91 protein-coding genes, 1 tRNA gene and 1 pseudogene (1 of these 93 cut by a window edge) are annotated in these 86,638 nt (G+C 64.4%); 56 read left to right on the top strand and 37 right to left on the bottom strand.

Features of this window, described 5'->3' with window-relative positions:
- Nucleotides 1-149 precede the first annotated feature (149 nt).
- Nucleotides 150-1,211 (bottom strand): NAD(P)H-dependent flavin oxidoreductase, encoded by a 1,062-nt coding sequence (locus AQZ50_RS02990; protein ID WP_067742225.1) that lies wholly within the window; start codon nt 1,209-1,211, stop codon nt 150-152.
- 359 nt (nt 1,212-1,570) lie between these two features.
- Here AQZ50_RS02990 and AQZ50_RS02985 point away from each other — a divergent pair, with 359 nt between their 5' ends.
- The 5 genes from AQZ50_RS02985 to AQZ50_RS02965 all read left to right on the top strand — a co-directional run bounded on the left by AQZ50_RS02985 (nt 1,571) and on the right by AQZ50_RS02965 (nt 6,010).
- On the top strand, nt 1,571-2,413 hold the full coding sequence (locus AQZ50_RS02985) for a hypothetical protein (RefSeq protein WP_067742224.1): 843 nt from the start codon (nt 1,571-1,573) through the stop codon (nt 2,411-2,413).
- A gap of 154 nt (nt 2,414-2,567) precedes the next feature.
- Nucleotides 2,568-3,065 carry a TIR domain-containing protein gene (locus AQZ50_RS02980; protein WP_067742221.1) on the top strand — a complete coding sequence of 166 codons (498 nt, stop codon included), beginning with the start codon at nt 2,568-2,570 and terminating at the stop codon, nt 3,063-3,065.
- A 19-nt stretch (nt 3,066-3,084) separates the two neighbouring features.
- Nucleotides 3,085-4,539 carry an SIR2 family protein gene (locus AQZ50_RS02975; RefSeq protein ID WP_067742219.1) on the top strand — a complete coding sequence of 485 codons (1,455 nt, stop codon included), beginning with the start codon at nt 3,085-3,087 and terminating at the stop codon, nt 4,537-4,539.
- A gap of 6 nt (nt 4,540-4,545) precedes the next feature.
- Nucleotides 4,546-5,100, top strand: coding sequence for a toll/interleukin-1 receptor domain-containing protein (locus tag AQZ50_RS02970; protein ID WP_067742217.1), 555 nt, complete (start codon nt 4,546-4,548; stop codon nt 5,098-5,100).
- Between the two features lie 130 nt (nt 5,101-5,230).
- Nucleotides 5,231-6,010, top strand: a complete 780-nt coding sequence (locus tag AQZ50_RS02965) for a TIR domain-containing protein (RefSeq protein ID WP_067742216.1) — start codon at nt 5,231-5,233, stop codon at nt 6,008-6,010.
- Between the two features lie 198 nt (nt 6,011-6,208).
- Here the strand turns inward: AQZ50_RS02965 and AQZ50_RS02960 are convergent, their stop codons facing one another.
- Complete coding sequence (locus tag AQZ50_RS02960) at nt 6,209-6,778, bottom strand: GNAT family N-acetyltransferase (RefSeq protein WP_197412357.1); 570 nt, start codon at nt 6,776-6,778, stop codon at nt 6,209-6,211.
- A 152-nt stretch (nt 6,779-6,930) separates the two neighbouring features.
- Between AQZ50_RS02960 and AQZ50_RS02955 the strand changes: the two genes are divergently transcribed.
- Nucleotides 6,931-7,836: a hypothetical protein gene (locus AQZ50_RS02955; RefSeq protein ID WP_156427204.1), complete on the top strand. Its 906-nt coding sequence runs from the start codon at nt 6,931-6,933 to the stop codon at nt 7,834-7,836.
- A gap of 193 nt (nt 7,837-8,029) precedes the next feature.
- The gene (locus AQZ50_RS02950) at nt 8,030-12,565 is read left to right on the top strand and encodes an NACHT domain-containing protein (RefSeq protein WP_156427203.1); all 4,536 of its coding nucleotides are present in this window, start codon (nt 8,030-8,032) and stop codon (nt 12,563-12,565) included.
- 132 nt (nt 12,566-12,697) lie between these two features.
- Here AQZ50_RS02950 and AQZ50_RS02945 read toward each other — a convergent pair whose 3' ends face one another.
- Together AQZ50_RS02945 and AQZ50_RS02940 are read right to left on the bottom strand one after the other, a co-directional pair.
- A complete protein-coding gene (locus AQZ50_RS02945) occupies nt 12,698-13,096 on the bottom strand; it encodes a hypothetical protein (protein WP_067742204.1) in 399 nt (132 codons plus the stop codon).
- Between the two features lies 1 nt (nt 13,097).
- Nucleotides 13,098-13,487, bottom strand: coding sequence for a helix-turn-helix domain-containing protein (locus AQZ50_RS02940; RefSeq protein WP_067742193.1), 390 nt, complete (start codon nt 13,485-13,487; stop codon nt 13,098-13,100).
- Between the two features lie 110 nt (nt 13,488-13,597).
- Between AQZ50_RS02940 and AQZ50_RS19945 the strand changes: the two genes are divergently transcribed.
- Nucleotides 13,598-13,837, top strand: coding sequence for a helix-turn-helix domain-containing protein (locus AQZ50_RS19945; RefSeq protein WP_082703361.1), 240 nt, complete (start codon nt 13,598-13,600; stop codon nt 13,835-13,837).
- Nucleotides 13,838-14,053: 216 nt separating this feature from the next.
- Nucleotides 14,054-15,184 carry a tyrosine-type recombinase/integrase gene (locus AQZ50_RS02935; protein WP_067742191.1) on the top strand — a complete coding sequence of 377 codons (1,131 nt, stop codon included), beginning with the start codon at nt 14,054-14,056 and terminating at the stop codon, nt 15,182-15,184.
- A 125-nt stretch (nt 15,185-15,309) separates the two neighbouring features.
- On the opposite strand, the gene AQZ50_RS02930 is transcribed toward AQZ50_RS02935, so the two are convergent.
- Nucleotides 15,310-15,384, bottom strand: a tRNA-Val gene (locus AQZ50_RS02930).
- A gap of 102 nt (nt 15,385-15,486) precedes the next feature.
- Between AQZ50_RS02930 and AQZ50_RS02925 the strand changes: the two genes are divergently transcribed.
- Complete coding sequence (locus AQZ50_RS02925; protein ID WP_067742188.1) at nt 15,487-15,798, top strand: DUF3297 family protein; 312 nt, start codon at nt 15,487-15,489, stop codon at nt 15,796-15,798.
- A gap of 178 nt (nt 15,799-15,976) precedes the next feature.
- Here the strand turns inward: AQZ50_RS02925 and AQZ50_RS02920 are convergent, their stop codons facing one another.
- Nucleotides 15,977-16,891: a LysR family transcriptional regulator gene (locus AQZ50_RS02920; RefSeq protein ID WP_231730076.1), complete on the bottom strand. Its 915-nt coding sequence runs from the start codon at nt 16,889-16,891 to the stop codon at nt 15,977-15,979.
- Between the two features lie 76 nt (nt 16,892-16,967).
- On the opposite strand from AQZ50_RS02920, the gene AQZ50_RS02915 reads away from it, so the two are divergent.
- Nucleotides 16,968-18,467, top strand: coding sequence for a CoA-acylating methylmalonate-semialdehyde dehydrogenase (locus tag AQZ50_RS02915; RefSeq protein ID WP_067742491.1), 1,500 nt, complete (start codon nt 16,968-16,970; stop codon nt 18,465-18,467).
- On the opposite strand, the gene AQZ50_RS02910 is transcribed toward AQZ50_RS02915, so the two are convergent.
- Together AQZ50_RS02910 and AQZ50_RS02905 are read right to left on the bottom strand one after the other, a co-directional pair.
- The gene (locus tag AQZ50_RS02910) at nt 18,448-19,272 is read right to left on the bottom strand and encodes a sterol desaturase family protein (RefSeq protein WP_082703360.1); all 825 of its coding nucleotides are present in this window, start codon (nt 19,270-19,272) and stop codon (nt 18,448-18,450) included. The two genes, AQZ50_RS02915 and AQZ50_RS02910, sit on opposite strands and share 20 nt — an antisense overlap.
- A gap of 96 nt (nt 19,273-19,368) precedes the next feature.
- Nucleotides 19,369-20,505 (bottom strand): helix-turn-helix domain-containing protein, encoded by a 1,137-nt coding sequence (locus tag AQZ50_RS02905; protein ID WP_067742180.1) that lies wholly within the window; start codon nt 20,503-20,505, stop codon nt 19,369-19,371.
- Nucleotides 20,506-20,540: 35 nt separating this feature from the next.
- On the opposite strand from AQZ50_RS02905, the gene AQZ50_RS02900 reads away from it, so the two are divergent.
- The 8 genes from AQZ50_RS02900 to AQZ50_RS02865 all read left to right on the top strand — a co-directional run bounded on the left by AQZ50_RS02900 (nt 20,541) and on the right by AQZ50_RS02865 (nt 27,062).
- Nucleotides 20,541-21,683 carry an acyl-CoA dehydrogenase family protein gene (locus tag AQZ50_RS02900; protein WP_067742178.1) on the top strand — a complete coding sequence of 381 codons (1,143 nt, stop codon included), beginning with the start codon at nt 20,541-20,543 and terminating at the stop codon, nt 21,681-21,683.
- Complete coding sequence (locus AQZ50_RS02895; protein WP_082703359.1) at nt 21,680-22,744, top strand: enoyl-CoA hydratase/isomerase family protein; 1,065 nt, start codon at nt 21,680-21,682, stop codon at nt 22,742-22,744. The genes AQZ50_RS02900 and AQZ50_RS02895 overlap by 4 nt, the downstream gene beginning before the upstream one ends.
- The gene (locus tag AQZ50_RS02890; RefSeq protein WP_067742175.1) at nt 22,741-23,523 is read left to right on the top strand and encodes an enoyl-CoA hydratase-related protein; all 783 of its coding nucleotides are present in this window, start codon (nt 22,741-22,743) and stop codon (nt 23,521-23,523) included. The genes AQZ50_RS02895 and AQZ50_RS02890 overlap by 4 nt, the downstream gene beginning before the upstream one ends.
- A gap of 13 nt (nt 23,524-23,536) precedes the next feature.
- A complete protein-coding gene (mmsB, locus tag AQZ50_RS02885) occupies nt 23,537-24,460 on the top strand; it encodes a 3-hydroxyisobutyrate dehydrogenase (RefSeq protein ID WP_255354588.1) in 924 nt (307 codons plus the stop codon).
- A gap of 155 nt (nt 24,461-24,615) precedes the next feature.
- A complete protein-coding gene (locus tag AQZ50_RS02880) occupies nt 24,616-24,867 on the top strand; it encodes a BrnT family toxin (protein ID WP_067742172.1) in 252 nt (83 codons plus the stop codon).
- Nucleotides 24,857-25,135 carry a BrnA antitoxin family protein gene (locus tag AQZ50_RS02875; RefSeq protein WP_067742169.1) on the top strand — a complete coding sequence of 93 codons (279 nt, stop codon included), beginning with the start codon at nt 24,857-24,859 and terminating at the stop codon, nt 25,133-25,135. Before AQZ50_RS02880 ends, AQZ50_RS02875 begins: the two co-directional genes overlap by 11 nt.
- A gap of 121 nt (nt 25,136-25,256) precedes the next feature.
- Entirely contained in the window at nt 25,257-26,492 is a 1,236-nt protein-coding gene (locus tag AQZ50_RS02870; protein ID WP_067742166.1) for an MFS transporter, read from the top strand.
- Between the two features lie 24 nt (nt 26,493-26,516).
- Complete coding sequence (locus AQZ50_RS02865) at nt 26,517-27,062, top strand: pseudouridine synthase (RefSeq protein ID WP_067742163.1); 546 nt, start codon at nt 26,517-26,519, stop codon at nt 27,060-27,062.
- A gap of 7 nt (nt 27,063-27,069) precedes the next feature.
- Here AQZ50_RS02865 and AQZ50_RS02860 read toward each other — a convergent pair whose 3' ends face one another.
- On the bottom strand, nt 27,070-27,963 hold the full coding sequence (locus AQZ50_RS02860; protein ID WP_082703379.1) for a CHAP domain-containing protein: 894 nt from the start codon (nt 27,961-27,963) through the stop codon (nt 27,070-27,072).
- 135 nt (nt 27,964-28,098) lie between these two features.
- Between AQZ50_RS02860 and der the strand changes: the two genes are divergently transcribed.
- The 3 genes from der to AQZ50_RS02845 all read left to right on the top strand — a co-directional run bounded on the left by der (nt 28,099) and on the right by AQZ50_RS02845 (nt 30,661).
- Nucleotides 28,099-29,487, top strand: a complete 1,389-nt coding sequence (der, locus tag AQZ50_RS02855; RefSeq protein WP_067742160.1) for a ribosome biogenesis GTPase Der — start codon at nt 28,099-28,101, stop codon at nt 29,485-29,487.
- A complete protein-coding gene (locus AQZ50_RS02850) occupies nt 29,484-29,894 on the top strand; it encodes a DUF983 domain-containing protein (RefSeq protein ID WP_067742157.1) in 411 nt (136 codons plus the stop codon). The genes der and AQZ50_RS02850 overlap by 4 nt, the downstream gene beginning before the upstream one ends.
- A gap of 89 nt (nt 29,895-29,983) precedes the next feature.
- Entirely contained in the window at nt 29,984-30,661 is a 678-nt protein-coding gene (locus tag AQZ50_RS02845) for a Fe2+-dependent dioxygenase (protein ID WP_067742154.1), read from the top strand.
- A 42-nt stretch (nt 30,662-30,703) separates the two neighbouring features.
- Here the strand turns inward: AQZ50_RS02845 and AQZ50_RS02840 are convergent, their stop codons facing one another.
- The 6 genes and pseudogenes from AQZ50_RS02840 to AQZ50_RS02815 all read right to left on the bottom strand — a co-directional run bounded on the left by AQZ50_RS02840 (nt 30,704) and on the right by AQZ50_RS02815 (nt 37,736).
- Entirely contained in the window at nt 30,704-31,879 is a 1,176-nt protein-coding gene (locus AQZ50_RS02840; RefSeq protein ID WP_067742151.1) for an acetyl-CoA C-acyltransferase, read from the bottom strand.
- A gap of 14 nt (nt 31,880-31,893) precedes the next feature.
- Nucleotides 31,894-33,501 (bottom strand): class I adenylate-forming enzyme family protein, encoded by a 1,608-nt coding sequence (locus AQZ50_RS02835; protein WP_067742148.1) that lies wholly within the window; start codon nt 33,499-33,501, stop codon nt 31,894-31,896.
- A 13-nt stretch (nt 33,502-33,514) separates the two neighbouring features.
- A pseudogene (locus AQZ50_RS02830) lies at nt 33,515-34,756 on the bottom strand (3-hydroxyacyl-CoA dehydrogenase NAD-binding domain-containing protein); the annotation flags it as partial.
- Between the two features lie 35 nt (nt 34,757-34,791).
- Complete coding sequence (locus AQZ50_RS02825; RefSeq protein WP_067742142.1) at nt 34,792-36,036, bottom strand: serine hydrolase domain-containing protein; 1,245 nt, start codon at nt 36,034-36,036, stop codon at nt 34,792-34,794.
- 52 nt (nt 36,037-36,088) lie between these two features.
- Entirely contained in the window at nt 36,089-36,907 is an 819-nt protein-coding gene (locus AQZ50_RS02820; protein ID WP_231730075.1) for a thioesterase family protein, read from the bottom strand.
- A gap of 256 nt (nt 36,908-37,163) precedes the next feature.
- Entirely contained in the window at nt 37,164-37,736 is a 573-nt protein-coding gene (locus AQZ50_RS02815) for a TlpA family protein disulfide reductase (RefSeq protein WP_231730074.1), read from the bottom strand.
- A 31-nt stretch (nt 37,737-37,767) separates the two neighbouring features.
- Here AQZ50_RS02815 and argH point away from each other — a divergent pair, with 31 nt between their 5' ends.
- Genes argH through AQZ50_RS02795 form a run of 4 tightly spaced genes read left to right on the top strand, consistent with a single transcriptional unit; the run spans nt 37,768 to nt 41,477 of the window.
- Nucleotides 37,768-39,144, top strand: a complete 1,377-nt coding sequence (gene argH / locus AQZ50_RS02810) for an argininosuccinate lyase (protein WP_067742133.1) — start codon at nt 37,768-37,770, stop codon at nt 39,142-39,144.
- Between the two features lie 2 nt (nt 39,145-39,146).
- On the top strand, nt 39,147-39,425 hold the full coding sequence (locus AQZ50_RS02805; RefSeq protein WP_067742130.1) for an argininosuccinate lyase: 279 nt from the start codon (nt 39,147-39,149) through the stop codon (nt 39,423-39,425).
- A 22-nt stretch (nt 39,426-39,447) separates the two neighbouring features.
- The gene (gene lysA, locus AQZ50_RS02800; RefSeq protein WP_067742128.1) at nt 39,448-40,707 is read left to right on the top strand and encodes a diaminopimelate decarboxylase; all 1,260 of its coding nucleotides are present in this window, start codon (nt 39,448-39,450) and stop codon (nt 40,705-40,707) included.
- Nucleotides 40,707-41,477 (top strand): precorrin-2 dehydrogenase/sirohydrochlorin ferrochelatase family protein, encoded by a 771-nt coding sequence (locus AQZ50_RS02795; protein WP_197412356.1) that lies wholly within the window; start codon nt 40,707-40,709, stop codon nt 41,475-41,477. The genes lysA and AQZ50_RS02795 overlap by 1 nt, the downstream gene beginning before the upstream one ends.
- On the opposite strand, the gene AQZ50_RS02790 is transcribed toward AQZ50_RS02795, so the two are convergent.
- The 9 genes from AQZ50_RS02790 to pyrE are packed head-to-tail and all read right to left on the bottom strand — an operon-like array spanning nt 41,474 to nt 47,807.
- Nucleotides 41,474-41,878 carry a PaaI family thioesterase gene (locus AQZ50_RS02790; protein WP_067742121.1) on the bottom strand — a complete coding sequence of 135 codons (405 nt, stop codon included), beginning with the start codon at nt 41,876-41,878 and terminating at the stop codon, nt 41,474-41,476. The two genes, AQZ50_RS02795 and AQZ50_RS02790, sit on opposite strands and share 4 nt — an antisense overlap.
- A complete protein-coding gene (locus tag AQZ50_RS02785; protein ID WP_067742118.1) occupies nt 41,878-42,363 on the bottom strand; it encodes a PaaI family thioesterase in 486 nt (161 codons plus the stop codon). Before AQZ50_RS02785 ends, AQZ50_RS02790 begins: the two co-directional genes overlap by 1 nt.
- A gap of 44 nt (nt 42,364-42,407) precedes the next feature.
- Nucleotides 42,408-42,875 carry a Holliday junction resolvase RuvX gene (gene ruvX, locus AQZ50_RS02780; protein WP_067742115.1) on the bottom strand — a complete coding sequence of 156 codons (468 nt, stop codon included), beginning with the start codon at nt 42,873-42,875 and terminating at the stop codon, nt 42,408-42,410.
- The gene (locus AQZ50_RS02775; RefSeq protein ID WP_231730081.1) at nt 42,872-44,002 is read right to left on the bottom strand and encodes a DUF3089 domain-containing protein; all 1,131 of its coding nucleotides are present in this window, start codon (nt 44,000-44,002) and stop codon (nt 42,872-42,874) included. The genes ruvX and AQZ50_RS02775 overlap by 4 nt, the downstream gene beginning before the upstream one ends.
- A gap of 5 nt (nt 44,003-44,007) precedes the next feature.
- On the bottom strand, nt 44,008-45,114 hold the full coding sequence (locus tag AQZ50_RS02770) for an AI-2E family transporter (protein ID WP_067742481.1): 1,107 nt from the start codon (nt 45,112-45,114) through the stop codon (nt 44,008-44,010).
- Between the two features lie 35 nt (nt 45,115-45,149).
- A complete protein-coding gene (gene lepB, locus AQZ50_RS02765; RefSeq protein ID WP_082703358.1) occupies nt 45,150-46,034 on the bottom strand; it encodes a signal peptidase I in 885 nt (294 codons plus the stop codon).
- Nucleotides 46,031-46,462, bottom strand: a complete 432-nt coding sequence (acpS, locus tag AQZ50_RS02760) for a holo-ACP synthase (protein WP_067742109.1) — start codon at nt 46,460-46,462, stop codon at nt 46,031-46,033. Before acpS ends, lepB begins: the two co-directional genes overlap by 4 nt.
- Entirely contained in the window at nt 46,459-47,193 is a 735-nt protein-coding gene (locus AQZ50_RS02755) for a pyridoxine 5'-phosphate synthase (RefSeq protein ID WP_067742106.1), read from the bottom strand. The genes acpS and AQZ50_RS02755 overlap by 4 nt, the downstream gene beginning before the upstream one ends.
- Nucleotides 47,190-47,807, bottom strand: coding sequence for an orotate phosphoribosyltransferase (gene pyrE, locus AQZ50_RS02750; protein WP_067742477.1), 618 nt, complete (start codon nt 47,805-47,807; stop codon nt 47,190-47,192). Before pyrE ends, AQZ50_RS02755 begins: the two co-directional genes overlap by 4 nt.
- A 274-nt stretch (nt 47,808-48,081) precedes the next feature.
- Between pyrE and coxB the strand changes: the two genes are divergently transcribed.
- From coxB to AQZ50_RS02735, 3 genes are all read left to right on the top strand, one after another.
- Complete coding sequence (gene coxB, locus AQZ50_RS02745; protein WP_067742103.1) at nt 48,082-49,113, top strand: cytochrome c oxidase subunit II; 1,032 nt, start codon at nt 48,082-48,084, stop codon at nt 49,111-49,113.
- A gap of 32 nt (nt 49,114-49,145) precedes the next feature.
- Nucleotides 49,146-50,828, top strand: a complete 1,683-nt coding sequence (gene ctaD, locus AQZ50_RS02740; RefSeq protein WP_067742100.1) for a cytochrome c oxidase subunit I — start codon at nt 49,146-49,148, stop codon at nt 50,826-50,828.
- 133 nt (nt 50,829-50,961) lie between these two features.
- On the top strand, nt 50,962-51,927 hold the full coding sequence (locus AQZ50_RS02735) for an alpha/beta fold hydrolase (RefSeq protein WP_067742098.1): 966 nt from the start codon (nt 50,962-50,964) through the stop codon (nt 51,925-51,927).
- Nucleotides 51,928-51,942: 15 nt separating this feature from the next.
- Here AQZ50_RS02735 and AQZ50_RS02730 read toward each other — a convergent pair whose 3' ends face one another.
- Nucleotides 51,943-52,467 carry a thioredoxin family protein gene (locus tag AQZ50_RS02730; RefSeq protein ID WP_067742096.1) on the bottom strand — a complete coding sequence of 175 codons (525 nt, stop codon included), beginning with the start codon at nt 52,465-52,467 and terminating at the stop codon, nt 51,943-51,945.
- A gap of 130 nt (nt 52,468-52,597) precedes the next feature.
- Between AQZ50_RS02730 and AQZ50_RS02725 the strand changes: the two genes are divergently transcribed.
- From AQZ50_RS02725 to AQZ50_RS02665, 13 genes are all read left to right on the top strand, one after another.
- A complete protein-coding gene (locus AQZ50_RS02725) occupies nt 52,598-53,524 on the top strand; it encodes a heme o synthase (protein WP_067742094.1) in 927 nt (308 codons plus the stop codon).
- 3 nt (nt 53,525-53,527) lie between these two features.
- The gene (locus AQZ50_RS02720; RefSeq protein WP_067742092.1) at nt 53,528-53,746 is read left to right on the top strand and encodes a hypothetical protein; all 219 of its coding nucleotides are present in this window, start codon (nt 53,528-53,530) and stop codon (nt 53,744-53,746) included.
- Nucleotides 53,743-54,306, top strand: a complete 564-nt coding sequence (locus tag AQZ50_RS02715; protein ID WP_156427201.1) for a cytochrome c oxidase assembly protein — start codon at nt 53,743-53,745, stop codon at nt 54,304-54,306. The genes AQZ50_RS02720 and AQZ50_RS02715 overlap by 4 nt, the downstream gene beginning before the upstream one ends.
- 157 nt (nt 54,307-54,463) lie before the next feature.
- Nucleotides 54,464-55,288 carry a cytochrome c oxidase subunit 3 gene (locus tag AQZ50_RS02710; protein WP_067742089.1) on the top strand — a complete coding sequence of 275 codons (825 nt, stop codon included), beginning with the start codon at nt 54,464-54,466 and terminating at the stop codon, nt 55,286-55,288.
- Nucleotides 55,289-55,466: 178 nt separating this feature from the next.
- Nucleotides 55,467-55,838: a DUF983 domain-containing protein gene (locus AQZ50_RS02705; RefSeq protein ID WP_231730073.1), complete on the top strand. Its 372-nt coding sequence runs from the start codon at nt 55,467-55,469 to the stop codon at nt 55,836-55,838.
- Entirely contained in the window at nt 55,838-56,452 is a 615-nt protein-coding gene (locus AQZ50_RS02700) for an SURF1 family protein (protein WP_067742086.1), read from the top strand. Before AQZ50_RS02705 ends, AQZ50_RS02700 begins: the two co-directional genes overlap by 1 nt.
- Nucleotides 56,453-56,531: 79 nt before the next feature.
- Nucleotides 56,532-57,938, top strand: coding sequence for a threonine synthase (gene thrC, locus AQZ50_RS02695; RefSeq protein WP_067742083.1), 1,407 nt, complete (start codon nt 56,532-56,534; stop codon nt 57,936-57,938).
- Complete coding sequence (locus tag AQZ50_RS02690) at nt 57,938-58,825, top strand: class I SAM-dependent rRNA methyltransferase (protein ID WP_067742080.1); 888 nt, start codon at nt 57,938-57,940, stop codon at nt 58,823-58,825. Before thrC ends, AQZ50_RS02690 begins: the two co-directional genes overlap by 1 nt.
- A 114-nt stretch (nt 58,826-58,939) precedes the next feature.
- Nucleotides 58,940-59,314: a dihydroneopterin aldolase gene (locus AQZ50_RS02685; RefSeq protein ID WP_067742471.1), complete on the top strand. Its 375-nt coding sequence runs from the start codon at nt 58,940-58,942 to the stop codon at nt 59,312-59,314.
- The gene (locus tag AQZ50_RS02680; RefSeq protein ID WP_067742077.1) at nt 59,311-60,084 is read left to right on the top strand and encodes an SDR family oxidoreductase; all 774 of its coding nucleotides are present in this window, start codon (nt 59,311-59,313) and stop codon (nt 60,082-60,084) included. The genes AQZ50_RS02685 and AQZ50_RS02680 overlap by 4 nt, the downstream gene beginning before the upstream one ends.
- A 14-nt stretch (nt 60,085-60,098) precedes the next feature.
- Nucleotides 60,099-61,121: a GTP 3',8-cyclase MoaA gene (moaA, locus tag AQZ50_RS02675; RefSeq protein WP_067742074.1), complete on the top strand. Its 1,023-nt coding sequence runs from the start codon at nt 60,099-60,101 to the stop codon at nt 61,119-61,121.
- An 8-nt stretch (nt 61,122-61,129) separates the two neighbouring features.
- Nucleotides 61,130-61,375: a MoaD/ThiS family protein gene (locus AQZ50_RS02670; RefSeq protein ID WP_067742071.1), complete on the top strand. Its 246-nt coding sequence runs from the start codon at nt 61,130-61,132 to the stop codon at nt 61,373-61,375.
- A gap of 1 nt (nt 61,376) precedes the next feature.
- The gene (locus tag AQZ50_RS02665; RefSeq protein ID WP_369801361.1) at nt 61,377-61,823 is read left to right on the top strand and encodes a molybdenum cofactor biosynthesis protein MoaE; all 447 of its coding nucleotides are present in this window, start codon (nt 61,377-61,379) and stop codon (nt 61,821-61,823) included.
- Here the strand turns inward: AQZ50_RS02665 and AQZ50_RS02660 are convergent.
- Nucleotides 61,820-62,368, bottom strand: coding sequence for a hypothetical protein (locus AQZ50_RS02660; protein WP_231730072.1), 549 nt, complete (start codon nt 62,366-62,368; stop codon nt 61,820-61,822). The two genes, AQZ50_RS02665 and AQZ50_RS02660, sit on opposite strands and share 4 nt — an antisense overlap.
- 229 nt (nt 62,369-62,597) lie before the next feature.
- Here AQZ50_RS02660 and rplU point away from each other — a divergent pair, with 229 nt between their 5' ends.
- From rplU to AQZ50_RS02640, 4 genes are all read left to right on the top strand, one after another.
- On the top strand, nt 62,598-62,894 hold the full coding sequence (rplU, locus tag AQZ50_RS02655) for a 50S ribosomal protein L21 (protein WP_067742065.1): 297 nt from the start codon (nt 62,598-62,600) through the stop codon (nt 62,892-62,894).
- A 27-nt stretch (nt 62,895-62,921) separates the two neighbouring features.
- Nucleotides 62,922-63,191 (top strand): 50S ribosomal protein L27, encoded by a 270-nt coding sequence (gene rpmA, locus AQZ50_RS02650; protein ID WP_067742062.1) that lies wholly within the window; start codon nt 62,922-62,924, stop codon nt 63,189-63,191.
- A 311-nt stretch (nt 63,192-63,502) separates the two neighbouring features.
- Nucleotides 63,503-64,066, top strand: a complete 564-nt coding sequence (locus tag AQZ50_RS02645; protein ID WP_067742059.1) for a GNAT family N-acetyltransferase — start codon at nt 63,503-63,505, stop codon at nt 64,064-64,066.
- A 102-nt stretch (nt 64,067-64,168) separates the two neighbouring features.
- Entirely contained in the window at nt 64,169-64,747 is a 579-nt protein-coding gene (locus AQZ50_RS02640; protein WP_067742056.1) for a TetR family transcriptional regulator, read from the top strand.
- A gap of 61 nt (nt 64,748-64,808) precedes the next feature.
- Here the strand turns inward: AQZ50_RS02640 and AQZ50_RS02635 are convergent, their stop codons facing one another.
- Complete coding sequence (locus AQZ50_RS02635; protein ID WP_067742054.1) at nt 64,809-65,552, bottom strand: CAF17-like 4Fe-4S cluster assembly/insertion protein YgfZ; 744 nt, start codon at nt 65,550-65,552, stop codon at nt 64,809-64,811.
- Nucleotides 65,553-65,591: 39 nt separating this feature from the next.
- Between AQZ50_RS02635 and pyrC the strand changes: the two genes are divergently transcribed.
- A complete protein-coding gene (gene pyrC, locus AQZ50_RS02630; protein ID WP_067742467.1) occupies nt 65,592-66,638 on the top strand; it encodes a dihydroorotase in 1,047 nt (348 codons plus the stop codon).
- 85 nt (nt 66,639-66,723) lie between these two features.
- Here pyrC and rarD read toward each other — a convergent pair whose 3' ends face one another.
- Nucleotides 66,724-67,629 carry an EamA family transporter RarD gene (rarD, locus tag AQZ50_RS02625; RefSeq protein WP_067742052.1) on the bottom strand — a complete coding sequence of 302 codons (906 nt, stop codon included), beginning with the start codon at nt 67,627-67,629 and terminating at the stop codon, nt 66,724-66,726.
- Nucleotides 67,630-67,795: 166 nt separating this feature from the next.
- Here rarD and AQZ50_RS02620 point away from each other — a divergent pair, with 166 nt between their 5' ends.
- Both AQZ50_RS02620 and AQZ50_RS02615 read left to right on the top strand, forming a co-directional pair.
- Complete coding sequence (locus AQZ50_RS02620; RefSeq protein ID WP_067742050.1) at nt 67,796-68,059, top strand: hypothetical protein; 264 nt, start codon at nt 67,796-67,798, stop codon at nt 68,057-68,059.
- A gap of 69 nt (nt 68,060-68,128) precedes the next feature.
- Nucleotides 68,129-68,356, top strand: coding sequence for a hypothetical protein (locus tag AQZ50_RS02615; RefSeq protein ID WP_231730071.1), 228 nt, complete (start codon nt 68,129-68,131; stop codon nt 68,354-68,356).
- A 10-nt stretch (nt 68,357-68,366) separates the two neighbouring features.
- Here AQZ50_RS02615 and AQZ50_RS02610 read toward each other — a convergent pair whose 3' ends face one another.
- Both AQZ50_RS02610 and AQZ50_RS02605 read right to left on the bottom strand, forming a co-directional pair.
- Nucleotides 68,367-69,782: a succinylglutamate-semialdehyde dehydrogenase gene (locus AQZ50_RS02610; protein ID WP_067742047.1), complete on the bottom strand. Its 1,416-nt coding sequence runs from the start codon at nt 69,780-69,782 to the stop codon at nt 68,367-68,369.
- Between the two features lie 53 nt (nt 69,783-69,835).
- Nucleotides 69,836-71,251: a protein adenylyltransferase SelO family protein gene (locus AQZ50_RS02605; RefSeq protein ID WP_067742044.1), complete on the bottom strand. Its 1,416-nt coding sequence runs from the start codon at nt 71,249-71,251 to the stop codon at nt 69,836-69,838.
- A gap of 122 nt (nt 71,252-71,373) precedes the next feature.
- Between AQZ50_RS02605 and AQZ50_RS02600 the strand changes: the two genes are divergently transcribed.
- The 5 genes from AQZ50_RS02600 to AQZ50_RS02580 all read left to right on the top strand — a co-directional run bounded on the left by AQZ50_RS02600 (nt 71,374) and on the right by AQZ50_RS02580 (nt 77,115).
- Nucleotides 71,374-72,243, top strand: a complete 870-nt coding sequence (locus tag AQZ50_RS02600) for an alpha/beta fold hydrolase (protein ID WP_067742041.1) — start codon at nt 71,374-71,376, stop codon at nt 72,241-72,243.
- On the top strand, nt 72,240-73,430 hold the full coding sequence (locus tag AQZ50_RS02595) for a glycosyltransferase family 4 protein (RefSeq protein ID WP_067742038.1): 1,191 nt from the start codon (nt 72,240-72,242) through the stop codon (nt 73,428-73,430). The genes AQZ50_RS02600 and AQZ50_RS02595 overlap by 4 nt, the downstream gene beginning before the upstream one ends.
- 104 nt (nt 73,431-73,534) lie before the next feature.
- Complete coding sequence (locus AQZ50_RS02590; protein ID WP_067742037.1) at nt 73,535-74,293, top strand: tetratricopeptide repeat protein; 759 nt, start codon at nt 73,535-73,537, stop codon at nt 74,291-74,293.
- A 12-nt stretch (nt 74,294-74,305) separates the two neighbouring features.
- On the top strand, nt 74,306-75,706 hold the full coding sequence (locus tag AQZ50_RS02585; protein WP_369801359.1) for an outer membrane protein assembly factor BamB family protein: 1,401 nt from the start codon (nt 74,306-74,308) through the stop codon (nt 75,704-75,706).
- A gap of 65 nt (nt 75,707-75,771) precedes the next feature.
- Nucleotides 75,772-77,115 carry a methyltransferase family protein gene (locus AQZ50_RS02580; RefSeq protein ID WP_067742035.1) on the top strand — a complete coding sequence of 448 codons (1,344 nt, stop codon included), beginning with the start codon at nt 75,772-75,774 and terminating at the stop codon, nt 77,113-77,115.
- Nucleotides 77,116-77,117: 2 nt separating this feature from the next.
- Here AQZ50_RS02580 and AQZ50_RS02575 read toward each other — a convergent pair whose 3' ends face one another.
- Genes AQZ50_RS02575 through AQZ50_RS02565 form a run of 3 tightly spaced genes read right to left on the bottom strand, consistent with a single transcriptional unit; the run spans nt 77,118 to nt 79,619 of the window.
- On the bottom strand, nt 77,118-77,417 hold the full coding sequence (locus AQZ50_RS02575) for a putative quinol monooxygenase (protein ID WP_067742033.1): 300 nt from the start codon (nt 77,415-77,417) through the stop codon (nt 77,118-77,120).
- Between the two features lie 14 nt (nt 77,418-77,431).
- Nucleotides 77,432-78,805: a glutamate--cysteine ligase gene (locus AQZ50_RS02570; protein ID WP_067742031.1), complete on the bottom strand. Its 1,374-nt coding sequence runs from the start codon at nt 78,803-78,805 to the stop codon at nt 77,432-77,434.
- A gap of 34 nt (nt 78,806-78,839) precedes the next feature.
- Nucleotides 78,840-79,619 (bottom strand): 16S rRNA (uracil(1498)-N(3))-methyltransferase, encoded by a 780-nt coding sequence (locus tag AQZ50_RS02565; RefSeq protein WP_067742029.1) that lies wholly within the window; start codon nt 79,617-79,619, stop codon nt 78,840-78,842.
- An 80-nt stretch (nt 79,620-79,699) separates the two neighbouring features.
- Here AQZ50_RS02565 and ubiA point away from each other — a divergent pair, with 80 nt between their 5' ends.
- On the top strand, nt 79,700-80,614 hold the full coding sequence (gene ubiA, locus AQZ50_RS02560; protein ID WP_082703376.1) for a 4-hydroxybenzoate octaprenyltransferase: 915 nt from the start codon (nt 79,700-79,702) through the stop codon (nt 80,612-80,614).
- Here ubiA and AQZ50_RS02555 read toward each other — a convergent pair.
- From AQZ50_RS02555 to AQZ50_RS02540, 4 genes are all read right to left on the bottom strand, one after another.
- Nucleotides 80,603-84,043, bottom strand: a complete 3,441-nt coding sequence (locus AQZ50_RS02555) for a chromosome segregation SMC family protein (RefSeq protein ID WP_067742023.1) — start codon at nt 84,041-84,043, stop codon at nt 80,603-80,605. The two genes, ubiA and AQZ50_RS02555, sit on opposite strands and share 12 nt — an antisense overlap.
- 137 nt (nt 84,044-84,180) lie before the next feature.
- Entirely contained in the window at nt 84,181-84,942 is a 762-nt protein-coding gene (locus AQZ50_RS02550; RefSeq protein WP_067742020.1) for a thioredoxin domain-containing protein, read from the bottom strand.
- Between the two features lie 111 nt (nt 84,943-85,053).
- Nucleotides 85,054-85,779, bottom strand: a complete 726-nt coding sequence (locus AQZ50_RS02545; RefSeq protein WP_067742458.1) for a thioredoxin domain-containing protein — start codon at nt 85,777-85,779, stop codon at nt 85,054-85,056.
- 15 nt (nt 85,780-85,794) lie between these two features.
- On the bottom strand, nt 85,795-86,346 hold the full coding sequence (locus AQZ50_RS02540; RefSeq protein ID WP_067742455.1) for a DUF721 domain-containing protein: 552 nt from the start codon (nt 86,344-86,346) through the stop codon (nt 85,795-85,797).
- Nucleotides 86,347-86,375: 29 nt separating this feature from the next.
- On the opposite strand from AQZ50_RS02540, the gene AQZ50_RS02535 reads away from it, so the two are divergent.
- Nucleotides 86,376-86,638, top strand: the 5' end (the start) of a protein-coding gene (locus tag AQZ50_RS02535) for an A/G-specific adenine glycosylase (RefSeq protein WP_067742017.1). The gene runs 844 nt beyond the window's last position; the window shows 263 of its 1,107 coding nt (coding positions 1-263); its start codon is at nt 86,376-86,378; its stop codon lies off the right edge, out of view.

Below are 86,638 nucleotides of genomic sequence, written 5' to 3'. Positions count from 1 at the left end.
AAACGCCGCCAGTATTTTACTGCCCGGCACCAAAGTTCGATCTATGAAAAAGCCCCTCTCGCCGTCTGTCAAGCGAACGGGTAACGCTCCGAGACTCGTCATCTATCGGCCTGATTTTGATCGGCGCAAGCGGTCCTTGGTACATGTTGTCACTGCTTGCTGCAGGCGTCCAGCTCTTGCCTGATTGTCTCGACCAAGCTCGCGGCCGGCATTGTGCGAGCCAGTGGGGCGCCTTGCCCTGCCCATTGCGCACCAAAACCATACTCACCAAAGCGCTTTGCGGCGGCATTGAGTGCTTTGCCCGCATCATAAGCGATTGGGTAAGCGGGCGGCTGAAGATGGCCTAGGCGCGTTTCCATTGCGCTGAAGCGGTTGGCCAGTGCCCGCGCAGGACGGCCTGAAATCAGCGTGGTGAGACGCGTGTGCGCCGCTGCTGGCCCCATGAGCGCGGCGCGATAGGCTTCATCGGCTGCTGATTCTGGGCAAGCGATGAAGGCTGTGCCCATTTGCCCTGCGACTGCGCCAAGCTTGAGTGCGGCAGCAAGGCCCGCGCCATCCATGATGCCACCCGCGGCGACGATTGGCCTCTGACATTGTCGCACCAACAATCGCGTCAGTACGAATGTGCTGAGCTCATCATCAGGCCTATCGGGATCAAACATCCCGCGATGCCCGCCTGCCTCGATCCCTTGCGCGATGATGATATCAATGCCGGCGCGTTCGATCATGCGCGCTTCTGCAAGATTTGTGGCGGTGGCCATCAGCAGGCACCCTGCCGCGCGCAAAGCGGCCAGAATATCCGCCGACGGCAGGCCGAAATGGAAGCTGACCACCGGCGGACGCGTTGCCAGCAGCATGGCCAGCATGTCAGGATCGTCGGCAAAGCTACGGTAGATGACTTGCAGGTGCTCCGGCGGCGTGGCGTCAAATTCAGCGAACACGGGCCTGAGCGCTTCCAGCCATGCGCGCTCGCGTGACGTATCAGGCTGCGGCGGGGTGTGGACGAACAGGTTGACGTTGAAGGCACGCGTCGTTTGCCCGCGTAAGTACTCGATCATGGCCCTAGCCCCTGCGACATCGGTGGCGCCCACCCCGATCGAACCAAGCGCGCCGGCATTGCAAACCGCCGCAGCCAGTTCAGGCGTGGAAACGCCAGCCATTGGCGCCTGAATGAGGGGAATCGTTAGTCTGAGCCGTTCTTGCAGGTTCATGCTCTATCTATGACTTGTGCGCGACACAGGGTAAAGCTGAACCCGCCGCCATTCCAGACATACAGCGGCCTTGGTTGCGGCGACGGAACCCGCCGTTGGTTCACCGCCATCGCGGCGTGCCGGATTGCCTGGGACTGGGACATTTGTGCCGTTCGGCACCGTACTTCGAACGTCTGATTTACGGCAACACTGGCCATTCGTGGAACCACCTACTCATCGGGAAACACTGACGACGACTTCAGGATGACGAAGTTGTGGGCGAGAGGGAATGGATAGTGCGGACCGGCGATACGGCCCAGTGCGACCATCAGCCTATGTTTTTATTTTGTTCCAGGCATAAAAGCTGATAGAATGGATTTATGAAGCCGACTGAACTTCGTCAGCGTGTTGAGCGCTACACCCGCGGGGACTGCCGCGTGGAGGATCTTGACCGGATCTTTCTGGGCCTTCGCGACCGCTGCCATGGCCTTACTTCGATACGGGAGATCGGCGACTTCGTCGCCCATCGCGACCAGCGCGACAAGGGGCCAGTCACCGAGACGGTACGGAATATCCACCTGAGCCTCGACTCTTGGCTGCATCAGGGTGAAGGCCGCTTTCCGGATCTTGCCAAGGCCAAGCGGATCTGCGCCGCCAACCTGCGCACGGCCACGGACGTGCAGCTCGATACGCGCCTCGGCCTTAGACGGGATGTCGTGAAGTCCGTCCTCGCTCAGGCAATCAGAAAGATGGAAGCTGACCGCTTCGAGAAGGTGACCAAGCGGGAGCAGGCCGTCTTCAACTATCTTGCAGGGGCATTCATCTGGAACCCAGCGTTCACCGACGACCGGGTCGAGGAGGATCTTGCTTCCGTTCTCACGAAGGCCGGTGCGCTTCTACCTCAAGAACGGGCGGCCTTCTACGCCAATCACGCCTTCCTTGCGCTATACGTCACGGCACTCATGCACGATTCCGCGGTCGTGATGGACGACGGGTCGCGCTTCGAGCTGTTCGCTGGGTTTGACAACGACCAGAAGCGGATCGAGGTGAAGGCCCACATAGACCTCGCCGGGTGGGGTAAGCGGATCACTGCCCCCGTATGCATCTTCTGGACGAAGCTCATCGGGATTGAACATTGCTCGGACGAGCTCGCCGCCACGCCGGGAAAGTGGAATGGTGCGATCGAAATCGATGCATCGGGGAGGCTCGCGGGGTTCGCATGACCGTCTCTGACCGGAAATTGATGCGAATCCTATCCTGTCGGATAATGGGGATGCGCAAGCCGCTCACTATACACCGTGAAAACTGGAATCGTTACGCTTGCAATTTGTGACTCTGGCATAATATTGACAAGAAAATAGTTTCAAGGAGAATTTCGTGGCTCGTCGTGTCTTCTTCAGCTTTCACTTCGATAACGATTACTGGCGGACGCAACAGGTCAGGAACATGGGGGCGCTCGAAGGTCAACCAGTGTGCACGCCGAATGTCTGGGAGGAAGTGAAGCGGAAAGGCAGGGCATCCATCGAGAAATGGATCGCCGACAATATGCACGGCAAAAGCTGCGTCGTCGTACTGGTCGGCTCTGAAACCGCGAGCCGCCCTTGGGTCATACATGAGATCATCAAGGCATGGGACGACCGGAGAGGGGTCCTCGGCATCCGGGTCGACAGGCTGCTCGATCGCCACAGCCAGACCTCCATCGCAGGCGCCAACCCGTTCGATAAGATCACCATCGGTGGGACGAACAGCAAGCTTTCGTCTGTCGCGCCGCTAATCACCCCGTCCGGAAGTGACAGCAAGTCTGTCTACGCCTCGATCTCCAACGGCATCGAGAAGTGGATAGAGGACGCGATCATGATCCGCGGCCGCAACTGACAAGTTGAAAGGCGGCGAGATGGCAGTTGCAGCGACGACCAAACGGTTTCTGAAGGATTATCCTGAGGCCCTGATCGGAGGTGGCGCCGCCGTGTTCGTCGGTGCCGGTGTCTCCATGGGCGCAGGCTATCCATCATGGGCGTCCCTTCTGACGGAGGTCGGCGAGGAGCTGGGCGTGAAGTCTGGCGAACTTCACGACCTGGCTGCGCTGGCTCAATGGAGCATCCAAGAGAATGGATCCGCGACGCGGGTCCGAAACGTCATCAAGGAGCAGATCGGCGTAGAGCATGCCGTTCCCGCGGCCCTGGAAATCATCGCCCGACTGCCGGTTAAGTTCATCTGGACCACCAATTACGATAGGCTGGTCGAGCGTGCATTCGGCCACGTCAACCGACCGATCGATACTGTCTCTGGCGCCGCTGACCTAACCCTTCGCGCGACACCAGGTGCGACACGCCTCTTCAAGATGCATGGGTCGATCGAACGGCTGGACGATGTCGTCATCTCGACCGACGACTACGAACTATACCGGTCCAAGCGCGGGGCCTTCCTTCCACTGTTGCAGGCCCACCTCTCCAGTATGTCGATGCTGTTCCTTGGCATCAGCTTCACGGATCCGAACATCCGCCATGTCTTGTCGCTCATTCGCGAGAGCTTCACGTCCGCGCCACCTGAGCACTTCGCCATAGTCCGACCCCCGCAGCGGGACGACTACAAGACGGACGCCGAGTTCGAGGCGCGCAGCACTCAGCATAAGCTGTGGAGCCGTGATCTGAAGCGTTATGGCCTCGTCGTGGTCGAGATTGACAACTATGGCGAAGTGCCCGAGCTTCTCTGGCAGATCGAAAGACGCGTGGCGGCGCGACGAGTGTGGGTGAGCGGCAGCTGGCCGCCGGAAGCCGGGCATGAAATCGCGAGGGTCTACAACGTGGCGCAGGCTGTCGGCCGGCTCGTGGGCGATCGTAACCGCGACCTCGTCAGCGGAGCTGGTCTCGTCGTGGGATCGGCCTCCATCGCTGGCTTCCTCGACGCGCTGCGATCGAGCGGAGGCTGGGATCTCGAGCGACGCCTCATTGCCCGCCCCTTCCCTCAACCGATTCTTGGCAAAGCGCCGGACGGCGCTCAATGGGCGGCCCTTCGCGCTGAATTGGCGAGGATCGCTGGCGTCGTCATCTTCATCGGCGGAATGAAGATCGAACCATCCACCGGCTCTACAGTGATCGCGGCCGGCGTCCTGGACGAGTTCGAAGCGGCCAAGACCGCCGACTGCTTCTTGATCCCCATCGGCTCAACCGGTGGAGCGGCGGCTCAGATTTCCGACAGCCTAATCGGGTCCGCCATAGAAGCGTCGGGGCACACCGCATTGCGTCCTATGGACGACGAGCTGAAGGAGCTCGCCCGCGTCGACATCACGGTCGAGGAAATCGTGAAGCTGGTGGCCGAGATACTTAAGCGCATCGACAGGCAGGTCTGAAACTACATGGCAGAATACATCACGCGCGAAGAGCTTCGTAGCTACGCGGCCGAAATGGGAACGGTCGAAATAGCAAGGGTCCGGAAGGCCGCTGCCTCAAGGTCGCTCGCAGGCTCCACATTCCTCTCCCACTCAAGTAAGGACGATGATCTGGTCGCCGGGGCGATCCGGGTTCTCGAAAGCCATGGTGCCGAGGTTTACGTCGATGAGATCGATCCGGAGATGCCTCCGTACACGAGCGAAAAGACTGCTGCGCTTTTGAAAACCCGAATTCGCGACACAAGCCGCTTCGTGCTTCTCGCCAGCAAAAACAGTAAGGAGAGCAAATGGGTGCCATGGGAGCTGGGCATCGCCGATGGCATGAAAGGCACTCCAAAGATCGCACTCTTTCCAGCTTCGGACTCCAGCTATGACAAAGCATGGGCGTCATGGGAGTACCTCGGTCTCTACGACCGGATCGTCTGGGGAAAGCTCGAAGGCTATCAGAATGAGGTATGGATGGTGATCGACGAAAATAATAATACCGGAACCGAACTGAGAAAGTGGCTTACCGGCTACTAAACCTCAGTTAGCCTAGACGTCGAGTAGACGCTTGGGACCCGCAACCTTCAGAGTCTCCGAACGAGGTCGAGCAACACTCTTAATCCGAGTTTGTTTAACTTGACTCCGATATCTCAATCGAGGATCTTGCATGTTTCGTGGTTTCGAACTCTCTGTGAAGGAAGATTTTTTAAGTGTATACAAGTCAATAGGCGCATCGCAGCATGAATATAACAAGCGGCGGGTCGACGAATGCCTAAATCGGTTCCGCGATGGATCAGGCGACCTGCTCGCTGCAAAGATGACTGCTGAATGGTTTCCCGAGATCGACGCGCAGGTCTTTATCTCGCATGCCCACAAGGACAGCGCATTGGCGCTTGGCCTAGCAGGCCATCTTCATAAAGGATTCGGGCTCAAGTCGTTCGTTGATTCTGCCGTATGGGGCTATTCGGACGATCTTCTGCGCATTCTCGATGACGCCTTCTGCTACAATGAGACCTCGGGGACCTATAGCTACGCGAAACGGAACCGTTCAACGTCGCACGTACACATGATGCTCTCGGTCGCGCTGTCCCGGATGATCGACCGATGCGAGTGCATCATCTTCATCAACACGCCGCAGTCGATAACCTCGCGCGACTATATCAAGGGTGATAAGACGGACTCGCCTTGGATCTATTCTGAAATCGCGATGACTCGCCTGATCAAGAAGCGGTCACGCGAGGACCATAGGGGCACCGAATCGCTCCTTGCAACTGAGAGTTTGGGCACCGACACGCGCCTGAGGGTGCGCTACGATGTTGATCTGGACCATCTGAGCAAGTTGGACGGGGCAACCTACGGTATGTGGACCATCCGGTCGCATGGCAGAGCGGGTGCCACCGCCCTCGATACGCTATACGATCTGGTGCCACCGTCACCGATAGAATGAATCTCGAAGAGTTCCTTGTGCTGGAATCTCACGGCCGTCCGCTTCGAAAGTACCCGGCAGCAGCTTCTGTCAGAAGAAGACTTCTGTGGTGGCTGAGCTGGACGACTGGGTTTGGTCGGCACTTGCCGGTGCCAGATCTCGGTCATTGCCGCCCCATTAGCTGACATTCTCGGTGCCGGATCGGAGTGCCGGAACCCGTCATATGTTCAGCAGATCGGAAAGTTTGACCGGGCAGGCCTCAAGCCTTTTCTGAAATCCGGTTTTTGACTGTTCGAAGCCAGCGGAGACGTAGAAATCGAGAACTTCCTGCTCTTTCCGTCCAGTCAACAACATCACCTTGTAACATCCGGCTTGCCATGCGGCTTGCGACGCTGTTCCCAACAAATGTTTTCCGATGCCTCGATTCCTAAACTCACTGTGGGTGACGACGTTTTCTATCAATGCGTAAGGCCTGCCCCCTCGGGTGAGATTGGGTATTACAACGAGGGTACAAGATCCCACGAGCCGCGCATTCATCTCACCGACGAAAATGGCGCTTCCTTCTAAGCGGTCGAAGCGATCCAATATGCTTATTGCTTCATCATCTGTCGGTCGTTCATCACCCGGGCTCAAATGCTGATAGAGCGCCATCAATTCGGGCACATCGCCATGCCCAGCGCGACGGATATGCAAATGATCGTTGTCCATTTGCAGATGTTGCCGCGATTGATGTCTGATCGCAATGGTGTGCGCCTGGCCTCGCCTCAATAGCGGCCGTTCAGGGAGCATTTGAAGCTTCCCCATAAGTGCCTTTCGTTCATCGGGATAAAACCACAGCCTCGCGCGCATTTACGGCCGAACAATGTGCAAAACCTGCTCTCGAACTTGTTGTTTTCGAGATTTTGTTAGTAGGTTCTCGCGACGACGGGAGACGTGTGGATATGCATTATCAGTGGGCGGACTGCTGCTATACCAGAGAAATGAAGTCGGGTTATGGAGATCGCGAGCTGCCCGAGGACATATCCCGCAGGCCGCGCATTCTCGATGATGTATTTTGTTTCCCGGATGTCGACAGCTGGCGGGACCGCGTCTGGGCTTTGCTCGGCGACATCCTAACCGATTCAGTGAAGCGCGCATTCAAACGTAATCCGCCCGATTATGTCGTCTCAGATGATCTGACCTGGCTCAACGAAATCGTCTTTGCTGTGGAGGGACGCGACCTGGAGATGAAATCGGTCACTGCCCAGCGCTTGTCGCAGGAATATCGCGCATTCCGTGCGGGCCATGCGACCCGCACCAATGATCTTGCTCAATTCTATGAGGGCGGCCTCAGGTGTCTACGTGCGGACGAGGCGGAAGATAGGGCCCGAGCGCTGTTCATGACGAGCGACTTTCCCTGGGTCACCGAAGAGAACCTCGAAGCGGCAGTCGCCGACATCAATGCCCGCAACTCCTCCGGTGGACGCGAAGGACGACTCTACCTATGCGCCGACGAGAGCAGTCTTATCACCCGGCTCGGCGGATCAGGACACTATCTTATCTATGGCGGTGAATACCTCTACTGCCTCGGGATGCGGCTGGTGGGCGCCTTCGAGGCGAAGAAAGTCCTAAAATCGGTGGGGCGGCCGACGATGTTCGTATGCGACATTCCGATCAAATTGATGCGCGAAAGCACGCTTGAGGAGTTTGCTGGCTCGATTCTCGAATTCCTCTTCTGCGAGTTTCTGGGCGAGCAATCATATGTGCTGGGGCCTGGCGCTGGATCCGCACTCAGCCTGACGGTTGATCTGCCGCCCGAGCACATTGTTGGCCATTATCACCCGGCCCGCATCTTCGATCCACTTTAGTCATGTGGAGGAAAAATCATCTGTGGCATGCCAACTTCACCGATGGCAACGTCTCGGTCTTGCCGCAGTCGCTGCTGCATAGCTCGGTGTTTCGTTTCACCGCTTTTCGATGGAACTTCTTTGGGCAACATAGCGGACAGCCAGATGACGATTGCGACTCCTATGCACGAACACCATCATCGAGTTACTTGGCATGCTTGATTTCACCAGCATTATAGCCGGCGTCGCGGGCCAGCGTGAGACCTTCGAAGAGCTGGTATGCCAAATTGCTCGGCGGGAGCCTCCGGACGACTCCATAGAATTTCGTCGTATCCACGGCGCGGGGGGAGACGGTGGGGTTGAAGCCGTTTGGCTACTCAAGACCGGAGAAGAGATCGGGTATCAGGCGAAATATTACACAACATCTGCTGGCGTAGATTGGAGGGCGATCGATTGCTCGGTAGATACGGCATTGGCGACGCATCCATCGCTTACCGTCATGTACATCGCGGTCGCCTGTGCTCTGACCGGTCCGACTAGGCGGACAAAACAAACTGGCCTCCCGACAGCCAATGGCTGGAGTGAATGGGAAAAGCGCAAAGCGCAATGGATCGACCGAGCGAAAGCGCGGGGTAGGTCAGTCGATTTCATCCCCTGGACTGCACCCGATCTGGAAGCGTTGCTGAACCGTCCCGCTATGGTTGGGCTCACCGAGTATTGGTTCGGTGCGATCGAGCTAACGTCGGATCAACTCAAGGCCGCGTGCCAGCGAACCGTCGATGCTCTTGAAGAGCGCTACCACCCCGAAGATCACGTCGACGTTTCAACCCGGGCTGTGTTCGACGGGCTGTTGCACAACGACGCGCTGCGCCAATCGGTAATGGCGGCACGATCGACGCTAATCGAAGCACGACTGGTCGGATGCCGACCGGGTCAGCTCGACAGTGCCGACGTCGAGCGGCTCGACGCAATCGATGTAGAAAGCAAAAGGCTGACCGAGCACATGGCAAATCTGCCGGGTCCAGGCGACCTATCAGTTTACGATGCTTGGGAAGCAATTGCTCTGAAGCTTCGCACATCTCTCTTCGAATCGATCGAGGTGGCCCGCGATTTGTCTTGGCGGAGTAAAGATACCCCGCCTGATCCACCTAAACCGCTGTCCGCTGAGGAAAGAGACGACTCCACAACCGTGGACTACCATCTCCATTCGCTGAGCAAATTGCAGGATGCGGTGGGCGGCGTGCTTGAGATGCTCGCCACCAGCGCCTGTCGCTCTGACGCGTCTCGCTTTGCTCTACTCGATGGGCGTGCCGGGTCAGGCAAGTCGCATCTGATGGCGTCTGAGATCGAACGCGCGCTCGCAGCTGGCGCGCCAGCTTTGTTTCTGATCGGAACGAACTTCACCGTCCATGGTACACCCGAAAATCAGATACTTGCCCATTGCGAATGGGGCCCCACCAGCTTTGACAAATTGCTCGGCGCGTTATCTGCGCGTGCTGAAGTGGCAGGAATGCGGGGGCTCGTTGCCATCGATGCGCTCAACGAGGGCGCTGGCGCGGCGCTGTGGCGGGAAAAACTGCAAGGGTTCGCGCGGCGGGTTCTGGACTTTCCCAACCTATCGCTCTGCGTTTCGTGTCGGCGCGAATATCTAGACCATCTGATCACACCTGCAGTTGGCCAAATCGCCACCAAGGTCGAGGTCACCGGTTTCGAGACACCAGCGGACGTCGAGCGCGCCGCGCGGGTTTATATGGACAAGCGTGGTATCGTCCGCCCCGCCACACCTTGGCTCAATCCCGAATTTTCCAATCCACTGTTTCTGCGCACCACCTGCCTTGCTTTGCAAGCTGAAGGCCGCACCGACTTTCCTCGGGGGATGCGTGGCACGAGCGAAGTGCTGAATTTTTACCTTGTATCGACCGGCCGTCATCTCGGTACGACCTATGATGGCAGCGAGACCCTAGTCGACCCGCTGCGTAGCGCGGTTCTAGCGCTAGCCGCGTTTATGGCCTGCAGGTGTCGTGATAGCGTCACGCGCACCGACGCGCATCGTTTGGTCGAACATGCGTTCGAAGGATTTGCACCGCCGCCTGGAAAAACTTGGCTAGAGACACTGCGATTTCGTGGTCTTCTGCGCTACGATCCAGATCCGGACGTTGACCGTGCCGATCCTCTGACGCCTCCCTCCGATGTGATCCGCTTCTCATTCCAGCGCTTCGGCGATCATCTGATCGCCCGTGCGTTGCTACAGGGTGTGACCACGCCCAATGGCCTGTTTGAACCTGGTGGTCGGCTCGCGTTCCTGCTCGGCTCTTACGGTGTCGCCTATGAATGGAGAGGGCTTTTCTACGCGCTCTTTCTCCAATTCGCTGATCGTTATGGCGTTGAGCTAGTCGATCATTTGCCTGGCGGGTTCGATATTTGGTGGGATAACTGGCCTGTCGAGGATGCCTTTGTTGATAGCATCCGCTGGCGTGCGCCATCGGCCTTTTCTGAGCGGACTCGCGAGTTGCTAAATCGGCTAAGGCGTGACCGTGAGGATGTTCTTGCGGTCCTCATTGAACTGGCGGTGGTGGAGGACCATCCTTGGAACATTGAATTTCTTCATCGAAACCTCACGAAACGTTGCCTTGCTGAGCGTGACTCGTTCTGGACCGTCGCGATCAATGCAGCACATCATGATCCCGGCCATGCGCTTATTCGCCTGACCGATTGGAGCCTCAGCGCCGGCGTCACTCGTGCGGGTGACGGAACACTCGGCTTAGCGCTCATAACCTTGGCTTGGACTTGCACATCTACCAGCGCCCGTGTCCGAGACACTGCCTCGAAGGCAATGATCTCAATCTTTGCGAGCCGGCCCTCGCTCATCGCACCATTATTCGCACGTTTCGCAGGCTGCGACGACCCATACGTTGTCGAGCGACTGTTTGCAGCCCTTTATGGCGCGGCGCTCCGAACACTCGATCCGGTCAAGCTAGCAAGGTTGGCAATGGTCGCGTGGACGTATTGTTTCGAGGGAGTGCCTCCCGTTCATCTGCTTGCACGCGACTATGCGCGCGGCACAGTTGAACTCGCTGAAGCAGCTGGTGCGCTAGATCCCGTCATCGATCTTGCGCGCTGCCGTCCACCCTATGGCGCATCACCACCCTACTCCAACGTGTCAAAAGCGCGGGTTGATGCGCGCGGCAAACAGCTCGGCGCTCGTCAAATCCTGGGGTCCTGCTATTACGGCATCGCCGATTTTGGACGCTACGTCCTGGAAGGTCGCGTCAAGAATTTTGCCGATGCTCGCTTGAGCGGGCCTCGCCCAATTACATCAGATGAAAGCGGGCAAGCCTTTTTCGATGAAGTGACGCTTGGTCGCAGCGATTTGCAAGCAGTCTTTACCGAAGTTCGTGCCGCCCACGCCGAGAAGCGCGTCACTTGGGACGTCAATACGTTCAAAGTGAAAATTTCGGCCGCCGACCGCCGCCGCATAAATATTGCCGAGGCAGCATTGATGAGGCTTCTCACACCAGCCCAGCGCAAGCGGTTCGATGTGGAGGCGAGCTACTGGGTATCTGGAAGTGGCGGGAATGAATGGTCCATACCTGGCAAGGGCAAGGGCAAGGAGTTCGATGCCCAGAAGTGCAAGATTTGGGTTGCCAACCGTGCCCTGTCGTTCGGCTGGACAGACAAGCGCTTTCCCGGCGACAACCACTCCACAGGGCGTAGCGAAAATCGAGGGCGAATTGAGCGTATCGGGAAGAAATATCAGCGGATCGCGCTCATGGAACTACTCGCTCGTTTAGCCGACAATTTCTGGCTGAAGCCCGAATGGGGAGATGGTGCTAAGATCTACAACACCCCACTCGATATTTCATTCACGCGCGATCTTGAACCGTCCATTATTCCGGCCGACCAAGAGGGAGCGGTACGTTTTGACATACCGCGCGTTCCACCGCTGGTGTGCGAACCCCTCCCGGTCGAGCGGCGGCGCGATTGGGTCATGGACCCCGACTTGCCGGCTAGCCGGTTAGGACTTGCCACGTGCCGCGATTTTGATACGCCCGAATGGCTCACTCTCTATCGTTATGCAGCACACGATATAGATGCCGAGCGTGAGAACCGGTATTTCGGCGTGCCGTGGCTCCAGAGCGACTTTCACTTTCTCGCCGCGCTGCTCGTCACCCCTGGTGTTCGCAAGCGCCTAGTCGACGACGCGGTAGCCAATGCCTATGATTTTCACGATTGGCTGCCCAGTCAGATCGTTGATGAGGCTTACCTTGGGGAGCTAGCTCGACGTGACACGTGGCGCGATGATTTGTGGACGACACTGGAGGCACGCAAGCCTGATCAGCCCAAAACCTATCCGGCGATCCGCCCGACAATCAGTTATGGGTGGGAAAGTCATCTCGACGGTAGCCTGCCTGAAGGGTTCTCTCGTCATGTGCCAATCCCATGGCTCATCAACGAGCTTTCGCTATCGGCTGACGTCAACAATGCCGGTACATTTCTTGACGCTGCCGGCATACCGGTCGTGGTGAGTGGGCGAGGCGACGACCGCGAAAGCCACGTTCTAGTTCGACGTGATCCTTTCCTGGCGCTCGCCCGTAACAATGGCCTTGAACCGCTCTGGACGGTGATCGGCGAACGTAGCGCGACAACTGTTGTTAAAGAGCAATACCCCGACATCCGTACGCGCTATAATGGGTTGATGTGGTTCGAAGGCGATGAGACTAGGCAGGCGTTTTGGTCGAAGAACGATTAACCGACCGGTAGTTTTGGCAGATGGAGGTCAGTATTTTGACTCGGCGCCAATAGCGGTTTTAGCGTGGTGAACGAAAGTCGGCTCAGGCCAATTTTGCCATTCCAAGCCGACTTACCGGTCAGTCCCTCCTCATTATCGTTCGTTGTTGTCGCGTTCGATATACTCCGCCCGCCCGTCGCGATGGACTACCCAGCGCCCAAACCTCTTTTCGGCCTGATCAACTATCCATACTGGCAGCAAAAGAGAGGCAAAGAGGGTTGCGGTGGTTTTGACCTCGAAGAGACCTTTGAAAAGGGCGAGGGCCAAGGCGATAAGGGCCAGGTTTGCTGCCCCAAGTGCGATGGCTTTGACGATGCCAATGTACCGTGGGATCAGGTAATGGCGGACGCGTTCTAGTTCATCCTTTGTCTGCCTCATTTCCTGCCGCAGCGCGAGGCGGTCAGCCATCAGCTTTTCTACCGGAGGGTTAACGGCCTTCATAGCGGCCAGAAGGCGTTCGTCTGCAATTGGCGGTAACTGGTTGTCGTTCATGTCAGGCGCTCAGGGCAAAAATCTTCTCGCTCATGGCGGGGCTGATCTCGCCATGCTCCAGCAGGTATTGAAACAGCGCGCCCCCGAGTTTTATCAGGGCGTCCTGTTCCACATCGTCGCCTCCGCGGCTCAGGAAGGTCCAAGCGGTCGCGATTGAACGGGCATAGATGCTGCCCAGGCTCTCAGCATCAGGTCGGCCTTCGCCGGTCAGAAGCCAATTTGCGCTGACGCCATAGACTTGGCTGAACGCGATGATCGCCGAGGCCGGAGGCTCACGCCCCTTCTCATAATTGACCAAGGCGCCGTGTGAGATGCCGATCGCTTCCGCGACATCGGTCTGCTTCAGCCCCTTGGCCTTACGGATCTCCAGAAAACGCGCGCCGATGCTCATGCAGCACCAGCACACGATTCCGCCTTGACGGAACTCACAAACATGAGTTACTCCAATAATTGTGAGTTTCTGCCAAACTCCAAACACAAACTACTACAGAGGTGCTAGTCATGCAATTGCTGACACTGCCAAAGCTGGCCGCGCGCAGCGGTTGGCCGGAGTCTCGCGTCCGTCGCATGGTTGCGCGGGGACTGCTCTCCCATATTCGCGTCAACGGTCGGCTTCTTCTGCCGGAAACCGCCATCGAAGATTATGTGGCAAACCACTTTGTGGCCGCCGCCGGTCGATCAACCCCGATGGGGCGGCTCACCCTGGCTAGTCCTGCGCAAGACCCTGATCCCAGAAACTAATCAACGAGGAGCTCATGGAATGGCTGTCCTCTCATCCATTCTCGATTCCGGGAGGCCGCCCAGCGAATGGGTTGAGTTGCTGTCCACCCGGGGCCTTGTCATTTCCGAACGAGCATTGCGCGAGAAGGCCAACCGCATCGGTGCCTTCCACCGGCTCGGGCGGAACATGATCATTACCGCCGATCAGATCGACCAAATTCTGGAATATCGCAAACCATGCCCCTCGAACCGTTCCGCAGAGGCCCAACGTGGTGGGCGCGCGGGCGCGTCGAATATCTCGGCGCCCCCATCACCGACTACTATCGATGCAGCACTGGCGCATCTGAAGAAGCAGGCGCGTGGGACTGGTGCCGTGCCGAGGAGGAGAGGCAAATACGCCGCCACGTCCTAGGCGAGGATGCTGAGGCGCAGCCGCCAGCCAAGTTCACATTCGCTGATGCTGTGCTTCTCTACAAGCCGAGCGAGGCGGATGCTGGGTATCTCGTTCCAATCCTGACCAAGCTTGGCTCGATGGCTGTCGCAGACATTACGCCCAAGCTCGTGCGTGAACTGGGCGAGGAGCTCTATCCAGAGGCATCAACAGACACGTGGGTCCGTCATGTCGTGACGCCCGTTCGATCTGTCATCAACAATGCGCATGACCTTGGCCATTGCGCCCCGATACGCATCAAGGGCTACTCCAAAGAGGAGCGGGTCGCGCAGGATCTCAAGCGCGGTCGGAAAAGCCGGGTCAAGAAGACGCCCGGAAGCTGGGAGTGGCTGCTCAAATTCCGCCAGCACGCGCCGCGGCGTCATGCTGCTTTGGCCATGTTCATGTTCATGACGGGCGCGCGGATCAGCCAGGCCGTGGCGATGCATCCCGACCGTCATTTGAAGCTGGATCAGAACATGGTCTGCATCCCGGCGGCGAAGGGGCATGATGATCGATGGATCACGGTTCCACAGGAATTGGTCAGGGAGCTGGCTTCGCTGCCTCGACTTTATCCGCGCGGGTTCGACCGCACGCAGGACAATCTGCGTGTTTTCGGTTTCGCTGATCGATCAAGCCCTCGAAAGGGATGGGCCAAGGCCTGCAAACTGGCTGGCATCGATCTGCTGCCATTTCATGCCGCCGGGCGCCATGGCTTCGGCCAGGAAATGAACGTGCGGCAGGGCATCGACGAGAAGGCTGCGGGTGAATTCGGCGGGTGGTCTGACACCAGTCTGATGCGCAGAACTTATACCCATGCCGAGCAGACGGCCGAGAAAATTCACCAGGCGCAATTGCGTGGTCTGCGTGCTGCCGAGGAGCGGACCAAGCTGTCTCTGTTCAGCGCCGGAGCCAGCAAAAAGAAGGAGAGAGCGTGATGGCCGTGTACGCGATTTGTACGGGCTCGACCCGAAATAAGGCGTTTGTTCCCGTTATTTTCCGCTTTGAAAATTTTTCCGGGAAAATCCGTTTCCATAAAATCCCCTTATTTCAGAGGGTTTTATGGTGGGCGCGGCAGGGATTGAACCTGCGACCCCACCCGTGTGAAGGGTGTGCTCTACCACTGAGCTACGCGCCCGCCAGATTGCTGTCTGGCAGATTGCTGTCTGGACAGGGCCGCGCCTCTATCGCCTTGGCTGATGATTGACAAGTAGGGGCGGAAAGATAATTGCGCTGAACCATGACCGAGCCTGAAAACACCTCGCCCGAAACCGCAACCCCGACGACCGGCGATCTTCCGCCCGATCGTCTGGCCATCAGCCCGCGCAGCCCGTTTTTCGATGCCGACAAACTGGGGCGCGGCATCGGCATCCGCTTCAAGGGCGTGGTGCGCCACAATGTCGAGGAATATTGCGTGTCCGAAAGCTGGGTGCGCGTGCAGGCCGGGCGCACGTTCGATCGCAAGGGCAATCCCTTGACCATCAAGCTGACCGGCGCAGTCGAAGCCTGGTACGAAGACCTGGGCGAAGACGCGCCCGTCCTGAAGCTCTAAGAGCCTGATCCGAAAGTCTGCGGGTCAGGCCTGGCGGGTCTTTCCCGCGCCAGTTTCGTCGTGATTTTGCCGCGATGAAACCGCATCGCGGCGGCAATCACTCCTCGTTGGCACGAAAAATCCCTCGCCAGTCCTCCGTCGCCGACTTTCGGATCAGGCTCCAACGCGCCAAAACGCTTTACCGCGGAAGCAGCTTGGGGCGTTCGCGCGCGGTCAGGGCGGCCAGCCAGTCCTTGAACGCGCGCACCCGCGCCAGACTGTGCGTGTCCTTGTGCGTGACCAGCCAGAAGCTGCGGATGATCCGCCGTTCGGGCAGCACCGGGACGAGCCACTTGTCGGCATCGCCCATGAAGCACGGCAGCACCCCGATCCCGGCGCCGGCGGCGATCATCCGCGCCTGCGCCATGATCGAGGGGGAGCGCACGACCGCGCTGAGCCCGGGTTCGAATTCGGCAAGATAGCGCAGTTCGGGCGCGTAAAGCAGATCGGGGACATAGCCGATCAACCGGTGTCCGCGCGCAAGGTCCGCCCCATGGGCCGGGGTGCCGTTCTGCGCGAGGTAGCCGCGCGTGGCATAGAGCCGCAAGGCATAGTCGGACAGCTTTCCCGCGATCACCGGGCCCGCGCGCGGGCGCGACAGCGTGACGGCGAGATCCGCTTCGCGCTTTGACGGGCTGAGCAGGCCCGACGAGGCAACCAGATCGACAGTCAGCCGGGGGTGCGCCTCGATAAAGCTCTTGAGCGCGGGGGCGACGATCGCACCGGCAAACCCTTCGGTCAGGCTGACGCGCAACAGGCCCGAAGGGCCGCCGCCGCCCGCCTGTTCGGCAATGCGGCTGGCCGCCTGCGCCATGGCCTCGACTTCGGCAAGCAGCGCTTCGCCCGCTTCGGTCAGCACTTGCCCTTCGCGCGTCTGCTCGAACAACGTTGCGCCCAGCCGCGTTTCAAGCCGACGCAAACGGCGACCGATGGTCGTGGCATCGACGCCCATCGCGGCGGCGGCGCGCGCCATCTGCCCGCCGCGCGCAACGGCCAGGAAAGCCTGATAGTCGTTCCAGTCGGGTGCCTGCATAATTGCAGGTGTGGATCGCATTTTCCGGCATTGCATGCAACGCTTCATGGGTGCAGGCCCGCTCTCGAACGAAAATTCGGGCAGAGGAGCCAACCCCATGCGCATCATCGATCATTTCATTGCGGGCGGCACCGCCGGGCTCGATCAGGCGCGGCGCAGCGCGATCTACGATCCCAACACCGGCGCGGTACAGGCCGAAGTCGTGCTGGGCGGGGCAGCCGCGCTTGAGCGTGCGGTTGCTGCTGCCGAGGCGGCGCAGCCTGCCTGGGCGGCGACCAATCCGCAACGGCGGGCGCGCGTGCTGTTCCGTTTCAAGGAACTGGTTGAGGCGCACATGACCGAGCTGGCGCACCTTTTGTCGAGCGAACACGGCAAAGTGATCGCGGATTCGCGCGGCGACATTCAGCGCGGGCTCGAAGTGGTCGAATTCGCCTGCGGCATTCCGCATGCGCAAAAGGGCGAATATACCGACGGCGCCGGGCCGGGGATCGATGTCTATTCGATGCGTCAGCCGGTCGGCATCGGCGCGGGGATCACCCCGTTCAACTTTCCGGCGATGATCCCCTTGTGGATGGGCGCGGTGGCCGTCGCGACGGGCAACGCCTTTATCTGCAAGCCGTCGGAACGCGATCCGTCGGTGCCGCTGCGGCTGGCCGAGCTGTTTCTCGAAGCGGGCCTGCCTGCCGGGATCTTTCAGGTCGTGCATGGCGACAAGGAAATGGTCGATGCGATTCTCGACCATCCGGCGATCGGCGCGGTCAGCTTCGTCGGATCGTCGGACATCGCCAACTATGTCTATCAGCGCGGCGCGGCAGCCGGAAAGCGGGTCCAGGCGATGGGCGGGGCCAAGAATCACGGCATCGTCCTGCCCGATGCCGATCTCGATCAGGTGGTGAACGATCTGCTTGGCGCCGCTTTCGGTTCGGCGGGCGAGCGCTGCATGGCCTTGCCCGTGGTGGTGCCGGTCGGTGACGAGACTGCCGAACGCCTGAAGGCCAAGCTGATCCCGGCGATCGAGGCGCTGAAAGTCGGCATTTCGACCGATCCCGAGGCGCATTACGGCCCGGTCGTGACCGCGCAGGCCAAAGCGAAGATCGAGGCATGGATCGCGCGCGCCGCCGAGGAAGGCGCCGAACTGGTGATCGACGGACGCGGCTTTGCCTTGCAGGGGTACGAGCAGGGCTTTTTCGTCGGCCCGACGCTGATCGACCATGTCACCGACACGATGGACAGCTATCACAACGAGATATTCGGCCCCGTGCTACAGATCGTGCGCGCCAAGACCTTTGACGAAGCTGTCGCGCTGCCCAGCAAGCATCAATACGGCAACGGCGTCGCGCTGTTTACCCGCAACGGCCATGCCGCGCGCGAATTCGCCAGGCGAGTCAATGTCGGCATGGTCGGGATCAACGTGCCGATCCCGGTGCCCGTCGCCTATCACAGCTTTGGCGGGTGGAAACGCTCGGCCTTTGGCGACACCAACCAGCACGGCATGGAAGGCGTGAAATTCTGGACCAAGGTCAAGACGATCACCCAGCGCTGGCCCGACGGCTCGGTCGACGGCGGCAATGCCTTCGTCATTCCGACAATGGGCTGACCCCGATGGTGGTGGCCTGTTCGCGAGGCCGGGTCGCCACCGCTTCGAAACGGTCATGATAACGGGGATGTTCCGTACCCATCCAGCGGTCCCACCAGGTGAAATAGAGGCCGTAGTTATAGCGGCCTTCGCTGTGGTGCAGGTCATGGTGCGTCGTGGTGGTCAGCCATGCGGTCAAAAGGCTGCGCGTAAAGCCGCTCCACGCCAGTTCATGGCCCGAATGGCCGATCGCGTTACGCGCGATCTGGTGGCCGAGAAAAATGAACGCGGCGAGCGGTTCGACCGGCGCGATCCGTGCCACGATCAGGAACATCGCCGGGATCACCAGCGCCTCGCACACGGCTTCGCCGGTGGCAAAGCTGTAGGCGGCCCAACTGGTCGGCGTGCGGCTGCGATGGTGGGCAAGGTGCGTTGCGCGGAACAGCGCGCGGGAATGGAGCGCGCGGTGCATCCAGTAAAACCAGGCATCGTGCAGCACGATCAGCGCGACGATCTGCCAGCCGATCGTTATCGCGCTGGCGGGCCCGTGCGCCATCGCGATCACCCCGGCCATGATCAACGCCACGGTCAGCAGGTCGACCACTGCAAAGACCATGATTGTCCACAGCGACTGGCGCACTTCGCGCAGCACGTCGCTTGTGCTGGCGCGGCGCGTCTGGATCTTGCGATGCGCCAGCCGCCGTCCGCCCAGCCAGACCAGCGCCGCGACACCGCCTGCGCCGGCCAGGTAACGGAGCAGTTCCTCGGTAATGCCGCCCTGCAAGTGGCGGGCGAAATGGGACAGCAGCGACAGCATATCGGGCATGGGGGACTCCATCGGGAAACGGTCTGCGCTGCCCTGACAGAGGCGCGGCGCACGGTCCTCCCGATGCCGGAAAATGCCGGTTCATTTCGAAATCGATCAGGTTTTTCGATCGACGGCGAACGCAGCCCGGCGAAAATCGGTCGGCGTCTGCCCGGTCTCTTCGCGAAAGGCGCGGTTGAAGGGGGCCAGCGAGCCATAGCCGAGGTCCATCGCGATCGTCAGCACGGGCAAGGCGACATCGTCGGGGTCGGACAGGCGCGCCCGCGCCTCGGCAATGCGATGCAGGTTGAGGAATGCGGAAAAATTGCGATGCCCCAGCCGCCGGTTGATCAGCGCGCGCAGGCGATGTTCGGGCACGCCGAGCTGCCCGGCAAGGTCGCCGATGGTCAGTCCCGGCTGACGCCAGGCCCCCGCCGCCATCGCCGCGTTCAGCCGGTCGCACAGCACGCGCTCGGCAGGCGGCATGACATCCCCGGCGATGGGCTCGTCCGGGGCCGGTGGCGCCCTGCCGATCAGATCGAGATCCGCTTCGAGCAAGGCGCCGCCGACGATCAGACCGGCCGCGACGACGAGCATGGCTTCGATCAGGCGAAAGGCCACGGGTTCCCGGGCATAGCCGAACCAGGCCTCGCCCAGGACGACGACCAGCGCTTCGCCTGCGACGATCGCGACGAAGGCCAGCGCAAAGCGGCGGCGTTTTTCGCTGAGATCGTCGGAGCGGCTGCGCAAGGCGACGATCAGCGCATGGATCACCAGCAGCGCCATCACCAGATGACACAGCCGATCGAGCCAGGGCCAGACATAACGGCACCAGCCGCCGCTCGCCGGAATCACCACGCCCGCCACAAGGATCGCCGCCGCCGCGCCGCCGATGCGCCGGTCGGGCGGACGTTCGAACAGGGCGTGGGTAAAAAACCACAGCGCGAGCGGCGTTGCCGTTGCACCGACCGTCGCGACCAAGCCCGCTATCGCGACAAAGCCCGGCGGCGTGGCCATGATCGCGGGGCCATCGGACGATTGCACCAGGTATCCGATGACCCCCGCCAGCAGCAGCACCGTCCCGCGCCGGATCGCGCGCGTCGCCCCGCTGCGCGCGACCACCAGCGCGACCATCAGCATCTCGCCGATCGCGACCAGTCGCAACGCGCGGTCCCATGTATCGAAATCGATCGCCGTCATGCCCCGCTTATGGCCAAACCGGCGCGGGGCGTCCATCACACTGCGCGCGGCCATTGCCGCGTCGACACGTCAGCAGCATAGGCCCCATCATGACCCAGTTGTTCAGCCTGACCGAAGACCAGCTCGCCATCCAGGACATGGCGCGCCGCTTCGCCGCCGATGCGATCGTGCCCCACGCCGCCGGATGGGATGACCGCCACGAATTTCCGCGCGACACCATCCGCGCCGCCGCCGAGCTGGGCTTTGCCGCGATCTATGTCAGTGAAGAGGCGGGCGGGATCGGGCTTGGCCGGCTCGAAGCGGCGCTGATTTTCGAAGCGCTCGCTTATGGGTGCCCGGCGACATCGGCCTTTCTGTCGATTCACAACATGGCCTCGTGGATGATCGACCGGTTTGGCAGTGCCGATCTCAAGGCGCGCTATCTGCCGCGCCTGATCCCGATGGACCTGATGGCGAGCTATTGCCTGACCGAGCCGGGATCGGGCTCTGACGCGGCGGCCTTGCGCACCACGGCGCGGCGCGAAGGTGATCATTATGTCGTTTCGGGCACGAAGCAGTTCATTTCCGGCAGCGGGGTCAACGACATCTATGTCACCATGGTCCGCACCGGCGAGCCGGGGCCCAAGGGCATTTCCTGTCTGGTGATCGACCGCGACATGCCCGGCGTCTCGTTTGGCGCGCCCGAGCGCAAGCTGGGCTGGAACGCTTCGCCCACCGCGCAAGTGATGTTTGACGCCGTGCGCGTGCCCGTGGCCAACCGGATCGGCGAAGAGGGCGAAGGCTTTCGCTTTGCCATGGCCGGGCTCGACGGCGGGCGGCTGAATATTGGCGCCTGTTCGCTGGGCGGGGCGCAGCGCTGTCTTGACGAGGCGATCGCCTATGTCAAAACCCGCTCGCAATTCGGCCGCACGATCGCCGAGTTTCAGAACACGCAATTCCAACTGGCCGACATGGCCACCGATCTGGAGGCGGCGCGTGCGCTGCTCTATCTCGCCGCAGCCAAAGTCGGCGCCGATGCGCCCGACAAGACTCGTTTTTCGGCGATGGCCAAGAAATTGGCGACCGACAACGGATCATCGATCGTCGATCGTGCGCTGCAGATGTTTGGCGGCTATGGCTATCTGAAAGACTATCCGATCGAGCGGTTCTGGCGCGATTTGCGCGTTCACCGCATTCTCGAAGGAACCAATGAAGTCATGCGCATGATCGTGGGAAGGGACTTGTTGAAATGAGCGCAGAAGCCGAAATCGCCGATCCGGTGCTGGCGCGCGTCGAAGGCCGCGTCGGGCATCTGTCGCTCAACCGTCCGCGCGCGCTTCATGCGCTGACGCTGCCGATGGTGCGGGCGATGATCGCGGCGCTGTTGTCGTGGCGCGACGATCCGGCGGTCGGCGCGGTGATCATCGATCATGCCGAAGGGCGCGGCTTTTGCGCAGGCGGCGACATCGCATTCCTGCGCGATTCGGCGCTCAACGACGGCGGCGCTTCGGGGCGGCGATTCTTCCATGAGGAATATCAGCTCAACCATCTGATCCTGACTTATCCCAAGCCGGTGATCGCGTTCATGGACGGGATCACGATGGGCGGCGGTGTCGGCATCGCGGGGCCCGCGACATATCGCGTCGCGACCGAAGCGACTCGCCTGGCGATGCCCGAAACCGGGATCGGCCTGTTTCCCGATGTCGGCGGCGGCTGGTATCTGTCGCGCCTTGCCGGGCGGCTGGGGCAATATATGGCGTTGACCGGGGCGCGGCTCGACGGGGCGGATTGCCTTTGGGCAGGTCTTGCCACGCATTTTCTGCCGCAATCCGCGCTGGCCGAAGCCAAAGCCGCGCTGGCCGCCGACCCCGATCAGGCGGCGGCGATCCTGCATCGGCTGTCGACAGTGCCGCCCGTGGCGAAGATTGCCGCGCAGGCCGATACGATCGACCGCCTGTTTGCCTCTGATCGTTACGAGGACATCCTGGCCGCGCTCGCAGCCGATGGCGGCGAATGGGCGACCGCCACGCTCGCCACGCTGGCGACCAAGAGCCCGCAGACCTGCAAAGTGGCGCTGCGCCAATTGCGCGACAGCCTGCATTGCGAAGACTTCGCCGCGAACATGGCGATGGAATACCGCATCGGCAGCCGCGTGCTGCTGCGCCCCGACTTTGCCGAAGGGGTGCGCGCGGTGATCATCGACAAGGATCATGCGCCGAAATGGAATCCGCCCAGCCCCGAAGCGGTCACCGACGATCTGATCGATGCGATCTTTGCGCCGCTGCCGCACGATGAAGAATGGAAACCGCTATGAGCTATGAAACGATCCTGGTTGAAACCCGTGGGCCCGTCACGCTGATCACGCTCAACCGGCCAAAGGCGCTGAACGCGCTCAATTCGCTTGTTCTCGAAGACCTGATCGCCGCGTTCGCCGCGTTCGAGGCCGATGCAGGGCAGCGCTGCGCGGTTCTGACCGGATCGGGCGAAAAGGCCTTTGCCGCCGGTGCCGACATCAAGGAAATGGCCGAAAAGTCGGCAGCGGACTTCTTTGCGCAGGATTTCTTCGCGCGCTGGACCAGCCATGTCGTCAAGGCCACGCGCAAGCCGTGGATCGCGGCGGTCAACGGTTTTGCGCTGGGCGGCGGGTGCGAACTGGCGATGATGGCCGATTTCATCATCGCGTCGGAAAACGCGAAATTCGGCCAGCCCGAAGTGAAGCTTGGCGTGGCCCCCGGCATGGGCGGCTCGCAGCGCCTGACGCGCGCGATCGGCAAGGCCAAGGCGATGGAAATGTGCCTGACCGGGCGCATGATGGACGCGCACGAAGCGGAACGCGCCGGGCTCGTCGCGCGGGTCGTGCCGCTTGCCGACTTGCTGGCCGAAGCGATCAAGACCGCCGAGGCGATCGCCGCGATGCCCCCGCTTGCCGCTGTCGCCAACAAGGAGTTGGTCAACGCCGCGTTCGAAACCACGCTCGATCAGGGCATTTTGTTCGAGCGCCGCGTGTTTCAGGTGCTGACCGCGACGGACGACAAGGCCGAAGGCATGGCTGCGTTCATCGAAAAGCGTGCAGGGGTGTTTACGGGCCGCTGAGTTTCACGTTTTGATCAACGCCGGCCAGACCGGCACACACGGAAAGGATCGTCTTATGGCCAAGCGCATTGCCTTCATCGGACTGGGCAACATGGGCGGCGGCATGGCTGCCAATCTCGTCGCCAAGGGATACAAGGTCGAAGCCTTCGATCTCGATGCGGCCGCGCTTGGCCGGGCAAAGCTGGCGGGTTGTGCCACGCATACCAGCATCAACGCCGCGCTTGACGGCGTCGATGCGGTGGTGACCATGCTGCCCGACGGCAAGATCGTGCGCAGCGTCTATCAGAACGACGTGTTCAAATGGGCGCCGAGGGGCGCGGTGCTGATCGATTGTTCGACGATCGACGTCGCCACCGCGCGCGACGTCATCGCCCTTGCCGCAGAAAAAGGCCACCCGATGGTCGATGCCCCCGTCTCGGGCGGGATTGCCGCAGCCAAAGGTGCCACGCTGACATTCATGGCCGGCGGCACCGATGCCGCTTATGCCGCTGCGCAGCCGATTCTGGCGGCAATGGGCACGTCGGTCATCCACGCGGGCGCTGCGGGCGCGGGGCAGGCGGCCAAGATCTGCAACAACATGCTGCTTGGCGCCTCGATGGTCGCCACGTGCGAAACCTTTGCCATGGCCGAAAAGCTTGGGCTCGACCTGCAGACGTTCTACGACATCGCCTCAAAGGCCTCGGGCCAGTGCTGGTCGATGACGAGCTATTGCCCCGTCCCCGGCGTCGGCCCGAAAACGCCCGCCGACGCCGATTATCAGGGCGGCTTTACCACCGCGCTGATGCTGAAGGACTTGCGGCTCGCCATGGCCGCCGCCGCCGAAACCGGCGCCGATGTCCCGATGGGGCACCGCGCCGCCGATCTGTACGAAGCCTTTGCCGCAGCGGGGAATGCGGGGCTCGATTTTTCGGCGATCATCAAGACCTTGCGGAAATAGACCGGGCTGCGAAAAATGGCCGTTGTCGTTCCGCCGCGGCCAACGCAAATTATCCGAAATGCGCGATTTCCCCCCTTTGCATCAGCAAGCCGTAGATTATTTGTAGCTGCATGAAAATGCTTGCGTTGCGAATAAAGTGCAGTTACAAATAATTGATGGATGTCGAGTTCGATCCGGTGAAAGACGCCGTCAACGTGGCCAAGCATGGCATTTCGTTGGCGCGGGCGAGCGAACTCGATGTCCTGGCCTATGTCGACGATGGACGGTTCGATGAACCGCGCTTCCGCCTTTACGGAATGATCGACGGCTTGGCCTTTTGCCTGGCGGGTACGGATCGCGGCGGCGTGATTCGGGTGATCAGTTTGCGCCGCGCTCATGCAAAGGAGGTGAAGCGCCATGTCGGATAAACCGCAGCCGGTCGTTTTTGATGACGACAATCCCGAATGGACCGAAGCGGATTTCGCCCGCGCGCTGCACGGCGAACAAATCCCGGCGCATATCCGTTCTGCCTTTGGCAAAGGCAAACGTGGACGACCGGTGGGGACGACCAAGCCCGATGCCAAGAAGTCGATCACGCTGCGGCTCGATCCCGATGTGATTGCGGCATGGCGCGCCACAGGTCCGGGATGGCAGGCACGTATGAATGATGCCTTGCGCGCGGCTGTGGCGGGGTGATGCGGGGTCTTTTTTGAGATCCGTTTCGATGATGGATGTCGTGGCGATCCCTTGTTTCGTTGACCCTTGACCCGCGCCCGGTTCGCCGTGATCCTGCCTGCAAACGAGGGTGGGGTGGATCATGGCGGTGGCGGGCGCGCGCAAGCAGGGGGTGTCCGCATGGCTGGTGCTGCTTCTGGCGCTGGCGATGTTCATCAATTATGCCGACCGGGGCAGTCTGGCGGTGGCCGCGCCCGTCCTGAGCCATGATCTGGCGATCGATCCCCGCGCGCTGGGGGTGCTGCTGTCATCGTTTTTCTGGAGCTATGCGCTGGTGCAGCCGCTTTCGGGCGCGGTGGTGCAGCGCTGGCCCGTGCGCTGGGTGCTGCCCGCCGGGTTGCTGGCCTGGTCGGCGGCGACGATGGCGTGCGGGATGGCCACGGGGTTTGGCAGCCTGCTGATGCTGCGGCTGGCGATCGGTATCGGGGAAAGCGTGATCTTTCCGGCCAATGCGCGCCTGCTGGCGGAACACGCGGCAGAGCATCAGCGCGGACGGGCCAATGCGGCGATTTCGATCGGGCTGTTTCTGGGGCCGGTGGCGGGGACGCTGGTCGGCGGGCTGGTGCTGGCGCGCTATGGCTGGCGCCCGGTGTTCTGGGTGATCGGGGCGGCGTCGTTGCTGTGGCTGCCCTTGTGGTTTGCGACGCGTTTGCCGACGGGCGAGGGGCGCGGTCGGACAGAGCCGCTGCGCGTGCCCGGCTGGGGCGAAATCCTGTCGCAGCGCGGGCTGTGGGGGATTGCGATCGGGCAGTTCTGCTATGCCTATCCGACGTATCTGTTGCTGACCTGGCTGCCGACGTTTCTGGTTTCGTCAGAGCATTATTCGTTGCAGCGCATGGCGGTAGTCGGCGCGGCGATCCCGGTCGGGCAAGCCCTGGGCAGCGCGTTCAGCGGCGTGATGTCCGACCGCCTGATTGCGGGCGGGCGCGACGGCGCCGTGGTGCGCAAGGCGTTTTTGATGGGCGGCATGGCCGGTTGCGGGGCGATGTTTGTGGGGGCGACGCTCGCTTCGCACGATACCGTGGTGATCTGGCTGGCGGCGACGGCGGTCTTTTGCGGCGTGATCAGCCCCTTGAACTTTGGCGCCGGTCAGACTTTGGCGGGCCCGGCGGCGGCGGGGCGCTGGATGGGGACGCAGAATCTGATCGGCAACATGTCGGGCGTTGCCGCGCCGATGATCACCGGGCTGGTCGTCGCGCAAACGGGCTCGTTTCGCCTCGCGTTCCTGATTCCGGCGCTGCTGTCGCTGATCGGGCTGGTCGCCTACGGCCCGTTGACCGGCCCGATCCGCGAGGTCGCCTGGCGCAAGACGGCGTGATAGAGCGCCCCAACGGAGGATCACGTGGCGCGTCTGGTGTTGTTCAACAAGCCCTATGGGGTGCTGTCGCAGTTTACCGATGACGGGGCGCGGGCGACATTGGCCGATTTTGTCGCGGTGCCGGGGGTCTATCCGGCGGGGCGCCTCGATCGCGACAGCGAGGGGCTCTTGCTGCTGACCGATGACGGGCGGTTGCAGGCGCGGATCGCCGACCCCCGGTTCAAGCTGCCCAAGACCTATCTGGCGCAAGTCGAAGGCGAGGCGGACGAGGCGCAGCTCGAACAGTTGCGGCGCGGTGTCATGCTCAAGGACGGGATGACGTTGCCCGCGCAAGCGGAGCGGATTGCGCCGCCCGACCTGTGGCCGCGCGATCCGCCGGTACGCTATCGCAAAAGCGTGCCCGATTGCTGGATTCGCCTGACTTTGCGCGAAGGGCGCAATCGGCAAGTGCGGCGGATGACGGCGGCGGTGGGCCTGCCGACGCTGCGGCTGGTGCGCTGGCAGATCGGCGAGTGGACGCTTGACGACCTGCCCGTGGGCGCATGGCGCGAGGAAGCGGTTACGTCCTGATCCCCGATCAGTTTTCGGCGGTTTTCATCCGGGCGGCGATGATTCGGCCGATCGGATCGTCGCGCAGCGCCGGGGTGAGCCTTGTCGGGGTGAGCTTTGTCGGGGCCGATGACGGTGCTGCGTGGGCAAACAGGTAGTTGCGCACAGGGCGCGGCGCGGCGGTGGCGTTCGGCCTGGCCGTGTGCGGGACGGCAGCTCCGGTTTCGGGCCGGATGCCATCGAGGAAGTCGCTGTCGATCCGGCTGGAAGGCGCAGGCATCGCCGAAAGGCGCGTTACGCGCGGCGTGTCGGCCTGGGCCAGCGTGGTTCGGGCCGACAGCAGCGGCGGCTCGCCCTTGCGCGGGGCATGTTTGTAGATGAAACCGTTGACCGGCCAATGCGTCGTGCCCAGATCGCCGATCGGGGCGTACCACACACGCACTTCGCTCCAGTCGTTGGCCGGAGAGACGTCGACTGCGCGCACGTCGATCTCGGCCTGGCCGCGTCTGCCGCCGATCGGCGACCAATTGGCATGGCGCAAGAGCACGGTGCGCGAATCGATCACTTTGCTGACCATCGCGACATGGCCCAGCGACATCGCGCGATAGGGGCGAAAGCTCATCACCGCGCCTGCTTGCGGGACATGGCCGCGGGCGTAGAGCCCGTCGGCCTGATCCCACCAGGTCAGCGCGTCGCCGCGAAGCTGAATGCCCGAAGCCTGCCGCGCGAACGGCACGCATTGCATATAAGGCAGCGCATCATCGTCGCTGCTGTCATCGCCGGCATCGACGCTGGGCGCGATGCCGGCGGGGCGTGCCGTGGCCGCACTGGGGACGAACGGAACGGCAAGGGCCAACACTGCGGCGAGCCCCCATCCGGTTCCGGCCCCCCGACCGATTCTGCGTTCAATCCATCCCGTCATGCCATGGAACATGGACCGGGTGTCGTTAAGGCACGCCAACCCTGTAAGGTTAATGGCGCGTAAGGTCTCCACTGATGCCGGGGCACTTATCGCAATTGCTTGCCTTTCTGCCGACAAAGCGGCACGGCAGTCTGCATGTCCGCCCCCAATTTACCGCATGTTGTGATCATCGGCCGCCCCAATGTCGGCAAGTCCACTCTGTTCAATCGATTGGTGGGCAAGAAGCTTGCGCTTGTCGACGATCAGCCGGGGGTGACCCGCGACCGTCGTCTGGGCGAAGCAAACCTGTTGGGCCTGGCCTTCACGATCGTCGATACTGCGGGCTGGGAAGACGATAATCCCGCCAGCCTGCCCGGACGCATGCGCGCGCAGACCGAAGCGGCGCTGCAGGGTGCGAGCGTGGCGCTGTTCGTGATCGACGCGCGATCCGGACTGACCCCGCTGGACGAGGAAATCGGGCGGCACTTGCACGAATTGAACGTGCCGGTGGTCCTGCTTGCCAACAAGGCCGAAGGCAGCGCCGGCGATCACGGACTGTTTGAATCCTATGCCCTGGGCTTTGGCGATCCGATCGCGTTTTCCGCCGAACATGGTCAGGGGCTGGGCGATCTGTTCCAGGCGCTGCTCCCGCTGGTCGGAGAGCCGGAAGAGAGCGCGGACGATGACGCCGAGGAAGAGTATGAATACGATCCCAAAAGCGTGCTCAAGTTCGCTGTCGTGGGTCGCCCCAATGCCGGCAAATCGACGCTGATCAACCGCATTCTGGGCGAAGACCGCCTGCTGACCGGGCCGGAGGCCGGGATCACGCGTGATTCGATCGCGGTCGATTTTACCTGGACCGATCCGGCCAACGGCGAAGCGCGCCCGGTGCGGCTGATCGACACGGCGGGCATGCGCAAAAAGGCGCTGGTGGTCGAAAAGCTGGAAAAGCTGTCGGTTGCCGATGCGCGCCACGCGGTCGATTTTGCCGAAGTCGTCGTGCTGTTGCTCGATGCGACGCGCGGGCTTGAGCATCAGGATCTCAAGATCGCCTCGATGGTGCTCGAAGAAGGTCGCGCGTTGATGATCGCGATCAACAAGTGGGATGTCGCCGAAGACCCGAGCGGGCTGTTCAACGGCGTGCGCGCCGCGCTCGACGAGGGGCTTGCGCAAGTGCGCGGGGTGCCGCTGATCGCGGTTTCGGCGCGGACGGGCAAAGGGCTCGACCAGATGCTGAGTGTGGCCTTTACCTTGCGCGATGCATGGAGCCAGCGCGTGCCGACCGCTGCGCTCAACCGCTGGTTCGATACCGCGCTCGAAGCCAATCCGCCGCCCGCGCCGGGGGGCAGGCGGATCAAGCTGCGCTATATCACGCAGGCCAAGACGCGCCCGCCGGGCTTTGTCCTGTTCGGCACGCGGCTCGACCAGTTGCCCGAAAGCTATCGCCGCTATCTGGTCAACGGCATCCGCCGCGAACTGGGCTTTGACGCAGTGCCGATTCGTCTGACGCTGCGCAGTCCGAAAAATCCGTTCGCCAACAAATGACCCCGTTTCTGCCCGATCTGCCGCATTCGTTGTCTGCGGCGATGCGTCGGGGGCTGCTGGGCAAATGCCCGCGTTGCGGCGGGGTGCATCTGTTTGCGCGCTTTTTGAAGCCGGTCGATCGCTGCCCCTTGTGTGGGCAGGACTGGACGCTGCATGCGGCGGACGATTTCCCGCCTTATGTCGCGATCCTGATCACCGGGCACATTCTGGCGCCGGTCATGATCGTTCTGGGCAGCGCGACGGCGATCCCGATGTGGGTGACGGTGGCGATTGCGCTGATCCTCGCGGTGGTGCTGCTGCTGAGCCTGCTGCAACCGGCCAAAGGGGCGATCATTGCGCTGCAATGGTGGATGGGGATGCAGGGCTTTGCCGAAAGGCCGGGCAAGCAGGAAGCGGGAATCGCCTAGGCTCTCGTCAATTGCAATTGAGAATGACTTGCAAAATATGATCGGCAATGCAAGAAGCGCGCATCCCGCCTTGCTGCCGAGAACGCCCCATGCTGATTGTCATCCCCGATGTCCTGCCGCGCGATGAAGCGCTTGCACTGGGGCGCACGCTCGCCGACGCGGACTGGGTCGATGGCAATGTCACCAGCGGCCCCGGCGCCGCACTGGCCAAGCGCAACCGCCAATTGCCCGAAACCGGCGCCGTCGCCATGGCTGCGCGCGCGCGGGTCGAGGCGGCGCTGGCGCGCAATCCGCTGTTTCTGTCCGCCGCTTTGCCGCGCACGATCTATCCGCCGCTGTTCAACCGCTATGGGCCGGGCGAAGGCTTTGGCGCGCATGTCGACAACGCCATCCGCCGCGATGCCGGGACGGGCGCGCTGATCCGCACCGACCTGTCGGCGACGCTTTTCCTGTCCGAAGGATATGAAGGGGGCGAACTGACCATCGACGGCGCGTTCGGCACGGTCTCGCATGTCCTGCCCGCCGGGGCCATGGTGCTCTACCCGTCGACCAGTCTGCACCGGGTGACGCCCGTCACGGCAGGGGAACGGCTGGCGTGTTTTTTCTGGCTGCAATCGCTGGTGCGCGACCATGACGCGCGCGAGACGCTGTTCGATCTCGATCAGTCGATTCAGGGGCTGGCCGCCCGGCATGGTGCCGATGATCGCGAAGTGCTGCGCCTGACCCGCGTCTATCACCGCCTGATCAGCAGCTGGGCGGAAACCTGAAACGAACGGGGCGCGGATCACCGCACCCCGATCACCTTGAAATCAGAAGATTTCGAACAGGCCGGCCGCGCCCATGCCGCCGCCGACGCACATCGTCACGACCGCATATTTGGCGCCGCGACGCTTGCCTTCGAGCAGCGCGTGAAGCGAACAGCGCGCGCCGGTCATGCCATAAGGGTGGCCGATCGAGATCGAGCCGCCGCTGACATTGAGCAAGTCGTTGGGAATGCCGAGGCGATCGCGGCAATAGAGCACTTGCACGGCAAAGGCTTCGTTCAATTCCCACAGCCCGATGTCATCGATGGTCAGATCGAAACGGCTGAGCAGCTTGGGGATGGCAAAGACCGGGCCGATGCCCATTTCGTCGGGCTCGGTGCCGGCGACCGCCATGCCGATATAGCGGCCCAGCGGGGTCAGGCCCTTTTTCGCAGCGAGCGCACCTTCCATCACGATCACGGCGGCCGACCCGTCGGACAGCTGGCTGGCGTTGCCGGCGGTCACGATCCCGTCGGGCAACACCGTCTTGAGCGAATTCAGCCCTTCGAGCGTGGTTTCCGGACGGTTGCCCTCGTCCTTGGTCAGCAGGACTTCGCGATGGCTGACTTCGCCCGAAACTTTGTCGGCGACGGCCATGAGCGCGCTGGCAGGCACGATTTCCTCGGCGAAGACGCCTGCGGCCTGGGCGGCGGCGGTGCGCTGCTGCGACTGAAAGGCATAGGCGTCGCACACATCGCGGCCGATGCCATAGCGCTGGCCGACCACTTCGGCGGTCTGCAGCATCGGCATGTAGATCGCGTTGTGCATGGCATAGAGCTGCGGATCGGGCTCGACGCGCATGTCCTTGGTCTGCACCATGCTGATCGATTCCTGACCACCGGCGGCGACGACGTCCATGCGGTCAAAGATCACCTGCTTTGACGCAGTGGCGATCGCCATCAGCCCCGAAGAGCACTGGCGATCCATCGACTGACCCGACACGGTGACCGGAAGCCCGGCGCGCAAGGCGACCTGACGCGCGATATTGCCGGCCTGGGCGCCCTGTTGCAGCGCCGCGCCCCAGATCACATCGTCGATTTCGCCGCCTTCGATCCCGGCCCGTTCGACCGCCGCGCGCAGCGACAGCGAGCCGAGCGTGGCGCCGGGCGTGGCGTTGAAGGCGCCCTTGTAGGCACGCCCGATCGGGGTCCGCGCGCCCGCTACGATGACTGCATCACGCATATTTCATGTTCCTCTCATGCAAGTGTCTGGGAAAAGGCCTGGGTAATCGGATTGCCGCCAAAGCGATCGCGCAATTCGCGCTTGAGCACTTTGCCGATCGGGCTGCGCGGCAGTTCGTCGACCAGTGCGATGCCGCTGATCCGCTGCGTCTTGCCCAGATGGGCGTTGGCCTCGGCAAGGATCGCCTGCGGATCGGCCCCGCGATCGACCGGCACGACGACGGCAAACGGGGTTTCGCCCCATTTGTCCGAAGGCACGCCGATCACCGCCGCTTCGCGCACGGCGGCCTGGCGGTGGAGCACGGCTTCGAGATCGGTGGGGTAGATGTTGAACCCGCCGGAAATGATCATGTCCTTTGATCGGTCCATGAGGATCAGGAAGCCGTCTTCGTCGAAGCGGCCGACATCGCCATGGCGGATATAGCGGCGCCCTTCGGCGTCGAACCATTCGACTTCGCGAGTCTGGTCGTCCTTGCCGTGATAGCCGTTCATCATGATCGGCGAATGGCCGACGATTTCGCCCGTTTCGCCCGGCGGCAATTCGCGGCCTTCGTCGTCGATGATCTTCATCACATGGCCGGGGGTGACGCGCCCGACGGTGTGCAGCTTGTCGGGGAATTCGTGCGCGAGGAGGATTGTCGTCGCCCCGCCTTCGGTCATGCCATAGCCCTCGATCAGCCCGCCGGGCCAGCGTGCGAGCACGTCGGCCTTGAGCCAGGCGGGAAACGGCGCGGACGTGCAGGATTTGAGCACATAGGACGACAAGTCGAACCGGTCGAAATCGGGCAATTCCATGATCCGCCGGTATTGCACCGGCACCAGCATGGCGTGCGTCACGCGCTCGGCTTGCGACAATTCGAGAAAGCGATGCGCGTCGAATCGCGCCATCAGCACGACTTTGCCCCCGCCTGCCAGCGCGGGAAAAAAGCTGACCAGCGTGGTGTTCGAATAGAGCGGCGTCGAACAGATCACGCAAGTCGCATCGCCATAGCCGCCAGCCAGCGTGCGCCGGGCATATTCGTGGCGCATCTGGTGGCTTTGCACGATGCCCTTGGGGCTGCCCGTGGTGCCCGAGGAATAGATGATGTTGAACGGGTCTTGCGGCGCGATGGTCACCGGCGCGGCGCGGGTGCCGACCGGGGGCAGCCATGCGGACAGCGGAACCCCGGCATCGCTGTCGTCCACCGCGATGCGGGTCACGCCTGCCGGAAAGGGAAACTCGGCAATCTTGTCTGCCATCGCCTTGTCGAGAAACAGCACATGCGCGGTGCTGTCTTTCAGCATGGCCATGACCGTTTCGCCCGATGCGGTCGATGTCAGCAGGGCCGCCGCCGCGCCGGCACGCAGGATGCCGAGGAACACCAGCGCCGCCTCGACCGAATTGGTCGCGGCGATCGCCACCGGTTCGCGCGGGGCCACGCCCGCCGCCTGCAATCCGGCGGCGATCCGTTCGACCGTCGCGTCAAGCTCGGCCCAGCTCACCCGGCGGCGTTCGTCGGCAAGCGCGATCGCCCCGTCCTGCCCCGCCGCGCCCCGCCGCGCGGCGTGGGCGGCAAGAATGTCGGGCAACGGAATGAATTCCGCCGCCATGATGTCCTCGACGCCGAGAGGCTGAGCCGCCATGGCCTGCGTTCCCCTAGTTGAAGGTTTCGCCCGCCGCCGCTTTGGCCGCGAGCAAGGGGGCAACCGGCTGGCCATGGCGCGTCAGGCCGTCGACCACGGTCTTGAGCCCGATCGCATCGGCCCAGAACATCGGGCCGCCGGTCCATGCGGGCCAGCCATAGCCATTGAGCCAGACGGTATCGATGTCGCCCGCGCGCTGCGAAATGCCCTCGGCCAGGATCAGCGCGCCTTCGCTGATCATCGGATAGAGCAGGCGTTCGCGGATCTCGTCCTTGCCGATTTCGCGCTGGGCTTTGCCTTCTTTGGCGGCGAATTCGGCAATGATCGCCTTCACTTCGTCCGAAGGGGTGCGCTGGCGGTTGTCGTCGTAGTCGTAGAAGCCCTTCCTGGTCTTCTGGCCCCAGCGGCCCACTGCGCAAAGCGCATCGCGCAAGCTTTCGATGCGATGGGGATCACGGTGCCAGCCGATGTCGATCCCGGCGAGGTCGGCCATCTGCCAGGGGCCCATCGGAAAGCCGAATTCGAGCAGCGCTTCGTCGACTTCCCAGTATTTCGCGCCTTCCATGATCAGCGCATGCGCGGCCTGCTGACGCGGGGACAGCATGCGATTGCCGATAAACCCGTGGCACACGCCCGAGACGACCGCGATCTTGCCGATTTTCGTCGACAGTGCCATCGCCGTTGCCAGCTCCGCCTTGCCGGTTTCACGCCCGCGCACCACTTCGAGCAGCTTCATCACATTGGCGGGCGAAAAGAAATGCATGCCGAGCACCGATGACGGGCGGCTGGTGCTCGCGGCGATTTCGTCGATGTCCAGATAGCTGGTGTTGCTGGCGAGGATCGCGCCGGGCTTGGCCGTCGCGTCGAGTCGGGCAAACACCTCTTTCTTGACGTCCATGTTTTCATAGATCGCCTCGATGATGAGGTCGGCAGTGGCCAGCGCGGCGAAATCGAGCGTCGGGGTCAACAGGCCGATCGCGCGCTCGGCATGGGCGGCGTCCATCTTGCCCTTCTTGACGGTGGTTTCGTAATTGCGGCGGATTGTCGCGACGCCCCGATCGAGCGCTTCCTGGGTCGTCTCGACGATCGTCACCGGAATGCCGGCGGTCAGGAAATTCATGGTGATCCCGCCGCCCATCGTCCCGGCGCCGATCACGCCGACCTGGGTGACCGGAATCAAGGCGGTATCGGCGGGAATGTCGTCGATCACTGCGGCGGCCTTGCGTGCGGCCTCGATGTGCTCGCGCGCGCCGGTGATGGGGTCGGACATGGCTAATTCCTTTCGGTTGTTCAGGCGCGGCTGTCGGTCAGCGCGGCGTAGATCAGGGTCTTGAGCTGTTCGCGGATCGGGAAGACGACCGATGGGTAGACCTGGGTCATGAATACCATCGACAGCCCTTCGGTCGGATCGACGAAGAACTTGGTCGAATAGATCCCGCTCCAGAAGAATTCGCCCGCATTGCCCGGAGTCAGCGTTTGCACCGGGTCGATCGTCACGGCAAAGCCGAGGCCAAAGCCGGTTCCGGCTTGTCGGGCATCGCTGAACAGCGCGCGCGCGATGTGCGGCAGGTCGGTGCTTCGGCCATCGCGATCGCGCAAATGGTTCGCCGTCATCAGGCGCAGCGTGGCCGGGCTGATCAGCCTTGTGCCGTCTGCCGCTCCGCCGCCGACCAGCATGGCGCAGAAACGATGATAATCGGCCACGGTCGAAACCAGCCCGCCGCCCCCGCTTTCAAAGCGGGGCGCGCGCAAGGTGCTCGATTTTTCCGCCGCGTCGAACATCTTCGGCTTGCCGCCCGGGACATGCATCCAGGCGTCGGTCAGCCGGTCGGCCTTGTCGGCGGGGCAGGAAAACCCGGTGTCGACCATGCCCAGCGGCTCGAAAATCCGCTCCTGAAGAAAGGCGCCGAGGCTCTGCCCGGAAAGACGGCTGACGATCACGCCCAGGACGTCGATCGCGACCGAATATTGCCAGGCCTCGCCGGGGTTGAATTCGAGCGGCAGCTTGGCCAGCTCGGCAATGAAAGTGTCGTTGTCGGCCAGGCTGGGGTGCCCGTCGAGCCGACCCTTGCGATAGGCGGCGTCGATGTTGTTGCGGTTCTGAATGCCGTAGCTGAGGCCCGACCGGTGCGTCAGCAGGTCGACCATGCGCATCGGCGTGGCCAGCGGCCCGGGGGTAAACGGCACATCGCCCCCACCGCCGGCATAGACGCGCAAGTCGGCAAATTCGGGGACGACTTTGGTCACCGGATCGTCGAGCGCGATCAGCCCTTGTTCGACCAGCATCATGAATGCGATCGACACGATCGGCTTGCTCATCGAGGCGATGCGGCAGATCGCGTCCGGGCGCCAGGCGCCACCATCGGCGCGCATCTGACCCATCGTTGCGCGCCATACCGGCACGCCGTCGCGGGCGATCAGGATGTCGGCGCCGGGAAACCGTCCGGGGCCGACGTAATCGCGTTCGAGAAAGGTCGCGATTCGCGCCAGGCGCGCTGGCTCAAAGCCATGATCTGCGGGATTCGCCAGTTGCATTATCGTCCTCTCCTGACAGGACCATACCATTGCGTATGGCGGTCTGCACCTCTTATCCGAATATCGCCACCGATTGCAGGCCGCGCATCACTTCGACCCCGTCGGCATTCCACATCCGCAGAGTCTCGCTCGAAAAACCGTCGGCCATGTGGTTCGATGCGGTTTCGAGCAGCCACCAGCCGTCGCGCGTGGCAATGTCGGTGCCGAGCAGCGTCAGCGACCAGTTGATCGAACTGATCGGGCCGGGCCGCTCCATCGCGCGGATCGATCCGGGCGGCAGCGTATCGCCGATCGCGACGAGTTCGGCATAAGGATCAAGCCCGTCGCGTTCCTTGAGCCGTACCCAGCGGCGAAGCGCGATGCGCGTATCGCTGCCCCGGGGCGCGGCGCGGCGCATGTCCATGCGATGAATGAAGGCGGGCGCACTCGCTGCGGGGGAAACCGCTTCGCCATCTTCGGGCGCGGTGAAATCGATCAGTCGCTCGGCGCTTTTGGATCCGTTGCCCGGGCGCGCCAGCCCGAACAGCCAGGTGGCGCGATGGACCAGTGCGCCTTCGCACCACAGCGAGGTCTCGACATGGCTGACGCTTCGTCCGGTGCGCAACATGGCGACGCGCGCCTCGACGTCCTCGCCCACCGGGGCGATGAAGCCGATCTGTGCCGCGCGCAGCGGCGGCAGATCGGGAAAGGCGCGGCGCGCGGCGACATAGCCGATGAACGAGGATGCGCCGCCATACATCGTGCGCCCCTGCATCCAGCCCGCCGCGCCATGCAGCAGGAAACGATCGCCGTGCGGCTTCAGCCGATCGGCCAATTGTGCCAGCGGCAGCGCGCGAGCGCCGTCCTCAAGCCGGCCTTCATCCATTCCCATGCATCTTCCCGACTCTGTTCAAGCGATTGGGTTTAAGGGATTGGTTAGGGGATGGAAACGGCAACGAAAAGGGGCTTTGCGCGGGGCCTGACTCATGCAAATCCCTTGCGGCAGGCGGTGCGCGGCGCTTTCCCTTACGGCATGCGGTCGCCTCTCCCGGCCAACCTCGCCGGACATTTTTTGTGCATGATGGAGAAAAGGGCCCGGGACGGGGCAGCCCCGGCCCGACGTACGGCTCAACCGGGCGCGGGCGCGATCAGTTCGGCGCTGTCCCTGCCCATTCGGTCGTGCCCGTCCAGTCGTGCGCGCCGACCATGCGCCATACTTCGCGCCCTTGGGCATCATACAGCACGCTCGTCGGCAATTCGCCGCTGTTGTAGAAAAAGCCGAGTGTGTTGTCGGGGTCGAGCCAGGGGTGAAGATGGCTGTAATGCAGCGTGGCAGCCACTTTTTCGGGCTGGGCCATGTCCTGCGAAACGGTCACGATGGCAAGCTTGCCCGCCTCGCGCGCGGCCAGCGCGTCGAGCGTGGGCAGTTCCTTGACGCAAGGCGCGCACCATGTCGCCCACAGGTTGATCAGCACCGGCTTGCCCTTGAGGCTTTCGATGGCAAGCTTTGCCCCGGACGGATCGGTGACCGTCGCCTGCGGCAGCGCGGCGCCCTTGTGGCTGCGGTCGATCCGCCCGGCAAATGCTTCGCCTGAAGCGCCTGCAGCGGCGGCGGAAGTGCTCTGCGGTTGCGCCGGGGCGCGCGGCTCTCTATCGCACCCGGCGAGACTAAACCCGGCGAGCATAACGGCAAGAGGCAGGCGCAGCGAGATGAGTGGCACTTCGGGCTCCGATCAGATGTGGGCCAATAAAATGTGGGGAGGCCGGTTTGCCGCCGGCCCGTCGGCGATCATGCGTGAGATAAATGCCTCGATCCCCTTCGACAAGGCACTGTGGGGGCAGGACATCGCCGCGTCAAAGGCGCATGTTGCCATGCTCGCCGCGCAAGGCATCGTTTCGTCCGAGGATGCCGCGGCGATTGCCGGTGGGCTCGACAGGATCGCGGCGGAATATGCAGCCAATGGGGTTCCCGAAAACTGGGATCTCGAAGACATTCACATGACCACCGAAAGCCGGCTGGCCGAACTGATCGGCCCCGCCGCCGGGCGGCTGCACACTGCGCGCAGCCGCAACGACCAGGTGGCGACCGATTTCCGCCTGTGGGTGCGCGATGCGATCGACGAGGCCGATGCCGGGCTGCGCGCGCTGCAAGTCGCGCTGGTGACTCGCGCGGGCGAACACGCCGGGTCGATCATGCCCGGCTTTACCCATCTCCAGACCGCGCAGCCGGTCACGCTCGGCCACCATCTGATGGCCTATTACGAAATGATCCGACGCGATCGTTCGCGGCTGGCCGATGCGCGCGTGCGGATGAACGAATGTCCGCTGGGCGCGGCGGCGCTGGCCGGGACCGGCTTTCCGATCGATCGCACGGCGACGGCGGCGGCGCTGGGATTTGACCGCCCGACCGCCAACAGCCTCGATTCGGTATCGGATCGCGATTTCGCGCTCGATTTCCTGATGACGGCGGCGCAGATTTCGCTGCACCTGTCGCGGCTGGCCGAAGAATTCATCATCTGGGCTAGCCAGCCGTTCGGTTTCGTCGTCTTGCCCGACAGCCTGTCGACCGGCAGCTCGATCATGCCGCAGAAGAAAAATCCCGATGCTGCCGAACTGGTGCGCGGCCATTCCGGGCGGATCGTCGGCAGCCTGACGTCGCTGATGATCACCATGAAGGGCCTGCCGCTGGCTTATTCAAAGGACATGCAGGACGACAAGCCGCCGGTGTTCGAGGCGGCCTCGCTGCTCGCGCTGTCGGTCGCGGCGATGACCGGGATGGTCGCCGAGGCGCGGTTTCGCACCGATCGCATGCGCGCGGCGGCGGAGCTTGGCTATGCCACCGCGACCGATCTGGCCGATTGGCTGGTCCGCCAGGCCGACATCCCGTTTCGCCAGGCGCATCATATCACCGGTACGGCGGTGCGGCTGGCCGAAAGCCGGGGCATCGCGCTCGATCAGGTGCCGCTCGACGATCTGCGCGCGATCGATGCGCGAATCGATGATCGGGTCTATGCCGCGCTCAGCGTCGAAGCCTCGGTCGCGGCGCGCGCCAGCCATGGCGGAACCGCCCCGACGCAAGTCGCCTTGCGCGTCGCGGAGGCGCGCAGCGCGCTCGGACTGGAGAATTGATCATGACCCGCCGGATCTTGCCCCGCCCGATTCTGCCCCGCCCGACTGTGTTGCTCGTTGCGCTGTCTGCGCTGGCGCTGGCAGGCTGCGGCAATCGCCGGGTGCTGAAACCCGAGCCCGGTCATGACTTGCCCCGCGCGCCCTATGGCAGCACCTACAAACCCAACGCCGATCAGTTGCTCAAACCGCCGGTCGAATCCAAGCCCGAACGCAATGTCGATGCGCGCGTGCGGTCCGAGGAACGTGGCGACGATCCTTTCAATCTGCCCCCCGAAAACTGATTTTGCGGAACCGATTTTTCAGATGGACCATTTTCATTACCAGGACGGCGTGCTCCATGCCGAAGCCGTGCCCTTGCCGCGCATTGCCGATGCCGTCGGCACGCCGGTCTATGTCTATTCGCGCGCGACGCTGACTCGCCATGCGCGGGTGTTTCGCGATGCGTTGTCGATCGTGCCGTCGGCGCGGATCGCCTTTGCGGTCAAGTCGAACCCCAATCTTGCCGTGCTCAAAGTGCTCGCCGCCGAAGGCTATGGCGCCGATGTCGTTTCGGGCGGAGAGCTGGAACGGGCGCTCGCCGCCGGGATGGCGCCGGATGGCGTGGTCTTTTCGGGCGTCGGCAAGACCGATGCCGAAATGACCCGCGCGCTCGAGGCCGGGATCGGTCAGTTCAATCTCGAAAGCCTTGAAGAAGGGCTCGAACTGGCGGAGATCGCGCGCGGTCTGGGCCGCACGGCCGCATGCGCGCTGCGCGTCAATCCCGATGTCGATGCCGGAACGCACGGCAAGATTTCGACCGGCAAGGCGGAAAACAAGTTTGGCGTGCCGTTCGACCGCGCGGCGGCGATCTATGCCCGGCTTTGCGCAGAGCCGGGTCTCGCCATGCGCGGCCTCGCCCTGCACATCGGCAGCCAGTTGTCGCGGCTCGACCCGCTTGAGGCGGCGTTCACCAAAGTCGGCGGGCTGATGCGCGAAATCCGCAAGAGCGGCTACGCGGTGACGCACATGGACCTCGGCGGCGGGGTTGGCGTGCCGTACAAGGCAGGCGAAGTCTTTCCCCAGCCCGCAGATTATGCCGCGATGGTCGCGCGCGTCACCGCCGATTGGGGCGTAACGCTGATGTTCGAGCCGGGCCGGGTGATCACCGGCAACACCGGCGTACTGGTCACGCGGGTGATCCGCGTCAAGGAAGGCGCGGTCCATCCCTGGGTCGTGATCGATGCGGCGATGAACGATCTGGCGCGTCCGGCCTTGTATGACGCCTGGCACGATTTTGCCGCCGTGGCGCCCAACGGACAGCGGATCACGGCGAATATCGTCGGGCCGATCTGCGAATCGAGCGACACTTTTGCCATGGCGCGCGACATCGACGATGTCACGCGGGGCGATCTGGCCGTGTTCCGCACCGCCGGGGCCTATGGCGCGACAATGGCCAACACCTATAATTCGCGCGCCATGGTGCCCGAAGTGATGGTCGATGGCGATCGCTGGGCGGTGGTTGCCGATCGTATCGCCCCGGCGACGATCCTGGCTGCCGAGCGCGTGCCGGATTTCCTCGTCTGATGTTGCCCGCGCTCCCGCTGTTTCACCGCATCAAGGATCAGCCGGTGATCGTGCTGGGCGGCGGCGAAGCGGCGGCGGCAAAGCGGCGGCTGGTGATGCGCGCGGGGGGGCTGGTCATCGACGATCTCGCGCAAGGGATCGATCGTGGCGCACGGCTGGCGTTCATTGCGCATGATGATGAAACCGCCGCTCGTGCCGATGCGTTGCGCGCGCGCTGCGCCGGGTTGCTGGTCAATGTCGTAGATCGGCCCGATTTGTGCGATTTCACCACCCCCTCGCTGGTCGATCGCGCGCCGGTCCTGATCGCGGTGGGCACCGGCGGGGCGAGTGCGGGACTGGCCAAGGCGCTGCGGCTGCGGCTCGATGTCCTGTTGCCCCACAGTCTGGGCGCTCTGGCCGGGGCGCTGTGTGCAGCGCGCGAAGCCCTGCGCGCGCGCTGGCCCGATGGCGCGACGCGGCGCCGCGCGCTCGATGCCGCGCTGGGCGCCGGGGGGGCGCTCGATCCGTTTCGCGAACACGACGGCGCCGCGGTGACGCGCTGGATCGATGATGCCGTGCCCGCAAAGCCGGGGCGCCATGTCATGCATCTGACCAGCACCGATCCCGACGATCTGACTTTGCGTCAGGCCCGCCTGCTCGGTCACGCCGATGCGCTGATCGCCGGGCCGGACGTGCCGCCTGCGATCCTGGCCCGCGCCCGCGCTGATGCCTGGCGCCTCGCCCCCGGCGATCCCGAGCCCGAAGGGGTGGTTGTCGAGTTGCGGCTTTAGGTTTTTTTGGGCGAAAGCTGGAAATTCATCCAGCAACTGGCGACCGGGCGCTCGCGGTCGGATTGCCACGCGTCGATCCGCACATTGGCGACGCGGCGTCCGGCGCGGACGACTTCGCCGCGCGCGTAAATCCGCTCGGGCAGTCCGCCGCGCAGATATTCGACGCTGATATTGATCGGCTTGATCCGCACATCGGCGCCTTGTCGCTCCAGCTCGGCCTCAAGCGCGGTAAAGCCGGCCATTTCCAGCAAGCCGCCGATCGCCCCGCCATGCAGGAATCCGGGGCGGCCCATGGCGCGTTCGGCAAAATCCATCGCGATCAGCGGGCTGCCGTTGTCGGTTCCGGCAAATTCCATGCCCATCGCCTGCGCATAAGGGGGAAGCTCGGTGCTTTTCATCATCACTTTGCCCACTCCTGCCCTTCGACCAGCATGAAAATCCCGGCGGCATGCGCGACCGGGTCGGCCGGATCGCCATCATGGGCAATGCCGCGCACAAAGGCCATCGACCGGCGCAACTGATAACATTCGGCGCGTGCGACGATCGGCTTTCGCGGGGCTGCGGCGCGGGTGTAATCGATCCGCAGGTCCAGCGTGACTTGCGGACGGAATTGGCCGGTACGCGTCCACACCGACATCGAGGTGGCGTTGTCGAGCAAGCTGATGATCGGGCCCGAGGCCAGCACCCCGGTTTCGGGATCGCCGACCAGATCGTCGCGCCAATCGAAGCCGAGCTCGATCCAGTTGTCACCGTGCTGATGATAGCGCATGCCGATAAAACCGCTGTGCCCGCCGAAATTCATCCGCTCGCTCCATGCGGAGGGATCGAACGAGTTGTCGCGGGAAAAGCGCTCGAACGCGTTTTCATTGGCTTCTGATTGGTCCATGTCCTTCGTCCTGCATGGGTCAGTGGCGGATTGCAACCCGCTTCTCAGAACAGCGCGCCGGTCAGCGCGTCGATCGCACCTTGCAGGATCAGCGCGGCGGCATGGGCATCGATGCGTTCGGCGCGGCGCGCGCGGCTCATGTCCTGATCGATCATCGCGCGCTCGGCGGCGCGGGTGGACCAGCGTTCGTCCCACATCAAGGTCGGCAGCGCGAGATCGGCCAGATTGCGCGCCATGGCGCGTGCCGCCTGCGCGCGCGGGCTGTCGCTGCCGTCCATATTGAGCGGCAGGCCGATGACCAGCCCGACCACCTGCCGTGCAGCGATCAGAGCTGCGATCTCGGCCTTGTCGTCGCGAAATTTGCGCCGCATGATCGTCTTGGCCGGCGAGGCAAAGCGCCAGCCGGCATCGCAAAATGCCAGGCCGATCGTCTTCGTGCCCGGATCGAGCCCGAGCAGGACGCCGCCTCCGGGAAGCGACTCGCGGAATTCGGGCGCGCGGGTCGTGATCATGAGGTCGGCTGTTCGTGCAGCCAAACGCCTTCGCGGCGGGCGATGTCGCCGCGCAAGTTGCGCCAGAACAGCGCAAAGTCATAAGCGGTGTAATTGTTGCCGGGCATGATTTCATCACCAAGGTGGGGCGGGGCCATGATCAGCAGCAGCCCGCTGTCGCGGTCGCATTGCGCCCCGGTCGAGGGCCGCACCAGAGCCTGACCGCGCACTTCATCGCCCAGAGCGATGCTGCCGAGATTGGCCGAGACGGGGGCGTCTGGCGTTTCGCCGCCGGTCAGCGGATTGGTACAGAGCGGACGATCGCCCCCGGCACTCGGCCCGGCACTCGGCAATACGCCGTCGAGCGTCGGGTAATGCATGGCCATGGCCAGCGCCTCGCGCGGATCGGCCGGTTTGGCAAAACTCATCCAGGCCATGACGCAGCCCGCCTGATCGGCGCGTGTGCAGGCGGACATTCCCATCACCGGCAGATCATGCTGCGGCGAAACCGGCCAGCCCGCCAGATAGACCGCGATGACCCGCGCGGAGAGCGGCGTGCCGCGTACCATGTCGCGGATCAGGCGCATGAGGATCAGCGCGCCCTGACCGTGCCCGACCAGCACGATCGGCGCCGCTGCGGGAATGGTGTGCAGGAATGCTGTCAGCGCCATGCGCGCATCGCCTTCGGCCAAAGCCAGCGCGCGCTGCGATTCGGGGCGATCGGCCAGGAACGTGCCCAGCGCGGCCTGGCGATAGCGGGGCGCATAGACACCCGCTTCGTCGTTGAACACACTCGCCGTCGAACGCACGGAAAGCTCTGCCCGCATCCGCGAATTGGCATGGTCGATCGGCGCGTTCCAGTGATTGCGCCCCATGAAGGTCGTCGGGTGGAGAACAAAGACAAAGGCGCGCCCATGGCGTTCATGGCCGATGCCGGGCGGCAGGTATTGCGCCGGATCGCGCGGCAAGTCGGGACGGGCGATCCAGCGCGACGGCCATTCGTAGGCATCGCCGGGCAGCGCGGGCAGCGCCTCGAACGCCACGCGCGGCGCCATGCGCCAGGATTCGAGCTCAAGCCAACCCCAGCGCAGCGCCATGGCTTCGATCCCGATCAGCCCCACCATCAGCAGCGCAAATCCGGCCAGCATGCGCTTCACGCAGCGGGGCTCCCTTCGGCCAATCCGGGCGCGTCATCCTCGCGCCCCTGTTCATTGCGCTCGGCCTGCCGTTGCAGCGCGATCTTGAGCATGGCGACCAGGGGATCGGCGAGCATGAGCCCGAGCAGGCCAAACAGCACGCCAAAGATCAACTGCGCGCCGAGCACCAGCGCAGGGGCCAGATTGGCGGTCTTTTTCGCAACCATCGGCACGACGATATTGCCGTCGACGATCTGCACCAGCGCATAGACCGCAATGCAATAAAGCCCGGTATGAAAGCCGGCGGAAAAGCCGACCAGGATCATCAGCCCGCCCGAAATCGGCGCGCCGATATTGGGAAGAAAGGCCAGCGATCCGGTCAAAAGGCCGAGCAGGGCCGCCATCGGCACGCCCCAGACGGTCAGCAAGAGCCAGGTCGCAAACCCTTCGGATGCCATGCCGATCAGCCGCCCGAACAACAATCGGCGCAGCGCGCGTCCCATTTTATGGGCCGTGCCGTGCCATTGATCGCGGGTCGATGCGGGCAACAGCCAGGCCACGCCGCCCTGATAGAGGTCTGGTTCCAGCACGAAATAGATGCCCAGGATCACGATCAGGAACGCGGTGGCAAATCCGCCGAACAGACCGCCCAGAGCGCGGGTCACCGGGCCCACTCCGCCCGCGAGTTGCTCGGCAATACGCTCCCACAGCGCGGGCACGTCGACCCGCTGTGCGAGCAGGCCGTGGCTGCGCGCGAGATCGCTCAGCCGTTGCGCCTCGGCGGCGACGATGCTGGGCATGGCGACGGCCTCCGCGGCGATCTGGCTACCGGCAAACAGCGCCAGCCAGACGAGAAACAGCACCGCCGCGACCAGCACGAGCGCAATCCGCGCGCCGCGCGGCACGGGCAGGATGCGTCCCAGCAGGCGCTGCCCGCCATCGATCATCGCGGCAAACACGATCCCGCCAAAAATGACCATCAGGGGTTGCGCAAGATAGACGGCCAGCCCGATCAGCGCGGCCACGCCGCCCCAGACGGCAGCGCGTTTGGCTTCCTGACGGATCAGCCCGTCGCGGATGTCGGTCGGTCCGCTGGGATGCTGATCCCCGGTTGCCTGAATCATGGCCTGAACAGGGCCGGGGTTGTCCTGCCCATCCATCATTTCGCCCGCGCTGCGATCATCGGGCGCAGTCTGGTCCACGATCGTCCGGCCCGCAAGGCCTTCCACCAGCTCGCCGGGTTCCACCCCTGGCTGCCGTCGAGCGAAAAGGTCAGGAATTCGGCGCGACCGCCGACGCTCGATAAGGGCACCGGGCCCCCGAGGCCGTTGCTTTCGACCGGTGCGCGGCTGTCGGCGGAATGATCGCGGTTATCCCCCATCAGGAAGACATAGCCGTCGGGCACGCGGATTTCGGGATAGTGGTCGAGCGGTTGGTCGCGGTGATCGATAATGCGATAGGTCGCCCCGTTGGGCAGGGTTTCGCGATAGATCGGCAATTCGCAATAGCGCCGCCCGTCCGCTCCGCGAAAGCGCAAGCCCGGAAAATCGTCGGGATCGCACGGCTGATTGGGATCGACCGGCAGGATCAGCGAGGGTTCGACGACCTGGGGCACCGGCTTGCCGTTGAGAATGATCTGTCCGCCTTTGACCGCGATGCGATCGCCCGGCAAGGCGACCACGCGTTTGATATAGTCCTCGTCGCGATCGGGCGGTACGACAATGACGATGTCGCCATATTCCGGCGTGCGCGGAAACAGGCGCAGCCGCGAACGTGGCAGGACGTGGAACGAGGCGGAAACCCACGACCAGCCATACGGGTATTTCGACACCACCAGCCGGTCGCCGACAAGCAGGTTGGGCATCATCGAGATCGACGGGATGTAGAACGGCTTGGCCACCAGGCTGTGAAACGTCACCACCGCCGCGAGCATCATCACCAGCCCGCGCAGTTCGATCAGCCAGCCCGGCGTGGCGGGGGTATCGGGCGCCAGTTCGGGCCGGGGTTCGGGCCGGGATTCGGGCTGGCGTTCGTCGTGCGTCATGCGCCAATCCCGCCAATGCCAGTCAGCCCAAGCGGGCGCGCCTCGATCACCACGAAGGCCTGCGCCCAGGGATGATCGTCGGTCAGCGTCAGATGGATCACCGCTTCGTGCCCCGGCGGGGTGATGGCGCTGAGCCGCGCCGCCGCGCCGCCGCTCAGCGCCAGTGTCGGCGCGCCCGATGGGGCATTGATCACGCCAATGTCTTTCATGAACACGCCCGCACGAAATCCGGTGCCGACCGCTTTGGAAAAGGCTTCCTTGGCCGCAAACCGCTTGGCCAGCGTGCCCGCTTTGGAAAAAGGCCGGCGTGCGGCCTTGGCTTGTTCGGCTGCGGTAAACACGCGCTCTTCAAAGCGCGCGCCAAAGCGGTCGAGCGAAGCCTGGATCCGCTCGATATTGCACAAGTCGGACCCCAGCCCGATGATCAACGCGCTTCGTCCATCAACGCGCGCATGCGGCGCACCGCGTCGGCGAGCCCGGTAAAGATCGCCTCACCGATCAGATAGTGCCCGATGTTGAGCTCGGCCAGTTGCGGGATCGCGGCGATCGGCTGAACATTGTCATACGTCAGGCCATGGCCGGCATGCGGCTCGATGCCGTTGCGCGCGGCGAGCGCGGCCATGTCGGCGATCCGTTTCAGCTCGATCGCGCGCGCTTCGCCGGTGGCATGGGCATATTCGCCGGTGTGCAGTTCGACCACCGGCGCGCCAAGCCGGATCGCGGCTTCGATCTGGCGCGGCTCGGGCGCGATGAACAGGCTGACCCGAATGCCCGCGTCGACAAGGCGCGCGATCGCCGGGGCCAGCCGGTTGTGCTGCCCGGCGGCATCGAGCCCGCCCTCGGTGGTGCGCTCCTCGCGCCGCTCGGGCACGATGCAGGCGGCATGGGGGCGATGGCGCAGCGCGATCGCGACCATTTCGTCGGTCGCGGCCATTTCAAAGTTCAGCGGCAGGTTCGTCGCGGCCTGAATGCGGGCGATGTCTTCGTCGCGGATATGACGGCGGTCTTCGCGCAAATGCGCGGTGATCCCGTCGCCGCCGACTTCGGCCACGATCTGCGCCGCGCGCACCGGATCGGGATGATCGCCGCCGCGCGCGTTGCGCACGGTGGCGACATGATCGATGTTGACCCCCAGGCGCAGCCGTTGCGGGCCGTTCACGCCGCCGCCCCGGTTTTGCTTTCGCCGTCGGCGCTTTCGGCCCGGCTGCCCGGCTTGATCGCGGGTATCGCGGCCAGTTCTGCGGGAACTTCGTCGGGGGCATACGTCGGAAAGCTGAGCGCGATCAGCGAATGAAACGGCACGCCGAAATCGGCCGCCCCGGCAGATCGGTCGACCAGTGCGGCAGCGGCGATGACGACGCCGCCGGCGGCCTCGATGGCGCGAATCGCCTCGCGGCTCGACAGTCCGGTGGTCACCACGTCTTCGACCATCAGCACGCGTTCGCCCGGCTGCAGCGCAAACCCCCGGCGCAGCTCGAAAGTGCCGGTCGGGCGTTCGACGAACATGGCTTCGACGCCGAGCGCGCGGCCCATTTCATGGCCGATGATCACGCCGCCCATGGCCGGTGAGACCACTTTCTGGATCTGCTGGCGCAATTCGCGCGGCAATTTTGCCGCAAGGGCTGAGGCCAGCCGCGTTGCGCGCATCGGGTCCATCAAGACGCGCGCACATTGCAGGTAATGCGCGCTGTGTCGGCCCGACGAGAGCAGGAAATGTCCTTCGAGCAGGGCCCCGCTCGCGCGGAATTCGGAAAGGATTTCGTTGTCTTGCATGGTCGGTCCGAGAACTTTGCATGGGGGCGAGCAGGTGGCGCAAGCCCGGGGGGTGAATGAACCGGCAAATGGCGCGCCAAAGCGCTTGGGGCAAGCCTTTTTGCGCCGATTCGGCACGGCGAGCCCCGCGCGCCGCATAAGGGTGAAAAAATGACCGCAACGGTGCTTGAGCGCCTTCTCAATCGCACGTATAGCAAGCGATAACACAGAATAATGTTTGGGATGTGCCGCGATGTCATTGATCGCGCGCAAAGAGGGAACGGATAGTTCGACGATGACCATTGCCGAAAATTCCCGTGCCGTGGCAAAAACGTTCGCGAGGCTGGGGTTGGCCGCCGTGATCGTGATGAGCCCGGCGATCGTGCTGGCGCAATCAGCACCACCTGCGGCGCCGCTGGCTGCGGCGTCATCCGCCGCGGTCGAGACTGCCGTCCCCGCCGTTTCGGCCGCCCCTGCCAAGGCTTCGGCAGATGCTTATGTCCCGGCGCGCCCGGTGGCAGGCAAGGGGCAGCCGATCGCAGGCGCGATCGGGTTTCAGGACCAGTATTCGCCGACCGGCAAGGAAGCGCAGCGCATGCACGACGCGCTGTTGATGCCGATCATCACGGCGGTTACGCTGCTGGTGCTGTTGCTGCTGCTCGTGGTCATGGCCCGGTTCAACCGCCGTGCCAATCCGGTGCCGTCGAAAGTCAGCCACAATACGGCGATCGAGGTGGTCTGGACTTTGGCGCCGGTGCTGATCCTGGTGCTCGTCGCCGTGCCCTCGATCCGCCTGATCGCGCATCAATACCGCGCGCCCGCCAAAGGCGCGGTGACGGTCAAGGTTACCGGCTATCAGTGGTATTGGGGCTATGGTTATCCCGACAACGGCGGGTTCGAAGTGATTTCGAACATTCTCTCGCCCGAAGACGCGATCAAGCGGGGCGAACAGCCGCAGCTTGGCGCCGACAATCGCATGGTCGTGCCGGTGGGCGAAGACATCCGCATCCAGACCACCGGGTCGGACGTGATTCACTCGTTCTCGGTGCCTTCGCTGTGGTTCAAGCTTGACGCGATCCCGGGCCGGATCAACGAACGCGTGATGCATATCAACGAGCCGGGCGTCTATTACGGCCAGTGCTCCGAACTGTGCGGCGTGCGCCACGGCTATATGCCGATCGTCGTCGAAGCCGTTCCCCGGCCCAAGTTCGAGGCCTGGGTCAAGGCACAGGGCGGCACTGTCGGTGCGCCCGCTGCCAAGGCGGCCTCAGCCGATACCCCTGCCGTTTCCGGTGCCGCTTCCGCCACTGCCAAGCCCGGCGCCTGATTCCATCTCCGATTTTCGAAGGTCGCATTTCAATGGCCAGCATTCCAGCAGACCACGAAGGTTTCGATGCGCATCACGATGAAGCGCACGACCACAAGCCGAGCTTTTTTGCGCGGTGGTTCATGTCCACCAATCACAAGGACATCGGCACACTCTACTTGTTGTTCGCAATTTTCGCCGGCGTTATCGGCGGTGCGGTTTCGGGGATCATGCGCGCCGAACTGATGCATCCCGGCATTCAGTACCTCGGCGCGGTCGCCTCGTTTCTGGGCGAAAAGAACCCCAGCTTTGACCAGCAGCTTCACTTGTGGAACGTACTGATCACCGCGCACGGGCTGATCATGGTGTTCTTCATGGTCATGCCGGCGATGATCGGCGGCTTTGGCAACTGGTTCGTGCCGATCATGATCGGTGCGCCCGACATGGCCTTTCCGCGCATGAACAACATCTCGTTCTGGCTCACTTTTGCCGGGTTCTGCTCGCTGATGTTGTCGGCCTTCGTGCCGGGCGGGGTGGGCAACGGCGCGGGCACGGGCTGGACGGTCTATGCCCCGCTGTCGACGTCGGGTTCGCCCGGGCCTGCGGTCGATTTCGCGATCTTTTCGCTGCACCTTGCGGGCGCCGGATCGATCCTCGGCGCGATCAATTTCATCACCACCATTTTCAACATGCGTGCGCCGGGCATGACCTTGCACAAGATGCCGTTGTTCGTGTGGTCGGTGCTGGTCACCGCGTTCCTGTTGCTGCTGTCGCTGCCGGTGCTGGCGGCGGCGATCACCATGCTGCTGACCGATCGCAATTTCGGCACGACGTTCTTTGATCCGGCGGGCGGCGGCGATCCGGTGCTCTATCAGCACTTGTTCTGGTTCTTCGGTCACCCCGAAGTCTACATCATGATCCTGCCCGGTTTCGGGATCATCAGCCAGATCATCTCGACTTTCTCGAAAAAGCCGGTGTTCGGCTATCTCGGGATGGCCTACGCCATGATCGCGATCGGGGTTGTGGGCTTCATCGTCTGGGCCCACCACATGTACACCACCGGGCTCGACGTCGACACGAAGATGTATTTCACCGCCGCGACGATGGTCATTGCGGTGCCGACCGGCATCAAGATCTTTTCGTGGATCGCGACGATGTGGGGCGGTTCGATCGAGTTCAAATCGCCGATGGTCTGGGCGATCGGCTTCATTTTCCTGTTCACTGTCGGCGGTGTGACCGGCGTGGTGCTGTCGAATGGCGGCATCGATGACAATCTTCAGGACACTTACTACGTCGTGGCGCATTTCCACTACGTGCTGTCGCTGGGCGCGGTCACTTCGCTGTTTGCCGGGTTCTTTTACTGGTTCCCCAAAATGAGCGGCCGCTGGCACAGCGAATTCCTGGCGCACCTGCAATTCTGGGTGTTCTTCGTCGGGGTGAACCTGATCTTCTTCCCGATGCATTTCCTTGGCACGCAGGGCATGCCGCGCCGCTATCCGGACTATGCTCCGGCGTTCGAACATTGGAACGAAGTGGCGACCAACGGCTATATGATCATGTCGGTCTCGATGATGATCTTTTTCATCAACATGGCCTATGCCTTCACCTTCGGGCGCAAGGCCGAAGGCAATTACTGGGGTGAAGGGGCAACGACGCTGGAATGGACGCTGTCCTCGCCGCCGCCGTTCCACCAGTTCGAAACGCTGCCGGTGATCGATACCGCCGCAGCCCATTGATCGAGCCGCAACTCCGATCGTGAAAACCAGGACACCCCGGCCCGCAAGGCCGGGGTGTTTTGCGTTCGGGCCTCTTTGCTCCGGGTGCAAGGCCTGTTAAACGATCACTTAAATCAAGGTGGGAGAGACTCGGATGCCGGAATTTCGGCGAATCGATTGCGGCGAAGCGACCTTTCGCGTCGCGCTCGAAGGAACCGGGCCGCTGGTGATCATGGTCCACGGCTTTCCCGAAAGCTGGTATTCCTGGCGTCACCAGATCGGGCCGGTGGCAGCGGCGGGCTATCAGGTCGCGGCCATCGATGTGCGTGGCTATGGCGGGTCGGACAAGCCCGAGGCCGTTTCGGCCTATGCGATGGAACACCTCGTGGGCGACCTGGTGGGGCTCAAGCAGGCGCTGTCGGGCGAGGCCCCTGCGATTCTGGTGGGGCACGACTGGGGCGCGCCGATCGTGTGGAATTCGGCCTTTGTCCGGCCCGATCAGTTTCGCGCGGTGGCGGGTCTGTCGGTGCCCTTTGCCGGTGCGCCAAGCCGCCCGTTTACCGAAGTGTTCCGCGAAAAGTTCACCGCGCAGGGCCTGTTCTTCTATCAGGAATATTTCCAGAAGCCCGGTCGCGCCGAGGCCGAGCTGGAACCCGATCTGCGCCGGTTTCTCACGCTTTTCCTCTGTTCGATTTCGGGCGAGGCGCCGAGCGATGCCTGGCCGGTCAAGCCGGTCGATGCGCTGTTGCTCGACGGTCTGAAAGCGCCGACGACTTTGCCGCCATGGCTGACCGAGGCCGATCTCGATTTCTACGTCGGTGAATTTGCCGCATCGGGGCTGCGCGGCCCGCTTAACCGCTATCGCAATCACGAGGCGGACTTTGCCTGGCTGTCACCGCTGGCGGGGCGCACGCTCGATCAACCGGCGCTCTATATCGGCGGGACGCGCGATCCGGCCAGCACGCTGTTCGGCCAGGTCGCCGATCCGGTGGCGATGATGCGCCGCTTTGCGCCCCACGTCGAAGGCCACATGCTCGAAGGATGTGGCCACTGGACGCAGCAGGAACGCCCGGAAGCGGTCAACCGCCTGTTGCTCGATTGGCTTGCGCGGCTCGACTGATGGGGATCGGCGCAATCAGAGCCAGCTTGCCAGCCAGTCGGCAAGCGCTTGCGGCGACATGTTGCGCGCGTCGGCCAGCGCCGTGACATGGCCCTTGTCGATCAGGCGATTGTCGTGCGGGTCGATGACCAGCAAGGCAGGCACGCCGTCGAGCCGCCGGGTGATGCCATAACGCGCGGGGATCTGGAGATTTTTATCAAACCGGCCAATATCGACCATGACCAGTTCGTAATGCTCTTCGACAAAGGCCTTGAGCCTGGGGTTTTCGAGCGTTCCGGCCAGAATGCGGCAATCGGGGCACCAGTTGCCGCCAAGATCGACCAGCAGCAGCTTGTGCCGCGCGATCGCGCGCTGGCGCGCCTCGGCCACCGCGCGGTCGGCATCGGCCGTGGTGTTGTAGGGCAACGGCAATGGCTGCGCGAGCTGATCGAAGCTGGCGATGTCGAGATGCGGGGCATGGACTGCGGCCATGGCCGGCGCCGCGGCCAGCGCCGATGCAAGAAGCGCGATCCGGCAAAGCGAGCGGGCGGGCAGGCGCATCAATAATACTCCATCAATCCAGTAGAGATGTCGATCGAGCTTTACCCGGATTTTCGCATTTATCCAGTCCCCGATGGCCCGTCGCTTTCGCTTTCCCTGTGCGACAGGCACCTTTATAGCTTCAGGTACAATGACAATCGCCCCAACTCAAACCAGCTTCACCCCGCTTGACGCCGACTGGCGTGATTTCTTTGCCCTGACCAAGCCCAGGGTGATGACTCTGGTCATTTTTACCGGGCTGTGCGGCTTGCTCGCCGCGCCGGGGCATCTCGACCCGGTGCTGGCGTTTACCGCGATCTTGTGCATCGCGGTCGGCGCCGGCGGCGCGGCGGCGCTCAACCAGTGGTGGGAAGCCGACATCGATGCGGGCATGAAGCGCACGCGTCATCGCCCGCTGCCCGCCGGAAAGATGGAGCGGACTTCGGCGCGCGATTTCGGCTTTGCCCTGTCGGGTGGCGCGGTCATGGTCATGGGGCTGGCGATCGGCTGGCTCGCTGCGGCGATTCTGGCGCTGTCGATCTTTTATTACGCGTGGATCTATACCGTCTGGCTGAAACCGCGCACGCCGCAGAACATCGTGATCGGCGGCGGCGCCGGGGCCTTTCCGCCGATGATCGGCTGGATCGCGGTAACCGGGCATATCACGCTGATGCCGGTGCTGCTGTTCCTGATCATCTTCATGTGGACGCCGCCGCACTTTTGGGCGCTCGCGCTGTTCGTGCAGACCGATTATGCCAAAGTCGGTATCCCGATGATGCCGGTTGTCGCCGGAGAGCGCGCCACCCGGCATCAGATTCTGGGCTATGCCGCGCTGCTTTTGCCGCTGACGCTGGTGCCTTGGTGGCTGGGGTTTGCGGGCAAGGTCTATGGCTTTTCGGCGCTCGCGCTGGGGCTCGTGTTCCTTGCGCTGTCGGCGTGGGTGGGGCTGCGCCGGTCGTCCGGGACGGGCGATACGATGAAGCCGGAAAAGCGCCTGTTTGCCTATTCGATTCTCTATCTTTTCGTTCTTTTTGCCATGCTGGTGGTTGACCGGGTTGTGGCCAGCTATGGAGCCTGACGCATGACGGATTCCCGATCGCAGCCGCTTTCGCCTGCCGAACTGGCGGCATTTCGTGCGCGCCAGAAATCGCGTTCGCGCGCGCTGGCCGTGGTCCTGCTCGCGCTGGTCGTGCTGTTCTTTGCGATCACCATCGTCAAGATCAGGAACCAATCGGCCATGCGCGCGGCGGCCGCTTCGCATCCGGCGGCCTCCACATCGCCCTCGCCCGACGGGAAATGACCATGGCGACCCGTTCAGGCGGCCGTTTCACGGCCAATCACAAAGTCGGGCTGCTGGCCGCTGGAATGGGTTTGGGCATGCTCGGCCTCGGCTATGCGGCGGTTCCGTTCTATCGCCTGTTTTGCCAGGCGACCGGGTTCAACGGCACAACGCAGCGCGCGACGGTCGCGCAGGCGGCCTCGATCCGCGTCACCGGGCGCCCGATCACCATCCGCTTTGACGCCAATGTTGCGCCAGGGATGAAGTGGATCTTTCGCCCGTTGCAGGTCACGCAAGAGGGGCGTGTGGGCGAGCGCAAGATGGCGTATTTCTATGCAAAGAACATCAGCGATCACGCCATCGTCGGTCGCGCGGTATACAATGTCACGCCCGAACAGACCGGCGCCTATTTTCACAAGATCCAGTGCTTTTGCTTCAGCAATCAGCGGCTTGAGGCCGGGCAGGAAGTGCGCATGCCGGTGATCTATTACGTCGATCCCGCCATGCTGAAGGACGATGATGCCAGCGACGTCCAGGAAATCACGCTGTCCTATACGTTCTTGCCCGCCGCCGGCGGCTGAAAGGGCCAGTGGTTGAAAGGCTTTCCTGGCGGTCATAACGGCACTTGTCCGCCGGTTCCTGAATCGCTAGACATTCTGATGAAATCGGACAGGGGTCTGTTCCCCATGTCCGCAAAACAAGATCTGCTAGACAGAATTCTGGGGGAATAGGACGATCATGGCCGGCGCCAAGAACCACGATTATCACATCCTGCCGCCCGACATCTGGCCGTTTGCCGGCGCGATGTCCGCGCTGACGATGACCAGCGGGCTGGTGTTGTTCATGCACAAGACGCCCGGCGGCGTCAGCGTTGCGCTGGCGGGCCTGTTTGGCGTGGCGCTCACCATGTTCTCGTGGTGGGGCAAAGTGATCAAGGAAGCGCACGAGGGGCATCACACCCCGGTCGTGCAGTTGCATCAGCGGTATGGGATGATCCTGTTCATCGCCTCCGAAGTGATGTTCTTTGTCGGCTGGTTCTGGGCCTTTTTCGACTTTTCGCTGTTTCCGTCGAAGATCGCGGTCGACGTGATCGGCGGGCAATGGCCGCCCAAGGCGATCACTGCGGTGATGAACGCCTTTGACCTGCCGCTGCTCAACACGCTGATCCTGTTGTGTTCGGGTACGACGCTGACCTGGGCGCACCATGCGCTGATTCACGGCAATCGCACCGATCTCAAGCGCGGGCTGTGGGCGACGATCCTGCTGGGCATGATGTTCAGCTCGATTCAGGCCTATGAATATGCCCATGCGCCGTTTGCCTTTGGCAAGAACACGTATGGCTCGGCGTTTTACATGGCGACCGGGTTTCACGGGTTCCACGTCATTGTCGGCACGATCTTCCTGATCGTCTGTCTGGTCCGTGCCTATCGCAACGATTTCACGCCGCGCCAGCATTTCGGTCTGGAAGCGGCGGCCTGGTATTGGCACTTTGTCGACGTCGTCTGGCTGTTCCTGTTCGTGACGATCTACGTCTGGGGCAACTGGGGCGCGGCGATCGAATGATCCGCAATTGCGAGTGACCCAAATCCCGGTGATTCCGGTCACGGGTGATTCCGGTCACGATGGCGAAAGCATGCAGATGATCCCTGGAGGCGATTTTTCCTCCGCGAAGGGGCAGCCCGGTCTGGTTCGGGCTGCCCTTTTCGCTTTGTGCCCGCGTTGCGGCGCGCCGCGTCGGGGTTTGCAGCCTTGCGCGGGGTGCGGGCTCGATTTTGCCGCCGAGGCGCCGTCGGGGCGCGGGCTCTATCTTGTCGTCCTGCCGCTGGTCGTGGTGCTGGTTCTGGCCGCGTTGAAGCTCGATGATGCCTGTCGCCCGCCGCTGTGGGTCCATGCGCTGATCTGGCCGCCGGTGGTTGCGGCGGTGATCGTGGGTGCGCTGCGGCTGGTTCAGGTTGCGCATTGGCGCGCCGTCGCGCCTTTGCAGATCGGGGGCGGGGCGCGGGCTGGTGGAGGGGAGACACCTTCTTCCGCCGCCGTTGCCGCGCCATCCGGCCAAACCCCTCCACCACCCTTCGGGCGGTCCCCCTCCCCGAAACCGGGAGGAGAAGCATAGTGCGTCGTCCTCCGCTGATCGCGACGCTGGTCGTGCTGCTTGCCGTGGGCATGATGATCGCGCTGGGCATGTGGCAATTGCAGCGCCGCGCCTGGAAAGAAGCCTTGCTGGCGCGCTTTGCCGCTGCCGAACAGATTGCCGCGCCGCTGGTGGTGACAGGCGCGGACCTGCCGCATGACGCCGCCTATCGCCATGTCGTATGGGCTTGCCCCGAAACCGGCGCGGACCAGGTCGTTGCCGGGCGCAATGCCGAAGGCCGCTCGGGCTGGGCGCATGTCGTGCTGTGCATCCATCGTTCGGGCGCCGACGCGACCATGGTGCCGGTGGTGCTCGGCTGGTCGTTTGGCCTGGCGCCGGTGCGATGGGCCGGGGGCGCGCTGGCCGGAGTCGCCGTGCCCGGGCCCAAGGCGGGGGTGGTCCTGCCGCCCGGGTCTGCGGGGCCGCGAAAGGCCGATTGGCACATCGTCGCCGAGCCGCCGCTGGCCGGGCTCATCGCCAATGCCCGGCCCGATCCGCGCGATATACCCAACAACCATTGGTCTTATGCGATCCAGTGGTTTGCTTTCGCAGCGACCGCGCTGATCATCTACATCCTGGCGCTGCGTCGGCGTTGACCCCTATTTCGCCGACCTCTGGCTGGTTGCCATCCGGGCTCATGACGGCTAGTCGCCCGGCGACCACATGGGGTTTGTCATGAAGTATGTCAGCACACGCGGGCTTGCGCCCGCGCTCGATTTCGAAGGGGTGACTCTGGCGGGGCTCGCCAGCGATGGCGGGCTTTATGTCCCCGAAGCCTGGCCGCGCTTTTCACCCGACGAAATCGCCGCGCTCGCCGGACTGCCTTATGCCGAACTGGCGCTGCGGGTGATGCAGCCGTTTGTCGGCGACAGCCTGACGCCGGAACGGCTGCTCGAGCTGACGACAAAGGCCTATGGCCGGTTTGCCCATGCCGCCGTCACGCCGCTTCGCCAGTTTGACGAGCGCCACTGGCTGCTCGAACTGTTTCACGGCCCGACGCTGGCGTTCAAGGATGTCGCGCTGCAGTTGCTCGGCCTGCTGTTCGAGGAATTTCTGGGCCGTCGCGACGATCATCTGACGATTGTCGGGGCGACGTCGGGCGATACCGGCTCGGCGGCGATCGACGCGGTCGCGGGCCGGGCCAAAGTCGACATTTTCATGCTGCATCCCCATGGCCGGGTCAGCGATGTGCAGCGGCGCCAGATGACCAGCGTGCTCGCGCCCAATGTCTTCAACATCGCCATCGACGGCAGCTTTGACGACGCGCAGGCGACCGTGAAGCGGATGTTCAACGACACCGAAGTCACCGCCCGTTTCGGCATTGCGGCAGTCAATTCGATCAACTGGGCGCGCCTGATGGCGCAAGTGGTCTATTATTTCGCCGCCGCGCTGCAGCTTGGCGCGCCGCATCGCAAGGTTGCCTTTGCGGTCCCGACGGGCAATTTCGGCGATGTCTTTGCCGGCTATGTCGCGGCGCAGATGGGCCTGCCGATCGAGCGGCTGATCGTTGCGACCAATATCAACGACATCCTCCATCGTGCGCTGTCGACAGGCGACTATTCCGCGGGGTCCGTCACGCCGACTGCCGCGCCTTCGATGGACATTCAGGTCTCGTCGAATTTCGAACGCCTGCTGTTCGATGCCGCCGGGCGCGACGGCGCGCTGATCGCGCAGCAGATGAAGACGTTTGACGCGACCAAAGTGCTGCACCTGACCAATGCGCAGCGCGCGGCGGCGGCAGGCCTGTTTACCAGCGCACGCGCCGATGCCGACCAGATGATCGCGGCGCAGCGCTGGGCCTATGAAGCATGCGGCGAAGTGATCGATCCGCATACCGCGATCGGGCTTCACGCTGCGCGCGCGGCGCAGGCTCTGCCCGCCGATGTTCCGGTGGTCACGCTGGCGACGGCGCATCCGGCCAAGTTTGGCGACGCGGTGGAAAGCGCGATCGGCGTGCGCCCGGCCTTGCCTGCGCGAGTGGGCGACTTGTTCGACCGTGAAGAACGCTACGATCGTCTGGCGGGCACGTATGACGCGGTGAAGGACTATGTCACCGCGCGCGCAACGCCGCGTCACGGCTGATGGCCCAGCTCGTTCTTTCGCCCCGGCTGATGATCGGCGAAGGCTGGGACGACTTTGCGCTGATCGATTCGGGCCACGGGCGAAAGCTTGAAGCCTATGGCCCCTATCGGTTCATCCGCCCCGAGCCGCAGGCGCTGTGGAGCCCGCGTCAGGCCGATTGGGCAGCGGACGGCGAATTCATTCCGGGGTCCGACGAGGACGGCGGCGGGCGTTGGCATTTCGATCGGCCCGTCCCGCGCGACGGCTGGCCGCTGGCGCGCGGCGATGTGCGCTTTACCGCCAGTTGCACGCCGTTTCGCCATCTCGGCTTTTTCCCCGACATGGCCCCGGTGTGGGACTGGATGGGCACCCGGCTGGCGGGCGCCACAGAGGCATCGACGCTCAATCTGTTTGGCTATACCGGGGTCGGCACGCTGTCCTTGTCGCAGTTTGGCCCGGTGACCCATCTCGACGCCTCGAAGAAGTCGGTGGCGCAGGCGCGGGCCAATGCCGCGCTGTCGGGGATGGAATCGCGGCCCATTCGCTGGATCGTCGATGACGCGGTGAAATTTGCCGCACGCGAAGTGCGGCGCGGTCGGCGTTATGACGGGATCATTCTCGATCCGCCCAAATTCGGACGCGGACCCGAAGGCGAAGTCTGGCGGCTCGAAGAAGGTCTGCCGGGGCTGATCGGCGAATGCGCGCGGCTGCTCGATGTGCAAAGCCGGTTTCTGTTCCTGACGGTCTATGCGGTGCGCATGTCTTCGCTGGCGCTGGCGGGTCTGCTCGATGAAGCGCTGCGGCACTTGCCCGGCACGATCGAACATGGTGATCTCGCGCTGGTCGAAACCGGCGAGGGCGGGCGTGTCTTGCCCACGGCAATTTTCGCACGCTGGTCGATGAATTGAATGGCCGGGGATTGAACAGGTCGGCGATAAGAGGAGGTAATGATGGGCGGAATCGCGGTTTTGCGTGCGTCGGAAGCTGGACAAGCTGCACCCCTGCTGTCAGAGGCCCGCGCCGTGTCAGACAGCCTTATCCTTGAAGTCGCCAATATCGAGACCGACGTGCTCACCGGGGTTTACTCGGAAGAGACCGGCCGTCCGCAACCCCTGCGCATTTCGATCGCCGTCGCGCTGGCGCCCGAGCCGCAGTTTGCGCCCGATACGCCGCTGTCGGCCAGCAAGAATTACATGGATCTGAAATTCGCGGCGACGCGCGGATTGCCGCAGGGGGTCCATTTCACGCTGATCGAATCGATCGGCGATCACATCGCCGAAACGCTGTTCCTGCAAGACGCGCGGGTCCAGCGGGTCACCGTCAAGATCGTCAAGCTGGCGATCAGCGAGGCGGGCGAAGAAATCGGCATGACGCTGACCCGGCATCGGCGGGGATGACCCCCGTCGATCGGCCACTCGCGGTGATTACCGGCGGGTGGCGCCGGATCGGTGCGGCGATTGCCGAACGGCTGGCAGGAGCGGGGTACGACCTTGCGCTCCATGCGCACGATCCGAAAAGCTTTGATGCGGCATTCGTCGCCCGGCTTGGCGCATTGGGGGCGACGGTTCATCCGCTGGCGGCCGATCTGTCGGACCTGGCGGCGGTCGAAGCGCTGATCCCGGCGGCGATCGCGGCGGCTGCCCGCGCGCCGGTGCTGCTGGTCAATTGTGCCTCGCTGTTTCACGATGACAACGCGGGCACGTTCGACGGCGCGACGCTCGAAGCGCATTTCCGGGTCAATTGCCATGCCCCGCTGATCCTGACGCGCGCGCTGGCCGCAGCCCTGGCGCAGAGCAACGGCGAAGGCGCGGTGGTGCAGATCATCGACCAGCGGGTCAGAAACCCGGTGCCCGATCAGATCAGCTATACCCTGTCGAAACAGGCGCTTCATGCCTCGGTCCGGACGATGGCGCGGGCGCTGGCGCCGCGCGTGCGGGTCAATGCGGTGGCGCCGGGGCTGACTTTGCCGACCGATGACTATGACCCGGCGCAGTGGGAGCGGCTGGGCCGGCTGATGCCGCTCGATCGGCTGTCGCGGCCCGAAGACATTGCCGATGCCGTGCTGCATCTGGCCACTGCGCGCGCGACCACCGGCGAAACGCTGTTCGTCGACGGCGGGGCAAACCTGGAATCGTATCCGCGCGACTTTCTATATCTGGCGCGTTGATTATATCAGGTCGCATGAACGCGTCGGCGCCTTTCGGCTCTCCGGGCCCGCTGATCGATCGCTTTGCGCGGTCGATCACCTATTTGCGCCTGTCGCTGACCGACCGTTGCGATTTGCGATGCACCTATTGCATGCCCGAGCGCATGCAGTTCCTGCCCCGCGCGGACGTGCTGACGCTCGAAGAGATCTATCTCGCCGCGCGCGCGTTCATGGCGCGCGGCGTGCGCAAGATCCGCCTGACCGGCGGCGAGCCGCTGGTGCGGCGCGACATGATCGACCTCGTGCGTGCGCTGGGCCGCCATATCGGCGATGATCTCGACGAGCTGACGCTGACGACCAATGGCACGCGGCTGGCCGAATTTGCGGGCGATCTGGCCGATGCCGGGGTGCGCCGCATCAATGTCTCGCTCGACACGCGCGATCCGGAGCGGTTTGCCGCGCTGGCCCGGCGCGACATGCTGGGCAACGTGCTGGCGGGAATCGCGGCTGCGCGCGAGGCGGGGCTGGCGGTCAAGATCAACACCGTCGCGCTCAAGGGCATAAACGAGCACGAAATCGCCGACCTTGTCGCCTGGGCGCATGGCGAAGGCTACGCGATCACGCTGATCGAGGTCATGCCGCTGGGCGAGGTCGAAGGCGACCGCTTCGATCATTATCTGCCGCTCGATGCTGTACGCCATGCGCTCGAACAGCGCTGGACCCTGGTGCCCAGTGCGGCACGCAGCGGCGGTCCGGCGCGCTATGTCGATGTTGTCGAAACCGGCGGGCGGCTGGGCTTCATCACGCCGCTGACGGGCAATTTCTGCGAAGGGTGCAATCGCGTGCGGCTGACCGCAACGGGGCAACTGTTCATGTGTCTGGGCGGTGAAGGGCAGGTCGATCTGCGCGCGGCGCTGCGCAGTGACGATCGCGAAGCGGCGCTGAACGACGCCTTTGCCCGCGCCATGGGCGAAAAGCAGGAACGGCACGATTTCGCGATTTCGGGGCCGGGCGGGCGGCCCAGGCTGGCGCGGCACATGTCGGTCACGGGCGGATAGAGGCGGCGATGGATCGTGGTGCGCGGCTGGTATTCCTTGGCCGACTCGAAGATCTGGCCGGCATGGCCGAACTGGCAGTGCCGACCGGCCCGCTGGAGCAAGTGCTTGCCGGGCTTGACCGCGAGCTGGCCGTGGCGCTGCTCGATGATCGCGTAAGGCTTGCGCTCAATGGCCGGCTGTTGGCGGAAAGCGGCGGAATCATGCTCGGGGCGGGCGACGAACTGGCGTTTCTGCCCCCGGTCAGCGGTGGCTGAGATGATCCTCGATGTCCGCCTTGTGCCCGGCGCGTTTGATCCCGCGGGCGAACTCGCGGCCTTTGCCGCGCGCGTTCCGGCGGCGGGCGGCGTGGTCAGCTTTCTGGGCAAAGTGCGCGCCGACAGTGGGGTCGAAGCGCTTGAGATCCGCCATTACGAGCCGATGACGTTGCCCGGATTCGCGGCGCTGGCGCAGACCGCCGCGCGGCGCTGGGCGCTGGAGGGCTTGCTCTTGCTGCACCGTGTCGGCGAAATGGGGCCCGATGCGCCGATCGTGCTGGTTGCCGCCGCCGCGCGCCATCGCCGCGACGCCTTTGCCGCGACCGATTTCGTGATGGACCACCTCAAGAGCGAATCGTGGCTGTGGAAGCGCGAGCGCACGGCGCAAGGCTGGCGCTGGATCGAACCGCGCGCGCAAGATCACGCCGACCGCGCGCGCTGGACCTAATTTTCTGCAGCGCGTTGGAGCGCGGCGATTCGCGCGTCTTCATCGGCGAGCATGGCGGCGACATCGCTGTCGGCGCGCGCAATCACCGCATACGTCGCAGCGCCCCGCGCACCGCCGCTTTGGGCTGCGGAGACGGCGGTGCCGACCATCAGCGCGTCGAGATCGGCCAGCGGCAAGGCGGTATCGCTGCGTGCCGAATCGAGCGCGGCCATGGCCGTGGTCGCCGCTGCCCAGGCTTCGCTGCCGACGCCGGTGCCTCGTGCCGCTTTGCTCAGATCATCGGCTTCTTGCGCGCGATGGGCAAATTCCTGCGCCGCGCGGGCCGCATCGGCGCGCAGCGATTCGACGTGCCCGACGGTTGCCGAATCGGGTGAGGCGGAGGCTTGCGGCGTGATCGGCGCAGTCGCGGCGGCTTCCTCGATAAACGCCCGCTCTGCCGGGCGTTGCGCCAGCGACGGGTATGTGGTCGCGCCGCCGCAGCCGGCCAGCATGAATGCGAGCATAAGGGCGGATCGGGTGAAGGGGGCTGATGACACCTTGGGCATGGCCGTGCCATAGCATGACGCGCGGTGACCGCCAGTGGCGATGCATGTCGGCTGATCGTGAATCGTTGACAGCTTCGCCGCATTCGATTATCGGCGCCCCTCTTTCCGGAGCTTCGCAATTTCGCGGGGTTCCGCTCAATTGCCCGCTGTCCACGATTCGCCGCTGCCTTTGGGTGCCGGATGATCGGGGTGCTTGGTGGGTCAGGCATTGAAACGGATAGCAGGAACCATGTTCGCAATCGTGCGCACGGGCGGCAAACAGTATCGGGTCGCCGCCGGAGACAAGATCGCCGTCGAAAAGCTGGCTGGTGAAGCCGGTGAAACGATCACCCTCGGCGATATCCTTCTCGCTGGTGAAGAGGGCGCGTTGGCGGACCCCGCCAAAGTGACGGTTTCGGCCGAAATCATCGCTCAGGCGAAGTCGGAAAAGGTCGTGGTGTTCAAGAAGCGCCGCCGCCATAACTACCGTCGCAAGAACGGCCATCGCCAGCAGCTTACCCTGCTGCGCATCCTGTCCGTCGCCTGATCCGACCAGTTCGAGGAGTAACCAACCATGGCACACAAGAAAGCAGGCGGTTCGTCGCGCAACGGTCGCGACTCGCAATCGAAGCGCCTTGGCGTGAAGAAGTTCGGCGGCCAGGACGTGATCGGTGGCAACATCATCATTCGTCAGCGCGGAACCCGCGTCTATCCGGGCGTGAATGTCGGTCTCGGCAAGGATCACACCCTGTTTGCGCTCGCGGAAGGTCGCGTGCGTTTTCATTCGGGCAAGCTCGGCCGCAAATATGTGTCGGTCGACAAGATGGCCGAAGCCGCAGAATAAGCGGATGGTCTTGCCAAAGGGCCATCCTGACGGGGTGGCCCTGCCGGTCTTGCTGATGCAGATCGGCTGAACGAGGGAGAGGGCCCCGCCCGTCTCCCTCTTTTCGTATCTCCCTCATCCTCCATGCACCAATGCATCCGTTTTGCGGCGCTGTTTGCCGCAAATTGGATGCATCCCGTGCTTGTCGAAATAGTCTTGTCACCTCAGGCGATTACTGGCGCGTCGAGAGCGATCCGAATTCAACGGGACGTTCCGACGGGAAAGCGTGATCGCCTGTTTGGGAATGGCGGGGCGGATGAAGGAGAACGCACGTGTTCATTCGCAGCGAACGGCTGTTTTTGCGGCCTGCCTGGCCCGAAGATCGGGCCGAGCTTCACGATTTGACTCATGACGAGGCGATTGCGCATGACTGGACTGTCATGCCGCAGGCGCTGCGCCATCCCCGTTTCGTGATTACGCGACCCGATCTGCACGGGGCCGAAGGCGGTGCGCCGATGATCGGCACGGTCGGCTTTACCGATTGTGATCGGGCCGATTGCGGAGGGCCTGATTCCCAAGGAGACGCCGAGCTGGGCATCTGGATCGCGTCCGGGCATCGAAGCCGGGGCTATGCCACCGAAGCGGCGCGCGCCGCGCTCACGCTGGCGCGCACGCTTGGCCATTGCCGCGTCCTTGCCAGCCAGTTCGTCGACAGCCCGGCAAGCGCCCGGGTCTTGTCGAGGCTCGGGTTCATTCCGGCAGGCCCGGCGCGTCTGCGCCATAGCGCGGCACAGGGACGGTTTGGCATGGTCGTGCCTCACGCACTGGTCTTGTGCCCCCCGGTGAGCGGCCCGGCAGACCCCGCCGATCCGGCCATGCTCAGGCGCGCGGCCTGATCGTTCGCAGCTTTCTTGCCATTCTTGCGACGCGGCCCTAGGGCAGAAGCGGTCGGTGGGCCGTTTCTGCTCGCCGCGCCATGGGGTCATACCAAGGGTCGAATGGCAACACGACGACGTCTCAGTCCGGAAGAAAGCCGTATCGCCGCGCTCGAAGCGGCGCGCCTGTTGCTGATCGAGGCCGGGCCGCAGGCTGTCACGCTGAAAGCCGTGGCGGCGATGATCGGGCGCACTCATGCCAATCTGTTGCATCATTTCGGCTCGGCGGCGGGGTTGCAGGGCGATCTTGCGCGCTATCTGACAGGCATGATCTGCGCCAAGATCCGCGAGGCGGTGCTGGCCCATCGTTCGGGAATCGGCACGCCGCGCGATGTCGTCGATCTGACGTTCGATGCCTTCGACCGCGAAGGCGCGGGCGCGCTGGCGTCATGGATGCTGGTGACCGGCAACAAGGACGCGCTCGATCCGATTGTCGAGACGATTCACGATCTTGTGGTCGAACTTGATGAATTCGGCGGGGAAAAGCGCCGCGACAATACGCTGGCGCTGACGCTCATGGCGCTGGGCGATGCCTTGCTGGGCGGTCCGCTGAGCCTGGCGCTCGAATTGCCGCGCACGGCCGCGCGCGATCGCGCCGAACGCATGCTGCGCGAAGAACTCGAAGGTAACAGTTGCGGCTGAGCGGTTGCGCGGCTGTAGTTGAGGGGCTGTAGTTGAGGGGCTGTAGTTGAGGAGCTGGGGTTCAGGCGAGTTCCATCCAGCCGGGCGCATCGACAATCTCTTCGACGCGGCGATGATCGACGGCCAGACCCAGCGCGGGATAGGCGGCGCGCTGACGTTCCGGGCGTGACTGCGCGATCGGCACGACCACCAGCCGCCGATTGACCTTTTGCCGCCAATTCATCCGCGCGGTGTTTTCCTGCCCCACATAACAGCCCTTGGTAAAGCTGACGCCGTGAAGATCGGCGGCATTGGTTTCGAGCCAGAGCGTGGCATCGCTGCCAAGTTCGGCCTGCCCCTCGGTCACCCCGAGCGCAAGGCGATGGGCGAGCCAGGCCTCGTCCGCCGCGTGATCGCCCTGGCCTTTCGGGGCAATCCAGCGCCAGCCGAGTTCGGCCAGGCGCGGGTCGGGCGCTGCGCCTGCGGGCAGATCGCCGCCGTCGGCCTGCCAGAACACGCCGAGGGTATCGTCGCGCGCAATGGCGATGCGGCGACGCAGGCGATAGAGCGTCAATCGCTTCGCCAAGGCATCGGCCACGGCTGCCTCGCAATCGAGCAACAGCGTATCGCCGTCGCGCCAGACCAGAAAATCGAACAAGGCCTTGCCCTGCGCGGTCAGCAGACCGGCCCAGACCGGCAAGGCGCCGGTGACATCGTTGGTGACCAGACCTTGCAGGAAGGCGGCGACATCCTCGCCCGGATCGAGCGGCGACAGGCGCACGATGGCGCGCGAATCGAGGCGGGGGGCATGATCGTGACAGGGCATGGGTGACAGATAGGGGGCGAGATGCTTATGGGGAAGGCCATGACCACGACTCTCACCCTTCGCCGCCCCGATGACTGGCATGTGCATTTGCGCGATGGCGCGATTCTGCAAGGCGTCGTGCCGCATACCGCGCGCCAGTTTGCCCGCGCCATCGTCATGCCCAATCTCAATCCGCCGATGACCGATGCGGCCGGGGTCTCGGCCTATCGCGCGCGGATCATGGCGGCGCTTGATCAGGGCGCGTCCAATCCGGCGTTTACCCCGCTGATGACGCTGTACCTGACCGATGCGACCGCCCCCGACGAGGTGGCGCGGGGCTACGCGGACGGCGTGTTCGTTGCGGCCAAGCTCTATCCCGCCCATGCCACCACCGGATCGGCGCATGGGGTGACCGATATTGCGCGGATCTATCCGGTGCTCGAACGCATGGCGGCGATCGGCATGCCGTTGCTCGTCCATGGCGAAGTGACCGATTCGCATGTCGACATCTTTGACCGCGAGGCGGTGTTCATCGACCGCACGATGACCCGGTTGATTGCCGACTTGCCCGAGCTTCGCGTGGTGTTCGAACATATCACCACGGCCGAGGCGGCCGCCTTTGTCGAAAATGCCGGGCCCAATGTTGCCGCGACGATCACCCCGCAGCACTTGCATATCAATCGCAATGCCATGCTCGTCGGCGGGATTCGTCCGCATGCCTATTGCCTGCCGGTGGCCAAGCGCGAACATCATCGGCTGGCGCTGCGCAAGCTGGCAACATCGGGCTTTTCGCGCGTGTTCCTCGGCACCGATACCGCGCCCCATGCCCGGCATCTGAAAGAAGCGGCCTGCGGCTGCGCGGGGATTTTCAACGCGCCGTTTGCGCTTGAAAGCTATGCCACGGTGTTCGACGAAGAAGGCGCTCTCGATCGGTTCGAAGCCTTTGCCTCGCTCAACGGCCCGGCGTTCTATCGCCTGCCGGTCAACGAGGGCACGGTAACGCTTGTGCGTGAGCCGGTGACCGTGCCCGACGCGATCGATTGCAACGGCACCATGATCGTGCCGTTCCATGCGGGCGAAACACTGGGCTGGCGTTTGATTCAATGATTTAAGGGCGGCACCGGCCCGCTCCCCCACCCGACGATGGTATCCTGTGGGAGGTCGGGTGGGGGAGCGGGCCGGTGCCGCCCCATCAAAGATAGCGTGTGCGCCGCCAGGTATCCCAGATAAACAGCGCGACCGCGATCCAGATCAGCACGAAGCAGGCCAGCCGCAGGGGATCGAGCGGTTCGCCGATGACGAACACGCCGATCAGAAACACGATCGTCGGCGCGGCAAACTGCATGAACCCCAGCATGGAAAGTGCAAGATTGCGCGCCGCAAACGCGAACAGTATCAGCGGAATGGCGGTTATCAGCCCGGATGAGGCAAGCAGCGCGCCCGTCAGTCCGCCTTGGGCCATGCTCGATCCGTGGGGGCCTTGGGCGACGATCCACGCCCAGACGGCGGCAACCGGAAACAGCAGCAGCGTTTCGACCGTCAGCCCGGTGATCGCGGTGACCGGGGTCGTCTTGCGCATCAGGCCATAGAGCGCAAAGCTTGCCGCCAGTTCGAGCGCGATGCCCAGCATCTGAATCGCCCCGGCCAGCAAAAGCGCGATGCCGACCCCGGCGATCACCACCGCGCTCCATTGCCGCCAGCTCAGCCGCTCGCCCAGGAACGCGGTGCCGATCAGGACATTGAGCAGCGGGTTGATGTAATAGCCAAGGCTCGTCGCCAGGACGTGGCCGTGGATCACCGCGTTGACATAGAGGATCCAGTTGGTGCCGATGAACAGCGCGCTGAGCACCAGCCGCAGGGCCAGATCGGGCCGGCGCAGCGTTGCGGCAAGATCGCCCCAGCCCCGGCTTGCCGTAACGAAGACGAGACAGACCGGCAGAGTGAACACCACCCGCCAGGCGACCAGTTCCAGCGGCGGCACATCGCGCAGCGCGTGAAACAGCAGCGGCAGAAACCCCCACAGGACATAAGCCGTCAATCCCGCAGCAAAGGCGGCGCGCGCATGATGCGCGGGGCTGGCGGGGGAGGGGTGGTTCATGCGCGATGCTGTGGCAGGGGGAAAGGTCGGCAGGCAAGCCGGATAATTTCACCCGATCGGCAATTCTGACACGCTCATTCCAAATCCGTTCAGCTTTCAAGGCTTAAACATGAACCATCGAACGACCCCAGGGTGGAGCCGCTCGAACGAAGCAGGATAACGTGTCATGATGACCAGGTCGAAATCGTTCGTTGCCAAATTGCTTCTTGGCGCGGTGGCGCTGGCCGGTGTGGCCGCTGCCGTTCCGGCCTCGGCGCATTCTTATGACGGTCGCGCCTACGAAGGGCGCTCCCATGAAGGGAGAGGCGATTGGGGCCGCGATCGCGGCTGGGCCTCGCGCGGCTATGGCCCGGCCTATTACGAAGGCTATCACCACGAATGGCGCCCGGCCCATGTCATGGTTCGCTACGATCACGAACGGCGCTGGTAACGGCAAACTTCGATGATCGTGCCGTCCTTGCTCACCGCGTGTTAACCGCGCAGGTGCGACAAGGGCGGCATGACCGCGCGTTGGATGCCTTTGGGGATAGTGCTGGCTTTGGCCGGATGCCACGCCGGCGATCCACCCGCTGCGCCCGCCGCGCACGATCCGGCGATGAGCGCCGCGTTGCAGGCGCCCTTGCTGGTCGATCCCGATCTGTCGCAGCAGAATGCGCGCAATCTGGCGATTGTGCCGCCCGGGCCGGTGACTGCGCCGCATCCGGTCGCCAGCGAGGCTTTCCCGTAAACCGCGCCGCTCAGGCGTCCTTCAGCCCCACGCCGATGCCGGCCCGCGGTTGATCGAGTTCGGCCGAGGCAACCGGATAGGCGCACGAATCCGCTGCGTAGAACGCCGCCGGGCGGTGATTGCCCGACAGCCCGACCCCGCCCAGCGGCGCACCGTTCGAATGCGCGTGAGTCGGTCGGTTCCAGTTGATCACTCCGGCGCGGACTTGCGCCCAGAACCGGTTGTATTCCTGCGGCCCGCCGCCGACCAGCGCGGCGCACAGGCCAAACCGCGTGGCATTGGCCTCGGCAATCGCCGCCTCGAAGTCATCGACCACCACGACTTGCAGCAGCGGGCCGAACAGTTCGACATCGGGCCGATCCTTCATCCGCGTCACATCGATGATGGCGGGGCTCAGGAACGGGTTCGCCTCGTCAAGCCGGACCAGATGCTTGATCGGTCGTCCGCCGTTGGACAGCAGATAGACAAAACTTTCGGTCAGGCCGTCGGCTGTGCGATTGTCGATCACCGGGCCCATGAACGGCGCGGGATCATCGAACGGCGCGCCGACGATCAGCCTGTCGGCCAACATGCGCACTTCATCGAGCAGCGCATCGGCCATCGAGGCCTTGACGATCAGCCGCCGCGCCGCCGTGCAGCGCTGCCCGGCACCGGCAAAGGCCGATTGCACCACCAGCACCGCCGCATCGGTGATCTTGGGCGTATCCCATACCACGATCGGATTGTTGCCGCCCATTTCCAGCGCGACCAGTTTGCCCGGATTGGCCGCCAGGCGGCGGTTGATGGCAATGCCGACATGGGCCGAACCGGTAAACAGCACGCCGTCGACGCCATCGCTGGTCACCAGTTCCTGGCCTTGTTCGGCGCCGCCGGTCAGCATTTGCAGGACCGTTGCCGAAACGCCGGCGCGATGAAAGCATTGGACCAGCAGCTCGCCACTGGCCGGGCAACGCTCCGACGGCTTGAATATCACGGTGTTGCCCGCGATCAGCGCCGGGACGATATGCCCCGCCGGGACCGAGGCCGGGCCGCTGGCCGGGGTGATCACCGCCATGACCCCGTGCGGCTTGTGACGCAGCGCCGCGCTTCCTTGCAGCGCGCTGTCGAGACGGCGTTGCGAGGTGCGTTCGGCATAGCCGCGCACCGCGATTTCGACCCGGTTGATCACGTCATCGACTTCGCTGCGCGTTTCCCACAGCGGCCTGCCGGTTTCGCGCGCGATAAGAGTCGCCAGACTTTCCTGCACGCGGCGCACTTCGTTGGCAAAACGGCGGACCAGCTCGATGCGGTTGGAATGGGGCTGCGCTGCCCAGGCCGGCCAGGCCCGCCGCGCGCGCGCGACCGCGTCTTCGACATCGCCGATGCGGCCTTGCCACACTTGCGCGCCGGTTGCCGGTTCGTGGGAAATGATTTCGCGGGTTGCCACGCTTGCCTGATCCGTCCTTGTCCTGTGTGCCTGCCATAACCCATAGGTAAAGGCTAGCCGGGCGAAACATGCCCGGCAGGAGGCAAAACGGGGCCAAGGGCTTCGCCCATGCGCCTTACCGCCGCAATCTTGGCATGAAACGCGCCCCAGTCGTCATCATCGGCGATCCGCGCCCAGATTGCCTCGACATCATCGATCGTCATGGTTTCGGGCGCGTTGTCGTCCCAATAAGGATGATTGTCCGATACGGGGCGATAAGGCGCCAGCGCCTCGGCCAGAGCGCCTGTCGCACCGCGCCCGCCGCGCCGCGCATGGAAAAAGGCATCGGGGCCCTGCCCGGTTTCGACCATGGCCTTTTCGCATTGCGCGATCAGCGCGCTGTCGGCGTCGACGCCGCGAGGCGCGATCCCCAGCCGCCAGCACCACCGCCGCGCCATCGCCGCGCGATAAAGCTCCGGAAACCGGGCAAGCGCGGCGATCAGCGGCGGCGCGTCTTCGACCAGGCGCAAGGCCACGGCCAATTGCCCGCAGTTCCAGTGCAGCGTTTGCGGCTGACGGCCAAAGGCATAGAGCCGCTGATGATCGAAATAGGCGGCGGTGAATTGCGGGTCCCAGCGCGGCAGCCAGCGCCACGGGCCATAATCGAAACTTTCGCCGGTCACGTTCATGTTGTCGGTATTGAGCACGCCATGGACGAACCCTGCGACCATCCATTGCGCGGCGAGGTCTGCCAGGCGTTCGACGACCTGGTTCAGCAACCGGGTGGCCGGGCTTGCATCGGCAGGCCCTTGCGAACCGGGAAAGGTTTCGAGGCAATAGGCGATCAGCGCGTGCATTTCGTCCGTCGCCTCAAGCGCGAGCAGGCGCTGGAACGTGCCGATGCGGATATGGCCGTGGCTCAGCCGGACGAGCACCGCCGAACGGGTCGGCGAAGGCTCGTCGCCGCGCCACAGCGCCTCGCCGGTTTCGATCACGCTGAACGTGCGGCTGGTGGCAACGCCCAGCGCTTCGAGCATTTCGGTCGCCAGCGCCTCGCGCACTGCGCCTTTGAGCGTCAATCGGCCATCGCCGCGTCGGCTCCACGGCGTCTGCCCCGATCCCTTGGTGCCCAGATCGAGCAGGCGCCCGGCCCGGTCGCGCATTTGCGCATGGAGAAACCCGCGCCCGTCGCCCAGTTCGGGATTGTAGACCTGAAACTGATGGCCGTGATAGCGCAGCGCGAGCGGTTGCGGCAGATTGCCGGGCAGCGGGGCAAAGCGGCCGAAATGCGCGACCCATTGCGCATCGCTCAGCCGGTCGAGGCCGACCTCGGCAGCGGCGCGATCGTTGCGCAGGCGCAGCCGCGTTTCGGGGAAATCCGCCGGGCGGACCGCATCGCCCAGCCAGTCCGCCAGCGTCGCGATACGCGGATCGGGATGATAGCTGTCCGGCATGTCCAGCGTCGGAGGGGGGGCGACGGGGTGATCCATGCGCGTCCTTGTGCGAGCTTGGCCCCCCATGCGCAAGCACTTCGCGACGCATGAAGCGACTTGCGAAGTCACTTGCGAAGTCACTTGCGAATCGGGCGCTTTGCCCGCAACCGATCAGGATCATGGCTCCATTCGACACGCACACCTGGCAAAGCGCCGACGGATTGACCCTGTCGGCGCGCATCTATCCCGGCGATCCGTCGCGCGCGCCCGTGCTGTGCCTGCCGGGCCTCACGCGCAACGCACGCGATTTCGAGGATCTGGCGGGGGCGATCGCGCCGGGGCGGCGGGTGATCTGCCCCGATCTGCGCGGGCGCGGGCAAAGCCAATATGCCGCCGATCCGACGACGTATGCCCCGGCGCACTATCTTGGCGACTGCCTTCTCCTGCTCGCAGACCTTGGCGTCGAGCGGTTTGTCGCGGTGGGCACCTCGCTTGGCGGGCTGTTGACGATGATGCTGGCAGGCGTCGATGCGACGCGGATCGTCGGCGCGGTGCTCAATGACATCGGGCCGGAAATCGATCCGGCAGGGCTCGAACGCATTCGCGGCTATGTCGGCGTACCGGCGCGCTTTGCCGATTGGGGCGCGGCTGCGGCGGCGCTCGCTGCGGCGCAAGGCGATACCTATCCCGGGCTTGGCGCTGCGGACTGGTTGCGTCTGGCGCGCCGGGTCATGCGCGAGCGCGACGGCGCGATTGTCTTTGACTATGACATGGCGATTGCCCGTCCTTTTGCCGACGACGAGGGCGCGAGCCCCGCGCCGGACTTGTGGCCCCTGTTCGAGGCGTTGGTGTCCGGCGCAGGGGTTGGGCGGCCGGTGCTGGTGGTGCGCGGGGGAGCTTCGGACATCCTGTCGGCGCAAACGGCGGCGGCGATGGCGGCGCGCGCCGGGGTGGAGCTGATCACGCTGCCGGGCATCGGCCATGCGCCGACGCTTGACGAGCCGCCGGTGCGCGCGGCTATTCAGCGGCTGCTCGGCGGGTTGGCATGAGCGCGCAAGCCCCGCGTCGGCGCCCGCATATCCTGCATCTTCATTCGACGTTCGCTGCCGGGGGCAAGGAGCGCCGCGCGGTCGCGCTGATCAACCGTTTCGGCCAAGGGGTCAGCCATTCGATCGTTTCGGCCCTGCCCGATGCCATGGGCGCGCGCGATCTGATCGAGCCGGGGCTTTCGGTGCATTTCCCGTTTGGCTTTCCGCCGCTCGCCGGGCGCTTTGGCGTGCGCCGGTTGCAGACGCTGGCGCGTGCGATGCGCGGGTTTGACCTGATCCTGACTTACAATTGGGGCGCGATGGATGCGGTCATGGCGCATGCGCTGTTTGGCCCGATGCAGGGGCTTGCCCCGTTGATCCATCACGAAGACGGCTTCAACGCCGACGAGGCCGACGGGCTGAAGTGGCAGCGCAACTGGTATCGGCGCATGGCGCTGGCGCGCGCGCGGGCGCTGGTGGTGCCCTCGCAGCGCTTGGAAACGATCGCGCTGGGCGCCTGGGCGCAACCGCCGGGGCGGGTACACCGCATCGCCAACGGTATCCCGACCGCGCATTATGCCGTCGATCCGGGCAAAGTGCGGCGCGATGCGCTGCCCCGGGTGATCAAGCGCCCCGGCGAAAAATGGCTCGGCACGCTCGCCGGGCTGCGCGCGGTCAAGAATCTGCCCCGCCTGGTGCGCGCCTTTGCCGCGATGGGGCCGGAATGGAATCTCGTCATTCTGGGCGAAGGTCCCGAGCGCGCGGCGATCGTCGATCAGGCGTTGCGGCTCGATTGTGCCGACCGGGTCCACTTGCCCGGCCATGTCGCCGATCCGGCAGCGGCGATCGGCCTGTTCGACCTGTTTGCGCTATCCTCGGACAGCGAACAGGCGCCCCTGTCGGTGATCGAGGCGATGGCCGCGGGGCTCGCGGTGGCAAGCCCCGCCGTGGGCGATGTCGCGCAGATGGTTGCCCCCGAAAACGCCGCGCTGATCACGCCGATCGGCGATGAAGCGGCGCTGGCCGCGACGCTGGTCCGGCTGGCGGGCGATCAGGCGCTGCGCGTGCGGATCGGCGCGGCCAATCGCGAACGCGCGCGTGCCGAATTTGACGAGGCGGTGATGGTGGAACGCTATGCGGCGCTTTATGGCGCGGCACTCGGACTTGATGAATTCCCCTGTCTTAATCTTCCCGATCATCCGGTTTGACCCGCGTCCGGCGTCATTCTGGTTGAATTGGCGCCGGGCTTCGCTAAACCGCGCGATCATTGCTTGTTTCCTGTCGAACAGACCCTGATCCGAAAGCGTCAGCCTTGGCCCTGATTCCGAAGAACCCGACGACCCTTGCCGAACGCAATGCCGAACGCCGCGCGGCGCAGGAAAATGTGTTTCTGCGCGAAGTCGACGATGCCCTGCGCGGCGATGACACGCTTCGCCTGTTCCGGCGCTATGGCATGCCGGTCGGCGCCGCGATCGTGCTGGCGCTCGCCGGGCTCGCCGGATGGATGGCCTGGACCAACCATGTCGCCGATGTCGCGGGCAAAAAGGGCGAGGCGTTTGCCATCGCGCTCGATCAGGTCGAAGCGGGCCGCTGGGATCCGGCCAAGTCCAGCCTCGATCAGATCGCCACGACCGGCGGGCCGGGCTATGCCGCTGCGGCCAGGCTGGTCGAAGGCGGCGTCGCGCTCGATCAGAAAAAGCCCGCGGATGCGTCAAGGATCTTTGCCGCCGTCGCCGCCGATCCCAAAGTGCCGCAGCCCTATCGCGATCTCGCCACCGTGCGCGACGTGGCGATCCGCTTTGACCAGATGCCGCCGCAGCAGGTGATCGACCGGCTGAAGCCGCTGGCCGTTCCGGGCAATGCCTGGTTTGGCAGCGCGGGCGAGCTTGTCGGGATTGCCGAGATGAAGGCGGGTCGCAAGGCCGAGGCCGGGGCGCTGTTTGCGCAGATGGCCAAGGATACCGGTGTGCCCGAAACGCTGCGCCGTCGGGCACGCCAGCTTGCCACCGAGCTCGGAGTCGATCCGGGCGAAGAACCGTCTGTCGCCGCCGCGCAAGCGCTTGCACAATAAGGGATCCGGACAATGATTCGGGAACCCGTGATTTCAGGAACGCGCATGCCGCATGATACGATGAACGCTACACCCATCCGGCATTCGGCGCCCCGCCGCGCTTTGGCGATCACCGCCATGGCTGCGCTGGCGCTGGCGCTCGGCGCATGCGGCGGACAAAAGCACAAGATCAAGACCACGCCGACAGTGGGCAATCGCGTGCCGATCCTGTCGCGGATCGAGACCGGGACCAAAGTCGATGACGCCTTGTCGAGCGTTGCGGTCGTGCTGCCCCCGCCCGAGGTCAATACCGAATGGGCCCAGGGCGGCGGTTCGGGCTCGAAATCCTATGGCCATCTTGCGCTGGGCGACCATCCGCGCAAGCTGTGGAGCGCGCAGATCTCCGGTTCGTCGGAGCTGCGCCGTCTGGCCGCAGCGCCGGTGGTCGGCGGCGGCAGGCTCTATGCGATGGACACGCTGGGCGTGCTGCGCGCTTTCAATGCGGATACCGGCAAGCCGGTGTGGACGCAGAGCTTCGACATTCCGGCCGATACGTCGGCGGTGTTTGGCGGCGGTGCGGCGTTTGACGACGGCATGGTCTATGTGACGACCGGGCTGGGCGAAGTCGCGGCGCTCGATGCCGAAAAGGGCACGATCAAATGGCGGGTCAAGCCGCTCGGGCCGCTGCGCGGATCGCCGACGGTCGGCTATGGCTCGGTCTTCATCATGACGCAGGACAACCAGATCGCGGCGCTCAATGCCGCCGACGGGGCCTTGCAGTGGAACGAATCCGGTTCGCTGGCGCAGACCGGCGTGTTTGGCGTGGCCGCCCCGGCGGTGGGCCAGGGGACGATCGTTGCGGGCTATTCCTCGGGCGAACTGATCGCCTATCGCTATGAAAACGGGCGCCAGTTGTGGACCGACGCGCTGGCGCGCACGTCGATCGCGACGTCCGTTTCGACGATCACCGACATCGACGCCGACCCGATCATCGACAATGGCCGGGTCTATGCGCTGGGTCAGGGCGGGCGCATGGCCGCTTATGAACTCGTCACCGGGCAGCGCATCTGGGAATTGAATCTTGCGGGGATTTCCACGCCGTCGGTCGCCGGCGAATGGATCTTTACGCTGACCGATGAAGACAAGCTGCTGTGCATCACCAAGAGCACCGGCAAAGTGCGCTGGCTGAGCCAATTGCCGCGCTATCATGTCGAAAAGAAGAAAAAGGGCCCGATCCTGTGGACCGGCCCGGTGCTCGCGGGCGGTCGCCTGTGGGTGGCGAGCTCTGAAGGCGACATCGCCACCGTTTCGGTCGACGACGGCAAGATGACCAAGGCGTTCCACCTCGACGCCGGGTTCACACTCGCGCCGGTGGTGGCCAACAACACGCTCTATGTGCTCGACAACAGCGGACGGATTACCGCCTATCGTTGAGCGGATGGCGGCTCCGGACGAAGTTTCACCATTTCTTCGGGGACGGCGGTTATGGGTGGTGCGTCATGACTCACCCTTCCTCTGCCGCCCCCGATCGTCCGCCGCGTCCCGATAGCGATGTTTCCGCAGGCGTCGGGCTGGCGGGGCTGGTCGGGCTGATCGGCTGGCTGCTGATCTGCCGCAATTGGGGCGCCATCGCCGATGCCATGGCTCTGCCGGGGCCGCATGCGCCGCTGGGCGGGCCTTATGCCGCGCTCGCCGCGTTGATTGCGTCGGGCGTGCCGATGGTCGGCTGGTCGCTTTTGGTCGACAAAGTCCATTTGCGGGCCTCGACCGGGATCGACTGGGCCAAGCCGCGTCGTTTGCGCGATTGTGTCGATATCTCGATCACCAAGATCGCCGGGCTGTGGGCGACGTGGGCGCTGATCGCCTTCGTCTATTGCCTGGGCCGCTGGTACTGGCGCGGCAATTATCTGTTTGCGATGGATCTGATGCGCGATGCGGCGCCGGTGCTGTTTCTCGGCGCGATCCCTTATGTGCTGTGGCTCGACCGTGTGCTGGTCAATCCGCGCGACGGGGCCTGGCATTTCGGCGCGATGCTGATCGGGCGCGAAGCCTATGATCCCGCCGAAGTGCGCCACCATTTGCGCGCCTGGGCGGTGAAAGGCTTTTTCATCGCTTTCATGCTGTCGATCGTTGCGCTTGGCTTCATGGAAGAGGTGAAGGCCGATTTCGTGCATGTCGCCAGTGACCCGGTCACGATCGGCAATGTCACGATCGCGTTCATGTTCATGGTCGACGTGCAGATCGCGATGGTCGGCTATCTGCTGACGATGAAGCCGCTCGATGCGCATATCCGCACGGCCAATCCCCTGCTTGGCGGGTGGGTCGCGGCGCTGATGTGCTATCCCCCGTTTATCCAGATGGGCAGCGGCGCGGTGCTCGATTATCATCAGAATACCGCCGAATGGTCATGGTGGCTCGCGGGGCATCCGGCGCTGTTGTGGCTATGGGCGGGGCTGCTGGTCGGGCTGACAGGGATCTATGCCTGGGCGACGGTGGCCTTTGGCATCAGGTTCTCGAATCTGACTTATCGCGGGGTGCTGACCAACGGGCCCTATGCCTGGACGCGCCATCCCGCCTATCTGGCCAAAAACAGCTATTGGTGGCTGCTGACCATGCCGTTTCTGGCGACGACGCATTCGCTGGCCGATATGGTGCGCAACACGGTCACGCTGGGGCTGGTCAGCGGGGTCTATTACTGGCGCGCGCGCACCGAAGAGGCGCACTTGCTTGCCGCCGATGCGAAATATCGCGCCTATCATGCCTGGATGGCCGACTATGGCCCGATCACGGCGCGGCTGAACCGCCTGGGTCGCCGGTTGGCGCGGCGGCGCGTCCGAGCGTAAACTCAGACCGCGACGCCCTCGTCGCTTTCAAACACGCGGATAGCCCGGTCGTGCAGAGCGAGGCTGGCGCGTTCCGTGATCCAGGCCTGCATGTGCGCGGTCTTGAAATGGGCGTCGAGCGCGGCGCGGTCGCGCCACTTTTCGCTGACATGGATCAGGCCGGGATCGAGCAGATCCTGCGCATAGCTGTAGGCGATGCAGCCGTCCTCGGCGCGGGTCGCATGGACCACCCGTTCGGCCAGGGGCAAGGCAAGCGCCAGGTTTTCGGGCGGGATGCGAAACGTGCCGATGACCAGAATCATGCGCAAGGTATCCTTCAGAAGCTCGATTCGTCGTAGATTCGACCAAGATCGCCGCCCCATGGGCCGTTGTAGAGGTCGAGCAGCCGCTCTGCCGACGTCTTGCCGCGCGCGACGACTTCGTCCAGCGTGCCAAGATAGCCGGTTTCGTTGTCGCCCGCCTCGTTGAGCCGGCCACGCGCGGCGAGGCCGGCCCGCGCGATGTCGAGCACGGTGCCGGCAATGTCGCGCAAGGTGCCGCCGCCGGGCAGCGGTGCATCGAGTCCCAGCCGGGGCACTTCGGCGCGCAGCCGTTCGCGCCCTTCCATGTCCCAATCCTTGACCAGATCCCACGCCGCATCGAGCGCTTGCCTGTCGTAGAGCAGCCCGACCCAGAACGCGGGCAGCGCGCAGATCCGGCTCCACGGGCCGCCATCGGCGCCGCGCATTTCGAGAAACGATTTCAGCCGGACTTCGGGAAAAGCGGTCGAAAGGTGATCGGTCCAATCGGACAGACGCGGCTTTTCACCAGGCAGCGCGGGCAGGCGCCCATCAAGGAAATCGCGGAACGACTGGCCCGCCGCATCGATATATTTGCCGTCGCGATAGACGAAATACATCGGCACATCGAGCATGTAGTCGACATAGCGTTCATAGCCGAAGCCATCTTCGAACACGAACGGCAACATGCCGGTGCGCGCCGGATCGGTGTCCGACCAGATATGGCTGCGATACGAAAGGAACCCGTTGGGCTTGCCTTCGAGGAACGGCGAATTGGCAAACAGCGCGGTCGCCAGCGGTTGCAGCGCAAGGCTGACGCGGAATTTCTGCACCATGTCGGCCTCGCTCGCATAGTCGAGATTGACCTGGATCGTGCATGTGCGCAGCATCATGTCGAGGCCCATAGTGCCGACGCGCGGCATGTGGCGCAGCATGATGCCATAGCGGCCCTTGGGCATGATCGGCAGCTCGGCGCGAGTCTTGTCGGGCCACAGGCCGAGCCCGAGATAGCCGAGCCCGAGCCGGTCGCCGATTGTCTTGACCTGGGCGAGGTGGCGGCCGGTTTCCGCGCATGTCTGGTGCAGGTTTTCGAGCGGCGCGCCCGACAATTCGAGCTGTCCCGCCGGTTCGAGGCTGACCGCGCCATCGACTCCGGTCAGGGCGATGACATGGCCGCCTTCGATCACCGGCTCCCAGCCGAATTCGGTCAGCCCCATCAGCAAGTCGCGGATGCCGCCGGGCTCGTCATAGGACGGGGCGCGGTGATCGGCCTTGCGATAGACGAATTTCTCGTGCTCGGTGCCGATCCGCCAGGATGCGGCGGGCTTTTCGCCCTTTTGCATCGGCGTGATGAGGGCCTCGCGGCTCTCGATCGGGGGCTCGTTGCTATCGGTTTCCTGCCGGGTGCTCATGCGCGCATCCGTTAAAGGGCGAAAGGGTTTCGCGCTACAACTTATTGATGATCGGGGTCTGCCAATCGCCGGCAAGCCCCATCCATAAAGCGCATGCGGCGATCGCGGCAGTCTCGCCACGCAGGATGCGCGGGCCGAGCGTGATGGCAAGGGCCGCCGGATGCGCGCGGATCGCGGCGCGTTCGGCCTCGTCGAAGCCGCCCTCGGGCCCGATCAACAGCGCGGCGGGCCCGGTGTGCGTGGCAAAGCTCGTCGCCGCCGGAGCGCCGCCGGTTTCGTCGGCAAAAAACAAGGTGCGCCCCTCGGGCCAGTCGGCCAGCAAGGATGCCAGCGGGACAGGCGCATCGCACGTCGGCAGCGCGGTGCGCGCGCATTGCTCGGCAGCTTCGACCAGAGTCGCGCGCACGCGGTCGGGATTGATCCGGTCGGCGACGCAGCGCCGGGTCAGCATCGGCCTGATCCGCGCAACGCCCAGTTCGCAGGCCTTTTCGAGCACGATGTCGAAACGGTCTTTCTTGAGCAAGGCCGGGCAGAGCCAGAAATCGGGCACCGCCTCGCGCTCGCGCAGCCGTGTGACACAGCGCAAGGTCAGATCGCGCTTGCCCACGCTGTCGGCTTGCGCGGCCCATTCGCCGGTTTCATCGTCGCACACGATGACGCAATCGCCCGGCGCCACGCGCATCACGCGCACCAGATAATGCGCCTGCGCCCCGTCGAGCGCGACGACGGCGCCTTCGCCCAGTGGGCCGGGCACAAACAGGCGCGGCGCCGATTTCGGCGGCCAGGCGGGGGTGGCGGGAAGCGGATCGATCATCGCGGGCCGTCCTAGAACGGTGTGGCCCGATCGGCAATCGGGCTTGCCCTTGCGCGATGGCGGGCGCAGGAGATGCGGCGATGACCGAGACATCCGCAATCGTTCCCGACAGCGAACACAAAGGCCTGATCGCCGCGCTGCCGCTGCCCTGGCGCCACTATGCCATGCTGGCCCGGTTTGACCGGCCGATCGGTTGGTGGCTGTTGTTCTGGCCCTGTGTGTGGGGGCTGTTTCTGGCGGGGGCAACGGCGCGCTGGAGCATGGTCGCATGGATGCTGCTCGGCTCTGTGGCGATGCGCGGCGCGGGCTGCGTCTATAACGACATCGTGGATGCCAGGATCGACGCGCGCGTGGCGCGTACCGCTTCGCGCCCGATCGCCAGCGGCGCGGTGTCGAAACGGGCGGCATGGCTGTGGATCATGCTGCTCATGGCGATGGGGCTCGTGGTCCTGCTGCAATTGCGGTGGGAGGCGCAAGTGGTCGCCTTGTTCAGCCTTCTGCTGGTGCTGGCCTATCCGTTCATGAAGCGGATCACCGGCTGGCCGCAGGCCTGGCTGGGGCTGGTGTTTACCTGGGGCGCGCCGACCGCCTGGGTCGAAGCGACCGGGTTTGATCGCCTTGCGCCGCTGGGGCCGCTCTATCTCGGCTGCTGGGCATGGTGCATGGGCTATGACACGATTTACGCCTGTCAGGATCGCGAAGACGATGCGCTGGTCGGGATCGGCTCGTCGGCGCTGTCGTTCGGTCGCCATGTCCGCGCCGGGGTCACGGCGCTTTATGCGCTGGCGCTGGCAAGCTGGGCGGGCGCGGTCTGGCTGGTGCGGCCCGATCCTTTGGCGCTGCTCGCGCTTGCGCCGGTGGCGGTCCATCTCGGCTGGCAGGCGCTGACGCTGCGGCCCGATGACGGCGACGGCGCCTTGGCGCGGTTTCGCGCCAACCGCTTTGCCGGGCTGCTGATGGCGGCGGCCTGTTATGTCATCGGCCTAGCCCGCTGAGGCGAGCAGTTCTTCGGCCCCGCCCAGATCGACGCTGACCAGCCGCGAGACGCCGCGTTCGACCATGGTGACGCCAAACAGGCGGTGCATCCGGCTCATCGTTACGGCATTGTGCGTGACGATCAGATAGCGCGTGCGCGTTTCGCCGACCATCGCGTCGAGCATGTCGCAGAACCGTTCGACATTGGCATCGTCGAGCGGGGCATCGACTTCGTCGAGCACGCAGATCGGCGCCGGGTTGGTCAAAAACAGCGCAAAGATCAGCGCGACCGCCGTCAAGGCCTGTTCCCCGCCCGACAGCAGCGTCAGCGATTGCAGCCGCTTGCCCGGCGGTTGGGCAAAGATTTCAAGCCCCGCTTCAAGCGGGTCGTCGCTGTCGATCAGCGCCAGATGCGCCTCGCCCCCGCCAAACAGCCGCGCAAACAGGCGGCGGAAATGCGCATCGACCGCTTCGAACGCGGCGCGCAGCCGTTCGCGCCCTTCGCGGTTGAGCGCGCCGATCGAGCCGCGCAGTCGGCCGACCGCCTCGATCAGCTCGGCGCGTTCGCGGATCGTCGTGCCATGTTCGGCTTCGGCGGCGGCGAGGTCATCGGCGGCGACCAGATTGACCGGCCCCAGCCGCTCGCGTTCAGCCACCAGCTTGTCATGATCGGCGCTGACCGCGCTTGCGGCTCCGACATCCTCGCCGACGAAGCCGAGCTTGCCCGGCAGCAACGGCGGCGGACACTGGAAACGTTCGCCCGAAATCGCCGCCATTTCCTGTCGGCGCTGCTCTTCGTTCTGCGCGCGCGCGGCGAGCCCGGCGCGGGCCTCGCGCGTGGCGGCGAGCGCTTCGGTCGCCGCCGAGAGCGCGCGGTCGGCGGCGGAACCGGCGCCTTCGGCTTGCGTCTGCGCGGCTTCGGCGGCGGCGAGGTCGGCGGCGAGCCGGTCGCGCAGCGCTTCCCCGGCATCGAGTTCGGCGGTCAGGGCCGGGGGTTTGGCGGCATGGACCGCGCGTTCGGCGGTCAATTCGTCGGCGCGCGTCGCCATGTCGGCCAGCCGTCGCGCGGCGTCGCCTGCGCGCGATTGCCAATTGCGGATGTCGTTCTTCATCGCCGTCAGCCGTTCGCGCCCGACGGCGATGGCCTGATCAGCGGCGGCCAGCGCGGCGCTGGCGCTTTGCAACATGGTGCGCGCGGTCTGGTTGCGTGTGCGCGCGGCTTCAAGCGCGGCGCGCCCGGCGGCGGGATTGGGCAGCGCGGCGCGGCGTTCTTCGGCACCGGCCAGTTCGGCCATGGCAAGGCTGCGTTGCTGTTCGCAATCGGCGTTGGCGCGGGCGAGTTCGTCGGTGCGCGTTCGTCGCAGCGTTTGCGCGCCTTGCGCCGCGTCGAGCATGCGCAGCGCGGCGCGTTCGGCATCGCCGGCACCGGCCAGCGCGCGCTCGGTCGCGGCCAGCTCGGATTGCACCACGGCCAGCCCGTTGCGCGCGGCGGCATCGGCTTCGACCGCTTGCGCCTGTGCGGCGCGGCGCGGGGGGAGCAGGGCCTGCAACGCGTCCAGACGGTTTTCGGCTTCGAGCAAGGCGGCTTCGGCGGCGCCTTCCCCGGCGGCGACAAAGCCGTCCCAGCGGCGCAGGCGTCCGTTGCGGGTCACCAGCCATTCGCCCGGCGCCAAGGCACGCCCGTCGTCGGCATCGGCCACGCGCACCAGCGCCAGCCGCGCGGCCAGTTCGTCGGGCGCGGCGGTGACATGGTGCGCCAACGAATCGGGCAGCGGCGCGGGCGGCGTGGCGCCTGTCCAGAACCGGCCCTCGCTGGTCGCAGGGGCCGGGCCGACCGGCGCCATGGCATCGCGGCCCAGTACGGCGGCCAGCGCGCGCTCATAGCCTTGGGCGACGCGCGTGGCCGACAGCGCGGTCGGGCCACGGCCTTTTTGCGCGGCGGCCTTGTCGCGCGCCGCCTTGTCACGCGCGAGCGCTTCGGCCTCGCGCTCGACGCCGATCAGCTCGGCGCGGGCGGCGGCGAGCGCCTGCGCTGCGGCGTCGCGCGTTTCGGTCAGCGCTTCGCGCCGTGCGGTCAGTGTGGCGCGGGCCTCGCGCGCGGCGGCAAGCGCAGTCGCGGCCTCGTCTCGCGCGGCTTCGGCTTCCGCGACGCGCAAGGCCGGGTCGGGTTCGCGTGCCAGCGCCTCGGCTTGCGCGGCGATCCGGGCGGCGTCGGCCTCGATTCGCGCGAGACGTTGGCGCGCGGCGGTTACGGCGGCCTCGGCGACGCGCCATTCGGCCTCGATCCCGGCTTGTTCGGCGGTGGCGGCGGCGAGCGCGAGTTCGGCGTTGCGGCTGTCCGCTTCGGCGCGGTCGCGGGCGGCGCGGGCGGCGGGGCGGGCTTCCTCTTCGTCTTTCAGCGCGGCTTCGGCGGCGGCGAGGTCGCGCGTCAGGCGCGCTTGCGCCTCGGCGGCGTCGCGCGACAGGCGGTCGGCCTGATCGCGGTCGGTCTCGATCCGCGCGATCTGGCGGTCGATGTCGTTCAGGCGATCTTCGGCGGCCTGCAATTGCGCCAACAGACCGGCCATGCGCTGGGCGTGGGCCTGGGCGTCCTGACGGCGGTCGAACAGGGTTTCGCGCGCTTGCGCCAGTGTGGCGGCGGCGCTGTGTTGCGTCGCTTGCGCGGTTTGCGCCTGTTCGCGGGCGGCGCTTTCGGCGGCTTCGGCTTGCGCCAGCGCGGCCTTTGCCGCCTCGGCTGCGGCGGCTGCGTCGCGCCAGCGGGCAAACACCAGCGAGGCTTCGGCGATGCGGATACGCTCGCTCAGGGTTTTGTAGCGCTCGGCGGCGCGGGCCTGGCGGCGCAGCGCGCCGATGCGCGCTTCGAGCCCGGTAACCAGATCTTCGAGGCGCCCGAGATTGGTTTCGGTCGCGCGCAGCCGCGTTTCGGCCTCGCGGCGGCGGACATGCAGCCCGGCGATCCCGGCGGCTTCTTCGAGCATCATGCGCCGCTCGGTAGGCTTGGCCGCGATCACGGCGGCGATGCGCCCCTGGCTGACCAGCGCGGGGCTGTGTGCGCCGGTCGCGGCATCGGCAAAGACCAGCGCGATGTCGCGCGCGCGCACGTCGCGCCCGTTGACGCGATAGATGCTGCCCGCGCCGCGCTCGATGCGGCGCACGACTTCGAGCTCGGTGCCATAGGTGCCGGGCTCGTCGACTTCGGCGCTGAGCGTCACTTCGGCAAAATCGCGCGCGGGGCGGCGCGCGGTTCCGGCAAAGATCACATCGTCCATGCCGCCGCCGCGCATCGCCTTGGCCGAGCTTTCGCCCATGACCCAGCGGATCGCTTCGAGCAGGTTGGACTTGCCGCAGCCGTTGGGCCCGACAACCCCGGTCAGGCCGGGTTCGATGCGCAGTTCAGCCGGCTCGACAAAGCTTTTGAAGCCCGAGAGTCGTAGCCGTTTGAACTGCATGGGCCCTCCTTGTTCGAAATTCGCGAAAGAGCGAATTTTGAGCGCCGCACCGGCCCGCTCCCCCACCCGGCCACCCGACGATAGTACCCTGTGGGTGGCCGGGTGGGGGAGCGGGCCGGTGCCGCACCTCGTTCAGATCAACGCGCGCCGGCTTTTTGCAGGATCGGTTCGAGCGCGCTCCATTCGGCGATGTCGAGATTGCGTCCGTTGAGAATGAACGCCGGGGTGCCGGTGACGTTGAATTCCTTGGTCGCCTTGTCGGTGCCGCTGGCAAGGGCCGTGGCTTTGGCGATGTCGCCCAGGCATTGCGCGCCCTGGCTGGTGGCAATGCCGCGCTGGGCAAAGAAATCGTTCATGCCGGTGATCCGCGCGATGACTGCCGGGCGCTGGTTGGCGGGCAGAGTCTGGACCTGCTGCATTGCGCCCTCGCCTGCTGCCTTCAGATTGGCGAACATCGTGGCCTGCCAGCCCCAGAACTGTTCGGCCATCGGGATCACCGTTTCGGGCGCGTTGCCGCATGTCGCAAGCAGCACCGACGGCACGTCGAGCGGGTTGAGCATGAAAAAGCGCAGTTCATAGCTGACCCGGCCTGAATTCACATAGTCATCGCGCAAATGCGGGAAACCCTCGGCGGCAAACGCGGCGCAGTGCGAACACGACAGCGCGCCATATTCGACCAGCTTGAGCGGGGCATCGGGGTTGCCCATCAGATAGCCGCCGTCGGGCGTCGCAGTGATCACGTCGGCCCATTGCTTGCCCGCCGGAGCGCCGACTTTGGGCAGCGGAGCTTCGGCCACGGCAGCGGCATCGTTTTTCTTGCCGCAAGCGGCAAGGCCGAATGCGAGCGGCATCGCGGCAAGGGCCAAAACGGCAAAACGGGCGGGGCGGGTCGGTTTCATGCGGCGGGTCCGGCTTTCGTCTGGAATTGGCGTCTGGAATTGGCGTCTGGAATTGGCGTCTGGAACGGGCGGCACCCTATCGCGGCGCGCGCAGATTGGAAACAGGAGGGGTCAGCGCAGCCGTGCGTCAAGCTGTGGCTTCAGCGAGTCCCAGGTATACGTCCCGGCCAGCGGCACGCCGTCGATCAGGAAGGCAGGCGTGCCCTGCACGAAATCTTTTTCGGAGGCTTCCTGCGTCTGCTTGGCAAGGCGGTCGGCGAGCGGCTTGTTGGCGAGGCAGCGGTCAAGCTCGACCCGGTCGTAGCCGCGGCGCTCCATGATCGCATAGAGCCCGAGATCGGAGGCGATGGCGCGCATCTTGGTAGCGAAATCGGGGCTTTCCCAACGGCCCTTCTGCGCTTCGGTCAAGGAACCGGCAGGCGCCATCCATTCGCGCTGGGTCGACAGGATAAGCCGGGTATTGGCAAAGAATTTCGACGGCGGGCCGCATTCGGCAAGCAGCGCGGCGACGACATCGAGCCCGTTGCGCAGGAATGGGCGGATTTCATAGCTGCCTTTGCCCGGGGCGATCATGCCGATGCGAACCGGGGCATCCGCCTCTGCCTCGAAGTCGGCGCAATGCGGGCACGTATAGCTGATATAGGCGACCAGGTGCAGCGGCGCCGCCGGATTGCCGAGCAGATACCCGCCGTTTGGCGTGCGGGTGATCGTGCCGTTCCAGTTCGCGGCGTGCGGGGCGGGCGGCGTGGCGGGTTTGGCCATGGCCGGCGTGGTGATCAGCCCGGGGATCAGTGTGGCCAGCAGCGCCGGAATCAGCAGTTTCAAAGTCTTCGTCATGCCCATAACCTTTGCTTACCCCTGACGTTCTGCTTTGCCGCTCATCCGTTCCAGGCTGCGCGCCAGCGATTCGAGCACCGTGCGCAGCTCGGGATCGCCGATGTCGCGCAAGCTGTCGCCCAGTTCGATCGGAACCGGTTTCAGCGAGGGCGGCGGCGCCTTGGGCTCTTTGGCTGCCGGCGGCTGAACCGCGCCTTGCCGCATGCGCACTTTCGCCACGGCGCGATAGCCGAAAAAGCGGTTCACCCGGTCGATGATCTCGGGGATGACATGCTGAATGATCGGCGCATGGCCGGGGCTGACCACGAGGTGCAGCGTCCCTTCGGCCTTTTCACCAACCGGAAAGCGGATCGATTCGGGCGCGCAATGGCGGGCATGGCCGGTGCCCACGATTTCGGGCCAGCGCGTGACGACGCTCGACTGGACAAAGCCGAAGCGGCGGAATGCCGTGCGGCCGATGGCGGGCATCAGATCGCCGATCATGCGCGCTTCGCCGCCCCGGGCGCGCTCAAAAGTGCGCGGGGCCTTTGGCTTTTCCGGTTTTGAACCCTTGCGGTCACGTTCCATCACGCCGCGTCCCATGCCATAGCCGCGTCATGCAGGCCAGCGTTCAGACCGATCGATCCCCATCCTTTGCGCTTCTGCGCTGGTATGACAGCCATGCGCGCAGCCTCCCCTGGCGCAGCCCGCCGGGCGCGGCCCCGCCCGATCCCTATCGCGTGTGGCTGTCCGAAGTGATGCTGCAACAGACCACGGTCGCGGCGGTGCAGCCCTATTTCGCGCGTTTTGTCGAACGCTGGCCCGATGTCGCCGCGCTGGCCGCCGCCGGCGAGGCCGATGTCATGGCCGCCTGGGCGGG

The organism is Novosphingobium sp. Fuku2-ISO-50 (assembly GCF_001519055.1).
Lineage (GTDB): Bacteria > Pseudomonadota > Alphaproteobacteria > Sphingomonadales > Sphingomonadaceae > Novosphingobium.
The sequence above is the reverse complement of the archived record's forward strand: the minus strand, read 5'-3'. Positions and strand labels throughout refer to the sequence as shown.

Excerpts from the sequence above, each read along its gene's own strand:
- AQZ50_RS02990 (WP_067742225.1), bottom strand. The coding sequence starts at position 1,211 with ATGAACCTGCAAGAACGGCTCAGACTAACGATTCCCCTCATTCAGGCG.
- AQZ50_RS02985 (WP_067742224.1), top strand. The coding sequence starts at position 1,571 with ATGAAGCCGACTGAACTTCGTCAGCGTGTTGAGCGCTACACCCGCGGG.
- AQZ50_RS02975 (WP_067742219.1), top strand. The coding sequence starts at position 3,085 with ATGGCAGTTGCAGCGACGACCAAACGGTTTCTGAAGGATTATCCTGAG.
- AQZ50_RS02970 (WP_067742217.1), top strand. The coding sequence starts at position 4,546 with ATGGCAGAATACATCACGCGCGAAGAGCTTCGTAGCTACGCGGCCGAA.
- AQZ50_RS02965 (WP_067742216.1), top strand. The coding sequence starts at position 5,231 with ATGTTTCGTGGTTTCGAACTCTCTGTGAAGGAAGATTTTTTAAGTGTA.
- AQZ50_RS02960 (WP_197412357.1), bottom strand. The coding sequence starts at position 6,778 with ATGCTCCCTGAACGGCCGCTATTGAGGCGAGGCCAGGCGCACACCATT.
- AQZ50_RS02955 (WP_156427204.1), top strand. The coding sequence starts at position 6,931 with ATGCATTATCAGTGGGCGGACTGCTGCTATACCAGAGAAATGAAGTCG.
- AQZ50_RS02950 (WP_156427203.1), top strand. The coding sequence starts at position 8,030 with ATGCTTGATTTCACCAGCATTATAGCCGGCGTCGCGGGCCAGCGTGAG.
- AQZ50_RS02945 (WP_067742204.1), bottom strand. The coding sequence starts at position 13,096 with ATGAACGACAACCAGTTACCGCCAATTGCAGACGAACGCCTTCTGGCC.
- AQZ50_RS02940 (WP_067742193.1), bottom strand. The coding sequence starts at position 13,487 with ATGAGCATCGGCGCGCGTTTTCTGGAGATCCGTAAGGCCAAGGGGCTG.
- AQZ50_RS19945 (WP_082703361.1), top strand. The coding sequence starts at position 13,598 with ATGCAATTGCTGACACTGCCAAAGCTGGCCGCGCGCAGCGGTTGGCCG.
- AQZ50_RS02935 (WP_067742191.1), top strand. The coding sequence starts at position 14,054 with ATGCCCCTCGAACCGTTCCGCAGAGGCCCAACGTGGTGGGCGCGCGGG.
- AQZ50_RS02925 (WP_067742188.1), top strand. The coding sequence starts at position 15,487 with ATGACCGAGCCTGAAAACACCTCGCCCGAAACCGCAACCCCGACGACC.
- AQZ50_RS02920 (WP_231730076.1), bottom strand. The coding sequence starts at position 16,891 with ATGCGATCCACACCTGCAATTATGCAGGCACCCGACTGGAACGACTAT.
- AQZ50_RS02915 (WP_067742491.1), top strand. The coding sequence starts at position 16,968 with ATGCGCATCATCGATCATTTCATTGCGGGCGGCACCGCCGGGCTCGAT.
- AQZ50_RS02910 (WP_082703360.1), bottom strand. The coding sequence starts at position 19,272 with ATGCCCGATATGCTGTCGCTGCTGTCCCATTTCGCCCGCCACTTGCAG.
- AQZ50_RS02905 (WP_067742180.1), bottom strand. The coding sequence starts at position 20,505 with ATGGCCGCGCGCAGTGTGATGGACGCCCCGCGCCGGTTTGGCCATAAG.
- AQZ50_RS02900 (WP_067742178.1), top strand. The coding sequence starts at position 20,541 with ATGACCCAGTTGTTCAGCCTGACCGAAGACCAGCTCGCCATCCAGGAC.
- AQZ50_RS02895 (WP_082703359.1), top strand. The coding sequence starts at position 21,680 with ATGAGCGCAGAAGCCGAAATCGCCGATCCGGTGCTGGCGCGCGTCGAA.
- AQZ50_RS02890 (WP_067742175.1), top strand. The coding sequence starts at position 22,741 with ATGAGCTATGAAACGATCCTGGTTGAAACCCGTGGGCCCGTCACGCTG.
- AQZ50_RS02880 (WP_067742172.1), top strand. The coding sequence starts at position 24,616 with ATGGATGTCGAGTTCGATCCGGTGAAAGACGCCGTCAACGTGGCCAAG.
- AQZ50_RS02875 (WP_067742169.1), top strand. The coding sequence starts at position 24,857 with ATGTCGGATAAACCGCAGCCGGTCGTTTTTGATGACGACAATCCCGAA.
- AQZ50_RS02870 (WP_067742166.1), top strand. The coding sequence starts at position 25,257 with ATGGCGGTGGCGGGCGCGCGCAAGCAGGGGGTGTCCGCATGGCTGGTG.
- AQZ50_RS02860 (WP_082703379.1), bottom strand. The coding sequence starts at position 27,963 with ATGACGGGATGGATTGAACGCAGAATCGGTCGGGGGGCCGGAACCGGA.
- der (WP_067742160.1), top strand. The coding sequence starts at position 28,099 with ATGTCCGCCCCCAATTTACCGCATGTTGTGATCATCGGCCGCCCCAAT.
- AQZ50_RS02850 (WP_067742157.1), top strand. The coding sequence starts at position 29,484 with ATGACCCCGTTTCTGCCCGATCTGCCGCATTCGTTGTCTGCGGCGATG.
- AQZ50_RS02845 (WP_067742154.1), top strand. The coding sequence starts at position 29,984 with ATGCTGATTGTCATCCCCGATGTCCTGCCGCGCGATGAAGCGCTTGCA.
- AQZ50_RS02840 (WP_067742151.1), bottom strand. The coding sequence starts at position 31,879 with ATGCGTGATGCAGTCATCGTAGCGGGCGCGCGGACCCCGATCGGGCGT.
- AQZ50_RS02835 (WP_067742148.1), bottom strand. The coding sequence starts at position 33,501 with ATGGCGGCTCAGCCTCTCGGCGTCGAGGACATCATGGCGGCGGAATTC.
- AQZ50_RS02825 (WP_067742142.1), bottom strand. The coding sequence starts at position 36,036 with ATGCAACTGGCGAATCCCGCAGATCATGGCTTTGAGCCAGCGCGCCTG.
- AQZ50_RS02820 (WP_231730075.1), bottom strand. The coding sequence starts at position 36,907 with ATGGGAATGGATGAAGGCCGGCTTGAGGACGGCGCTCGCGCGCTGCCG.
- argH (WP_067742133.1), top strand. The coding sequence starts at position 37,768 with ATGTGGGGAGGCCGGTTTGCCGCCGGCCCGTCGGCGATCATGCGTGAG.
- AQZ50_RS02805 (WP_067742130.1), top strand. The coding sequence starts at position 39,147 with ATGACCCGCCGGATCTTGCCCCGCCCGATTCTGCCCCGCCCGACTGTG.
- lysA (WP_067742128.1), top strand. The coding sequence starts at position 39,448 with ATGGACCATTTTCATTACCAGGACGGCGTGCTCCATGCCGAAGCCGTG.
- AQZ50_RS02795 (WP_197412356.1), top strand. The coding sequence starts at position 40,707 with ATGTTGCCCGCGCTCCCGCTGTTTCACCGCATCAAGGATCAGCCGGTG.
- AQZ50_RS02790 (WP_067742121.1), bottom strand. The coding sequence starts at position 41,878 with ATGATGAAAAGCACCGAGCTTCCCCCTTATGCGCAGGCGATGGGCATG.
- AQZ50_RS02785 (WP_067742118.1), bottom strand. The coding sequence starts at position 42,363 with ATGGACCAATCAGAAGCCAATGAAAACGCGTTCGAGCGCTTTTCCCGC.
- ruvX (WP_067742115.1), bottom strand. The coding sequence starts at position 42,875 with ATGATCACGACCCGCGCGCCCGAATTCCGCGAGTCGCTTCCCGGAGGC.
- AQZ50_RS02775 (WP_231730081.1), bottom strand. The coding sequence starts at position 44,002 with ATGCTGGCCGGATTTGCGCTGCTGATGGTGGGGCTGATCGGGATCGAA.
- AQZ50_RS02770 (WP_067742481.1), bottom strand. The coding sequence starts at position 45,114 with ATGATTCAGGCAACCGGGGATCAGCATCCCAGCGGACCGACCGACATC.
- lepB (WP_082703358.1), bottom strand. The coding sequence starts at position 46,034 with ATGACGCACGACGAACGCCAGCCCGAATCCCGGCCCGAACCCCGGCCC.
- pyrE (WP_067742477.1), bottom strand. The coding sequence starts at position 47,807 with ATGCAAGACAACGAAATCCTTTCCGAATTCCGCGCGAGCGGGGCCCTG.
- coxB (WP_067742103.1), top strand. The coding sequence starts at position 48,082 with ATGACCATTGCCGAAAATTCCCGTGCCGTGGCAAAAACGTTCGCGAGG.
- ctaD (WP_067742100.1), top strand. The coding sequence starts at position 49,146 with ATGGCCAGCATTCCAGCAGACCACGAAGGTTTCGATGCGCATCACGAT.
- AQZ50_RS02735 (WP_067742098.1), top strand. The coding sequence starts at position 50,962 with ATGCCGGAATTTCGGCGAATCGATTGCGGCGAAGCGACCTTTCGCGTC.
- AQZ50_RS02730 (WP_067742096.1), bottom strand. The coding sequence starts at position 52,467 with ATGCGCCTGCCCGCCCGCTCGCTTTGCCGGATCGCGCTTCTTGCATCG.
- AQZ50_RS02725 (WP_067742094.1), top strand. The coding sequence starts at position 52,598 with ATGACAATCGCCCCAACTCAAACCAGCTTCACCCCGCTTGACGCCGAC.
- AQZ50_RS02720 (WP_067742092.1), top strand. The coding sequence starts at position 53,528 with ATGACGGATTCCCGATCGCAGCCGCTTTCGCCTGCCGAACTGGCGGCA.
- AQZ50_RS02715 (WP_156427201.1), top strand. The coding sequence starts at position 53,743 with ATGACCATGGCGACCCGTTCAGGCGGCCGTTTCACGGCCAATCACAAA.
- AQZ50_RS02710 (WP_067742089.1), top strand. The coding sequence starts at position 54,464 with ATGGCCGGCGCCAAGAACCACGATTATCACATCCTGCCGCCCGACATC.
- thrC (WP_067742083.1), top strand. The coding sequence starts at position 56,532 with ATGAAGTATGTCAGCACACGCGGGCTTGCGCCCGCGCTCGATTTCGAA.
- AQZ50_RS02690 (WP_067742080.1), top strand. The coding sequence starts at position 57,938 with ATGGCCCAGCTCGTTCTTTCGCCCCGGCTGATGATCGGCGAAGGCTGG.
- AQZ50_RS02680 (WP_067742077.1), top strand. The coding sequence starts at position 59,311 with ATGACCCCCGTCGATCGGCCACTCGCGGTGATTACCGGCGGGTGGCGC.
- moaA (WP_067742074.1), top strand. The coding sequence starts at position 60,099 with ATGAACGCGTCGGCGCCTTTCGGCTCTCCGGGCCCGCTGATCGATCGC.
- AQZ50_RS02670 (WP_067742071.1), top strand. The coding sequence starts at position 61,130 with ATGGATCGTGGTGCGCGGCTGGTATTCCTTGGCCGACTCGAAGATCTG.
- AQZ50_RS02665 (WP_369801361.1), top strand. The coding sequence starts at position 61,377 with ATGATCCTCGATGTCCGCCTTGTGCCCGGCGCGTTTGATCCCGCGGGC.
- AQZ50_RS02660 (WP_231730072.1), bottom strand. The coding sequence starts at position 62,368 with ATGCCCAAGGTGTCATCAGCCCCCTTCACCCGATCCGCCCTTATGCTC.
- rplU (WP_067742065.1), top strand. The coding sequence starts at position 62,598 with ATGTTCGCAATCGTGCGCACGGGCGGCAAACAGTATCGGGTCGCCGCC.
- rpmA (WP_067742062.1), top strand. The coding sequence starts at position 62,922 with ATGGCACACAAGAAAGCAGGCGGTTCGTCGCGCAACGGTCGCGACTCG.
- AQZ50_RS02640 (WP_067742056.1), top strand. The coding sequence starts at position 64,169 with ATGGCAACACGACGACGTCTCAGTCCGGAAGAAAGCCGTATCGCCGCG.
- AQZ50_RS02635 (WP_067742054.1), bottom strand. The coding sequence starts at position 65,552 with ATGCCCTGTCACGATCATGCCCCCCGCCTCGATTCGCGCGCCATCGTG.
- pyrC (WP_067742467.1), top strand. The coding sequence starts at position 65,592 with ATGACCACGACTCTCACCCTTCGCCGCCCCGATGACTGGCATGTGCAT.
- rarD (WP_067742052.1), bottom strand. The coding sequence starts at position 67,629 with ATGAACCACCCCTCCCCCGCCAGCCCCGCGCATCATGCGCGCGCCGCC.
- AQZ50_RS02620 (WP_067742050.1), top strand. The coding sequence starts at position 67,796 with ATGATGACCAGGTCGAAATCGTTCGTTGCCAAATTGCTTCTTGGCGCG.
- AQZ50_RS02615 (WP_231730071.1), top strand. The coding sequence starts at position 68,129 with ATGACCGCGCGTTGGATGCCTTTGGGGATAGTGCTGGCTTTGGCCGGA.
- AQZ50_RS02605 (WP_067742044.1), bottom strand. The coding sequence starts at position 71,251 with ATGGATCACCCCGTCGCCCCCCCTCCGACGCTGGACATGCCGGACAGC.
- AQZ50_RS02600 (WP_067742041.1), top strand. The coding sequence starts at position 71,374 with ATGGCTCCATTCGACACGCACACCTGGCAAAGCGCCGACGGATTGACC.
- AQZ50_RS02595 (WP_067742038.1), top strand. The coding sequence starts at position 72,240 with ATGAGCGCGCAAGCCCCGCGTCGGCGCCCGCATATCCTGCATCTTCAT.
- AQZ50_RS02585 (WP_369801359.1), top strand. The coding sequence starts at position 74,306 with ATGATTCGGGAACCCGTGATTTCAGGAACGCGCATGCCGCATGATACG.
- AQZ50_RS02580 (WP_067742035.1), top strand. The coding sequence starts at position 75,772 with ATGACTCACCCTTCCTCTGCCGCCCCCGATCGTCCGCCGCGTCCCGAT.
- AQZ50_RS02575 (WP_067742033.1), bottom strand. The coding sequence starts at position 77,417 with ATGATTCTGGTCATCGGCACGTTTCGCATCCCGCCCGAAAACCTGGCG.
- AQZ50_RS02570 (WP_067742031.1), bottom strand. The coding sequence starts at position 78,805 with ATGAGCACCCGGCAGGAAACCGATAGCAACGAGCCCCCGATCGAGAGC.
- AQZ50_RS02565 (WP_067742029.1), bottom strand. The coding sequence starts at position 79,619 with ATGATCGATCCGCTTCCCGCCACCCCCGCCTGGCCGCCGAAATCGGCG.
- ubiA (WP_082703376.1), top strand. The coding sequence starts at position 79,700 with ATGACCGAGACATCCGCAATCGTTCCCGACAGCGAACACAAAGGCCTG.
- AQZ50_RS02555 (WP_067742023.1), bottom strand. The coding sequence starts at position 84,043 with ATGCAGTTCAAACGGCTACGACTCTCGGGCTTCAAAAGCTTTGTCGAG.
- AQZ50_RS02550 (WP_067742020.1), bottom strand. The coding sequence starts at position 84,942 with ATGAAACCGACCCGCCCCGCCCGTTTTGCCGTTTTGGCCCTTGCCGCG.
- AQZ50_RS02545 (WP_067742458.1), bottom strand. The coding sequence starts at position 85,779 with ATGACGAAGACTTTGAAACTGCTGATTCCGGCGCTGCTGGCCACACTG.
- AQZ50_RS02540 (WP_067742455.1), bottom strand. The coding sequence starts at position 86,346 with ATGGAACGTGACCGCAAGGGTTCAAAACCGGAAAAGCCAAAGGCCCCG.